The following is a 115,343-nucleotide window of genomic DNA, read 5'->3' on the forward strand; positions in this document are numbered from 1 at the left end:
TCATAGCAAACTTCATTATTATCAAATGCATGAGTACGCATTTTTCGTAATGCACCAGAATAACTTTGTGTCAAAATTTAGTACCTTATTCGCTTAACTCGCCGCGCAGGTTGGCGGTGAGCAGTAAATTGATTTGTTCAAACGAGAGATTTTTACTTAATAAATAATGCAGTTTTGCTAGTGCAGCCTCTGGGGTCATGTCACTGCCCGAGAGCACGCCAACTTCTTGAAGGCCATGGCCGGTTGCATATCCACCCATGTTTACTCTACCGCGCATGCATTGAGTGCAGTTAACCACCGGTATTTCTCTCGATTTAGCGTATTGCAACTGCTCAATCAGTTTTGGGTTTTGAGGTGCATTCCCCACACCATAACTTAATAGTATGAGTGCATTAACCGGTTGCTGCAGCGTGTTTTTAATAACTTCAGGCGCAATTCCCGGATACAGGCTCACCATGCCGATGGGCTGAGCGGATACATTAGAAACGGTCAGCTTTTTATCTGACGCTTTTGCTAATTCACCGGCTTTAAGCCGAATATTTATTCCGGCTTCCAGTAAAGGAGGAAAGTTAGGTGAGTCAAAGGCATTAAAGCCGTCTGCATCTACCTTACGGCTGCGATTTCCGCGCAGTAAACGATTGTTAAAAAATAACCCAACTTCTGCGATAGGGTAGTTGGCGGCAATAAACAGGGCATTTAACAGGTTTACCTGACCATCTGAGCGCAGTTCAGCCAGCGGTATTTGAGAGCCCGTCACTATCACCGGCTTAGCGAGGTCTTCGAGCATAAAACTTAAAGCAGACGACGTGTAAGCCATGGTGTCGGTACCATGCAAAATAATAAAGCCGTCGTAATCGTTATAGTTATCAGCTATATCGTCTGCAATACGTTGCCAATCAGATGGATCCATATCCGAAGAGTCGATTAAATTGTCGTACTCATGAATAGTAAAAAGGGGCATTTCACTGCGGTTAAACTCAGGCATTTTCGCCAGAGTTTCTGTTAAAAACCCAGCAGCAGGTACATACCCTTGACTCGATGGCTTCATCCCTATGGTGCCGCCTGTATAGGCGATATAAATATGTTTACGCATGAATACCCTGTTGTCTGCTTTTTGCAATTTTTTGCGATAAATAAGTGTGGCTGCATTTTAGCAGTCGTCCTTACTTTGTCACTCGTTATACAAAAAAGGCGGCTCGCTATTAACGGCCGCCTCTTATTGACATAGATATGCCTATTTTACTTCTACACCGGCAGCTTGCTGATCGGCATGGTAACTTGAACGTACCATTGGACCACACGCTGCGTGGGTAAATCCTATTTCTTTCGCGTAATCGCCTAGAGCATCAAACTCAGTGGGGTGCACGTATCGCTTCACAGGGAAGTGGTGACGGCTGGGCTGTAGGTATTGCCCTAGCGTCAGCATATCAACGTCGTGATCACGAAGGTCTCTTAATACACCTTGGATCTCTTCGTTTTCTTCACCCATTCCCATCATCAAACCAGATTTGGTTTTAATGTGAGGGTGCTGCGCTTTAAACTTTTTGAGCAAATCAAGGGACCACTGATAATTAGCACCAGGACGACACTCGCGGTAAAGGCGAGGAATGGTTTCTAAGTTGTGATTGAACACATCAGGCTCACCATTTTTAAATATCTCAAGTGCACGGTCCATTCGCCCTCTGAAATCGGGTACTAGCACTTCAATAGTGGTAGTAGGGCTGTGCTCTCGAATGGCATTAATGCAGTCTACAAAATGCTGTGCACCGCCATCGCGCAGGTCATCTCGGTCAACCGAGGTAATAACCACATAGCGAAGATTCATCTCTGCAATGGTTTTAGCTAGCTTTTCAGGCTCTTCAGCGCTTGGTGGTAATGGCTTACCATGAGCAACATCGCAAAACGGACAGCGACGTGTGCATATATCACCAAGGATCATGAACGTTGCAGTACCATGATTAAAGCACTCAGCTAAATTTGGACAGCTTGCTTCTTCGCAAACCGAGTGCAGATTGTTCTTTCTAAGCGTACGCTTGATGTGATCAATTTTTTCCGTAGAGCGGGGAAGTTTAATCTTGATCCACTCAGGCTTCCTCAGCATTTCTTCCTTTTCAGTGGGAACAATGGTGATTGGAATGTGTTTTACTTTTTCATCATCTCGGAGTTTTACCCCCGCTGTAGGTCGTGCGTTACTCATCAAAACCTTCTTTATATGTTGTTTCCGTAAAGGAAAGCGCCTCTAGTAATAAGCGTACAAGCTCATTGCCAGCCTGTTCAAGCGAATCGGGACCGTTAAGACGCGCGGTGTCCGTCATTTCCATACCTGCATAGCCGCATGGATTAATACGCTGGAACGGTGATAAATCCATATTAACATTTAACGCTAGTCCATGAAATGAGCAACCATTACGTATTCTTAAGCCAAGTGAGCAGACCTTTTGCTCGTTGACGTAAACGCCTGGTGCGTCTGGCTTTGGATAAGCAGTAATATCATGGGGGGCTAGCAATCCTACCACCGCTTCTTCCATTGCGGTGACCAGATGTCTTACGCCTAATTTTCTACGTTTAATGTTTAAAAGCAAATATATTACTAGCTGACCTGGGCCGTGATAGGTGACTTGGCCACCTCTATCAACTTGTACAACAGGAATATCGCCAGGCAACAATATATGCTCTGCCTTTCCAGCTTGACCTTGTGTAAACACGGGGTCGTGTTCCACTAGCCAAATTTCATCAGTAGTGTCATTGTCACGCTCATCAGTAAAGCGCTGCATTGCTTGCCAAATTGGTTCGTAAGATTGACGTCCCAACTGGCGAATAATGACGTCACTTTTTGAGCTAACGTCATCGCTGGCTTTAGCAACCTGGTCTTGCGTACTCACTTACAGAACAACCCTAACTAATTCTAGCTTGGCCAGCTCGGTGTAAATGGTTTCCATATGTTCTTTGCTGGTTACTCGTACGCTTAGTGACAATGAGTGATAGCTGCCTTTGCTGCTAGGCTTTATAGCGGGCACATAATCACCAGGCGCGTGCTGCTGCAAGCACGATATTACCTGTTCAGGTAAGTCTTCATGGGCAACGCCCATTATTTTAAACGTCTGGTGTGTGGGAAAATCTAACAGTTCGTCGAAACGGGTATCCATGCGATATTCTCGGTATGTAAACTTTATATAAAAAAACGGCCAGATTGTATCAATCTGGCCGCTTCACAACTAGGTGTTAACGCAATTATTTATTCGTCGTCAAAACCAATTTGAAGCATTATGTAATCTTTTAGGCGGTTGAACATGCTGCCTTCCTTCACTTCTTGAAGTGTAACAAGGGGATAGCTAGCGACGTCTTCACCACCAAGCTGAAGGTAAAGCTTTCCAACAACTTGTCCTTTCGCCAGTGGTGCTTCAAGCTTTTTATCTAGCTCAAAATTAGCTTCTAGGTTCTCAGCTTGACCGCGTGGAATGGTAATGGGGGTAGATTGATTAATTCCAAGGTCTACAGTTTCTCTGTCACCCATGTAAATTCGGTGTGCTACAAAGCTCTGACCAGCTTCATAAGGAATGACGGTTTCAAAAAAGCGGAAGCCGTATTTAAGCAGCTTCTTATTTTCAACCTTACGCGCTCGCTCGCTGTCGGTGCCCATAACAACTGAAATTAGGCGCATGTCGCCTTGCTCTGCTGATGTTATTAGGCTGTAACCTGCATCAGATGTATGTCCAGTTTTGATACCGTCAACATTGAGGCTTTTATCCCACAACAAGCTGTTGCGGTTATATTGCTTAATGCCGTTAAACGTAAATTCTTTTTCGCTGTAAATCGCGTACATTTCTGGCGTTTCAGCAATAAGTGCGCGAGATAGCACTGCCATGTCACGGGGTGTGGTGTAGTGGTCTGGGTCGTGTAAACCATGTGCATTAACCCAGTTGGTGCTGGTTAATCCAAGGGCCTGAGAATGCGCATTCATCATGCTTGCAAAGGCCGATTGAGAGCCTGCTACATGTTCTGCCATAGCCACACACGCGTCGTTACCTGATTGCACCACGATACCGCGAAGTAGATCGCTTACTGAAACCTGTGTACCTACTTCGATAAACATTTTCGAAGAATCTGGAAATTTCTTCGCCCATGCGTTTTCTGAAATAGTGACTTCATCATCAAGGCTTATGTTGCCCGACTGAAGTTCTTTCCCGATCACATAGATAGTCATTATTTTAGTAAGACTTGCTGGAGCGAGCTGCATATCAGCATTCTTTTCTGCGATGACATGACCGGTTTCAAAATCAGTAAGCAAAAAACCTTCTGCGGCTACAGTAGGCGCTGGGGGGGTAACAACAGCAGCGTGAGCAATGTTAAAAAATACGCCAAGCAATAAGAAGGCAAATGACAGTGAAGGCGCTTTAGCGCGTTTAATTATTTTGAGCATGGTTTATTTCTTTTACCGAGTTATATCCGTGTGAGTTTACAGCTACTCTTAGATTGACGTTCTCACCACTAAGACTACCCATCAAGAGCGATTAGTAATTGCATATCAAATGACAGATAGAGATTGTCATAGAAATTTCGATAGAAATTACAATAGAACTTACATTAGTACCGAAGTCTATCGCAAGGCTGAACATAGGACTAGGGTTTACCGAAAAAGTTTCGATGAAAGTGCTATTGAGGCTGTCTTATTGCATAAGCATGTGGGTAGCCGTTTTGTTTAAGCTGACTTAACACGTCTTCAATCATTTGTTCGTCTTCAATAGGACCAAGCTGAAGTTTGTAGATGTTGTTACTTACAGGGAGATGGGCGGGGAGCTGATATAACGCAGACAACACATTGCTTATGGACTTGGCTTTCTCTGCGTTAGATAGAGCTGCAACCTGAATAAACATACCGCCAGCATTGATGGGGCTTTCATTTTGAGTGGCTGTAGATTGTTCATTGCGTTGTGCTGTCTCTTCAACGACTTCAGACTGAGCCATCTTACTTGGTGCTATTTTACTCGTAGCAATCTTATCCGGAACATCTATACCCAAGTATTCATCATAACTAACGGTGGGATTACTGCCTATTGTGACGTTATTGTCTTCATCGAAATGAATGACCTCTAGTTTTACCTTTGCAGTGCCTTTGCTGTGATAGCCCAACTTCACCGCAGCGGCATACGACAAGTCAATTACCCTATTGTCGTGAAAGGGGCCCCGATCGTTTACGCGAACAATTGCTTGTTTATTATTTTCTAAGTTTGTCACTCTCACGAAAGAGGGTAGAGGCAAGGTTTTGTGCGCTGCACTCATGGCAAACATATTGTACGTTTCACCATTTGACGTAAGGTGGCCATGAAACTTCTGACCATACCAACTGGCATATCCTACCTTTTCGTAGCCTTTGCCTGAGGTCATCGGCGTATAGTGTTTGCCAAGGACTTTATAAGGTCTGTTGTTAAACGTGCGGTAGGCTTCGAACTTGGGCACAGCGTCGAGGGTTTCTGGCAGTTTAGCCACGTAATTAGGGGCAGAGTCTTGTGATTGTGTATAGCGACCAGTTTGGCCTGACTGACATCCGCTTAACAAAAACGCCGATACACATGAGAAAAGCAAAAAGCCTCGGGTACTTGAGTGAATGAAACGCTTAACTAAATTTGGCGCGTTTAACAACGAAAGCAACGACAACAAAACCGATGACATCAAAAACGATGTATGACAAAGCTGATGCATTAACTTTGAAATTTGCGGAAACATTGAGAGTGACAAGGTCATCGGGATATTAAACGTTTTTGCGTTGCAATAGACATAAGAATGCCAAAACCTGCCATCAATGTCACCATAGATGTTCCACCATAGCTAACCAGTGGTAAAGGAACGCCCACAACGGGGAGAAGCCCCGATACCATGCCCATGTTAACGAATACATAGACAAAGAATGTTAGTGTTATGCTGCCGCCAAGTAGTTTTGAGAAAGCATCTTGAGCCCGGCTAGAAATGATTAAACCGCGTAAAATAATGTACAAATAGATGGCCAGTAATACCATAACGCCGGTAAGACCAAACTCTTCACTAAAAACAGAAAAGATAAAGTCGGTATGTCGCTCTGGTAAAAACTCTAGTTGAGACTGTGTACCTTGAAGCCAGCCCTTGCCCTCAACGCCACCGGAGCCAATCGCTATCTGAGACTGAATAATATGATAGCCCGAGCCAAGTGGGTCACTCTCAGGATTTAAAAACGTTAATACCCGCTGCTTTTGATAGTCCTTCATTAAGAAAAACCACATGATAGGGGCGAATGCGCCAATAAGCGCACCTACCAGAGAAATAAGGCGCCAGCTCATGCCTGCAAGGAAGATGGCAAACACACCAGAGCTTGCAATAAGTAACGAAGTGCCTAAATCAGGCTGCTTGGCAATGAGCACCGTGGGCACTACCACCATAGTAAAGCCTAGTGCAATGTGATGCGTTCGCGGGGGTAGGGTATGTTTACTGATATACCATGCTACCATCATAGGTACGGCAAGTTTCATCAACTCCGATGGCTGAAAGCGAATAAAGCCAAAGTCTAGCCAGCGCTGCGCGCCTTTCCCCATATCACCAAAAAGTAAAACGGCAACTAACATAAGCAGCCCTACCGCGAAGGCAAAAGGTGAAAGGCGTCGATAGAAACCAGGCGGCAGTTGAGCCAGTATTGCCATAACGACAAAGCTTAAACCTAAGCGAGTAAACTGTCGCTCCATCTGCGCCATATCTTGACCTGACGCAGAATAGAGTGTGACTAGTCCAACGCCACTTAAGACCAACAGGCCAAGCAGCAACCAGCCATCCACATGGATGCGCTGTAAAAAGCTTATTTTATCTGGCGTAATTGCCGTTCTTTTCATTATTCGTCGAGCTCGCTGTCGATACTTGCGGTTTCAAAACGTCTGTCTCGAAAATAAAAATCCATTAATTTCCTTGCTACAGGGGCCGCATTAGAGCTTCCGCCACCGGCATTTTCTAGCACCACCGTAATAGAAATTTCTGGGTTGTCGAAGGGCGCAAAGCCAACGTAGAGGGCGTTGTCGCGAAGCCTTTCATCCACTTCGTCTGCGTTGTATTTTTCGTCTTGCCCTACGGTAAATAACTGAGCGGTTCCCGTCTTACCCGCAGATTCATAGGGCGTGTCGGCGAACGCAAAGCGTGCGGTTCCCTCTTCGCCATGAACCACATCGTGCATAGCATTTAATACAATATCGAGGTTCTTCTCATCGTTAATCTGGATTGGGCGTGAGGTTTTCAATGGGATCAGGTCGTCTGTGCCATCAAGGTTTCTGTAACCGCGAATGATCTGAGGTATGTAACGCTCGCCTCGATTGACTAACGTGTTGATTGAGTGGGTAAGCTGAATAGGCGTGGCGGTCCAAAAGCTTTGTCCGATGCCAACAGGAATAGTATCACCAATATACCAAGGTTGATTAAAGCGGGCGCGTTTCCACCCTCTGCTTGGCATATTCGCATCGGATTCTTCGTACAAATCGATACCCGTGTAATCACCAAAGCCGAAATTTCGCATGGCCTCACTGATTTTATCGATACCCAAGTTATAGGCTAAATCGTAATAGTAGGTGTCACAGGACACTTCGATCGCTTTTGCAATGTCGACTTCACCATGACCCCATCGTTTCCAGTCTCGCCAAACGTGGTCTACGTTGGGTAATCGGTAGCGGCCGTTATCTTTAATAGTGTAGTCTTCAGTGACCGCACCGTCTTCTAAACCCAGTAAAGCCAGATGCGGCTTTATGGTAGATGCGGGTGAGTATTGGCCTTGAGTGGCGCGGTTAATGAGCGGCCGGTTTGGTGAGTTGAGTAACGCGGAGTAATTTTTACTGCTGATACCGTGAACAAATAAATTCGGATCGTAGCCTGGGTTAGAGTAGAGCGCCAGCACACCGCCGGTCTTTACTTCTGAAATTACCACCGCACCACGAGTACCTTCTAAAATACGCTGAACTTCTTGTTGCAAAGTGAGGTCGAGATTAAGAACGATATCTTTGCCTGGTGTGGGCGGCTCTACGTTTAATACTCGTATTATTCGTCCTTGATTATTCACTTCAACCTGTTGGTAGCCTACCTCGCCGTGAAGAAGTTCCTCGTGGTATTTCTCTATGCCAAGCTTACCAATATCATAGGTGGCGGCGTAGTTATCTTCTTGACCGGCTTCAACTATCTTTTGTAAATCGCGTTTGTTAATGCGTGCTACGTAGCCAAGTACGTGAGTGAGGGTTTCTGCATAGGGGTAATGGCGAGCAAGACGAGCTTCAATTTGCACACCTTTAAACTTGTGCTTACTGGCTGAGAAAATAGCCACTTCTTCTTCAGATAGTTCCGTGCGCAAAACAATAGGTTTGAAGCGGCGAGTACCCTTTAAGTTTTTCTGAAAGCGTTTAATTTCGTCATCAGTAATATCCATAAGCGTGGTAATTCGCGCTAATGTTTCATCGATGTCGTTAACTTTTTCTGGAATGACTTCTAAACTAAACACGGGTCTATTTTCGGCAAGCAATACACCATTTCGGTCGTAAATTAGCCCCCGATTTGGCGCAACAGGCAGTACCTTAATGCGATTGCCATTTGAGCGAGTTTGATAGTCATCGTGTTGTGTCACTTGCAAAGAATAGAGATTGTTAAGCACGATGCCCAGCATGGCGGTAACAATGATAAAGGCAATGGTTGCACGACGGGCAAACAGATTGGCTTCCGCTGAGTGGTCGCGAATAGCTTGGCGCTTACGGTGCATTGAATTCCTTTGCATTAATGACTGCTTCTATTCTCTATGATAAGGGTGATTCTGTGTGACTGACCATGCGCGGTAAACGCTTTCTACCAGGATAATACGAACTAAAGGGTGAGGAAGTGTGAGCGCTGATAATGACCACTTTTGTTCAGAAGCCGCTATGCAAGAGGGGGCTAATCCTTCAGGACCACCAATGAGCAAGCTAACATCTCTACCGTCCATCTTCCAATTATCTAGCTGTTTTGCCAGCATTGGTGTATCCCATGGCTTTCCGGTTACCTCAAGCGTCACTACGCGGTTGCCTTTGGGAATGGCCGCCAACATCTGCTCGCCCTCTTTTTCGAGGATCCGTTTGATGTCTGCGTTTTTTCCACGTTTGCCGGCCGGTATTTCAGTAATGCTCACGGGCATATCGCTGGGGAATCGACGGATAAACTCGTCGACGCCCGCGGATACCCATGAAGGCATTTTTGTTCCCACAGCAACAATTTGAATCTTCAACACTGCACCATGAATGACAGTCCTAACCTTAATGGCTGTTGTGGATGAATATAAGACATGCTGATTACTGGCTCTGTTAGGGCGAGCCCTATGACCAGAGCTTTTCTAGTTGATAAAAGTCTCGGGTTTCATCTTGCATAACGTGCAAAATGACATCGCCGAAATCAACCAGTACCCATTCTCCGGTGTCTTTGCCGTCAACGTGTCCAGGCGCATGCCCAGCATTTTTCGCTTCAACCAATACATTCTCTGCAATTGAGGATACGTGACGTTTTGAATTACCAGAACAAATGATCATGGTATCTGTAATGGTCGACTTACCTCTAACATCAAGCTCAATGATATCACGGCCTTTCATGTCATCTATTTTGTCTTTAACAAACTGCTTAAGTTGTAGACTCTCCAAGTTTTTTCCTCTTATCTTTCTTCAATATATAACTGGTTGGCATCAATATATTCAATGACGCTGTTTGGTATCCAGTTTTCAATAAAATCTTGAACGGCTTTATCTAAAGCCCCTGCGTTTTTTTGGGTTATGGTATTGCGCAACTGCGTTGACGAAATTGCTTTAAGGGGAGTATCAACTAACAATACATATCCATTTTTACGTTGATGTAACTGCGCCGCATCTCGAGTAACAACGGGTTTGAGCCAATCTGCTACAGCCGGTGGTGGGGCGAAATTATCGTCGTCCCTTCGCATTACAACAAGGTGGCAATACGTTAATAAGCATTCCCACTCGTACCACTTATCTAGATTATACAGTGAATCGGCACCAATGAGAAAACAGATTGTCTCGTCGGTTTGAGAATTTAATTCTCGCAGTGTTTTTACCGTATAAGAAGGAGAGGGAAGAGAGAGCTCAATCAGCTCTGCGTGAAGCTTAGGGTTTTCTTCGCAACACAGATTGATCATATTCACTCTGTGCTCTTCAGACACTGATACCGATTTATGAGGCGCCAACTTGCATGGCATCAGATAAACAGAGTCAATGGCTAAGGTTTCTGCGGCATTGAGCGCAGGCGTAATGTGACCGTAGTGGGGTGGATTAAACGTACCGCCCAATATCGCTTTTAAGGCCACCGCTATTTATCCAATAACGGGATGTTAGCCAAATTTACACCCATAAACATCATACACAGGTGGCATAGCTTTACATAAGGACGGGAGATAACTTGTTGCTTAAAGGCAAGGTCGGCTTGACTCAACGCGTGTTGAATACTTTCTAGCTGTTGTAAAGAAAGCCGCTGCATTGCATTTTGATATACCGCTTGTTTATTGCGCCAAATACCAAATTTCTGCCATTGTATAGGCTGGCCTTTTTGTTCAGCCGCTTTTAAATTCCACAGCTGTTCCCACTCTCTCACTAATGCCCAAATGATTATATTTGGCTCTAAACCCTCACTTTCTAATCGGTAGAGCATTTTAATACAGCGGGTGCTTTCTCCATTAAGCATCACATCAACAAGCTGAAACACGCTGTAGCGGGATTGATCGACCATGGCTCGCTCAATTTGCTCATCGGTTACAGACTGATGCGGATAAAGCAGCGCGAGTTTATCTATCTCTTGTTTAGCGGCTAGCAGATTTCCTTCACAAAAGTCGGAAATCATTTTTGCGCCATTGGGTGATACAGAAAGCTGATGCGAGGTGAGTTGCTGGTTTATCCAAGTGCTTAATTGGCGTCCTTCAAGAGGATAACATAGTGTGGATGCGCCTATTTCGTCGAGAACTTTAAACCATTTTCCACGCTGTACGTCTTTACCAATTTTAGGCCCATGAATGAGTAGCAGCATATCTGGGTTAAGTTTAGCGGCGACTTCTTGCAGCATTTTACTGCCCTCCGTGCCTGGTTTGCCGGAGGGAAGTTCTAGCTCAATAAATTGCTGGCTTGAAAACAAAGACATACTTTGCGTTGCCTCAAGCAGCTGGTTCCATGAAAAACCGGTGTCAGCAACCAGGGTTGTTCTCTCGTCAAAGCCCTTTATTTTTGCTTGTGCTCGAATTTGCTCGATAACGTCGAACTTCTGCTGCGGCTCGTCCCCAAACACCATATAACAAGGTCTCAGACCTTTTTTGATGTCTTGATGAAACTGGTTTGGGTAAATTTGCATGCCTAGTTGTCAGTCATCATTTTTCAATGTCCAATGCAGCAACCGCTTGACCGGATAAGCGTCTAATGATCATATCTGCTGCCTCGGCGCGCATTTCATCAAGCATTAAATCTAGCTCTCTCGATTTTGCTAATACCTGATCGGGGTCGTCTTGATAATCCCGTACTACTTCAAACTGCGCCATCATTGGCTCTTTGTTAGGAAAGGACACGCGATAACGCACCACATAAATGAGATCGTACTCCGCCACCTGACCCGATGGATAAACGGATAAAAGTTGGCGGTCCAACTTTTCCGGTAAAAGGTAGATACTGATGTTCTCATTCGGCGCGCTGTCGCTACCCCGTTCTTGTGACTTTAATCCATAAATGTTCAATCTATTGTCGAGCGCACGCGCTAAGGGCGCGTGCGCTCTGGCACTTTCAATTACGATAGTATTGATATTGTCAGGAAGGCTGGGGGCGCCACGCAGGTGAAAACCACAGCTACTAAGGGTGCTCACTATCGCTGCAATACCGACTAATTTTAAAAGTGCATTCATTATCAATAGTCGCCTAGTTCGCTACAATATTTACAAGCTTGCCGGGCACAACAATCACTTTTCGAATGGTTTTCCCATCGATAAATTGTTGGACATTCGACTGGGCAAGGGCGCTTGCTTCAATGTCGTCTTTGCTCGCATCAGCGGCAATGGTCATTTTGGCGCGTACCTTGCCATTTACCTGAACAATGATCAGCTTTTCGTCTTCAACGAGTGCGTCTTTGTCCACTTCTGGCCACGGCGCAACATCAATATCTTCGTTATGTCCAAGCACCTTCCACAACTCATGGGCAATATGCGGTGTAATTGGGTTAAGCAACAAAAGCACTGACTCGGTCGCTTCGCGCATAATAGCAATGTCTTGCGCATCGTCTTGCGGCGCTTTTTGAAGGTGATTCAGTAGCTCCATAATGGCAGCAACTGCTGTATTGAAGGTTTGTCGACGGCCAAGGTCATCGCTTACCTTTTGAATGGTTTTGTGCAGTTCACGACGAAGGGCTTGCTGTGATTTATTCAGCGCCTTCACGTCAAGCGCTTCAGGAGTCCCTTTTTCAACATGCTCAGTCACTAACTTCCAAATACGACGAAGGAAGCGGTTAGCGCCCTCAACACCCGAATCTACCCATTCAAGAGTTTGTTCAGGTGGAGCAGCAAACATCGTAAACAAACGCACCGTGTCCGCACCGTACTGATCAATAACTTCTTGCGGGTCGATACCATTGTTCTTTGACTTCGACATTTTTGTCATGCCGCCGTGAGTGACAGGAGTGTTATCAGCGGTAAGCCATGCGTTAACAATACGGCCTTTGTCATCTTTTTCAGTGGTTACTTCAGTAGGCGAATACCAGGTTTTCTTACCTTTTTCGTCTTCTCGATAGTAAGAATCTGCTAGCACCATGCCTTGGCATAGTAAGCGCTTAAATGGCTCGTCTGAGTCTACTAAGCCTTCATCGCGCAATAGTTTGTGGAAAAAGCGAGAGTAGAGTAGGTGCAATATTGCGTGCTCTATTCCACCAACATATTGGTCAACAGGCAGCCAGTAGTTGGCCGACTTTGGGTCTAGCATGGCATCGGAGTTGGTTGCACTAGCATAGCGAGCGTAATACCACGACGATTCCATGAAGGTATCAAACGTATCCGTCTCACGCAGAGCGGGTTCACCATTGTAGGTTGTTTTTGCCCACTCAGGATCCGCTTTGATAGGCGAAATGACGCCGTCCATCTCTACGTCCTCTGGAAGCTCAACAGGAAGTTGATCCGCCGGCACAGGCGCAGATTCACCGTTTTCTAGCCTTAACATTGGGATAGGGGTACCCCAATAGCGCTGACGACTTACCCCCCAATCTCGTAGGCGATAATTTACTTTGCGTTTGCCGCATTCTTTAGTTTCTAGCTCATCTGCGATGCCGTTAAAAGCCGCATCGAAATCAAGACCATCAAACTTTTCAGAGTTAATTAATGTGCCTTTTTCAGTGTAGGCAGACGCTGAAAGGTCGCATTTATCTTCATCACCTTCTTTCGCGGCAATAACTTGCTGAATGGGCAGATTGTACTTTGTTGCAAACTCCCAGTCTCGTTGGTCGTGCCCAGGAACTGCCATTACAGCGCCAGAACCGTATTCCATCAGTACGAAGTTAGCAATCCAAATTGGTAGCTTTTCGCCGGTAAGCGGATGAACAACCTCCAATCCAGTCGCGCAGCCCTTTTTATCCATAGTGGCCATTTCTGCTTCAGCAACTTTAGTATTTTTGCATTCGTCGATGAAACGGGCGATGTCTGGATTTGACTGTGCTGCAAATTCTGCCAATGGGTGTTGGGCAGCAACAGCAACATAAGTAACGCCATAAAAAGTATCAGGGCGGGTGGTGTAAACAGTAAGGTCGGCAATGTCATTGACAGGTGATGCCAAATTAAAAGTAATGTCTATCCCTTCAGAACGACCAATCCAGTTCGCCTGCATGGCGCGTACTTGGTCGGGCCATTCTTCAAGCTGTTCCAAATCGCTTAATAATTCTTCAGCATAATCGGTTATTTTGATAAACCACTGAGGGATCTCTTTTTGCTCAACTAACGCACCAGAGCGCCATCCGCGGCCATCAATAACTTGTTCGTTGGCCAACACTGTCTGGTCAACGGGATCCCAGTTCACCGTTGAGTTTTTCTTGTAAACCAGCCCTTTTTCGTAAAGACGGGTGAAGAACCATTGTTCCCAGCGATAATAATCAGGTTTACACGTTGTAACCTCTCGGTCCCAATCATAGCCAAAACCAAGCGAGCGAAGCTGGGTTTTCATGTAATCGATATTAGAGTAGGTCCACTTAGCAGGCGCCGTATTGTTGTTGATTGCTGCATTCTCAGCAGGTAGGCCGAACGCATCCCAACCCATTGGCTGCATGACATTTTTTCCCTGCATACGCTGGTATCGGCTGATAACATCGCCAATGGTGTAATTGCGCACGTGACCCATATGCAGACGACCGCTTGGGTAAGGGAACATTGATAGGCAGTAAAATTTTTCTTTATCTACGTCATCAATTGCTTTGAAAGATTGATTATCTTCCCAATATTGCTGAACGCGTTTTTCTATATCTTTTGGGTTGTACTGATTATCGGCCATGAAACTTAGGCTTCCGCATTATTAAGTTGAAACGTTCTTACTTTGCTAGATGGTCGTTATTATTGGTCCAAGACTGGCACCAAAAAATGGCACCAAAAAGTAATAGCAACGAAAATGTAGCAAGTTGAATACATATGTAGCCGCATAGAATACCCCACGGGAGAGTCATGCCTCAATAGCTTAACGTATATGAGCGGGATTTTTATTGCCACTTGCTGTAAAAATAAGCAAGTGGCGGTTTTCATTGGGATGGTTTAAAAGCGTATAGTGTTATCTGATTATCTTTGAGACCGTCTGAGACACGTTTGTTGCACCTTTGAGGATCTCATCCATTACGCCCTGTACTTGCTTTATTTGCTGGCTATTGCGCTCTACATTCTCATTAACGCTTTCCATTTTACTGGTGGACTGATTGGCAAGTTTACGATTTTCAGCGACTACAGATTCAATTTCCACGGTGGAGTGGCTTGTTCTCTGTGCTAGTTGTCTCACCTCGTCGGCAACTACGGCAAATCCACGTCCCTGATCCCCAGCTCGCGCGGCTTCAATAGCAGCATTAAGCGCCAAAAGGTTAGTTTGGTCTGCAATGCCACTAATGGTAGTGACTATCGCTTCTATTTTTAACGACTGTTCACTCAATTCACGCATGAGCTTATTGGTCTGCTCCACTTCTTCTAACGCTACTTCAAATGTATCTATGCTCTGTTGCAGAGAGTTTGAACCGTCAGCCGCTATTTGGGAAGTTTCCTCCGCAGTAGAAACTGCAAGTTCAGCTGCCTGCGCCACTGCATTCTTTTCATTCATTTGCGCCGTAATATCAGAGGCGAATTTGATAATTTTAACCACGTTCCCAGTGCTATCCCTTACTGGGTTGTAAGTTGCCTCAAGCCACAAAATTTCGTTATTCGCATCGACCCGTTCAAATGTACCCGAGTAAAACTCACCCTGTGCTAGCAAGTCCCAAAAGTTTGGGTTTTTTTGATAAAACTCCTCTTTGCAAAACATGCGGTGATGTTTACCGCGGATCTCATCTAGGCTGTATTTGATAGTGGCGGTAAAATTTTCGTTTGCAGTGATGATTGTGCCATCAAGTTCAAATTCAATGACAGCCATTGACCTATTCAAGGCGTCTGATGTTGCTTTTGTTGAAGAAGCGTCTTGTTCTTGAACGGTGACGTCGTGATAGATAGCATGAATTTCATCTTCATGCCCAGTGTGAACTTTCATAAAGCTTGCTTGAAGACATTTAATATCTCCAAATTTCGTTTTGTAGCTGACCTTAGTTGAAAAACTTGGTTGGCTCACTACCTTGTCCCAAAGCAAGTGTCCTGAGGATTCATTGTTTTTGTCAGTAAAGTGAATGTCGCCATGAGTAAATGAAGAAGCATCGTTACCGCTGCGCTCTAGCAGTGCTAAAAATTGGGAAGAGGCAAATGTGCAATTACCTTGCTTGCTGTAAATAGCATAATTGGCACAGCTTTTAAGCGTGTCGAGCACATCTGTATGCTTTTTTACTTGGTCCATAAGTAATGAAATATCCTCATCATATCGTGATTTTGTCACAAGCATTTTTATTCGCTTCCTCTCGTCAAGTTGATAAAGGTTAGCACCACTTCTAAAAAAACGACTGTGACAGAAGATTAAATTGCATTAATGAAAAATGCTTTGATCAACACAGAAAAAATATCAGCGTACCCAACCAAATAAGATGTTATGCGTGCTATATGTTCACAATTTTCTCGGAAATGGCAAACAGAACAATTATACCTTGGGTTAAAAAGCGCTAGTGGCTATTACAATTTGTCTGATTCTTGTTCATTTGCGCCATGAAATTGTGGCAACGGGCGATAAGGGTTTGACACCCCAGTTAAATAGAGTTTCACTTACCTAAAAGCACTATAAAAAGAATGATATGTCAGTCGACAGTAAAGCCTTTGCGTTAGCTACCGATGCCTTAACGCCCACAATAAACAGACGAGTAATAAACAGCGCGCTTAAAGATGAGCAGGCGCTCAATGCCACCTTTATTGGACAAGAAAGGGCGAGAGAAGCCTTGACCTTTGGTTTAGGAATAGATGCCATTGGGTACAATTTGTATGTGATGGGTGAGCCTGCCACTGGTCGATTTACGTTAGTAAAAGACTACATAGAGCGACAAGTTGCTCGGTTGAGCTCTCCTGATGACTGGTGCTACATCAACAACTTTGACGAAGAGCGTGAGCCCGTGGCCCTTCGTTTTCCTCCTGGCGGCGGTAAGGTTTTTCAAAAAGATATCGCCCAACTCGTCGACGACGTGTTAGATACATTTCCAGTGGCTTTCGACAACCCTGGATATCAGCGCAAGCGCGCCTCTATTTCACGGGATTTTGAACAAAAGTACGACGAGGCCATCGACGCGGTAGAGCGCTATGCTAACGCCAATGAGATTGCCATGTTTGAGGAAAGTGGCGCTATCACATTTGTTCCTGTAGTAGACGGTAAACCCGCCAACGACAGTCACGTTGCTACGCTGAGTGAGCAGCAGCGGGAACACTTTTATACACTCGTGGATGAACTAGAGAATAGACTAAGCGAGGGTTTATTAAGTCTCCCGGCGTGGAAGCGAGAAAACTCGGAGCGTCTTCGAGAACTTGATAGGGTGACTGCAGAGCAGGGAATTAAAGCCCTAATAAAAGACCTTGAACATCAGTACGCTGCTAATCTCGGTGTGATGAAGTATCTTAAGCAGCTTAAAACCGCTTTGGTCAATGCCATTCTCGTTATTCACCAAGAAGAACAGAAAGAAGAGAAAAGTGACGACTTTGACAGAAAGATATTTTTGGAAGAGCAGCTTTTACCGAATGTATTAGTGGCCAATAGGCGCGACGATGCTGCCCCTGTTATTTATGAGCCAAATCCCACTTACCAAAACCTATTTGGAAAAATTGAGTATACCAACATTCACGGCAGTGTTTTTACCAACTACAGAATGATTCAGCCAGGTGCGTTACACCGCGCTAATGGTGGTTATTTATTGCTGGATGTTGATCAGTTAATCGAGCAGCCCTATGTGTGGGAAACGTTAAAACTGGCTATAAAATCTGGGCGATTAAGAATGGATTTACCCCAGCAAGACGTTGGCATGGTAAATAACATTACGCTAAACCCACAGCCTATTGATTTAACTGTGAAGATTGTTCTGCTTGGATCTAGAGACTTGTATTACACCTTGCAAGATTACGATGACGAATTCGATGAACTATTTCGCGTGTTGGTGGATTTCGATTTAGAAATTCCAGTCACACGTCAAACTCTATTCGATTTCGTTGGAAAAATCCGCGCGCATCTAGCGTCATTAGGGCTCAAGGGTATTACCGCTAATGCCATGTGTCGCTTGGTCCAATTTTCATTGCGAAAAGCTGAACATAAAGAAAAACTATCGGCACATTTTGCAGAGGTGATAGAGCTAGTTAATGAAGCGCATTATTTCTGCGCTATGGCCGGTGCCAGTGAAATTGAACTTGGGCATTTGGTTACCGCACTTGATGCTAAAAAGCGTCGAACCGGCCGAGTAAGTCAAACTCTGCTAAATGATATAAAGGAAGGCCACGTTCTTATCGACACTGAAAACAAAGCAGTGGGTAAGGTTAATGGCCTGACGGTCTTAGATGTAGGAGATACGGCGTTTGGCACACCGGCCCGTATAACTGCAACGGTATTTGCTGGCGCAAGTGGCGTGGTTGATATAGAGCGGGAGGTAGAGTTAGGGCAGCCCATACACTCTAAAGGGGTTATGCTGCTTAATGGTTACTTGGGTAACAAATATGCCCAGCATTTTCCATTAACCTTATCGGCCAATATTGCCCTTGAGCAGTCCTATGGGCACATAGATGGTGACAGTGCATCATTAGGTGAGCTAGTTGCGCTTATTTCTGCCTTAACAGAGATCCCTTGCCTGCAAACCCTGGCTATTACAGGGTCAATAAACCAATATGGTGAAGTGCAGGCTGTGGGAGGCGTGAATGAAAAAATTGAAGGTTTCTTTGACCTCTGCCAATATCGCGGGCTTACAGGAACTCAAGGCGTTATCATACCTAAATCTAATGCTATTAATTTAGTGCTAGATGCAACCGTCGTTGATGCGGTGAAAAAAGGGCTGTTTCACATATACACAGTGGAAACTGTTGATGATGCGCTTACTATATTGATGCAGCAAGAAGCGGGCAAACTAAGTAGTAAGGGGAGATATCCTAAAAACTCACTTAACTATCATGCCGTAAACAGGCTATACAATATTGCGTTAATTGTTAGCGGTGGTGACGGAGAGTAACAATCAAAAATACCAAGGCTCTATTTAGGAAACTTAACGACGAAAGTTTAATTGGCAAACTCCCCAATCCAGTTATTTTACTTTTAGAGAAGTATAATTGATGAGAATGAATTGGGGTTGTATGGGTAGTATAAACCAGTTTTTTAAACCTGTAGCTTTGATGAAAAGGGTATCCTCCTTAAACGACATAGCCCAATCCAAGCGCTTGGCTAAGGTCTTACGCATAGCAAAGGGCTCTCGCTTAGCTGAGGGCTCTTGCTTAGCTGAGGGCTCTTGCTTAGCTGAAGGCTCTTGCTTAGCTGAAGGCTCTTGCTTAGCTAAGGCTAAACGTCGAAGTAACAAAGCTGCCTCCTTTTTCCTCGCACTCTTTATGAGCAATATATTTGCAGCGGCTGGTATTGCCGAGCAGCTTAATGTCGGCGTATCAATTTCTACCAGTGCTCAGCGTGAAACGTTTTACACCTTAGCGAGAGATTTTGAAAGGCAACACCCAGGTGTAACGGTTCGCTTCACAACCCTAAGTAGCGAAGAATATAAGCGTTCATTTCCTTCCTTGATATCTCAAGACAGCAGTTTAGATGTGCTGTATTGGCACTCTGGGCAGCGACTTTTTGATTATGTAGACGCGGGGTTAGTGCTCTCTATCGATGATGTATGGGCGCAACAACACTTGCATACAGCATTTGATCAAAGTGTGAAAAATACAGTAGTTCGAGACGGTCAGTTTTACGGGGTGCCTATTTCGTATTACCAAATCGGCTTTTACTACTCAAAAAATATCTTTAATCGCTTGTCTCTGGCAGAGCCGTCCTCTTGGCAGGATTTTATGGCGGTGTGTGAAGCAATTAAGCAGGCTGGTTACCCACCCATATTTATTGGCACAAAGAGTAATTGGTCCGCCACAGCGTGGTTCGATTATTTAAATCTTCGAATTAATGGGCTCGAGTTTCACCAACAGCTGACCAGTGGTCAGATTCCATTTACTGATGAAAGAGTGGCTGCGGTGCTTAATGCATGGCTAGAGCCTATCGAGAAAGGTTACTTTATTTCAGACCACAATGAGCTGTTGTGGAGAGAAGGCTTACCGTTTCTATTTCGAGACCTAGTTGGTATGTCCATGATTGGCAATTATGTTATTCAAGAAATTCAGCAAACGGTGGTGCCACGGCTTGGCTTTTTCCCTTTTCCTATTCTCGATGAGCGCGTACAGGCATTCGAGGAGGCGCCTATTGATGTACTGATCATTGTGAAACAGACTAGCAATGTTTCCTTGGCTAAGCAGTTTTTAGCCTTTTCGGCTCGACATGAAGTCCAGTCGAAATTAAATAAAAGTTTGGGGGTGCTGTCGCCGAATAAATTCGCTCAACAGGATACATCGCCCTTAACCAAAGAGGCGTATTACGTTTTATCTAACGCCGCTGGGGTATCGCATTTTTTTGATAGAGATGCTAGCGAGGCATTTGCCAATGGAGTTATGCCGGTGCTAGATAAGTTTATGCTTGAGCCAGATGTGGATAGTACACTTTTGGAGCTTGAAAAAATAAGACAAGCAACGTTTCAACTCACTGAGGGGTAATGAGCCAAGCTCGAAAAGCTAACGCCTTAGGTTTAGACCTTGCACTTAAGCTCAGCCCTTAAGCTTTACCAATAACGCTTAAGCCATAGAATAAAAGCACGCCGCCTGTCTTCTCGTCTTAACATCCGGCGTACTTCATTAATCTTATTTTCAGCTGCGTTGGCTTTGCTACTTTGCTCGGCGTGCTATTTGACTGTGCTGCCCCAACTATTTTGGGGGCATGCGGAGTCCACCGTCCAAACGAATGGTTTCGCCATTAATATACGTGTTATCTGCGATTTGCATAACCAGTTTTGCAAATTCTTCAGGTAAGCCTAAACGCTTTGGAAACTGAACATTTGCTGACAGAGCTTCTTGCACCTTTTCAGGCATAGCAAGTAGCATAGGCGTACCCATCACGCCGGGCGCGATTGTATTCACGCGAATACCTAGGGGCGCCAAGTCTCTAGCCATAGGTAGGGTAAGACCAATGATGCCGCCTTTACTCGCAGCATAAGCCGTTTGGCCTATTTGGCCCTCATAGCCAGCCACCGATGCCGTATTAATGATAAGGCCGCGCTCACCTTCATCATTAATAGGCGACTGTTTTGCCATTGTCGCAGCAACAAGCCGTGCAACGTTAAAGCTGCCAACAAGATTAATGTCGATGGTTTTTTGAAAGTCGCCAAGCGGGGCAGGGTTGCCTTCTCTGTCGAGTAAGCGTTTTGCTGGAGCAATACCGGCGCAGTTAACTACCATACTTATGGCGCCAAATTTTGCAGTGGTCGCGTCGATTCCTCGTTGAACCTGCTCTTCATCGCGAACGTCTACGTGAGAAAAAAGCGTGCCTTCTTCACCTAGTTCAGATACGCGCTGGGCGCCTTGTTCGTCATTTAAATCAAAAAGACTGACTTTAACGCCGGCGCCTCTAAGTGCAACCGCAGTTGCATGACCCAGACCAGAGCAGCCGCCAGTGACTATTGCAGTAAGATTAGTTAACAGCATTGATTTCCCGTTTGTTCTCGTTGTTTTAACAAGATGTTAACGGGGTTTGGTAGGAAAAACTATGGCGCTAGCCTATGCCAGCACCAAAAGCTTTCTTATTTTGGCAACTGAATTTTACAGTCTTCGCTAGGACGGTAAATAATTAGCGTGTGACCTATGACCTGAAGTTTGTGTGCGTTAGTTTCGCGAACGATGGCATCCATTATCAACGATTTTTCTTCGCGATCGTCAGAGGGCACTTTTACTTTGATCAGTTCGTGATGATTTAAGGCGCTATCAATTTCCGCTACCACGCCCTCAGTGAGGCCGTTTGAACCAAGCTGTACGATTGGTTTCATTGGGTGCGCTAGGCCTTTAAGAAATTGTTTCTGTTTATTTGAAAGTTTCATTTAATAAATATTCTTACAATTATTCTGTTAGTTTATGCTTGAAATAACGTATTCTAACGCCATCTTCCCTACAATCCTAATAACATTGTAATTGAATGACAAAAAAGAACCAATCCGCCAGCAGTAAACGTTGGCTCAAAGAACATTTCGACGACCATTATGTGCAAAAAGCGCAGAAAGAGGGTTGGCGGTCTCGCGCTATCTATAAACTGGAAGAAATCCAGAATAAAGATAAATTAATCAAACCCGGAATGACATTGGTCGATTTAGGTGCAGCCCCCGGTGGCTGGTCACAGCTCTCTGCAAAGTTAGTCGGCGACAAAGGTCAGGTTATCGCTTGTGACATTTTACCTATGGATTCAATTGTAGGTGTAGACTTTCTTCAGGGGGATTTTCGCGAAGAAGAAGTTTTAAATGCATTATTGAACAGAATTGGTGGGAACACCGTAGATATAGTGTTGTCTGACATGGCACCTAACTTAGCTGGTAATTCGGCGGTGGATCAGTCTCGTTCTATGTACTTGTGCGAGCTGGCGTTGGATATGTGTCATCAAGTATTGAAGCCGGGTGGCTCATTCGTCATCAAAGTGTTTCAAGGTGAAGGTTTTGTTGAGTTTATGAATTCACTCAAACAATCTTTCACCACCATAAAAACGCGGAAGCCTGCTTCGTCGAGATCACGGTCTCGTGAGGTGTATTTGGTGGCTTGTGGGTATAAAGTGTAGTACGCTTTGAATTAAGCGATTTTTGTTGCGAACCGTTTTGCATATTGAATAAACAACTTGTTCAAAACCGCACCGGTTCGGATTTATAGAGGTTAGTAGCATTGAGCGACATGGCAAAAAATTTAATCTTATGGTTGGTTATCGCCGTTGTATTGATGTCGGTTTTCCAGAGCTTTTCACCGAGTGAATCTGCTCGTTCACAAACTGACTACACAACATTCCTAAGAGAAGCGGAGCAGGGCAATATCCGTGAAGTTCGCATTAACAATGATGGCGAAATTCGCGGTACTAAGCGCTCTGGCGAATCTTTTCAAACCTTTGTACCTTACTTCGATGACAAGCTGGTTTCAGACTTGGTGAAAAATGATGTAAGAGTGTATGGAGAGCCACCAGAGGAGCAATCACTCCTCGCGTCGATATTCATATCGTGGTTCCCAATGTTACTGTTAATTGGTGTTTGGATATTCTTTATGCGCCAGATGCAGGGCGGTGGTGGCAAAGGCGCCATGTCGTTCGGCAAAAGCAAGGCGCGCTTGTTAGGCGAAGACCAAATCAAAACGACTTTTGCAGACGTTGCGGGTTGTGACGAGGCAAAAGAAGACGTGTCTGAATTGGTTGACTTCCTGCGCGATCCGTCGAAATTCCAAAAGCTAGGCGGTAAAATTCCTAAAGGCGTGTTAATGGTCGGTCCTCCAGGAACGGGTAAAACGTTATTAGCAAAAGCCATCGCCGGTGAAGCAAAAGTGCCATTCTTCAGCATCTCGGGTTCTGACTTTGTTGAAATGTTTGTGGGTGTAGGTGCATCACGCGTTCGAGATATGTTCGAACAAGCGAAAAAAGCAGCACCTTGCATTATCTTTATTGACGAGATAGACGCTGTTGGACGCAAGCGTGGCGCTGGATTAGGTGGTGGTCACGATGAGCGTGAGCAAACTCTTAACCAGATGCTAGTTGAAATGGATGGCTTTGAAGGTCACGAAGGGATTATCGTTATTGCGGCAACTAACCGCCCAGACGTACTTGACCCTGCATTACTTCGCCCAGGTCGTTTTGACCGTCAGGTAATTGTTGGACTTCCTGATATTCGCGGTCGTGAACAAATTCTGAAAGTGCACATGCGTAAAGTGCCTATCGCAGACAACGTTGAAGCATCGTTGATTGCGAGAGGAACACCAGGTTTTTCTGGTGCTGACTTAGCAAACCTAGTGAACGAAGCTGCTTTGTTTGCCGCCCGCGGTAGCAAACGTGTTGTTGCAATGGAAGAGTTCGAGAAAGCGAAAGACAAAATCATGATGGGCTCTGAGCGTAAGTCTATGGTGATGTCTGAGTCTGAAAAAGAAATGACGGCATATCACGAAGCAGGTCACGCAATTGTTGGCCGTATAGTGCCTGAGCATGACCCTGTATACAAAGTGTCAATCATTCCTCGTGGTAGAGCGCTTGGTGTCACTATGTATTTACCGGAGAAAGACCGCGTAAGTCATTCTAAGCAGCACCTAGAGAGTATGATTTCGAGCTTGTTCGGCGGTCGAATTGCAGAGCAAATTATTTACGGCGATGACAAGGTGACTACCGGTGCATCAAACGATATCGAGCGTGCTACTGATATCGCTCGTAAGATGGTAACGCAATGGGGATTATCTACTAAGATGGGACCTATGCTGTACGCAGAAGAAGAAGGCGAAGTTTTCCTCGGTAATTCAATGTCGAGAGCGTCAAGTATGTCTGACGACACAGCCCGTGCCATCGATGCTGAAATTAAGTCACTTATCGATCGCAACTACGACAGAGCGCAGCAAATTCTAGAAGACAATAAAGATGTTCTTCATACGATGAAAGACGCGCTTATGAAGTATGAAACCATCGATGCTAAGCAAATCGATGATTTGATGAACCGCACTGAAGTTCGTCCTCCTGCAGACTGGGACGACAGCAAACCATCGGGTGGCGACAAGCCTAGTGGTGGTTCGCCAGTGAAAGAAGGTGAAATAAAAAACGACGGTGTAGACAAACCATCAGTCGGTAAGCCAGGCGATATTCCTAGCTAGCACCTCTTTACACTATTTTTTGTAATTAAAAAAACGCCAGTTAATCTGGCGTTTTTTATTACAGACACTGTAATCTATAAGTATTAGCGAGTTTTTTAATGCAGTTTGCCAATCACTCTATCAATCTTTCTGAACCTCGAATTATGGGTATTTTAAATGTCACCCCCGATTCTTTTTCTGATGGTGGACAACACACATCCACTCAACATGCAGTTCAGCATGCACTTAAGATGGTTGAGCAGGGCGCTACGTTTATTGATATTGGTGGAGAGTCTACTCGTCCAGGCGCAAAAGAAGTGGCGCTTCAAGAAGAATTGGACAGAACCATTCCAGTTATTGAAGCCATTTCGGCAAATAGCGACTGTGTCATTTCAATAGACACAAGCAAAGCGCAAGTGATGACAGAAGCTGTTAACGCTGGTGCCGGTTTGATAAACGATGTAAGAGCCCTTCGCGAACCAGGCGCGCTAGCTGCGGCAGCAAATGCTAACGTACCTGTATGCTTAATGCATATGTTAGGTCAGCCAAGAACCATGCAGTCTAACCCGCAATACGATGATGTAATCGCCGATGTAAGCCAGTTTTTACTTGAGCGTATTGACGCATGCAAAAGCGCTGGAATAGATAAGTCGTCTATATTATTAGACCCTGGTTATGGCTTTGGGAAATCACTTGAACACAATTATGCTTTGGTGAAATATCTTCCTGATATCATGGCACTAGGTCTTCCTGTTTTAGTGGGCATGTCTCGAAAATCTATGATTGGAAAGTTATTAGACAGAAATGTGGACGAACGCTTGGCTGGAAGCATAGCACTCGCTACAATTGTTGCTCAAATGGGCGCACACATAATACGTGTACACGATGTGCAAGAAACGGCGGATGCTGTGAATATCGTGAAAATGCTGAATAAAATGTAATAAGGAATAATAATGAGTCAGCGTAAATATTTTGGTACCGACGGTATTCGCGGGAAGGTTGGCGAAAGCAGCATAAACCCCGAATTTTGCATTAAATTAGGCTGGGCCGCGGGTAAAGTACTTGCCGGGCGGGGTACGAATAAAGTGCTCATCGGTAAAGATACCCGTATTTCTGGATACATGCTTGAGTCTTCCTTAGAAGCAGGGCTTTCAGCGGCGGGTATCAACATAGGTCTTTTAGGTCCAATGCCCACGCCTGCTATTGCCTACCTTACCAAAACATTTCGCTCTGAAGCCGGAATTGTTATCAGTGCGTCGCATAATCCATATTACGATAACGGCATTAAGTTCTTTTCGGCTCAAGGCTTTAAGCTTGACGATGACATTGAATTGGCAATAGAAGAAATGCTCGAGCGGCCAATGACATGCGTTGCGTCTGATAAACTTGGTAAGGCAACCCGGATTGATGACGCCGCAGGTCGTTATATCGAGTTTTGCAAAGGCACGTTCCCTTCTGAATTGTCTCTCACTGGTCTAAAGATAGTAGTCGATTGCGCCCATGGCGCTACCTATCACATTGCGCCTAATGTACTGAGAGAGCTTGGCGCTACTGTCATTGAAATTGGCACCGCGCCAAATGGCTTGAATATTAACGATGAAGTTGGCGCGACGGCAATGGACGGCATTGTAGCAAAAGTTAAAGAAACTGGGGCTGACCTCGGATTTGCGCTAGACGGTGATGGTGATAGGCTCATGATGGTTGACCATCTAGGCAACGTTCTTGACGGCGATCAGATTGTTTATATCATCGCACGGGATGCGCTTAAAAATGGGCAGATGCAGGGCGGTGTAGTCGGTACACTTATGAGTAACCTTGGCTTAGAAAATGCGTTGAGTAAGCTTGGGGTTCCATTTGCTAGAAGCAATGTGGGCGATCGCTACGTCATGGAGCTTCTACAGCAAAAAGGCTGGTCTATTGGCGGAGAGAACTCAGGCCATATACTTAACTTGTCTATGTGCTCAACGGGCGATGGTATTGTCGCTGGCCTTCAAGTGCTCGCGGCTATGCTGCGCTCGCACATGGATTTACATGATTTAGCCAGTGGATTTGAAATGTACCCTCAAACCTTGGTTAATGTACGTTATACAAAGCAAGATATTGACTACCTTGCACATCAAGATGTACAAAATGCAAAACAGGAAGCTGAGGCAGCACTGGGTAAAACTGGCAGAGTATTACTGCGAAAAAGTGGTACTGAGCCTTTAATAAGAGTTATGGTTGAATCTAACGAAGAGCAAAAGTCCGAGAAATGGGCAGAGCATATTGCAGAAACTGTTCGTAATCTCGCCAATTGATTGGTGTGGCAGGAAATTTCGCTTTTTATACTTGTATCTTACGTTGTAAATAGTTAATATCACGCCCGCTAAAAGACAGGGCTAAGGTCGACATAGTGAGTAAAAAAATAAGACAGTCGCTAGTTGCTGGAAACTGGAAAATGAACGGAAGCGCTGCGCTAGTTGCTGACTTCAATGAGAAGCTCAAAACAGTGCAATGTGACGCAAATATAGTTGTTTGTTCACCGTCTACGCTGTTTCATCATTTTTCTGGCGATGCATTTTCTCTAGGTGCTCAAAATGTAAGCCACCTTGACAACGGTGCCCACACGGGTGAGTTGTCACTTGAGATGATTAAAGATGCCGGTTGCAGTTATGCAATCGTCGGTCACTCTGAGAGAAGGGAAGACCAGCAGGAATCAAACGACCTTGTCGCATCGAAGGCAAAGAAATGCGTTGAGGCAGGTGTTACGCCTATCATTTGTGTAGGTGAGTCCCTTGAAATTCGCGAAGCGGGTAACGTAGAGCAATTTGTAGGTGAGCAGCTAGATGCATTGACTTCAACGCTTTCGGTTGAAGAGCTGTCAAAATCTGTTATTGCTTATGAGCCGATTTGGGCCATAGGAACAGGAAAAACAGCAACGCCTGAACAGGCGCAAGAAGTACACGAGTTTATACGCGGTTACTTTAACAAAGTGGACGCAGATTTGGCTCACAGGCTCCCTATATTATATGGTGGAAGCGTGAAACCCGATAACGCTCAAACGTTGTTTTCACAAAAAGACGTAGACGGCGGTTTAATCGGTGGAGCCAGTTTAAAAGCTGAAGATTTTATTTCAATTTGCCAAGCGGCAAACTGACGAGGTATTTATGATATATGAAGTGCTTTTAGTAGCATATCTAGTTGTGGCGCTCTTATTGGTTGGGTTTGTACTAATCCAGCAAGGAAAAGGGGCGGACATGGGCGCTTCTTTTGGCTCAGGCGGCTCAAACACAGTGTTTGGCTCAGGCGGCTCTGGTAACTTTATGACGCGCACAACGTCAATTCTAGCAGGCTTGTTTTTCTTCATAAGCTTATCGCTAGGTGCGATGACAGCAAACCGTGAAAGCGCTGATGATGAGTGGAATAATTTAGACGTACCTGCAGCGGTTGAAGCACCGGTGGAAGTACCAGGTGATGCAGACGTGCCGGTAGTAGAAGACGAGCCAGCACAATCTGATATCCCAGTTTCTGACGAAACACAAAACGATGTGCCTGCAGTTGATAGCAGCGACACACCAGATTAAATAGTTTATTGCGGAAGTGGTGGAATTGGTAGACACGCCATCTTGAGGGGGTGGTGAGCGTAGCTCGTGCGGGTTCAAGTCCCGCTTTCCGCACCAATTTTAAAGGGCCGGCAGAAATGCTGGCCCTTTTTTTATTCTCTACATATACATTCGCCAAATCAAGAACCTACAAAAAGCGCCCATGTGTACTGGCCTTAAAGTATGCTTCGTTTATATATCGCTAACAAAGTAAAAAATAAGTGCAAAATAAAGTGTAATAACAGCATGGTTACCCTGTCTTGATGGGGCTAAGTCAGCTATTATTTTCCTAATATATCAAGGGTTGCTGCATTTTGTTTTGAAAGCTAGGGCAGCAACACGCCATAGAACGGCACAAACTCATTCTTTAGAGGCGTATTCGTGCATACAGGTCTTCGCCAATCATTGACTAGGCTTATCGCTATCGGGGCAACCATAGCGACGCTATTCGTGTTCATCGCGCTGTGGACGTCGTTTAGCACCTTAATAAAGAGTCACTTGGACAAGGAAGTATCCATTGCGGAAAGTGCTTTAGAGAAAGTATTAGTCGAACAAAAGAGTTTACTCAGCACCACGCTTGATGCCTTGACAGGTTCTGAAGCACTCAACGATGTTAAAACGCTCTCAGATGCCTCTTCATTCATAAACTCTCTCAACCGTGAAAGAGGCTCATCGAACATTGTGCATCTAGCGATTGTCAATCTAGATCACGTTGTTACCGCCTCTAGCTCCTCACTATTCAAAGCAGGTAAACAAGCTAAACAGAGCGTTGCAATGGCTGCCATGGGCTTAACGCACACCATTGCGGTGGTTGACGGGAAGCTGTCGTACCTCAGGTTTAAAACAATTCAAGCTAACGGTATCCGCTACTATTTACTTATCGCGAGGCATATTCAAGACGACGTGATTCAAAGCGTTGGTACATTTTCAAACGCATATATCAACATTATTGATAGTAATACCGGTGCAGTTTTGGCGTCTACGCTACCTGAACATACAAAAGGTGCGCGCCAGTCAATAGCCTCTCAAATCAGATGGCACGATATTACTTTTTTAGACACGGTTGAGTACATAGAGCACGCTGTCTCACTAGATTCCTTATCGATTGCGCCTGTAAAGATAACATTCTTTGTGGATGTTGCGGCACAGGTTGAAAGCTTTCGCTCAATACAGTTGACATTGTTTTCTCTCTATATTTTAGGCCTTTTTACCATCACTTTATTTGCTCTGATATGGATACGAAGGGTCACAATACCGATGAACTCCGTAATAGGGGCTATTAATAACATAGCGTCTGGGCGCTATAAAAATACGTTTGAGAAGACAGGGAATTTCCACGAAGTTGTTGCATTGGAAAATGCGGTTGATGGCATGCAGAAAAGTATATCTCAGCGCGAGGACAGTATTCGGTATCAGGCACAGCACGATGATTTAACAGGATTATTCAATCGCAATTATCTAGAACGTTATTTTGTAGAGCAAATGCGAGAGCCTAAGTGGGTACAAGTTATTGCTATCACCGTTATTGGCTTTCGAACTATTAACGACTTGTACGGCTACTCTAACGGTGACAATACATTGAAAACGTTAGCAAGGCGTTTGTTGCGCTGGCCGGGCACATCTGCGCGCTTAGCCGGCGGTGAGGTTATTTACGTCACCGATGAGCCCCTAAATGATAATCAACTTGAAACGTTAAAACATATTCTTGAACAGCCCGTTGAAAGTAACCTGATAACTATTCCTGTCAAAGTGGCTATGGCGGTATTATCGTGTCCTGAAGATGCACAGACTACGGAAGAGCTTTTCAGGAAGCTCAATATCGTGTCTGACAAAGCCATCCGAACAGGTGCTTGGTCAGTTCACTATAGTGCAGAGTTAGAGGCTAACTATAATAGACGTCTATCCATTACTACAGAGTTAAAGCGTGCTCTTGCAACTCAGCAAGATGAGCTATCTATGGTATATCAACCTAAGATAGACCTACGTTCGATGAAGGTATGCAGCATGGAAGCACTAATACGCTGGAATAACAGTAAATTAGGCCATGTTGCACCGGATGAATTTATTGCCATCGCTGAGCAGGCAGGTCTCATCGAGCAAGTGACTAAGTGGGTAATGCGCCAAACTATTTCAGATCTGGCCTATTTCAGAGAACAATATTACGACTTTACCATCGCGATGAATCTGTCAACACAAGACATACAGAACAAAGCTTTGCTCAATGAATTGGTTGCTTTTTTGACAGAGAAAGGGCTGTCACCTGCGTCACTTCAGCTTGAAATAACAGAAAGTGATTTAGTCTCTGATGCAACCCTTGCAGTAGAAAATCTATCATCGCTAAAAGCATTAGGGTTTCGTTTCGCTATCGATGATTTTGGTACAGGTTACTCTTCATTGGCTTATTTGAAAAATTTACCGGTTGAATCAATCAAAATAGATAAAAGTTTCATTTTGGCGCTCGCAACACAAGAAAACGATCAGCAAATCGTTCACACTATTTTAAGCTTAGCCAGCATATTCGACTTAAGGGTGGTTGCTGAAGGGGTGGAAAATGAAGAGTCTTTACGCATTTTAAAAGAATGGGGGTGCGACGAGGCCCAGGGGTACTTTATAAGCAGGCCTTTGAAGCGAGAAGACTTAGAAGTATGGCTGCTTAATTCGCCATTCAAAAAGTAAATTGAATAGGAATGCGCGCTTCTATATCGAATAAAAGGCGTTAATCACAATTATTATTACTTCTTGGTAATGCTGGAACGCATTGTGCTTTATTTAAGTGGTAACTACTAGGTACTAGGTGCTAGGTGCTAAGCGTTTAGTATGCTTTTACGGTTTAGTGTTTTTAAACTGATGAGTGAAAGCAATTTGAGCATTATGTGGTTTCATTGCTCACTAATTAGCTGCATATTTAGCTAAGCACATACCAAAGAACGAAATTAAGAACAAACAAGGACTTTATTATGGACATCATACGTGTACTACTATCAATTTTACTTCCTCCATTAGGTGTGTTTTTGCAAGTAGGCATCGGCGCCCACTTCTGGATAAACATACTGCTTACTATTCTTGGTTATTTCCCAGGTGTGATCCATGCGGTTTATATCATCGCGAAAAAATAGTGAAGATATAAAAGGCCGAACATAAAAAAGCCAGTGACAGAAATATGATTTCTGTCACTGGCTTTTTTATTACGTGTTTCTTACCAACGTTTCTACATTAACATCACTTGTTATATGTACGAAGGCATGTGCACTTAGAAGTGTGAGCTTAGGGGGCCGCACTTAGGTATAGATACTTACTAGCACCTAGCATTGCTGCAGATGATGAATTATAGCCAGTATGCAAAAACCCTCTATGTATGGCTTTAACGTCATACATAGAGGGTTTTTTCAGTGCTTGGCACTTGTATTAAATACTGTCGAATTACGACGCTAACTCTTGGTTCATTTCTTTCTTATAACCTGCCGCTAGTTCGGTCTTTTGGTGTTCATTAAGCACTCTTCCAGCTACATGAAAGAACTCTTGCTCTTCGTCAGCTAAATGGTGCTCAACTTTTTCTTGAAGCACTTTTAAGTGATGCAGCCATGCAGGTGAACTCATATCGGTATCGTCTAACTTTGCTATAAGCTCATCAATTTCATGATGCTCTGCAATTCCATGCCGTGTTAAATCTATCGTCGCGTCTTTCTCAAGAAGATGAGTATAAAAATGACGTTCCTCAGCAATAGCATGGCTCTCAAGCTGTTGTTTAAGTTCTTCGAAATATTCTTGACGGGCAGGGGTGTTACCGCTTGTCTCTGCAAGGATTTTAAGCAGTAGGCGTTGCTTTTCATGGTCTTGACGTAATGCTTCAAAGATTTTCACAGTTAGTTCCTCATTAATTAAATATTCAATTACTTATATAGTGTAATGCGATAACCATTCCATAATGCTGGGTTTTGTATCTCATTGAATGTTATGTAATTTTTTTTAAATTAAATCGGGCGCTTGATGTGGGCGTACAAAGATGAGCAGTTTTTACACTTTGTACGCCTAATCTTTCATAAGGAATTTTACGCTGTTGGTTTACACGCCTTGTGCAACAATGGCATCCGCTAATCTTCTAAACGCGGCGATGTTTGCGCCTTTCATATAGTTAATGTACCCGTCTCGATTAGCTAGCAATTTGGCTTCCTCAAGGCAGCGCTCATGAATACTTTGCATAATGGACTGTAGCTCTTCATCAAGAACGTGGGCACTACGTTGGCTAAACATCGCATTTTGCGACATTTCTAATCCAGAAAGGGCGACGCCACCTGCGTTGGATGCTTTACCAGGTACATAAGCAATATTTTTGCCAATGAACGCTTCTTGTGCTTCTATACTGCAAGGCATATTTGCCCCTTCTAGCACCATAGTACATCCATTTTTCAATAGCTCTTTTGCGTCAGCTTCGTGAAGCTCATTTTGTGTTGCGCAAGGTAGAGCGATATCACATTTAATATGCCAAGGAGTTTTCTTTTCAAACCACACTCCAGCGCCTCTTTTTTCAAGATCGACTAAGATATTGTCTGATGTGGTGTGTTGTTTGATAGCCCACGTGATGTCAGCTTCGCTGAAGCCTTCGTCGCAAAAAAGCAGCCCGCGACTGTTTGACAGTGTGACAACACAAGCGCCTTTTTGAATGGCTTTTTGCGCAGCGTGCAGGGCAACATTACCAGCACCAGAAACAACCACGCGCTTGTTTTTGAGCTCGGTGTTGTTAGCCTCGCACACCGACTCAGTAAAGTAGATAAGGCCAAACCCTGTTGCTTCAGTTCTTACATAGCTTCCACCAAATTCAAGGCCTTTTCCCGTGAGTACGCCTTCAAACTTGTTGTTTAATCGGCGATACTCACCGTACATGTAGCCAATTTCCCTTGCTCCAACGTTAATGTCGCCCGCAGGTATATCGGTATTGGCACCAATATGACGTTGAAGCTCTCGCATAAATGCCTGGCAAAAAAGCATAATGTCACGGTCGCTTCTACCTTTAGGGTTAAAATCTGAGCCTCCCTTACCACCGCCCATTGGCAGGCCCGTTAATGCGTTTTTGAAGCATTGCTCGAAAGCTAAAAATTTAAGCACTGAAAGGTTCACGGTTGGATGAAATCTCAATCCTCCCTTGTACGGGCCCATTGCGCCATTATGCTGTACGCGCCAGCCTTGATTAACTTCTACGTTCCCTTGCGAACTTACCCAAGAAACAGTGAAATAGATAACACGCTCAGGTAAACACAGGCGGCGAACGACGTCTGCTTGTTTGTAAGCGCTATTGGCATTGTAAATTGGAATGATATCTTCTAGTACTTCATGAACAGCCTGAAGATATTCTTTTTCGTTTTCAAATTTTGTATTTAAAAAACCGTAAATTTCATCAAAGTTACTGACGTCTGACATGTGGATATTTATTCCTTGTTTTCTATATTGGTAAGCACAGTGAGGCTTCTAGGGGAGGTGGTTATCGACAGGGTGTCTGCCTGATAGATTTCACCATCTACTGCATATGACACTGTGCTATCGAAAGTCAGTGTGACTGTTTTAGCTTGCGCATGACGAATATTCTCTGAATGACGCTTGCTTTCGCTGGGGCTCAGTATTAATTCGGCCAATGACAACAATTGCTTATCAGGTGTGGTTTGGGGTATCAACCACGTCAGGTCAAGTTTTCCATCAGTAATGTCTGGTGGCTCATCACCTTGAGCTAGCGCCGTTGACATAGGGGCAGCATTGGCCACCACAAAACTGGGTGTCGTTAACGTCTCTTCGTCATCATCGTCGGTTTGAATGCGAAATTTTATATTTTGATTGTTACTGATAGCGCTCCAAAGGCCTTTGAGATAGGCAAATTGACCGCCTTCATTTTTTTCATCTCTATCTGCGGATGAAATCATTTGTTCCTCAAAACCAACGGCAGCAACGAGTAGCATGATGTTGTCATTACAGCTCGCCGTATCGATAGACAGTGTTTTACCTTCGATAATAATGTCGCAGGCGATATCAATTGGCATTACCTTGCTCATATAGCCGTGAAGCACCTGGCTAAGTGCGTTCGCTGTGCCTAACGGGATAAAGCCCATAGTAAGGGGGGTATTAACGAGTATTGAGGCAACCTCTGCTAAAGTACCATCTCCACCGCACGCCACAACAATATCGGCGCCTTCATCTTTTGCCTTTTGGGCAAGCACTTTTCCATCTTCATCTGGGGTAGTTTCAGCTACCGTCACATTAAATTTTTCGTTTAGCCGCGCCAATATCTGACTTTTGTTCTGCGACCATTTGCCGCCCCCAGCTACAGGGTTAGCGATGAGAAATAGATTTTGTTGTAGAGAAAGTAGCCCACCTTCTTTGACTTTTTCTAATGCAGCTAGCTGTTTCTTGTTAAGCCTTGCAGTTTCCCGTATTTGATTAATACTTTGCATGGCCTGGTCAACAGATAACGATGAATCTTTTGCTAACAAATAAGCGGCAACCACAAGTACAGAACGGCCTCTGCCTAAGGCACAATGCACAACCACATTTCGCCCAGCTGCTATCTGTTGATCAATCCAGTTGATAGCATGAATAAGTTGCTCTGAGGTGGGACTTGTGTGATCAAGTACAGGAATATTGAGGTATTGGTAATCTTCGCGCAGCGCGGTGTAATCAAGACCATCAAATTCGGCGGTAACATCAAGTATGGCAGCAATATCATTTTCATTTAATAGGTCAACATGCTGACCAGACATTCGACACGCTAAGAAAAGATTGTCTTTCACCTTCTGAAGAGGCGGCACCTTATCAGTTCTTCGTGCGTATTCGTTGTAAAGCCACGAGCCGAATAGGAAAGGAACGAAAATCCAACGTATATAAAAAGGGATGGAACCATCATCGCGCTTTCTAAAAAGAGAGGGATAGTTAAAAATATAAGCACTGCTCACCGCTGCTAAAGAAAACGAAGTCCATCCCAGTAAAATTTGTAAGACAACAGATTGACTAATAAGTAGAAGAGCAAATGCTATCAGTGCACCGGCGATATAATATTTAACCATCTTCACGACGAAACATATCCTTTGTTATTGCAAGTACTTATCTATACAGCACAAGGTTAAATTTCGTTTACTTTTCCACGTAATTTAGGGCTCTTATTCATAGTTGCATCTCATGTGGATAATGAACTTTGTTCGTGTCGGCGTCGTAACTGAGCTTATATGGTGTAAGTGACGTTACGAATTTAATGAGTGAGTTCAATGAAAAACGATGTTGTTGTTAAAGTTGCCAATTTTGTATGGTTTCAAACCATTTGGTGGCTAGTGATTTTATTTCAGAACCAAGCGGTCCTTGCAGTCGTCGGTTTACTTGTTTTGTGGCTTTGGTTTTCAAGGGAACGCAAAAACGACCTAAAGCTGATGGCTTCCATGTTTATCATCGGCACCCTCATTGATACAGCACTCACCAAATCAGGTGTTTTTATATTTACCGAGACCCAAGCCAATATTCCTTTGCTACCAATTCCTATTTGGCTCAGTTTATTATGGGCTGGCTTTGCGGGCACGGTGTACCATAGCCTCACTGTGTTTGAGGGAAGGCCGCTTTTAGCTGCATTGGGTGGCGCTATTTTTGCCCCGCTTAGTTACATTGCAGGGGCTAATTTTGACGCTGTTGAACTGGGCTTCTCTATACCTATAACCTTTGTAATTATAGGGATAGTATGGAGCATTGCGTTTCCATTTTGCTTTTATCTATCAACCGTGTTTGTATCGTCAGACACCCAGAAATAGTCGTCGGTAAAGCGCGGCTTTACATCCATCAACTCAAGGAGTGTATTGATTATGACAAAAAATGTTTTGGTTACCGGAGGCAATAGGGGCGTTGGCTTAGAGATTGTCAAAGGCATGGTTGCTGAAGGCTACAAAGTGTTAATGGGCTGTCGAGACGAAGATGCCGGACTAGAAGCGAAAAAAGATATTGTTGGTGGAGACCTCCACGTTATCGAAATGCCTTTGGACAATGAGTCTGCCATAGTAGACGCATTTACGAGAGCAGAAGCGGTATATGGACCTATTGATATCTTAATTAATAACGCTGGCGTGTTAGACGATACCCAATGGACAGACGTGACCTCCGAGTCATTCGCATCGTCTATGCAAGTCAATGTTTTTGCACCCTTAACATTAATTCAGCGGACCCTCCCGAAAATGATAGAGCGAGGCTTTGGCCGGATTATCAACGTCAGTTCTAGCTATGGTAGTTTTCATGAATCCTTAGCAGGTCCATTTTCTTATGCAATATCAAAAGCAGCCGTCAACGCACTAACCGTGAAGATGGCTGCGGTAGTCGACAATGCAAAAGAAGATAAAGAGATTGATGTTGCTGTAAATAGTATGACTCCAGGTTGGGTGCACACGAGGATGGGTGGTTCAGATGCACCTAAAACCCCTGAGGAAGGTGCCGATACTGCAATATGGCTAGCCATGTTGGAAGACGATGTGCCCAACGGGAAGTTCTTTAAAGATCGAAAAGAAATTGCTTGGTAAGTGTAAGTCGTCAATGTAATCAGGAAGGCGGCCGGTGGTTAGGGCTGCCTTCTGTGAATCGCAGCAATCAGCTAACGCTATAATTTGGCAAAGCCTTTCTTAAGTAAAGCTTTGCCTTAACGGTATTGTGGCGCAAGTAGCGATTACAACGAAAATCGCTCTCTTAAAAATCGTGCAACACCATCTTCGTGATGATGGCCTATGATTGATGACGCAGCCTCTTTAATGGGTGCTTTGGCATTACTTGGCGCGTAGGCCTCATCCGCTATGGAAAACATACTCATATCATTATCGCTGTCTCCAAAGCAGATTACATTTGTCGCCCCTAATTGCTGCTTTAATATTTCAACGGCGCTACCCTTGCTGGCGAGTTTGTGATGCACATCCATCCATCGATATTCATCGCCTTCAATTGCAGGGCCTGAATAGGCAATTAGGCCGTCGTTGGCATTAAGCTCGTTCCACATTCCCCGAATAACATCCCCATCACCTATCATACTGATATTGGTAATATGTGCTTGAGCCGGCATATGGTCAACCGGTAGTAGGGCTGCTTTTGTTTTTGAAAAATATTTATTGATGAGGTTTTTCTCAATCTCATGCTGCGGTGCGTGATGAAATATGATGTGGTCGTGATGTTGCGTGTTTACATCCACCGTATTGATAAAAGGCGTAATTCCATTACGAGTAGCACATTCAATAATCGTGGCGGCTTCGTTGTCGTTAAGCAGGTTTTCTAGCGTAAGGGCATTGCCAGTAGGGTCCCAGATGGCGACGCCATTGTTGTATATATGGGGTAGTACAAATGGTTGTTGCCCAATCACATGCTGTGCAGAGTGCATTGTCCTGCCAGTTGCCACGGTGTATGCAATATCGCGTTCACTGAGAAGTGCTAGTGTCTCTCTGGTGTAATCCGATATTTCGGACGACTTGTTCAGTAACGTTCCGTCTAAATCAAAAAAAATTAAATCCATAGATACTGTCCGGTCAATGTTGGTGAGGGCGATATGATAAAGATCCCATAATACGGGATCTATACTCAATAGTTTAATAGAACGGAAGGTCTATGTAATTTATTTAATCGATTGCACCACATTGTTGCTTTGTTGCTGTAGCAAACCTGAAATCGTCTTTGCGGATTGTGATTTACGTAGATTAATAATTAATGCCGACTTGCCGTTACGAGCGGCATCACTCACGTTTAGAACAATTTCGTTGCGATCTGGTCGCAGTGCAATTAAGCCCGCCACAAACATACCGATAAATGTACCAGGGCTTATCAGGGCAATGTATGTAAACAAAGGATTTTGTTGCGTAAGCGCTGGTCCGCACTGCGTTAGTAGAAACGCAGCAATCATTCCTATGACAAATCCTATCCCAGAAAGCGCAAGATGCGACGTCCAAAGGGTATTTGCTATAGATGACGATTTTTGTTCTAACTTTTCGCTCAGTTTTGGGTCGGAAGGCTCTATCAGCTCGCTTTGGTGCGAGGCAACGCTTGTTTCTTCTTCAAGGCGTCTCAATGCAATTCTTGCCTCGTCAGTAGTATCAAATATGGCAGCAACCTGGAGCTTGTCACTTGAGACAATCGCTGCTCGTATATTGTCGTTGCTACTCTCTCGTGACGTTGTTGTATTCTGGCTTTCGCTTTTCATTGGAACTCCCATATTTAAAGATTTATAGCTGCATTCACGCAAACCCAAGTATTGTTTGATAAAAATTTAACATCCTATTTTTGTCTTTAATTGTTAACGATGTTGGTCAAACAATTATCAATTAAATAGTGTGTCGGGTATGAACGCTGTGCAGTTGAAGTGCAAAATCGATTCATTTATACAAATTAACTTATGAGTAAACGTATACAAGATGTGTTCCGTTCATAAATTTTTTCGCATCAACGAAATGGTGAGTTGCTTACATTCAGCCTTAACTTTAAAAGATATACAGATGTAGCGCTGTATCCCATTGAATTTAAAATACTAAATGTAAGAGTTAAATTATGTTCATATTAAAGAGATTAGTACTCAGAGCTAACAGAGGCTTCATATTCAATTTAATTTAAGGCTCAACATAAAAATGAAGGTGTGTCGGTTTTTCACAGCATTTGCAAAAATCACACGGTAAATTGGCCATTAGATGATTAGCTCAACATGCCTTGGTATTTTTACTTCACTCGAAGGTAAAAAAACGTAATCAATAAGAATGAGTTCTATTTTTCAATAAAATATCGGCGACTCACCAGTTGTCATAAAACTTCTTTAGGATGATCCAAAAAGCCAAGGGATAGCTTCTTTAGAATGTTATTTGTTCAGGGAAGGTGGTTTGTTTCATTTAAGACGCAAATGTTTTGTAATCTATGTAACTGGTTAAATTTTGTTTAAGATTATAGCTGATAATATTGTTTCATAGTAAATAAGTGCTTTTTAAATATCTGAAAGTTAAAAATAAAATATAATTTTTGAATCATTCTTGTTCGTGAAACACGTTAAACGTAAAACACCGTGCTACTAGTGCTGATTGCAAGTTGAGCATAATTTGCGCTTGAAATATTCTCAAAAATCTATATATTGTTTGAACTCTAATGATTATTGCTCGATGTAAATAGCACTTTGCAGACAAAATACGTATGCGGCACGAGCTAAAACATAATGATTAGACTCCCGAAGCTGAAGAGGACTTTGTTTACTATATGACATCTGAAAGTTACCTATCGCTGGCAGCGTTTTCGACAACATTGCTAGGTAAAGGCGTGTTTGCACATCGCCCGATTAAAAGTAACGTAGCTAATGCTTCAGTAAACGGACAGCTTACAAGCGGAGCAGGTAAATCTCCTCTGCCACATTTTTTGCCTTCAAGCACTTCAACATGCACGGCTTGCTCACCAACAACACTTTCACGAATTGAACATTCGCGAATGGCAGCAGGCTTATTGTCGATGCTTAAAAACATTGCGCTAAGGGGAGTAACTTCGTCTCTTAAGCTGCGCAAGGTTTTCTCAAAGACCAGTACCTTATTTCTATCAATATCGTCAGAATCGCTTCGTTCACTGGAACTGCGTGGCTGAAAGTGATTTAAAAAAAATGGTCTAAAATTAATAAAATTAAGTTAAAAATTACTGTGGAGCATGCAATTTGTAGTTGCTCCAAGGCTGGCCAACGCCAATCGCGTTTTAATACTAGATAATTAGTATTTAAGAGCATTGTAATTAACTGCACTGCTTAAGAATTATCGATAGATAGAGCGCCGGCCAAGAATTTGCGAATCAACAATCTAAAGGTTAGATATTTATTATGAGTCATCCAAATTGGAATCGCGTAGTTATTAAAGTGGGAAGCGCACTAATTGCACCTAATCAACAGGGGTGTAGTAGCCATTACTTACTTAGCATTGCGCAATTCATTGTGCGCTGTAGAGCCAACGGAACCCAGGTCGTTTTAGTGTCCTCGGGGTCAGTGGCTGCAGGTTCACACATGTTTGCAGATCAGGAAAAATCTAACATAGCGGTCAAAAAAGCCATGGCTGCTGCAGGGCAAACAGAAATGATTGCAACCTGGGATAGATTGTTTGATTTTCCGTCTGCTCAAATGCTGCTAACACATGCCGATCTGCGAGATAGAGAGCGTTATGTCAGTATCAGGGAAACTATTTTCAGCCTTCTTGATAACAACATTCTACCAATCGTAAACGAAAACGATACGGTTACGACTGACAAGCTGAAAGTTGGTGATAACGACAACCTTTCAGCAATGGTTGCAGCAGCAGCGGATGCTGACGCATTAATTATATGCTCTGACATTGATGGGTTGTACAATAAAAACCCACACGAACATGATGATGCAAAAATGCTTAAATCGGTGGATACCATTGATGAAAGTATTTACGCCATGGCCGGCGGCGCAGTGAAAGGTGGTGTTGGTACCGGCGGTATGCGCACAAAAATTGAAGCTGCAGAAAAAGCAGTGTCACATGGTATAGACACCTACATTATCAATGGTTTTACAGAATTGTCGTTTAATATGCTATTGGCTGGTGAAAACCCTGGTACGCACTTTAGACCGTTCAAAAAACCAATGAAAGAAAATGAACATTGGATGCGTCACACATCAAACGCCCAAGGTGAAGTTATTATTGAAGGTAACTTTGACGGCACGTTGATAACGGACAGCGACCAACTCACAAGCAGCGAAATTATCGGTGTAAAAGGCGAGTTTTCAGTGGGCGATACCATATTGGTCCGCAAAGAAGACGGAACGAAACTTGTTAAAGCCAAATCGAATTATAGTAGCTGTTTATTGAATTTTATTGCTAATCAGGAAAGTGATGAGTTTGCTCATGAATTCGAAGAGAAGACAGGGCCAATTATTTCTGATCAGCACGTAGCAAACCTGGAGAAAGAATGAGTATTATTACTGAGTTAGCACAACAAGCAAAACAAGCTGCACGTACACTGGCAATCTTAGATGAGAGCCAGAAAAACGCGGTGTTAACTGACATGGCTGCAGCGATCCGAGCAAATAAAGACAAAATTATTGCTGTGAATGAGAAAGAAGTTGCACGAGCTAGAGAGAACAATTTAGATGCTGCAATGATTGACCGCTTGATCCTCGACGACGAGCGCATTGAATCAATGGCTGAAGGTATCGAAGTTATTGTTGAACTTGACGATCCAGTGGGCAAGGAACGTGTGTTCGGAACGCGCCCAAATGGCATTGAAATTAAGAAAATGCGTATACCTCTTGGCGTAGTGTGCATGATTTATGAAGCACGTCCAAATGTAACGGCAGATGCTGGTGCTCTATGCTTTAAATCGGGTAATGCGGTAATACTGCGTGGTGGTAAAGAAGCGCTAGATACCAGCCTTGCGATAGCAGAGCTAATGCAAGAGACTCTAGAAAAGCACAACTTGCCTAAAGCACTTGTTACCGTGGTGCCAAATCCTGACCGCGCGCTGATGCAAGAGCTTATGGAACAGAGAGACTACATTGATGTGATAATCCCTCGCGGTGGTGAAGGGCTTATTAATTATGTAACCGAGAACTCAAAAGTGCCAGTTATCCAGCACTTTAAAGGTGTATGCCATCTGTACGTTGACAGCGATGCCGACTTAGACAATGCGCTAGAAATTTTACTTAATGGTAAAACGCAGCGTACGGGAGTATGTAACGCACTAGAAGGTTTAGTTGTTCACCAAGCAATTGCCGGTGACTTTTTGCCTCGCGTCGCTCAAGCATTTAAAGAGCACAACGTAAAAGTTCACGTAGACAGCAAAGGCGCTTCTTACTTTGAAGGTGCAGATGTTATCGACGAAAGTGGTTACGGTGAAGAGTATCTTGGCCTTGAAATTGCCATTCGCGTGGTTGATGATTTTGACGGTGCAATCGACCATATTGCACAATTCGGTAGTAATCATACTGAAGTTATCTGCACGAAAGACAAAGCAAAAGCGAAGCTGTTCCAACGGGCCGTTGATGCGAGTGTGGTAATGGTTAATGCATCATCGCGTTTCTCAGATGGTAGTCAGCTAGGTCTAGGTGCCGAAATTGGTATTGCAACAACCAAGCTGCATGCTTATGGACCGATGGGTCTTGAATCGCTAACGTCAGAAAAATATTTGGTTAACGGCGAAGGTCAAATTCGCGCGTAAATCTCACGCCCATAAGATATTCATAAGGTGTTTTTATGACATTCTTTTGATATTCCTATGGTAATCGGACTGGTCGGCATTGTGCCGGCTAGTTGCGTGCTTCATAATGCAAAGCGCTGACATTCGTCAGCGCTTTTTTTTTACTAAATTTTCAAATTACGTCTCGGAGTACATGCGTGCAGATAATGATAGAGCCAGAACAGCTATGGCAGCAGCTAATTGCTTATGCGAACGAATACAAACTAGTGGCCTCTATTTTATTGCTCGTAATGCTTCACTATGTAAAAAAAGGGCTACTGCGCCTAATTAAACATAGAAGTACTCGCCACGGCGAGGACCGACGAAATCAAATCAACATTCTTGAGCAGCTTGGCAATGCATTAATCATAATCCTGCTGATGGTAGTGTGGTCATCAGAAATACAAACCTTGGCCATATCCATAGCGGCATTCATGGTGGCCATAGTACTGGCTACGAGAGAGTTTATTCAGTGCTTCATGGGATTTATCTACTACCTTGGCGCCAGACCTTTTCGTGTGGGTGACTGGATCCAAATGAATAACGTGATTGGTGAAGTTGTCGAAATGGACTGGGCGAAAACAGCATTGCTAGAAGTTGATCCTGAAACCTTCAACTTTACCGGCAAGCATGTTTATGTGCCTAATAGCCAGCTAGTGACACAGACCGTGCGCAACCTTAACTTTATGCGCCGCTACAGACTACACTCTTTTGAAATTGTAAACGAACCCACCGTTAACGCCTACAGCCTATTGCCTGCATTTCATGCAAGAGCACAAGCTCACTGCGAATACTTTCGAGATGTGGCAGAGAGGTACAAAGGGTTAATCGAGCGTCACCTAGAACAAGAATTTATTCGTATTGACCCTGAAGTTGAAATTAAGACCAACGAATTAGCAAAAGTCGTTGTTAAAGTGAGTTTGTTTTGTCCCACAGCTGAAGCCCATGAATTAGAACACAAGATGTGTTCAGATTGGCTTAGCTTGTGGTTTAGAGCGATGAAAGAGGACAATCTACTGGGCAATACACCAGAGCAAACTGCTATTGCGGTGCCGCAACACCTTGGTGCTGCAACACAGTCATCAGCTGGCGGTGGTTTCTAAATAACCTAAATCCTGTTAAGTAAAAAATGCCAGCACCATTTTTTAAACATGGCTCAGGTTAACTGCATGTCCACTGGCGATATCGGGTGAAATGATTTTGTAAAAAGGCCATCTGATCCGCGAGAATTTTTCTGTTCATCAAGTAAAAACGCTCGTATACGTTTGGTCTAAAAGGAACGGCGAGTAGCGGCATGCTAGCTTCTTCAGGTGTTTTTGCGCCCTTGGCGTGGTTGCATCGCTGACAGGCGGAGGCAACGTTGGTCCAGTTGTCTTTTCCGCCCCGAGAGCGGGGTACGATATGATCGCGAGTAAGCTGTTTTGGCGCAAACTGCGCACCGCAATAAAGGCACATGTAATTATCGCGGCGAAAAAGGTACTTATTAGTTAACGCAATTTTTCCGCTCATATCAGTGACCTTGCCATCGCAAGCGATGATACTCGATAACGACAGCTCACTTTGAATGCCAGCGTGATTCCAGCCTCCTCTAAGCGTGATGGCGTCTGTACCAAGTTCAAACAACACCTTGTCTTGGCAATATAGTTTGGCGGCGTGTTCTATATCTATCCACTCTTGTGGCATACCAGCCTTATTCAGTCTTAGCACAAGCATAAATTCCCCTTAACGCACATTTGTTTTATACAGTTATTTTGTGAGGTTGTTATTTTTGACCGTTGCTCAAACACCAGCATACTCGATTTTATGGCATCAGTTTATTGCATTGTGATGAAAATATAGCCATGTCATCACATTTAATATAGTCATAAAGCTGCGGTGGGGAATAGGGGAGATAAATACATAATAATTTCAATGTTAGTCCGTATTTGACGATGGCAAAATTCTGCGTTCATAGCTATACTAAGCGCCGCAATTAAAAGCGATAAATAAAGATTGAAATTAAAGGACAAATAGTGACTCCTATTACTAAATCATTTCAGTATGGTCAGCATACTGTAACTCTAGAAACGGGCGTAATCGCTCGTCAGGCAACAGCAGCGGTTCTAGCGAGTATGGACGATACGTCTGTATTGGTATCGGTAGTTGGCAAGAAAGAAGCAAATGCGAATCAAGACTTCTTTCCTCTAACAGTTAATTACCAAGAAAAAGCGTATGCTGCGGGTAAAATTCCTGGTGGATTCTTCAAACGTGAAGGCCGTCCATCTGAAGGTGAAACGTTAATTGCACGTCTTATTGACCGTCCAATTCGTCCACTTTTCCCTGAAGGTTTCAAAAACGAAGTTCAAATCATCATTACGGTAATGTCTGCTAACCCAGATATTCCAACTGATATCATCTCTCTTATTGGTACATCAGCAGCATTAGCGATTTCTGGTATGCCTTTCAACGGTCCAATTGGTGCCGCACGAGTAGGTTTCAGTAACGGTGAGTACATTCTTAACACCCGCGCAGAAGAGCAAGAATCAAGTGAACTTGATTTAGTTGTTGCTGGTACTGAAGCGGCAGTATTAATGGTTGAATCTGAAGCTGCTGTGCTTTCAGAAGACACTATGCTTGGCGCCGTTATGTACGGTCACGAGCAAATGCAAGCAGTCGTTACTGCGGTTAACGAATTCGCTGCAGAAGTCGGCACTGAAAAGTGGGACTGGAAGCCGGAAGAAGAAAACACGTCGCTTAAAGATAAAGTGAAAGCACTTGCTGAAGCAGAAATGACGGCGGCTTACCAAATTTCTGACAAGCTAGAGCGTAAAAACGCTGTGGTTGCTGCAACAGACAAAGCGCTAGCGGCGATTGTTGCTGAAGATGAAGAACAGGATCAAAAAGAAGTGCTTGAGCTTCTTCACGACCTTGAATCTGACGTAGTGCGCTCTCGCATTCTTTCAGGTGCACCTCGTATTGACGGCCGTGATCCTAAGATGATCCGTGCTATCGACGTAGCAACTGGAATTCTTCCACGTACTCACGGTTCTTCATTGTTCACACGTGGTGAAACGCAGGCAATCGTAGCTGCAACACTAGGTACAGAACGTGACGCACAGATGATTGACGAGCTTCAAGGCAAGCGCGACAGTCGTTTCATGCTTCACTACAACTTCCCTCCATACTGTGTAGGCGAGACTGGTTTTGTTGGGTCTCCTAAGCGTCGTGAGATTGGTCACGGCCGTCTAGCGAAACGTGGTATCCAAGCGGTTATGCCAAGTGAAGAAGAATTCCCGTACGTAGTACGTGTTGTATCTGAAATCACTGAGTCTAACGGTTCATCATCTATGGCATCAGTGTGCGGTACGTCACTTGCGCTTATGGATGCTGGTGTTCCTATTAAGGCATCAGTTGCAGGTATTGCTATGGGTCTAGTGAAGAGCGACGAAAACTTTGTTGTACTTTCAGACATCCTTGGCGACGAAGATCACCTTGGCGACATGGACTTTAAAGTTGCGGGTACTACCGACGGTATTACTGCACTTCAAATGGACATAAAGATTGAAGGTATCACTAAAGAAATCATGCAGATTGCGCTTAAGCAAGCTAAAGAAGCCCGTTTGCATATTCTTAAAGTGATGGACGAAGCGATTGGCGGTCACCGTGAAGAGCTAAGTGAATTTGCACCGCGCATTTACACTATGAAAGTTGACCAAGACAAGATTCGTGACGTAATTGGTAAAGGCGGAGCAATGATTCGTCAAATTACTGAAGAATCTGATACCAACATCGAAATTGAAGATGACGGCACTATCAAAATCTTTGCAACAGAACGTGCGAAAGCAGAAATCGCTATTGCTAAGATTGAGCAAGTGACTGCTGAAATTGAAGTGGGTAAAACCTATAACGGTAAAATTACCCGCATCGTTGACTTCGGTGCTTTCGTAGAAGTACTTCCAGGTAAAGAAGGCCTTGTTCACATTTCACAAATCGCTCATGAGCGAGTGAACAAAGTAACTGATTACCTTAAAGAAGGTGAAATGGTTGACGTTAAGGTTATGGAAATTGATCGCCAAAACCGTGTACGTTTAAGCATTAAAGAACTTCTAGAAAGATCTGCTCCAAAGTCTGACGACGCAGAGTAAGTATGTTTAATTGCGGTAAATATCGCAGTTAAACAACGACGTAGAAAAAAAACGTTATAAAAAGGGAGCCTGGCTCCCTTTTTTGTTTTTTGAAATGCGTTTTACACAACAAGCTAAGGATTAAAATGGATAAACAAACGCAAACCGAAGTAGAAGCTGCAGTTTTTCGTCGCTTAGTAGAGCACCTTGATGCCAACAAAGATGTGCAAAATATCGACCTAATGATTCTGGCTGACTTCTGCCGTAATTGTTTAGCAAAGTGGTACTCATCTGCTGCAAACGATAAGGGCGTTGAAATAGATTATGACGAGGCACGTGAAGTGGTTTACAAGATGCCTTATTCTCAGTGGAAGGAAAATCACCAGCTGCCGGCTTCTGATGAACAATTAGAAAAGTTAGCGGCAAGACAAAACAAGTAAGGGGGTCCTTTCCCTCAATCACCTTTATACCGTTGAGGCAGCAGTACAAAAAGTCTGTTGCTTCATAAACTAAACTTAAACCCTTAGATTACGTAACTCTTGTATAACTAAAACAACTGTACAGATTTTTTATTGTTGATATAGGGACGATGCTTCTATTAGCTTAAAAATCGTATGTCACTGCGCCTACTCGACATAGCTGGAGAAGCTTAATGCAAGAAGCCTTGAAAAAATCTGAACCATCGTTGACGGAAGGCTCTATATTCTCTCACATGGTGCGCTTGGCGATCCCTGCCTCAACGGGCATGATTTTCAACACCCTCTATAACCTCACGGATACCTGGTTTGCCGGCTATTTATCAGATAATGCGCTCGCAGGCTTATCTATCGCATCAAGCGTTTTCTTTTTACTTTTATCAATCGGTATTGGTATTCAAACCGGTGCGTCTGCAATGATTGCGCCAGGGGCTGGAAGAGGAGAGACTCACGAAGTTAAAGGGTGGCTAGACAATGTAAGTGGCATTGCTATCGCCTTCAGTGCACTTTCATGTATTTTAGGTTACTTTGCGGCGCGACCCTTGGTGGTGTTACTTGGTGCTGAGCCTCATATTGAGCCACTGGCGATGGAGTATCTATGGGTAACACTAGCAGGCACTGTTGGCTTCACTTTATCGTTCGGTGCTGCTGGAGCGTTAATGGCACTGGGAGATACGAAATCTAATCGCAACGCCCTGATGATTGGCTTTTTTGCGAATTTTGGCCTTAATCCACTCTTTACCTTCGGACTCGATTTAGGGGTAAGCGGCATAGCACTGGCTACCGTAGTGATAAAATTTGCCACTGCCTTTTACCTGCTTCGTGTACTGATGAAGCGCTTAAATATATCGGTAATGCCCACCTTTGATAAAAAACGTTGGCTCGATCTGCTGAAACAAATTTTACCTGCCAGCTTTAACATGCTGACTATTATTTTAGGTGGGTTTATTACCGTCGCGCTTATTGGTCAATTCGGCAGCGAACATGTGGCAGGGTACACCGTTGGACTTCGCCTCGAGCAGGTACTTTTATTGCCAGCACTTGGTTTAAACAGCGCAGTAATGGCCATTGCGGGACAGAACATGGGCGTGGGTTATTACGACCGAGTTGACCAGACTTACCGAAAAGGATTGTTAATCGGTTTCATAATGGCTGTTGTGTCTATTCCGGTGATGTATTTTCTATCGCCAATGGCAATGGGTCTTTTCAGTGACGACAGTGCCATTAAAAATACGGGCGTCACTTACCTTCGAATTGATACGTTAGCGTTTTATGCGTACGTTGTTTTGTTTCAGAGTGTGGCTATTTTGCAGGCAATGCAAAAGCCAATGTTTCCGATGTATCTCGGGATTGCCAGACAGCTTGTTGTTCCTGCTTCGATAAATTATGTGCTCATTGTGATGTGGGACTATCCCATGGTATCCATGTTCTACACCATAGTAACTGTGGTTATCTTAAGTGCCATTATTGCTTTCTTCTATACCACTAGAGAGATTAATCGAGTTAAGGGCCCAAGCTCTTAAAAAAGACGCCTAGAAAAAGCTCCTAAAAGAGCTCCTACAGCAAAGAAAATCACGCCTCAAACCTACTAAGTTGAGAATATAGAGGGAAGGGGTGTACCACTTTGTCTCGAGCCACACAAGCGGCTACTCCTTGACGTTGCATCGTGCTTTAACGTTTTGTAACGATTATTCTTTATTAGTCCTTTGCGTTACCGCTGTTGAAAGGCTACCTTAATTTAGATGGTGGGCATTATCTGTATTTTTGCCGCCCCAAGAAAGGTTTAACACCTCGAAGTCATAACTAGAATTTACGACAAAAACTCAAGCCAGAAACAGGCGTCAGAGACTTGCGTGTTGACCTACGAACTAATCTACGAATAAATTACGAATAAAGTCATAAACGTTTTGCAAACATAAAAATAAGGATAATATTTTATGAGTGTGTTCAAACATATTACCAGGCAGTTTTCTAAAAAATGTCTGAGTATTGTCGCTATTACCCTGGTAGGAATATCCCCCGTGGTAGCTAACGACGATATTGATATAAGCTATGAAAAGTTCACGATTGATAACGGTCTTACCGTTATTGTTCACGAAGATCGCAAAGCCCCCGTAGTCGCAGTGGCGGTTTGGTATAAAGTGGGATCGAAGGACGAGCCCGAGGGTAAATCTGGTTTTGCTCACCTTTTCGAACACCTTATGTTCAACGGTACTGAAAACTACGATGACGAGTGGTTTGGACCTCTTCAAGAAGCTGGCGCTACTGGTCTAAATGGTACAACAAATTTCGACCGCACCAATTATTTTCAAACCGTTCCAACTCCAGCGTTAGACCGTATTTTATGGATGGAATCGGATCGCATGGGGCATCTTTTAGGCGCAGTTACTCAAGAGAAGCTTGATGAACAACGCGGAGTGGTGCAAAACGAAAAACGTCAAAGAGAAGACCAGCCATACGGAGCGTTTTTAGGTCATGCTGTTAAAGCATTGTTCCCCAATGAACACCCTTACTCTCATAATGTTATTGGCTCCATGGATGATTTGAATTCAGCATCGTTAGATGATGTGAAATCTTGGTTTAATAAATATTATGGTCCGAACAACGCTATCTTGGTGCTAAGCGGTGATATTAATGCCGAAGAGGCTAAACCGATGGTAAATAAATACTTCGGTGATATTGAGCCCGGTCCATCACTTGCCAAGTGGCAATCTTGGATCCCAAGTCGTTCAGCGAATACACGGGAAATTATTCAGGATAAGGTACCGCAAACTCGTATTTCTCGCTTGTGGGTGTCTCCTGAAAACAAAAGTGCAAAAGCCACAGATTTGTTAATTGCGGCAAGTGTGTTGGGCGATGGTAAAAACTCTCGCATGTACAAAGAGTTGGTTTATGATCAACAGATTGCTACCAATGCATCAGTATTTAACTACGAACTGCAAATTGCATCCATCTTTGGGCTGAGTGTTGATGTGGCTGCAGGTGAAGATGTAGAAAAAGTAGAGCGCGAAATGGATAAAATTATCCAGGAATTCTTGCGCAAAGGACCAACGAAAGATGAGGTGAAGCTGGTATCTACAAAATATCGCGCCTCAATTATTCGTGGACTTGAAGAAGTTGGCGGATTTGGTGGTAAAGCGGATAGGTTGGCAACGGGCGAATTCATTGCAGGCGACCCTACTTATTTCAAAACAGAGCTAAAAGAGCTGGCTAATGCAACGCCTAAGAAGGTAAAAGCGGCAGCTAAAGAATGGTTAGGCGATGGCTGGCACCAGATTACCTTTGTGCCATTTGAAGAGCATGCTGCTAGTGGCGAGGGCGTTGACCGCAGTTCAGGGCTTCCTGATATTGCTGCTGAAACACAGCTTACCTTTCCAGAAGTGACCAAGACCACACTATCAAATGGCATAAATGTGGTATTCGCAAAGCGTTCTACCGTACCGCTAGTTAACGTTGCTGTTCAGTTTGACGCAGGTTATGCCGCTGATGCGGGCGGGAAACTGGGTTTAGCAAGCTTTGCAACAGGGATGCTCGATGAAGGCGCAGGTCGCTACGACGCCCTTGAATTAGCTGCTGAGCTTGAGCAACTAGGCACAAGCCTTAATAGCGGCTCAAATTTAGATACGACAACAGTGCGTATGTCTATGCTTAAAGAGAATATGGAAGAGTCGCTTGCTTTGTTTGGCGATATTCTCAAAGATCCAACGTTTGATAAAGAAGAAATTGAGCGTCAACGCACATTGATATTAAGCAATATTGCACAGCAGATGACACGCCCGATAAGCATCGCGCTTACGCTGTTGCCACCACTGATTTACGGTGATGATCATGCCTATGGCATACCTTTCACAGGTTTAGGTACGGCGCCTGATGTGACTTCAATTACGCGCAGCGATTTAATCGACTTCAAAAACACTTGGTTACGCCCAGACAACGCGACCATTTTTGTTGTTGGCGATACAACCCTTGACGATATCAAACCCACGTTAGAAAAAGAGTTTGGTAAATGGAAAGTATCTGGTGAAAAAGGGACTAAGCAGATTGCTGAAGCACAGCTGCCTGAAAAAGGTCGAGCCATTATTATTGATCGCCCTGGGTCACAGCAGTCACTCATTCTTGCCGCTCACCTTGCACCGCCAACGGGTGTTGAAAATAACATCGCGATTAACGCGATGAACGAAACGCTCGGCGGCGCATTCACTGCGCGGGTAAACATGAACCTTCGCGAAGATAAAGGGTGGGCATACGGTGCTTACACATTCTTGCAAGAAGCTCGAGGACAACGGCCTTACATGGTTTATGCACCAGTGCAAACCGATAAGACTGGCGCGTCGCTAGAAGAGCTAAAGAAAGAGCTTAACGGCTATCTTGGCGACAACCCGCCGACTGAAATGGAATTGAACAGAGCCCGACTCGATCAGGTACGTTCGTTACCCGGACAGTATGAGACAGCAGGTGCTGTACTAGGTAGCTTATTGTCAAGCAGTCGGTTTAACCGCGAATTTAACTATCCAGAAAGCTTGGTAGAAAAATACAATGGCTTAACACTTGATGACTTAAATAGCGCAGCTAAACAAGTTGTACAACCAAGTAAGCTTACGTGGTTAATTATTGGTGATGCTGAGAAAATTAAGGCGGAAGTAGAGGCCGCTGATATTGGACCTGTAACAGTTCAGGATATGAGCAGTCTTTAAACAAGCTCTCATAATAGAAGCCGAAGCAACTATTGCTTCGGCTTTTTTATTTGCAGCTTTATTACATTGACACCTTTTTTGAAATGAGGAAATGCTAAATGAAGACAATTGAGGTGCATTTGGTCAATGCGTTTACCGCTTTTGAAAAGGGCGGAAACCCTGCGGGAGTGGTGCTTAATGCAGATAGCTTGTCTGTTGAAGAAAAACTTAAGGTTGCTCAGGCTGTGGGCTATTCTGAAACTGCCTTTGTATCTAAAGACGAACACGCCGATGTAGCGCTGTCATTTTTCACCGTCACTGGCGAAGTTGATTTTTGCGGCCATGCCACTCTCGCTGCATTTTCACTGATGTTTAAAAAAGGAATATTACAAGCAGGGGACTATACACAACGCACAAAGGCGGGAATGCTGGGGGTGAGCATCACGGACGAAGGTAATGTGGTTATGGGGCAGAAGTCGCCAGAGTTTATTCAACGCCTTACCTATGAAGGGGTATCTGAACTCATTGGAATTGCACCTGATATTTTGGCATCTACTCATCTTCCTATTGAAGTTGTATCTACTGGGCTGCCGGATATTATTGTGGCGGTGCCACCAGGGTATTTAAGTAAAATTGATTTAAACGTAGATAAAACCACTGAGTTTTGTCAACAGCATAATGCAGTTGGCATTCACGCCTTCGAGCTTTGTGAACCCTCGTCTAACCTCACCGCGAGTTGTCGAAACTTCGCCCCTTTGCTAGGGATAACAGAAGAGTCGGCTACCGGAAGTGCCAGTGGTGCCTTGGCCTGCTACTTAGCTAAGCATGGTCTTGATGGGATTAGTTCTGACGAGCCTGGTTTTGAAAAGAGTAGTATTAAAAAGACTAGTATTGAAGAGAGTTACATCCAAGGTAGCAGTAAAGAGGATAGGTGCTTAGCAGGCGCCAGTTTGGAACATAGCCCTCTGAAAGATAGCCTTGTGAAAGATAGCAGTGTGAAAGATAGCCATGTAGAAGAAAGCCATTTGATAGATAGGCGAACAGAAGGTCAGCCGCACAACATATCAAATTTAGTTTTAAACTATGCTTTTGAACAGGGGCGAGCAATGATGTGCTGTTCACATATTTTTGCAAAAGTTGTTAACAATGAAAGCAAAGATCAAGAGAGAGAAAAAACCAAGTGGGAAGTGTCAGTGGGAGGCACCGCAAGCCCAATGGGTAAGAAAGCTGTCGTCCTCTGACATCATGTGTCTCTATGGGCTTCATGCAGTTAGCAAAAATAGCGGTTTGAAGCACTTTTATACCGGGAAGGTAATGTTAAAAAAGGCCATAGCGCTAAGTATATAAGCCGCTTTATGAGGCTCTACATTCCATGTTTTGTGTAGCGCTGTTGCCTAGTTTTGTACTAATCTTGGGCTCGTTTTACCCGAATTTTATTGTTTGCCACCGTAGTGTGGTGAAGACTTTTAAGAGCACTGTTAGCTTCACTAGCATCAGCCATCTCAACAAAAGCAAAGCCTTTAGATTGGCCTGTCTCGCTATCGAGTACAAGACTGCATTCGTTCACTGTACCGTGTGCTGAAAAAAGGGTAACAATTTCTTGTTCTGTCGTCGTTCTCGCAAGATTGCGAACTAAAAGTTTCATAAGATTATCGCTTTAAAAAATGAGTGTGTATTGTCTCAGGTCTATACATGCAAACCAAGAAAAGAATTTTTTATTCGATTTGCTCAAGCCCTGATTCTGCTAAAGCCTGATCCTGGTAAAGCCTGATTCTGGTAAAGCCCTGATTCTGGTAAAGCTAGTCCCGCGGTGTTAGCGTTTAAACACTATATAAATGATGCAATATTCGACTTAAACCACAAGCCACTTGCTCGTAAAAGGAAAATAATAATGATCTCGCACAAACGGTACTTTCCGTTAGTTTTTATTACACTGATGGGGGGAGGGCTCTGTGGAACTGCTTATAGTCAGTCTGACGGGTACAAAAAGTCATCCTCAGAAGAGTCCTATGCAATTCAGCCCAATACCGTGAATGCCATACCTTCTTCTGAGGAGGTTGAGGGATATATCGAGTACTTCAGCTCACCATCTCCTTGGCCTGAAATACGAAAAAAGCGCATTAGCACATTATTACCTGATGCAATGGCTACAGCCAATTTGAACCACTGGTTAATTGTATGCCGCGAGAATAACAATGATCCCCTAGCCAATCATGTAGGTTGTGAAAATGCAGGCGGCACGGCGGTGGTACTCTTTAGTAAAGATAGTGAATCCGACGAAGTGACTTCACGGATATTTTCACCATTGAGTGAGTCAACGGCGCTAAAAGAATTAGGTACGTTTGACTTTGTAATCGACGTAGATAAATCACAAAGCGCGATAGAGGCGGCATCATCGTATCTCACTCAGCAGAATACGAAAGGCCAAATTGGGATCAATAGTTTTACCGTTAACCCACTTGCTGATGGATTAAGCCATTCACAATATATCGCTCTTAACGACGCCTTTACAGGCACTGATGTTTCACTTATAAGCGCTGAAAACGCTATCTATTATTGGCTTACGAGAAAGTTACCGGAAGAAGTAGAGATAATGGCGAAGGCCGCGGCTATTACCTCAAGGTGGGAATATGAAGCTTATCAATCTGTAATACCAGGAAAGACAACTGACCTAGACATTGCTCGATTCTTGAAAAATAAAATGTCAAACGCGGGAGTTGGCGATGGTTGGGCCCCTAGTCAGAATCCAGCGGTCAATTCTGGTTCTGACCGTGGACATTCACACCCTACTAATCGGGTTATTCAGCGAGGGGATGTGATTCAAATAGATTTCGGTATACGAGTTTTCAAACAGTGGGTCACTGACATTCAACGTTTTGCCTATGTGTTGCAAGAGGGTGAAGCACAACCACCGGAGCAACTTCAGCATGCTTGGGCAAGTGCAATCCATGGCCGCAATGCAGCATTTAACGCCATGATCCCTGGCGCTACGGGCAATGCCGTTCACAAAGCGCAGCAACACGTTATGCAGCAATCAGGCTCTCTACCAGTTATGTGGAGCACAGGTCACCCCGTAGGTTACGTGGCGCACGATGTTGGGCCTAATTTAGGAGTGAGACCCGCATCCGATAAACTACTGGACAGACAAATGACCTTTGCTTTTGATGGTTTTTTTAGTTGGTATTATTCTGAACATAATGACGATTCATCAACCGTTTTACATGAGGGAAAAAGACAGACAACTAAGACTATTTCAGTAGAAGATATGGTGGTTATAAAAGAGGGTGGTGCTAGATTTCTAACACCACCGCAAACTTCTCTTATTCTAATAAATTAGGTGTATCTAGAGCGCGTGTTATCCATCAGGTAGCACGCTATTGCTCTGGCTGCTTAGATATTGTTCACAGGTAGGTATCGGGATGAATCTTATTAATCTTCCAATCACCGTCTTCTTTTATAAGGTCTAAGCTGCGTAATTTCTCGATTTTATCATCGCCATACATACCGCTTAAAAAGACGGTAATGGTAGATTTCTCCGCAAACTCGGTTCTGCCTAAGCTGCCAGATGTTTGAGGTGTTACGATTACTGTGTCGTATTTTAAATTGAGAAGATGTCGCTGAACGTTTCTATTGGTGTGGTAACGTTTAAGTATGCGAGTCATCTTTTCACTAGATAATGAAATGGCTTTATCTAGATTGTCATCTTCATATACGCTATTTAAAAAGGCAACGGCAGTGTATTCAGGTGTACTTTCATCCAGCATGCCATAGCGCCCAATTCCCTTTTCTTTCTCACCACATGCACTAAGCACTAGCAAAGCGGTTAGCCAGAACACGATATACAACTTATGAGCGTTCATTCTTTCATACTCCTGAGCGTTTTTCTTAACGGGCAGAGCGCGCTATTTTGCGCGTGTTTTAATCTTCCCACTATCTTTGTCTGCAAGAATACCAAAAATGTTGCTGCTAAACGAAATGCAAAGACAAAAAAAGCGAGAAACTGGAATAAGTTTCTCGCTCTTGTTTTCAATGATAGAGACTGCTCTATCTTTCTTCATGCCGCATGTTTTTTATACTCAAACATGTTAATCGCTAAAATCCGTTGGCCTTAGCGACACTCTGCGTTGTTAAGTAGCAGAAGCTTTGTCTATTATTGCACTTCTTCTTGATCGTCGAAGGCTCCGGCAAACATTGGGCTACTTAAGTAACGCTCAGTTGCGCTGGCTAAAAGCACGACAACAATCTTGTCTTTATTTTCTGGACGTTCAGCAAAACGCTTTGCTGCAACAACCGCCGCACCAGAAGAAATACCCGCTAATATGCCTTCGTCGGTCATTAGCTTGCGCGCCATATCCATACAATCTTCGTTTGAGACTTGCTCTACTTCGTCGATAAGATCTAGGTCAAGGTTGCCTGGGATGAATCCTGCACCAATACCCTGAATTTTATGTGGGCCTGGCGTTAACTCTTCACCCGCAAGTGCTTGGGTGATAACAGGAGAGTCAGTTGGCTCAACCGCAACAGAGGTAATGGCTTTACCTTTGGTTTTTTTAAGGTAACGACTTACACCGGTAATGGTGCCGCCTGTACCTACGCCAGCGACGAAAGCATCAACTTTACCATCGGTGTCTTCCCAAATTTCAGGCCCGGTGGTTTTTTCATGGATAGCTGGGTTTGCCGGGTTGTCGAACTGCTGCAATAACACGTACTTGTCAGGATCTGAGTTAACAATTTCTTGTGCAGCGGCAACAGCCCCTTTCATGCCTTTTGGCGCTTCGGTAAGCACTAGGTTTGCGCCTAATGCTTTAAGCAACTTGCGACGCTCTAAACTCATGCTGCTTGGCATAGTTAGGGTTATCTTATAGCCTCGTGAAGCCGCAACAAACGCTAGGGCAATACCTGTATTACCACTCGTAGGCTCTACGATCTCTTTTCCTTTGGTCAGTACACCGCGTTCTTCCGCATCCCATACCATGTTTGCACCAATACGGCACTTAACGCTGAAGCTTGGGTTACGAGACTCTATTTTTGCGTACACGTTACCAGAGGTAACGCGATTTAATTTCACTAATGGCGTACGGCCAATCGCAAGAGAATTGTCGTCAAATACGTTCATTTCTAATCCTTAACTCGTTCTTGATTCGCAAGCAAATCCCAACAGTCGTGATCTGTACGACCTTTTTAATAGTTAATAATTCATAGCCTGAATTTGGGGATTTCTTTATACCCCTATATCATTGGCCCCAAACGTAAAAATGCAAAGTGTTTTTTAGCTATATGTTATTGTTAAATTACATGAAGACGAAGAATTAAACGGAGTATAAGAAGAATGGCTTTTAGTGGCACGTCTAATTACATCGCAACCAAAGACTTACAGCTTGCGGTAAACGCAGCGATTACTCTAGAGCGCCCCTTATTAATCAAGGGCGAGCCAGGTACCGGTAAAACAATGCTTGCTGAAGAACTCGCTGAAAGTTTAGGCACTGAGCTTATCCAATGGCATATCAAATCGACGACTAAAGCTCAGCAAGGACTGTACGAATACGATGCGGTTTCCCGTCTTCGTGATTCACAGCTTGGCGACGATCGTGTTCACGATATTAAAAACTATATTGTTAAAGGAAAGCTTTGGGAAGCGTTTACCGCTGAAAAACGCCCAGTACTGCTCATTGATGAGATAGACAAAGCCGATATCGAGTTTCCAAACGACTTATTGCTCGAACTCGATAAAATGGAATTCTATGTGTACGAGACTCAAGAGCGCGTTGTCGCCGCTCAGCGTCCCATCGTTATTATCACGTCCAATAATGAGAAAGAATTGCCCGACGCTTTCTTGCGTCGCTGTTTCTTCCACTATATTCAATTTCCAACACCTGAAGATATGGAAGAGATTGTTAATGTTCACTTCCCTGATCTTAAAAAGAACTTGCTGAGCGAGGCATTAGGTGCATTTTTCAATTTACGCGATGTGCCAGGGCTTAAGAAAAAGCCATCGACCTCTGAGTTAATTGACTGGCTTAAGTTGCTGGTCGCTGAGGATATTCCACCAGAGGCCCTGCACAACAAAGATGGGAAAGCATCTATCCCACCACTTTATGGTGCACTGCTGAAGAATGAGCAAGATATCCACCTGTTTGAAAAACTGGCCTTTATGGCGAGACGCTAATGCTTATTCAGTTTTTTTTCACGCTACGAAAATATCAGGTTAAAACAACCCTTCGCGAGTTGCTTGATTTACTCAGAGCAATGGAAAAGCACGTGGTGTATGCCGATATTGAAGCGTTCTACAGTTTGTCGCGCACCATCATGGTAAAAGATGAAACTCAGTACGATAAGTTCGACCGAGCTTTTGCTAATTATTTTGAAGGTGTCGAGTCAATTGACTTATTCGGTAAAGAGATCCCTGAGGAATGGTTACGCAAAGAGCTTGAAAAGAACCTAAGTGCTGAAGAGCGCGAGGCCCTCAGGCAAGCTGGTGGTCTTGATGAGCTCATGGAAACCCTTAAAAAACGTTTAGAAGAGCAAGAGAAGCGTCACCAAGGTGGCAACAAATGGGTAGGCACGGGCGGTACGTCACCCTTTGGCGCTTATGGCGATAACCCTGAGGGCGTTCGCATTGGTCAAAAGGGCAATCGCAAGTTCTCTGCAGCTAAGGTATGGGACAAACGGGAATTCAAAAATCTGTCGTCCGATGTAGAGCTCGGCACGCGAAACATTAAGGTTGCCCTTCGAAAGCTGCGCAAATTTGCCCGCACGGGTGCGAGTGAAGAACTTGATGTAAGAACGACCATTGGTGAAACCGCGAGAAAGGGTGGCATGCTGGATATTCATATGGCACCTGAGAGACACAATGCAGTTAAAGTGTTGATGTTTTTCGATGTGGGAGGCTCTATGGACCCTCATGTGAAAACCACTCAAGAGCTGTTTTCAGCGGTGCAGTCTGAATTTAAGTACTTAGAATACTTTTATTTTCATAACTGCGTGTATGAAGAAGTGTGGAAGGATAATTTGCGCCGTAATAAAGAACGGATCTCAATATGGGATATTATTCATCGATACGGCAAAGATTATAAAGTGATTTTTGTAGGGGATGCCACTATGGGGCCATATGAAATCACCTATCCTGGCGGCAGTGTAGAGCACTGGAATGAAGAGCCAGGCAGTGCATGGATGCAAAGGCTGTTAAATCACTTCAGTAACGCGGTGTGGCTCAATCCTCAGGCTGAAAATTATTGGCCTTATTACTCGTCTATCAAAATTATGCGTGAAATTATGGAAGACAAAATGTATGGGTTGACGCTAGAAGGGCTTACCGAGGCCATCAAAGGACTGAGTCGCACTCGCTAATACGCCAGCGGTTAATACGGCTATTAGCTCGTGCGGCTTATGCTTATACGGTCATTAACTAATAGCACCAGTGGCTAATAGCAGTAGGTCCGTCTAAAGAGCGCTGTAAACCCGAGAAGTCAGGCCCTTTTTAATGCTTTGAAAAAAAAGGGCCCGGTGGCAAAGCCTTTACGCAGGTTGTTCGATAAGCACATTGGTGGAACGCTGAATATAAAGCAGCCTAGCTCCCAGTAATACTGCGGCGGCACTTAAACCAACGATAAACCCAATCCAAAAACCAGCTGCAGCCATTGGCTCGTTAGTCAGCCATGAGGTTCTTCCCAAAATAATGCCGGTGGGAAGCCCGATAAGCCAATATGACACAAAGGTGATGATAAACATTGCCGTGGTGTCTTTATATCCTCGCAGCGCATTGGCTGATATTACCTGTACAGCGTCTGAGAGCTGGAAAAGCGCCGCATAGATAAGTAGAGCGTTGGCAATGGCGTAAACCTCGCCGTCGCTTGTGTATAAGCTGATAATGAAACCTTTAGCCACGAGGGTGAAAGTGGCGGTACATGCAGAAGTAACAAATCCAATCAAAATGGCACTTCGCGCTGCTATTTTTGCTTGTCGAGGGTTCTTTTGCCCAATACGGTAGCCAATGCGAATGGCCACGGCCATACCTATACTCATCGGAAACATAAACATCAGTGCTGAAAAGTTGAGGGCGACTTGGTGTGCAGCGACGACTGTTGCACCAAACGGCGCAAGAAGTAGGGCAACGGCAGAAAACAGCGTTACTTCAAACAGGATTGTCATTGCAATAGGAAGGCCCAAAGCGAAGGTTCGACCAATGGTTTTTAAGTTTGGACGATACCATTGATTGAACAGGTCGTATTTTCGCAGAGCAGGTGCAAATCGAACGTAGATAAAGGTGGCAATTAGCATGGTGTAAATAACCAGCGCAGTAGCAACCCCGCAGCCAGCCCCACCCATGGCAGGTAATGGGCCAACGCCATAAATGAATAAATAATTGCCTACAATGTTTGCCATCAAGCCAATGACGGTAATGATCATGGTGGGCTTTGTTTTACCTAGTCCTTCGCAATAATTTCTCAACCATTGATAAATAGCAAAGCTAGGCATGGCAAGAAATACGTAGATAACGTAGTCCACGGTTATGCTGTGAAGCTCTGGTGCCATTGGAAATAACGATACGATGCTTTCAGTAAAGGGAATAAACGCGGCGATGACTAAGCCTACAAACAACACTAAGTAACCAGCCTGCTGACTGGCATCAGCAATACCAGCAATATTCTTGTTGCCGTGTAGTCTTGATATTATAGGCGGTAAGGCAAGGGCAATACCCTGAATGAAGCAAAGAAGGGGTATGGTAATACTAAAACCTAACGCTACCGCAGCCATGTCAGTCGCACTGTAGCGTCCAGCCATAATGGTGTCACTCACACCCATGAGCATTTGCGTAATTTGGGCAATCAGCAACGGCCAGGCTAACTTTAATACGTCTCTAGCTTCGATAATAAAGCGTTTTCTATTCACAGATGTTTATTCTCACGGTAAAAAATTCAGACTAAAATGTTTTTTAAAAAATCATGTCTAAACAGCATTGTTTGAAAGATAAAAAGCAATAGGCATAGCTCTATAGGCATAGCGCAACAGGCAATGCTTTAGCGCATTAGGTGAATGGCATCACCGGCACCGAATCGCCAATAGCTAACGTGCTTATATCTTCATGGATGATCATAAAGCAATTAGCGGATGTGATCGATGTCATCACGCCTGAGCTTTGTGTTTTAAACGGCGTGACCACTAAGTTCCCATTGTCGTCGTAACTCATAGTGGCTCGCTGGTAATCTCGACGCCCAGCACGACGCTTAATGTCTTTTGTCAGCGTGGCCGTTACCGTGAGCGCAGTGTGACCATCTTGTCGTCCCTGCATTTTACTGATGATGGGAAGTACAAGGAGCTTAGCGGTCACAAACGAGGAAACTGGGTTACCTGGAAGCCCACAAAATACGGTATTGTTAAGTCTACCGAGTGCAAAAGGTTTTCCAGGCTTAACGGCAATTTTCCAAAACTCGATGTGGCCCATGGCCTCTATAACATCTTTAACATAATCAGCATCGCCAACAGATACACCGCCGCTGCTCACCATGATATCGACGTTGCTGTCTGCGCTAGTTTTTGTGTTAGTTCCTGCAGTATTCGATGCCGCTTGATTAAACAAATTAGTCAGTGATGCTTTATCATCTTCAACGATGCCGAAATCGACAACTTCTACATTTCCGTCACTTAAAATAGCGCTTATGCCAACACGATTCGACTCGTAAATTTGCGTGTCGCTACGCGACTCTCCAGGGGCCGCTAGTTCGTTGCCGGTGGCAACGATGCCAACTCGTAATTTTCGATAAACCACCACCTCGTCCAGGCCTTGTGAGGAGAGCAGCATGAGGTGCTCTGCGCGTAGCTGAGTGCCCTTTTTTATCAGTACTTGCCCTTGAGCAATATCATTCGCTTTAGCGCGTATACTTTGTCCTTGTGTGGGCGTGTCGTTAATGATCACGTTTCCATTATTATCACTGTCACAGTTTTCAATCATTACCACGGCGTTAGCGCCGTCCGGAATAGGCGCGCCAGTCATAATTTTGTAAGCATGACCAGCGGATAGGGGGGTAGAAGCCTTTTCTCCAGCCGTAATGATACCTTGAACGGTAAGCGCTTGGCCTTGAGTGTATGAGTTTGCATTAATCGCAAACCCGTCCATCGCAGAGTTATCCCATGGCGGCACATCTAGCGTGGCGACAACGTCTTGTGCCACTACCCGACGATGTGCACTAAATAAGCTTATTGTTTCAATGTCAGAAACTACATGTGTCGCTGCCAACGCCTTTGAGAGCGCTTCTTCCAGTGAAAGCCAGCTAGATGACATTTTGATAACTCCCTGCGTAATTTAACCGTGGCATAAGGTTGTTAACTCTTGGCCAAATAGAGACGAAGACAAAATTAACAACGAGAAAAATAGACGGGGAATACTACAGAAAAAGCACGCTATTCACCAAAGGTAAATGCGATAGTGTTTAACCTTTATTGAGAGTCTTAACTAAAATTGAGGGTGAAGAGTGACTAGTTGGAAGCACTGTTTAGACTAAGTGCTCTATTGGACGCCACTTGTCCAGGGTTGAGGCTATAGGCTTGATGCTATAGGGCTGACGGTGTAAGGGAATAGTGCTATTTTTTTAGTACTCGTCGTTGAGTGCTAATTGTTTGATATTAATCGTTTAGTACTAATTGTTGAGTATTAAGTAAATGATGCTAAGAAGTAATTGAAGCGATACGACTAAAATCATCGAATACCCAATCAGGGCTGTGTGCACTAATATCTTCGCCGTAGTTATACCCATAGGTAAGTCCAACACTTCGCATGCTTGCAGCATGTGCCGCTAAAATATCGTTTTTCGAATCGCCTACCATAACGCATTCACTCGCTTTGACGTTCAGGGTTTTACAAACATGGTTCAAAGGCAAGGGGGAAGGTTTCTTTTCCTTTAAAGAATCACCACCAATAAAGAGAGAGAAAAAAGATTCAACCTTGAACGCTTCTACAATGGGGGCGATAAACTTTTTGGGCTTATTAGTTACTAGCGCTAGCGTATAGCCTTTACGTGAAAGGGCACTGAGTGTGTCATAAACATGAGGGTAGAGAGTAGAAGCGCGACACACGTTTAAATCGTAATGATATAAAAAACGCTGAAAGGTATGGTCGATTAACTCGTTGCTTATAGACTTAGATTGCTGCGTGTTAGCATCGGTATTGCCAGATAGTCCTCGCTCAACCAGCACTCTTGCACCATTACCTACCCAATTTCTAATTGTTGATTCACTGAACGTTGCCATACCCACATCGTAAAGTGCATTGTTTAATGCGCTCGCAAGGTCGGGGACTGAATCAACAAGTGTACCGTCTAAATCAAATATAAAAGTGGTTATAGGCTGCATAAAATACTGTTCATTTCTGTTTAAGACTACTGTCTATGTTTGAGATTACTGCTTATGTCTAGGGATATGTCGAAGGATACTTGCCCACATCGACAGCTTGCTTTTGGTACTTGGAGCCAAGTGAGCCGAAACCCGCTTTCGTCAAAGGTTTCGGCACTTGTTATGGCTGTTTTCTTAGTTGTTACTTGGCTGCTCTCTCGGTTTTTTTTCGAGTAGGGCACTTAGGCCACACTCTCAAACGTGTCAGCAGCCTTGCTGATACACACTATTCAAAGTCTTGATTACTGATCCACAGTGTCTGGTAGGGCTTCAATTGAATAAAGCCGCTTGAAAGACAAATTTCATCACGTGTTACCAAGTCTATCCAGTTGTCGGTGCCGATTAGATTGATATCTGATAGCAAAATGGTTTTTTCTTCATCGCAAATGTTATTCACGCAGAAAATACTTTGCTTTCTATCAAGACTTTGTCGCCAATACCCAAATATTTCATTACCCAACTGCAGTGTGAACTGAGTTGCATTGGGGTGAAACGCCGGTTGCGCCTTTCTTATACGGATAAGCTGAGACACCCGGGTTAACACTTTGTGGTGTTGAGAGAAGGGCGAATCAAGCAGAACCTCCAATTCATCGATATTCCAGCGGCGACGGTTAATACTTCTATTTTGTCCTGTGTTTGCTACTTTCTCATAATCGTTGGATGTGCCCAGTAAGCTGTGGATATACAGCCCGGGAATACCTTCCATGCCTAACATGATCGAATGGGCACAAATAAAGCGGTCTACTTGGAACCGGTCTGGTCCTTTGGTGGTGCCTTGTAATGCGTCAAACAGGGTAATATTAATTTCATACGGTTTTTGTTTCCCATGCTCAGACGCACGCCAAGAAATCTTACCGCCAAAGTTCTGCATGGTATGAACCAGATCTGATATTTCTTCATCGTCTAGCAGCCCCTCGGCGGGACGTAATCCAATACCATCATGTGAAGCAATAAAATTAAAATAGGCCGTGCCGTTTTGCGCGGGTGGCATGCTCATCATCCAGCTTTTTAAATAGGTACAGTCGCCGGTCACTAACGTATTTACCAGAAGCGGCGGTAGAGAGAAGTTATAAATGGCATGCGCTTCGTTAGCATTGCCGAAATACGTTAAGTTTTCTCTATTTGGAATGTTGGTTTCTGTGATAATAATGATAGAAGGATCGACATGCTCAATCAGTGTTCTCAGTAAACGCACAACTTCGTGGGTTTGAAACAGATTAATGCTGTTTGAACCGACTATTTTCCACAAAAATGCCACCGCATCTAGGCGAAAAAGCTTGGTGCCTTTATCGATATACAGTTTGATAATGTCCACAAAGGCCAGCAGCACCTTTGGATTTCTAAAATCAAAATCGACCTGATCATGACTGAAGGTACACCACACGTGCTTAGTCCCCTCGGCGGTTTCCGTTTCTCGCAATAACGGTGACACACGAGGCCTCGTTACCATGGAAAGGTCATCTTGCGGGTCAGCGGTAAAGAAAAAATCTGAACCGGGTCCTTCGCTTTTTATAAAGTTATCAAACCAAACGCTTCTCGCCGAGCAATGGTTTATAACCAAATCTGTCATCAGCCCATAGTCTTTCGCTATGGCCTCTATGTCTTCCCACGAGCCTAACGACTCATTAACGGTTGAGTAGTCAATGACTGAAAAGCCATCGTCGGAACTATAGGGGAAGAAAGGCAATATATGCACATTATTGATCGTGTTTTTGCAATATTGATGTAAGAAGTTATTCAAGGTTACCAATGGTTTTTCATTCTCACGGATAACGCTATCACCATAGGTGATCATAATAATATCTTCTTCATCCCAATAGTTATGGTGAGATTGAGGCGAAGCAATGTCTTCGCTCGATGCTATGCCGATAGCGGCTAGCAGCTGCTCCGTTAGCGTGTCATAGGACACGTCTAACGAAACATCGGCATAGATAGTCTCTAAATGGTGCTTTACTTTGTCATAGAGAGGTTCCCATGCCATATTATTTCTCCATATATTCGGCGGTGTCTGCTTCAACCGCTTCAAGTAGGCGTTCTAAAATGTCAGGTACCGCACTAGTTACTCGGTTCCAACTTGGGATAAACGGTGTTTCCATCGGATTTTCTAGAAAGTTTTGACCCGCTTTCATGATATTGCTCGCAAACATTTCTACCGCTTTTTCTTCGCTGTGAATGTCTAGAGTTAAACCGTTCATTACCGCATCGTTGTGGTAGGTTTCGATAAAGTCGAGTGCAATCCTAAAATACGTCGCCTTAATTGAGCGGAACATCTCGTTGCTAAATGTATAGCCCTGAGTCGCTAACTTTCTGAAAATGGCTTTAGTGATGTCGATAGACATCTTTGATAAGCCGCCTTCATCATTATTTAATGATAAGTCTTGATGCTTATGATCATAAATATCGCAGATGTCTGCCTGGCATAGACGGTTATGAGAATAGTTGCGATGCATCTCAGACAACACACCAATTTCCAGTCCCCAGTCGCTCGGAATGCGAATGTCGTTTAACACATCACGTCTGAATGAAAACTCTCCCGCTAGTGGATAACGAAAGCTATCCATAAACTCAAGGTATTCATTGTCGCCCATAATGCGTTTTAGTGCTCTCAGTAAGGGCGTTACCAGCAGACGAGACACTCTGCCGTTAATTTTACCGTTGGCAACTCGGGCGTAAAACCCTTTACAGAACTCGTAGTTAAAGTTGGGATTCGCTACAGGGTAAATTAGCTTGGCAAGTAAGTCTTTTTCATAGGTCACAATATCGCAGTCGTGAAGCGCCACAGATTCAGCGCGGTTTGAAGCCAGTATGTAGCCCATGCAGTACCATACGTTTCTGCCTTTACCCATTTCTTTTGGGGCTAAACCCTGCGCTTGTAACTCTTCGTCTAAGGCCTTTAGGCGCGGCCCATCGTTCCATAACACCCGGTGGTGCTGTGGTAATTTACCGAAAAATTTAAGTGCGTGTTTATATTGTTCTTCGTTGGCTCTGTCTAATCCGATAACAACTTCGGCCAAATAGGGAACCGATGTAAGCTCACCAATAATATGAGGTAATGCGTCACCTTCAAGTTCAGAAAACAAAGAGGGCAAAATTAACGCCATGGGACGTTTTTTGGAGAACTGTAATAGCTCAGCCTCTAGATCTTCCGTAGGTCTGCGCGATAAGTTGTGTAATGTGGTAATAACACCGTTTTGATAAAAATCAGCCATGTGTGCTCCTGATTATAGAGATAGCAATTGAGTAAGCATTTCAGTCCAACCTTCTGGACCGTTAAGGGTGCTGGTATATACCTCTTCTTTTTTTACTGTTGGCGGAGGATTTACCGGTGATAAAATTCGTATTGAGACATCTGCCGCTTCTAGCATGGCAATATCGTTATTTCCGTCTCCAAGGGCTACGGTTTGTACGCACACCCCATTTTGTCTTTGGTATTCTTTTGCCAGCCACGTTAGCGCTTGGCCTTTATCGCAGTTGCCGGAAACGTGGATAAATCGTCCACCTTCTAGAGGATACGCACCTCTGTGCGATACTGCTTTAAGAAATTTTCGTTTATCGTCATCGCTTCCTTGCCACAAAATGGGCTCGCCAAACTGACGCTTCGCGGCAAGGGAGGCTGAATATTCATCTAATCCGGTACTGTCTTGGATTTCTTCAATAGACATTTTGGAAAATTGTTTGTAACTGCCTTCAAAGTCACCGCTTATTTTTTCCAACAGCTTAATCCAGTGGTTTTTGCTCGATATAAACGCCTTACACCAATATCCGTCCACCCACACTGTGCCGGCGGGCTTTTGTTTAAAAAAACCGTGTGGAATAAAAATGGCAGCGCCATTTTCAATGATAAAAGGGCCCGTTAAATCTATTTTCTCTCTAAGAGGCTGAAGTTCTGCAAAGGTTTTGCTGGTGGTTGGAATAACGGGTATCTGCTTTTTGTCCAATGCGGTTAAAGCCGGTTTCGCCGCCTCAAAAGAGTAAGTATGATGGTCTAGCAGCGTGCCATCCATATCGGTGAAAACAAGCGTTTTTGTCATTACTTCAAATCCTGTTGTGTGATGTTTCTGTGTTCGTCTAAATAGAATACGGTATCGCATTGCTGAGGAAGCGTACTGAGTGCATGCTCAGTAAGGCGCTGATAGTGTTCAATAAAACGAGCAACCTCATCATCGTTCATTACGCCAGTTTTTTCACCTTGAGACGTTTTGGCAAGCTTGTGCTCTTGTTCTAAACGCCAATGTAAGACGCTGTCAAAGGAGGGGGCCGCTAGCATTACACTATAATCTATCTTGTTAAAAAGTGTTTGATATTGATTGCCTAGTTCGCTGTTAACAAAAGAGCGCCAGGTACACAGTGAATCTTCCTCGCTTTCTAACTCATTCACAGGGAGTGTTAACGCTGACGATTCTTGTGGCGAGACGCCCACGCACCAGCCCTCTAAAATGATGACATCAGGGACAGCGTCCATTACCGGCCACTGAGATGTTGGGAAGGGGTTATCTGTGGATTTGTCAAACCGTGGGAGCTGCGTTCGTTCGCCCTTTTCAAGCATAGAAAACGTGTTGAGAGCCAATGGTATGTTGTGGGTTCCAGGTACGCCGCGGGTCTTCAATAGCGGGTGTACCTTTATGGCAAGAGCGTTTCGGTGGTCTTTGTCGAGATAAAAATCATCGATGGAAAGAGAGACCACACGCATGTCGTGCTCAGATTTTAAAAAGGTTTCTATAAAACTAGTGAGTGTAGATTTTCCAGAGCCTTGGCAACCATTAATGCCCACAATGAATGGTTGTTTTGCACTTTTTTGGTGCTTTAGTAACTGTTCACAGAGTGGGATGAACCACATTTGTGCAGTGTCTGCGTAGCTACTTGGCAGATGATGGGCTGTTAAAAAGCCATGTATATCCATGTTGTCACCCTAATCAATACAGAATTAGCACTCCATAGCTGATTAGGGTTACAACATCTATGCCAACAAAGCGATTAATTTCAAGATGAGCTCAATTACTTCTTGTTAGCGACGATAACGGCTCTTTGTGGTGCAGGGTAGCCTTCAATGGTGCGCGTAATATCTTCTGGGTTGAGAAAATCTTTCAACGACTGGGACTCCATCCATTCTGTTGCACGCTGCTCATCAAGGGTAGTGTGGTTAATATCAACCACGCGTATATTTTCAAATCCGAGACGCTCTAACCACACCATCAGCGCCTTTGCGCTGGGAAGAAACCAAACATTACGCATTTGTGCGTAACGCTCGCCAGCCATTAGCACAGTGGTTTCATCACCATCAACAACAAGGGTTTCAAGCACTAACTCGCCACCCTTGCGCAACTGATCTTTCAACTGGGTAAGAAACTGCAAAGGATCTTTACGGTGATAGAGGACTCCCATTGAAAACACGGTGTCGAATGCCTTAAGTGGCTGCATGTCTTCAATGCCCAGGGGCAGGAAATGAATATTTCGTTGTCCAATAAAGTGCTTAATGGCTTGAAACTGAATTAAAAACAGCTGTGTGGGGTCGATACCGTAGACACCGGATGCGTCTTCGCCCAGCATTCTCCACATGTGATAGCCACTGCCACAGCCTACGTCTAGCACTTGTCTGTTTTTAAGCGGCGCAATATGAGGTACTACGCGATCCCATTTCCAATCTGAGCGCCACTCTGTATCGATGTGAATGTCGTGCAGATAGAAAGGGCCTTTACGCCATGGCATAAATTGCTTCATTAACCCGCTAATTTGTTTTTGAGTATATTCATTTATGTCAGCAGCAGCGCCTACGGTTACGCTGGTGCTTAATTCAACAGTGCTAGGCGCTGTTTGCGGTAACTTGGCGAGAAGTCGACACCATTTATCGAACTCACCGTGCTTATTGTGTTGCTGCCATGTGTTGAGCTGTGAAGGAAGTGTTTGAAGCCACGCTGAAAGAGGGCTATCTAACAGAGATTTATAGCAGTCGTTAAACCATGTCTGCGCTAATTTGCTCATTGTGTTCTCGTTGTGCTCTTAGTGTATAAAACGTCAATAACGCCATGTGTAGCTAAAAGAAATGATGGGTGCCGATAAAGTGATAAAAGTAACTCGAGGTTCTAAACCTATCGCTTAAGGGCAACAATAGAGGTGAAGTTGTAGCACTTAAACCACATCACTACTTCATCAAAACCAGCATTGCTGAGCCTTTGCTCATGCTCTGCATACGTATCGGTTAACATGACCTTTTCTAGCGAGGCACGTTTTTGACTGACTTCTAACTCGCTATAGCCATTATTGCGCTTGAATTGATGATGTAAGTCGATTAAAAGCTCATTTCCAGCCACTGAAGGGTGGCGAATTTTTTCAGATAAAACCAATATGCCCCCAGGATTCAAGCCGTCAAAAATTCGTTTAAGCAGACTCTCCCTATCCGCAGGGGGAATAAATTGCAAAGTGAAGTTCATTATCACCATAGATGCATTATCTATCTGAATGTCCTGGGCCATTCCTTGTTCAACCCTAACAGGGTTTGGCAATGAAAAGGTTTGTACAATCCGCTTGCAGCGGTCAACCATTGCCTCAGAGCTATCAATGCCGATAATTTCACAGGACTTCTTTTCTGTTGCTCTTGCCACCGATAAACTTGCAGCGCCAAGAGAGCAGCCCAAGTCATAAACTCGGCTACCATCGGTTACTTTCATTGCAGCAAGTTCACCAATGGCATGAATAATAGATTCATAGCCCGGCACCGAGCGTTGAATCATATCTGGAAACACATCAACCACTGACTCATCAAATTTAAAGTCGGTGACTTTGTTCAGCGGGGCGGCAAAAATGTTGTCGTGTTTCTTCACGTATTTCTCTTGGTTTTGAATCTGGACGCTCAATTTTACCGTTTGAAACGGAAATGCCAAACCAAAACGTAAAATATATACTGAATTTACAGGTTTTTTGCGGTTAAGGGGTTTTAGTAACTAGCCTAAAGTATTAATCTATACCCATATTATAAAAAGGACGTAGTACGTTAATGACTAGAATCTTAATTGCAGACGATCATCCGTTGTTTCGAGAAGCATTGAGTGGTGCGCTTACCCCTTATTTCGAAAATGCTCAAATCGTCGAAGCGGAAAGCCTAGAGACTGCCCAAGACAGACTTAGCGAATATGAAGATATCAAGCTTGTACTTCTCGATTTGAATATGCCTGGTGGCGAATACTTCAATGGGTTAATTACGCTGAGAGAGCAATATCCGAATATCCCAGTTGGCGTCATTTCTGGTAGCGACGGTGTTGAAGTTGTTGCTCAAGTTATGAGTCTCGGTGCTCAGGGCTTTATTCCTAAAGTATCTGCAACACGAGAAATTGCGCAAGCTATTGTCGATATGATTGCTGGCAAAAAGTGGCTACCTGCTGGCGTAGGTGAGCAACTTGAAAAAGTGGATGATGAGCTTAAAGTATTGCTGCAAAGATTCAGAGAATTAACGCCTAAGCAAATTCAAGTACTCTCATACTTGCGTGCAGGTCTTATGAATAAGCAAATCGCTCATGAGATGAACGTCACTGAAGCCACTATTAAGGCGCACATAAGTGCAATACTTCGCAAGTTAGAGATTAATACTCGTACTCAAGCGGTGTTATTAATGGATAAACTCCAGCTTAGCTAATATTAAAGCTAACACTTGAGCTAAAAGCGCGCGGCTGGTGCTTAAAGTAAAATGAGAACAAAGCCAATTTGGCGTGAGCCCACTAGCGAAGCAATTTAAAAAGGACCGAACTTTACGTTCGGTTTTTTTATGCCTCTCGCTTTATGCTTAAAACGTTATGTTTTAAGTAAAGGGACAGACATTAAAACTCAGAGATAAAAAAGGCCGCTGCAGTAGCGGCCTTGTTTTTAAAACGAAATACCTAAAGCAATAGCTAAAGCAATAGCTAAAGCAATAGGCTAGGCAGCCTTGCCGCTTCGTTTCTTCGCGGCACTTGTTGAATTTATCTTGGCCACAAGTTCTTCATGGTCAAAGTCGTCAACGTTAATAGTGCGAAGTCTTCCGGCTTCCGTTTTGTGCAGTAACTCGGCCTCAGCTTTATCGATAATACCTTCAGCTAACGCTTCATCTGCTAACACGTCCAAACGAGTAAATGGAAGTTTTGCTTTCTTATGTTTACAAATGCGGTCAAACACAGGCTCACTTAGCAACACATCATCAAGGGTTTGCTCAAGGTCGCCAAACAGGCTGCCGTCTTCACGGCTTAGGTATTGACCATAACCTAGACGGCTACGTGCTGATGAGGGCGTCTGAAGCATTTTAGCAATCGCATGTTCAGTCTTATCTGATGGCTTACCAACACGACGTCCCACAGGAAGCACCATCACGCGTAACGCTACTGCAATAGCTCGGTTAGGGAAGTTAGCAAGGAAGTCTTCGATAGCCGTTTCTATATCGTGCAATGTGTTTTGCATTGCCCAATGTAGAAGAGGAAGGTCTTCTTTTAAACGACCGTCTTCATCGAAGCGCTTCAGCGTTGTGCTACCCATATAGATACCGCTTAGAATGTCGCCCAAACGAGCAGACAAACGTTCGCGACGTTTAAGATCGCCACCAAGTACACCCATAGACACGTCGGTTAGTAGCGCTAAGTTTGCACTGTAACCTTGCATTAGTTTGTAATAGCGTGCTGTTTCGTCGGTAAATGGGGCACTGCTGAATGCTCCATTCGTTAGCGAGAACCAAATACTGCGAACAGTATTTGCTACCGCAAAACCAATGTGACCAAATACGGCTTTGTCGAAAGCAACAAGTGCGTCTTTCTTATCTTCAATTGCAGCAGCTTGTAGTTCTTTCAACACAAATGGATGACAGCGCATTGCGCCTTGGCCGAATATCATCATGTTGCGGGTAAGAATATTTGCGCCCTCAACCGTGATTGAAATGGGAACACCTTGGTATCCACGACCTAAGTAGTTATTGGGACCAAGCATAACGCCTTTACCGCCATGAACGTCCATGGAATCGTCCATGACTTGACGCATTTTTTCCGTCAAATGGTATTTACATATCGCTGAGATAACAGAAGGCTTCTCGCCTAGGTCTACACCCACCGTAGAAAAGCGGGTTACGCCATCCATCAGGTAAGCATTACCACCAATGCGTGCTAGCATCTCTTCAACACCTTCCATATGACCAACTGGCATACGGAACTGGCGACGAATTCGCGCGTAAGCACCCGTAGCGAGTGATACTGATTTAGCACCACCCGCGGCAGAAGAAGGTAGGGTAATACAACGACCAACAGACAAGCATTCCATCAGCATACGCCATCCGCGCCCAGCCATTGAAGGCCCACCGATGATGTAGTCAATAGGGACGAAAATATCGTTGCCCTTCACCGGACCATTTTGAAATGGCGTATTAAGTGGGAAGTGACGACGACCAATTTCTAATCCCTTCGTATCACGAGGAATAAGCGCACAAGTAATGCCTGGATCGGCATTATCGCCAAGTAAGCCGTCTGGATCTTTCAGTTTAAATGCAAGGCCAATAACCGTAGCAACTGGTGCGAGGGTGATATAACGCTTACTAAACGTAAGACGCATGCCCAACACTTCTTCACCGTTAAACTCGCCCTTACACACTATACCAACGTCTGGAATTGCGCCCGCATCTGAGCCCGCTTCTGGACCCGTTAGCGCGAAACATGGAATTTCGTCACCAGCTGCAAGTCTTGGTAAATAATGGTCTTGTTGCTCTTTAGTACCATAGTGCTGTAGCAGCTCACCTGGACCTAATGAGTTAGGCACACCTACCGTACTTGAAAGGACAGCACTAACACCTGCCAGTTTCTGTAAAACACGAGATTGAGCAAATGCTGAGAAATCTAAACCGCCATATTCCTTTTTAATGATCATAGCGAAGAATTTATGATCTTTAAGGAACTGCCAAATTTCAGGAGGCAGATCGGCGTCTTTGTGGTTGATTTGCCATTCGTCCACCATAGAGCATACTTCTTCACATGGTCCGTCTAAGAACGCCTGTTCTTCTGCGGTTAAACGGCCTTTAGGGATGCGGTGTAGCTTGTCCCAATCTGGCTTGCCACTGAATATATCGCCATCCCACCAGACAGTACCGGCATCAATAGCCTCTTGTTCAGTACTCGACATTTCAGGCATTACCTTGCGATAGAATGCCAATAATTTCTTCGATATGTGCTGTTGTCTAATATTCGACAGCGTGAAAGGGAGTGTGAGTGCTAAATACACTACCCAGCCTATAAGGCCAATGTCACCAAAAAAGGTGCCTAAAACCATGACGCCTGCACCCATGGCAACTGCTGTTACCAAGCTAGTGCGCTGATAGCTAGCAACTGCTAGTGTCACAACGACCAGTAAAAACCATATAAAATCTGCCATACATCACTCCTGAAAGGCCTTGAATAATACACTTGTCTGACATTTTGAACGATGGAGCTCGGCTTACTCGTGTTTAGTTGCCTAATCCATGTTCTTTAAACTGAATTTTGAGGTCAGACCAGCATGCCCTAAACGTATTATTTAATGGCCGAAAGATCAAGATTTTTACATGAATAATCTACTAATCACGGCGTAAATAATAGGCGGTTACTTAAAGTATAGCGGTTACTGAAAAATTCAGATCAAAACCCATAGCGACGATAGGGACATGCCGCCTTTAATTATGCCCCTTTGCTAATGTCCAATTTACGATAATAAGGGCGTAATGATTGAAAAAGGCCGCAGATAGCGGCCTTTAGAGGAAAAAGAGGTCAGCTAAAAAGCTCATTCAGGGCCCATTCACTAAAGCCCGTTTGCCAAAGTAAATTTGATAAAGCATGGCCTCTTGTGAAGCGATGAGCTAAAGCGTTTCAAATGCCTTTAATTTAATATCGCCTTGTTCTTCGCCTTCTTTAAATTGTTGTAATCTAACCAGGGCATAGTTCAATGAAGGTGCAAACCAAGCAAAGGTTTCGCGCTTTTTAGAATCTCGGATTAATTTCACTTTCACTGTCTTTAAATCGCCGTAGGGTAATTTCAACGTTTCGTTGTCCACAACCTCAACGCCGTATTGACGACGTTGGCCACGATAATTAATAAAGTCGTAAGTCAGAGATGTTTCACCTTTAGCCAGTTGTTTGGCTAAATCTAAACGGTAAATTTGATTATCAAACTCTCCATCCCATTCAAAAGCATTGCCATTATCAATGGTTATTTTACCGTTACCCTGATGACTGAAAGACACTTCTAATGATTTATCTGAACCGGTACCCGAACGACTATAATAATACTCAGATGGTACGATATTATCGCCCTGAATTAGAAATATTGAATGTTCACTGCGTTTATCAGAAAGGAAAAACTTGGATACTTTAGACGTATAAATAAGCGAGTATTTTTCTTCGCCTAATTGGGAGAGCTCGATGGAGGCTTGACCCACATCGTCACCCCACTTATATGCTGTGTAGGTGGCTTTATAAGGCTCAATAGTCAGCGAGGTATCAGCGAATGCATTCGCTGATACCGCACTCAATGAAATAAATAGCGTCGCTAATACGTTTTTTGCTCGCGCATTACTCGTTCGCATAACCTGTTTCTGGAAGCTCTTGCTCATCTAAGATAGCCTTATTGTCTCGCATCGATAACCTGCCTGCGCTAAACCAGCTCAGAACAAGAGGGTAAATACGCCTCTCTTGCTCCTGCACACGCTCAGCTAAGTCGCTTGCAACGTCATCTTCAAACACTGGCACTCTGCATTGAATAATAACAGGGCCGCCGTCGAGTTCTGGTGTCACAAAGTGAACACTAACCCCGTGTTCCTCGTCACCGTTATCGATAGCACGCTGATGTGTATGTAAACCTTTATACTTAGGCAACAATGATGGATGAATGTTCACTAATTTTCCAGCGAATGCATCAACAAATTCGGGGGTGAGTATTCGCATGAAACCTGCAAGTACCACACAATCTGCACCGAAGGCCTCAATCTGCGCTCTTAAAGCGGCGTCGTAGGAGGCTCTGTCGTCAAAGTCGGTGTGGTCAAGACAGATGGCGTCAATACCGGCATCTGCTGCTCGCTCTAATCCATAAGCATTTGGACGGTTACTGATAACGCCGCTTACTACGGCATTGAGTCGGCCGGCAGCAATTGCATCGATAATCGCCTGCAAATTACTACCGTTACCTGAAATGAGTACGCAGAGTTTTGTCACAGTGCTGCTCACCCGTTTATCTCTACTTGTTCACCGTCGCTATCTTTTGCTTCGATAGTACCAATAAGCCATGCATTTTCACCCTGACTGTTTAGTATTTCTAGTGAGCTCTCAACATCGCCTTCGTCAACAACGATAACCAAACCAACGCCGCAGTTAAAGGTGCGATACATTTCATGGCGGGTGACATTACCTTGAGTTTGTAACCAAGAAAAAATCTCTGGCCATTCCCAAGTGCTTTCGTCAATAACCACTTTTGCATCGTCAGGAAGTACGCGAGGAATATTTTCCCAGAAACCGCCACCGGTAATATGGGAGATTGCACTCACTTTAATTTGCTCTAACAGGGTAAGCACAGACTTAACATAGATGCGTGTGGGCTCAAGAAGGTGATCGATAATAGGCTTGCCGTTTAACTCGGCATCAACGTCGGCTTCACTCACCTCTATAATTTTACGCACTAACGAGTACCCGTTAGAGTGGGGGCCTGATGAGCCTAAGGCTATCAACTTTTGCCCTGGCTTAACGGTAGTTCCGTCAATGACGTTTTCTGCTTCAACAACACCCACACAGAATCCAGCAATATCGTAGTCGCCGCCGTGATACATTCCAGGCATTTCGGCGGTTTCACCACCAATAAGTGCACAGCCTGCTAGTTCACAGCCTGCGCCAATACCAGTCACTACCGACGCTGCAACATCTATATCTAACTTGCCTGTGGCGTAATAATCAAGGAAGAACAGCGGCTCTGCGCCTTGAACAATGAGGTCGTTAACACACATGGCTACTAGGTCGATACCTACGCCATCATGGCGATTCGCGTCCATAGCCACGCGAAGCTTAGTACCTACGCCATCGGTTCCAGAAACAAGCAGTGGTTTTTTGTATTTAGTAGGTAACTCACATAACGCGCCAAAACCACCTAAATTACCTTTTACTTCAGGTCGGTGGGTTTTTTTAGTGACTGATTTGATGCGCTCTACAAGTTGATTTCCTGCGTCAATATCTACGCCTGCGTCTTTGTAGCTTAAAGAGGTTTTATTTTCGCTCACGGTTGGGCCCTGGAACTAAGAGGTAGAAAACCGCGGATTCTACCAGTTAGTTGAGACAAGTCCAATTTGTAGCGGTGATTTTATGGCCTTTTTTCGGATTATCCTCTTCACGCCCTAGCAGGCGATTAAAATATTTGTTGGTTTAAGGATGAAATAAAACCCAATATAAAAGAGAATGGACGTACCGCTGACACGTTATCACTATTTTTTTATGGATATTGGCATGTATTTAGTCATTAGTATCAACGCTTGTTTATAACCAGTATCAACGCGTGTTTATAACCAACGTGTTGATACACACTTGAACATCAGGGCGTTGGCAGCACAGTTGTTAATAACTGAATTGTGAGCAAGGATTTGTGAGCAAGAATTTGATAGCAAACTGTTAAGACAAAAATACAGCAAAGATGGAGCATTAACATTGACAATGAGTAGGGCATTCTCACTCGCCGGAACGAATAATTTGATGAAACCGTATCATTCTTTACTACTGACGTGTGCAGTCGTTTTTACTCTCGTCTGCACTTCGTTCGTCGCAAGCGCTACCCAGCGAATAGTGGTGAATGAAGCGAAGATCCTTGTCGAAGATCAAAGCTCTCGCGCTCAACAAAAAGCTGCCAAACAGGCATTGCGAGAGGTGTTTTTAAAGATGTCTGGGTCTACTGAATCCCTCAGTAATCCCGGCGTAAAAGCCGCACTATCTTCACCTCAGTCTTTGCTTCGGTCTTATCGCTATTCCTATGAAGGTAGCAAAACTTATTATGTTGCTGAATTTGACAGCACTAAAGTAGGTGAGATTCTACAACGTGAAATGTTGCCCCTGTGGGGCGACAGAAGGCCAGAGACGCTAATATGGCTAGCGGTGCAAGACGATAAAGAAAATAAGCTTATTATTGACGAGTCTTTAGATTTTCCAATCGCAGAAGCGCTGAGAACCACCGCACAAGAAAGGGGGTTACCGTTAAGCCTTCCTCTTATGGATTTAACGGATAACGTCAACATTACCACTTACGATGTGTGGGGCCGTTTTGTTGAGCCCGTGCGAGAGGCTTCTCGCAGATACAGCGTAGACAACATTATCGCCGCTCGAGTTTATAAAAACGATTCGTCCTTTATTCCGGACCTACCCAACGCTGAGCCGAATGCGGGCCTTAATTCAAACAGCAATTCAAATGGCAAGGCAAGTACGCAATTTGAACAAATGTCTGACCAGACAGGCGAAACTTACACCGACACCGATAGTGACAATAACGCTTACACCGGCACCGCCGACGGAATGAGTGAGCCAGGTGTGAAAGAAGTTAAACCAAAGATCAAACCCTTTACGATGGACGAATTTAAAGCGTATGCCAAGCAGTCTGAAGAAGGTGATTTCGGGCTTGATTGGGTTTTTATCAGTAAAGAGAGCGTGAGTTACGGCAGTATTTATGCTGATTCACCCGCTGAACTTGGTAACGCACTGATGGATGCCTACGCGGACTACCTATCATCACAATATGCCGTCGTTGGCATTGATAAGGCGAACCGTGAAGTGCTTGAGATATCTATTGCGAACGTTGGAACCATTGAAAGTTATGCCGCTGTAAGTCGCTACCTTACCACGCTAAGCGTAGTTGAAAGTGCATCTCTTAAGGCTCAGCGAGGTACAGTCGCAACGTTCTCCATTACGCTTATTGGTACGACAGAAGACCTTATGAATACGGTTGGCCTCGAAGCAAAACTCAGACCTGTAACTGATGCCTACGGCCAGCCTGTAGAAGGTTTCAGTTTCTATTGGAATAACTAACTATTTATGCAATTACCTTTACCCGTGACGCTGCCCATTGATGAGAACTTCGATAGTTTCGTGGGTGATGGTAATGAAGAAATAGTCACTTTGTTAACTGATATTGTTCATGCGTTACCCAGTTGGCGTCACTCATCGTCATTGGGGCAACTCGTATCTCTCAAACTTCCTCTTGTTACCTTATTGGGTGCAAGCAGTGCCGGGAAAAGTCACTTGTTATTTGCAGCGTGTCACCAGCTGGCAAACAAACAAGTGAATCATCTGTACTTAAATCTCAACGATTATCAGGCGTGGTCTCATGATATCTTCGATGGTCTCGAAAACTTATCGCTTATTGCTCTAGACAACGTTCACGCCATTGCGGGAGATGCAGAATGGGAAGAAGCCTTATTTGATCTACTCAATAGAGTGGTGGAGACCCAAGACACCCTGGTGCTGTGTACCAGTCATTTAGGCCCTTCAAACCCCGCATTCTCTCTGCCTGATTTACGTTCGCGCTTAGCGTGGGGCGTTATCTATCACATCAATCCACTTGGGGATGATGGCAGAGAAAGGGCGGTTCGACTTAGAGCACTAGAAAGAGGGCTAAAGTTATCTAACCAGGCCCTGAATTTTCTTCTTCATCACAGTGAACGAGATTTGAAAAGTTTAATGACGCTGCTTGGGCGCCTAGACACACGCTCTTTGCAGGAGCAAAAGCGATTGTCGGTGGCCATGGTAAAACGAGAGCTTGGTATTCAATAATACCGTTTAATGGAAGAAGCCATTTCTGTTGAGCAGCGTTTCCATCGTTGCATGCTTAGCGCACTAAAACGAATACCGACACCAAAACGCACCCGCTCGCACACCGAGGATGTGCGTTGGAACGCCGCTCTGCATTTATTAAGCAAACTCGCTCTACGTAAATAAACTATTTCTGTTGCTCGAAATACTCTTTTTCTTCCTGCATTTCTTCTTTCAGTTTTTTTATACCCAAACCAAGTTCGCGACCTCGTTTTCTTGCAAATGCTGCACAACCAACAAACATAGTGGTGCAAAGCACTAACTCAACAACGCCATACCAGCGCTCAGCGGGCACTGCATACACAACAGTGCAAGCGTGAATAAGGTAAAACAGCACGACAAAGTTCGCCCATGCATGAGTATATGGTTTGCCTTTCAATACGCCGCGGTAAGGCAACAGTAAGGGCAACAGATAAATTAACACAATAAACGTAGGCGAGTAGGTGTGTACCTTGGTGAAGGTAAATTGCCATAACGTAAGCCATATTATAAGTAAGGTGTGGCTTACGAGCGCTAAATAGCGAAAAAAGCGCGTATCAGATGCCATTCTAATTCTCCGAATGTGTAGGTGTATAAAGTTGTTGAGCAAATGAAGCCAAGCGTTTGCCTTGTGCCATACACAGTGACCTCTCGTCGTCGCTCAATTGATTTGAATTTTTTAGGTTGGAATGCGCCACGTGGGAAACGCCGTAAGGACTACCGCCGGTTGTGGTGGTATGAAGCTCAGGCTCACTGTAGGGCAAACCACATAGCACCATGCCATGGTGTAAAAGCGGGATCATCATGGAAAGTAGCGTAGACTCCTGACCACCATGCATGGAAGAGGATGAGGTAAATACGCAGGCCGGTTTGTCTATGAGCGAGCCTTTGAGCCACAAATTACTGGTTGTGTCTAAAAAGTGTTTCATCGGCGCTGCCATATTGCCAAAACGGGTAGGGCTTCCCAGTGCAAGGGCGCTGCAATTTTCTAACTCTTGCAATGACACCACAGGCACATCCAGTTCAGATTCACCGGTCGCAATTACAGCGCTACCATCCTCGCCTTGCTCCTCAACTTTTAAGCCAGGCACAGTACGGACAATAACGGGAACATCGGTGGAAGTTATGCCTTGTGCAATGGCGTCGGCCAGACGCTTGGTGCTTCCATGGCGACTGTAGTAAAGAACAAGAACGGGTTTCACTATACTATTTCCAATACATTTTCAGGTGGGCGACCAATACGAGCGTGGTCTCCGTTTATCACAATAGGGCGCTCAATTAATTTAGGTGTAGTAACCATTGCCTGCAATAAAGCATGGTCATCGACGTCCGCATCCATCAATTTTGCTTCTTTGTATTCTGCTTCCTTGGTACGCATCATGTGGCGAACCGATTCAACGTTAAGTTTTTTAAATATTGATTTGATTTCATCAAGGCTCAGCGGGGTTTTCAAATAATTGATAACGTTGGGCGTAATGCCATTTTCTTCTAACAATGCCAAGGTTTGTCTGCTTTTAGAGCAGCGCGGATTGTGGATGATAGTGACTTGAGTCATGAATAAAGCCTTACTATGATATTTTGCGCAGACTATTGCGCTTTTGATTTTTGTTTTCAAGCAATAATCAGTGAGAAGGCGAAAAATGTTGAACGCCATTCAGGTTTCGTACTACTTTAAACAGTTAACAGTGCCTGTAGGCTCTGAAAAGCGCCGAAGAATTAAAAACGAAAGCATATTGCTCACACCCATATTTACGATGAACTTACGGAAAATACGTATGGCCAACAAATTTAAGCCAATTCAAACAACAGCGCACGGCATAAAAGCATTTGCCTTCGTTGCGGTAACGCTACTGGCGCTTGGTGCTGGTATCTTCACCTATCAGTCGCAGCACAGTGATTTCGAAACAGTTAATGGCCAAGGCTACCAATGGAGCGAATTACAAGGGCAGTGGACCGTAATTAACTACTTTGCCCCCTGGTGTGCGCCGTGCTTACGTGAAATGCCCGAGTTAAACGCGTTCAGTCAAAACCTGCCAGAGGACACGTTACTTTTTGCGATAAACTACGACAGGCAAACATCCACACAAATTACTGAAATGGCAAATAAATACACCATTGAAGTGCCTATTATTTTTGCATCTGAAAACACAGTGCTTCCTATGGAAAAACCACCGTATCTGCCAGCAACATTCATAGTAGGCCCAGAGGGAAAAGTAGTCGATACCATTATGGGTGAAGTGTCAGAGCAAGAGCTGCGAGTGCTAATTCAACAGTTGAAGACTGCGGCTAATAAAGCTGCATAAGTTAGTAATTAAAGCCGCTCTAATCGGTCCTCTTGATCTCTAAACTGCTTAATGCGAGCTCGTATGCGTTGCTTTTGTAAGTGATTATCGCCGGCAAAATTGTAGGCATATTGCAGTTCATCTACCGCTCTATTGTAGGCCCCGTAAAGCGCATACACTTCCGCTTTACTTTGATGCATCTGAGAGAAGCGTTTCGCTTTTTGATATGCCTCGCTCATCATTTGATACGCTACCTGATAATCTTTTTTCACTAGCAAGAAGTCTTTAAGCAGTATAATAGCCTCGTCATATTCTTGGGCACTGATAAGCGCATTCGCTTGATTCAGCGCCAATACTTGGTTACGCGGGTTATGCGTAACGTGAGGCTTGAGCATTTCTACCGCTTTTAAAGGTTCGCCAAGGGCGATATATATGTCCGTTGCTGCATCGAGATAGAAAAGGTTGGTTGGATCTTTTTCCAAAAGCTCGTCTAATATCTTCTGGGCTTTCTTGTTCTCTTCGTTTCGCATATAAGCCAGAGTGAGTCCATACAAAGAGGCTTCTCTGCTTCGCTGTGCCTGTTGGTCAACGGCGGCCTGGTAATATTCTAGTGAATAATCTGCATCGAAAGAGTAGCGTGACTTTATTCGCGCCTTTGCTAATTCAAACTGTTTGTTAATAGGCAAATAGCGTCTTGGGTAGTCATTAGCGCGGTTTCTAGCGTCAGCAATACGGGTTTCAGTTAAGGGATGAGTTAATAACCTAGCTGGCGGTCGTGAAACCATTCTGTATTCTTCTGCCATGGTTGAGAAAAAGCTCGCCGCACCTTTTGGGTCAAACCCCGCTCTGGCAAGCATGGCGATACCAATTCGGTCGGCTTCTTGCTCGTTAGACCTTGTGTAATCTATCTGCAACTGGGCTGAGGCTGCCGAACCTGCCTGCATCGCTGCCATGCCCGCTTGAGGGTTCGCAATTGCGATAAGCACGCCGCCTATCAGTGAGGCAAGGGCCAATGGGGAAGCTCGCTTTTGTGCTTGCATTCTTCGCGCAATGTGGCGCTGGGTAACGTGAGAGATTTCATGAGCAAGCACCGAGGCTAGTTCACTCTCATTGTCTGCTCGTCGCATCAGTCCAGCATGAACACCAATATGACCGCCAAAGAAAGCGAACGCGTTAATGGCATCGTTATTAACCCAAAAAAATTGGAAGGGGAATTTGGCATTGTCTGCATGCACAACAAGGCGATTGCCTAAATCCTGCAAATATTCATCTAATACAGGATCGGCGATGATTGGACTTTGGCCGCGCATTTGACGCATGACAGCGTCGCCAATGATCATCTCTTTATCAAGAGAAATGGCGTCTGACGCTACCACTCCTATCTCGGGTAACGTATTTTTATTGCTGTATTTCATATCTTGGGCAACAGCAGATAAGCTGAGGATAAGAGCGCAAGAAAGAATAATAAACGGCGCAGATAATTTTTTTCTCATGAACCTACAAGTGTACCAATGTTGTTTACTGTTTTGTTAGAACCATAAGTGGTTAAACAGTTTCATTTTTCTTCGAATATTTCACTAATAGTTGCCGCTATCATTGTGCACCATGCTTTACATTATTGCTACATGTGCACAGCGCGCATGTTTAGCTGATTATCATAGCCCGTCATATCATAGCCCGGCATATCAAAGCCCGGCATATCAAAGCCCGGCGTTTCAAAGCCGGCATATCAGCTTTGCTGGAAGGACCTTTTAGAAAAAAGCTTTAAACTGTGCAATACACAACAAGTTGCTCAATAACCGTCCAGCTTCAACGTTTTCTTAACGCGTAGCATTTCTACCTACTGTTTTTATACGCACGTAATGTCATACCAGTTTGATTTAGAAAGATTCTTATCTACTACTTATTGCTAACTCGCCATCTGATAAACTATGATGCGTGTCCTATTCTTTGTATTTTCTGGATATTGATATGATTAGCGTGTTTGGTCGATGGTACCGACGCAAATTTTCCGATCCCGATGCAGCAATGCTGCTTATTTTAATTTTACTTAGCACCGCGGTTCTATTGCTGTGGGGCGAATTGATCATGCCTGTTTTGGTGGCGGCGGTTATCGCGTATCTTCTCGACTGGCCTGTGACCAGATTAATAAAGTTGGGAGTAGGAAGGGGAATAGCATGCGGCGTTGTCCTTCTTGGATTTATTACAATCACTATTCTTACGCTAATTGGCCTTGTACCTATTATTTCTAAACAAAGCGTTAACCTTATCCAGGAGACGCCACTTATCTGGCAAAAAGCCCAAGAGTGGATTTTAACATTACCAGACAAATACCCCGATTATGTTCAGGTCTACCAAATTCATCAAATGATGGAAGGGTTAAACGACAAGCTGGTTGAAGTGGGAGAAACGCTTATTTCTGTGTCGTTTAGCAATATTGCTAATGTGGCTGCACTACTGGTTTACATGGTACTTGTGCCCTTAATGATATTTTTCATGTTGAAAGACAAAATGTTCTTTTTAGACAGCATTTCTAGATTGCTTCCAAAGGAGAGACGATTAATTACCCAGGTGGGTCACGAAATGAACTCTCAAATTGCCAATTATATTCGAGGTAAGGTCATTGAGATTGTCATCGTAGGTGTAATTAGCTGCGCCACGTTTGTTCTAATGGATTTGCGTTACGCTATCTTGTTAGGCGTTCTTGTGGGGCTTTCTGTGTTAATTCCTTACATCGGCGCTGCTGTGGTTACCATACCGGTTGCTATTGTTGCTATGTTTCAGTGGGGCATTAGCCCTGAGTTTTGGTATCTCATGCTAGCTTACGGCGTGATACAAGGTTTAGATGGCAATCTACTGGTGCCACTCTTGTTCTCAGAAGCAGTGAGTTTGCACCCCCTGTACATCATTATTGCTGTTTTGGTATTTGGTGGTTTGTGGGGGTTCTGGGGCGTGTTTTTTGCGATTCCACTTGCAACACTAGTCAAGGCAGTGATCACCGCGTGGTCGAGTAACCCCGTGAAAGAGACGCCAGAAGTCGCATAACAGAGAAGCACTGGTACAAAAAAAGCCCCTCCATCGAGGGGCTTCTTCGTTTTAGCGATTTAACATTCGATACGGGCGCGTTTTAAATTCGCCGCATACCTTTTTGTTTTACGCTACAGGCTATTGCAACAAGCAATTAGCCATTGTTTAAATAGTCTAGTACCACGATATGGTGGTCCTTCGTTTTGAATTTATTGAAGACGTGTTCAACTGTACCTTCTTCATTAATTAAAAACGTTAACCTGTGTATGCCGTCGTATTCTTTACCCATAAACTTCTTAAGACCCCACACACCAAAATCATCTGCCACAGCGTGATCCTCGTCTGATAATAAGGTGAAGTTAAGACTCTCTTTCTCAATAAACTTCGGCAAGCGTTTTACTGCATCAGGGCTAATACCCAATACCACAACGTTTTTCGCGTTAAGTTCGCTTTGGACATCACGAAGCCCTTGAGCCTGTACAGTGCATCCAGGCGTCATCGCTTTTGGATAAAAATAAACTAAGACCTTTTTACCTGCGAAGTCAGTCAAAGACACCGTTTCGCCGTTTTGGTCTAAAAGAGAGAACTGTGGTGCTTTGTCACCAGCTTGTAGTGTTTTCATTAGGATCCTTTTTCTGTTTGTCTACCACTTTGCCCGTCACATTTAACGTAGCAAATAGGGTCATTAGATCAGATTCTAGTTGTTCAAAGCTTTCTGATGTGGGAATAGACACCACAAATTTACACTGCATAACGTTATGGTCTGACTTTTGGTACGTTCGCTGCCTAAACGCACTAATGATGGCATCGCGATCGGCAAAAAAGCCAGTGACCGACTGAATGAGTCCCGCCGCGTCTTGGCCACTAAATTCAACATTGAGTAGGTTAGCGAGATTTTGTTTTTCGTGGTGACTTGTCCGCTTCATCATCGATAACAAATCTAGACGTTGTATAACTGCGGGCAAGGTGCACTCAGCCTTTGTGATGGCGCTTTGGCTTCCTTCAATAATCATGGTGAGAGAAAACTCTCTTCCATAGACTGCTTGTCGACTATCGAGAATATTGCATTGGGCCTGCGAAACTGCGGTGGCTATTTCGCTTAGAATGCCGCTCTTATCTGTACCTAAAAGTGTAACGATTAGTTGGTGTTTAGACATCAAATTCACTTTAAACCTAGCAATGGCGGGATGTTAGCATAGAGTTTTTTGTTAAGTTAGTGCCTTTTTGGCGTCATTGCATAAGTTATTGTCAAATTCTTGTCTATTTACCCGCGCAACCGCTTGTGTTTGCGCACTGAGATAATTAACATGTGCGCTCACATTTTGCGGAGAGATTATGTTTACTGGTAGTTACGTCGCACTCGTCACACCCATGTTCGAAAATGGCGATATAGATTATAAGTCTTTAGAGAAACTGATTAAGTTTCATATAGAACAAGGAACCCACGGGATTGTTTCAGTAGGAACAACCGGTGAATCAGCGACACTTCCCTTTGACGAACACGTAAATGTGGTTAAAGAAACGGTAGCGATGGCGTCTGGTGCTATCCCCATTATTGCTGGAAGCGGAGCAAACTCCACCGCGGAGGCTATTTTTCTTACTGAACAACTTGGCTCAGCCGGTGTTGACGGCTTCTTAAGTGTAGTCCCGTATTACAACAAACCTCAACAAAGGGGAATGGTGGCGCATTTTAATGCGATTGCCGATGCGAGCGAACAGCCCGTTATTCTCTATAATGTGCCAGGCAGAACGGTTGCCGATATGTTGCCTGAAACTGTCGCTGAACTTGCCGTACACAAAAATATTGTGGGCTTGAAAGATGCCACAGGCGATATATCTCGCTTAAAAGAAACTCTGCCGTTAGTACCTTCAGATTTTGTCATTTTAAGTGGTGATGATGGCACGAGCAGTCAATTTATGTGTGAAGGTGGGCACGGCGTCATTTCCGTAACCGCTAACATTACACCCAAGGCTATTTCACAAATGTGTGAGGCTGCGCTTAATAAAGATTTCGATAAATGCCGTGACATTGATAAAACAATTGAACTGCTTCATAGCGAACTGTTTATCGAGCCAAACCCTGTTATGCCTAAGTGGGCATTATACAAAATGGGCATGATGGAAAGCGCAGTTATGCGTTTACCAATGGTATTGCCGGAACTATCAAGCCAAAAACGTATCGAAGAACTATTACAAAAATACGCATTGATTTCTGGTTAATTAAGGAACACAGATGAATAAAACGCTGGCTATAGCAAGTTCAGTGGCAATTGTTGCACTTGCGGGTTGTACAAGCCAAATAGATAGAAAGACTGCGTCAGGCAGTTACAAATATCTAGAAACAGAAAAACAAGAAGAACTCAAAATACCATCCGATTTAGACAAACCGGCTTTTTCTCGTGAGTTTGCGCTTCCTGAACTAGGCGAGGGTGCTAACGAAGAGCTAGTAGGTCAAACATTGCCAGTGCAATCACCTGCGTTGGTTCTACCGCTAGTGACGGGCTCTCACGTTGAAGAGGGAACCAATACCGCTACGATTTGGTTTGACCAAGTTGATGACAGCCAACCATTAAGTGAAGCGATCTGGAATTCATTACTGAGCTATCTTGATGAGAACGGCATCGGTGTTGATTCATTCGACCCTGAGGCGCGTGTACTTATCACCGACTGGATGGTAGTGAAGGAAGATGTAGATGGGCCGTGGTATAGCATTGTTGATGACGAGAGCGAAATCGGCCGTCGGTTCGAGTTTAACCTGAGCGTTAAACCACACGGGCGAAGTGCTGCACTTAGCGTAGACCTAAAAGACTATATGAAGTCTATCGGTAATGACGTTACAGCACAGGTGACTGAGTTAGATGAACGCCGTGAAGAAGTGAGTGTTCTTAACCAAGTGGTTGGCCATTACGAATATCAAATTCGCTTAGAACAGACCCGTCGTATAGCGCGCATTCGCAAGGGTATTCAAACCGAGATGGGCTTTAACGCCGATGGCGAGCCTGCTTACGTGGTTGAATCTCAATACGATATTGTGTGGCCACGTATGTTGCTTGTATTGCGCAAACTTGGTTTTAACGTCAAAGACTTAGACAAATCTAACGGTCTTCTGTTTGTAACCTATAGCGGTCCAGAGGGCGACTGGTGGAATGATTTATTTTCAAGCGATGATAAGTTACTCGAAAAGGGTGATTATCGTTTGAAAGTGGCAAAAGCAGGTGACTCGAGAACGTCTGTAACCTTTATGGATAATGAGAGTACCCCGTTTGAAGCCAATCAGGTTTCCGACCTTTACGATGCATTTGCTGAGGTCATGTCAGAAGATAATCTTGATATATAACTGAGACTGAGAATGGAAAAACGCGACGAGCTTTACCGTGGTAAAGCAAAAACGGTTTATTACACCGATGACAGCGAAAAGCTGATATTGCACTTTCGAAACGATACATCAGCGTTTGACGGTGAAAAAATTGAGCAGCTTGACCGCAAAGGCGAGGTGAACAACAAGTTTAATCATTTCATTATGAATAAGCTTGAGGATGCTGGCATTGCTACGCAGGTAGAGGCCCTTGTATCTGACACTGAATCGCTGGTGAAAAAGCTTGATATGATCCCGGTTGAATGTGTCGTGAGAAACCTCTCAGCGGGCTCTCTTGTGCGCCGACTTGGTGTTGACGAAGGCCAAACGCTTAACCCACCCATTTTTGAGTTTTTCCTTAAAGATGATGCGCTCCATGACCCAATGGTAAATGACTTTCATATCATTTCTTTTGGCTGGGCTACAGAGTCGCAGATTAGTGAAATGAAAGCTCTCACATTCAAAGTTAACAACGTCCTTAAGGCATTGTTCGATGACGCTGGCATGCTGTTAGTAGATTACAAACTCGAGTTTGGTGTGGACAGCGACGGTAAGATCGTCTTGGGTGATGAATTTACTCCTGATGGCTGTCGTTTGTGGGACAAAGAGACCCGCAAGAAAATGGATAAAGACAGATTCAGACAAGGCTTAGGCTCGGTAGTAGAAACCTACATCGAAGTGGCCGAACGTTTGGGATTATCGTTGTAATAACCCATCGTCATACGTTTTAGCAAAGAGGACCTGTTATGGTCCTCTTTTTGTTTTAAATGGCGATAAGAGTAGTGTCTGTGGCGCGAGTAATTAATGAATAGGCATTCACTGAGATTGCCTTTACGGAGAGTGTATTTTGTTTAAATCGGTGCTGCTCGTTATTGCCGCGATGGTCGCTTTTGCTGCAAATTCATTGCTGTGCCGTATGGCGTTAGTTAATACGAATATTGACCCCAGCTCTTTTACCATTATCCGGCTGTTAAGTGGCGCAGTTAGTCTTCTTGTTCTTTCAATAGTGTTCTACGTTTCTCAATCACGGTCGCAAGAGTCAGAAAGGCTCATCGCTATGATGAAGCAAAATGCGAGTGTTGCTGGGGGCATTGCGTTATTTGTTTATGCACTGTGTTTTTCATTTGCCTATATTTCAATGGCAACAGGCACTGGTGCACTGCTTCTTTTTGGTACAGTTCAAGTAACCATGATCGCAGTAGGTCTTATTAAAGGGGAGAGATTTACACCGTCACAGTCGCTTGGCTTCTCCTTTGCAATAATCGGTTTAGTCATATTACTGCTACCAAGCAGCAGCGCGCCCTCAATGCTCTCCGCTATCTTAATGATACTAGCCGGGTTTGCATGGGGAGCGTATTCTTTGATTGGAAAAAGCGCAACGTCACCACTGGTAGCAAGTGCAGGAAATTTTGTGATAGCTTCAGCGCTTTGTGTGCCTCTTGCCGCAGTTGTGCTTCTAACGGGGGCTAAAATCAATATAGATCCCACAGGCAGCTTATACGCGCTTGCATCAGGTATGCTCGCATCAGGCGCAGGTTACGCTATTTGGTATGCGGCTTTACCCTTAATAAAATCTACCACCGCCGCTACTGTTCAATTAAGCGTCCCTATCATTGCAACATTTATGGGGTGGGCCATTTTAAAAGAATCACTAAACATAACTATCATAGTGGCGTCACTTGCTACCTTAGGCGGAATTTTACTGGTGATAAGGCAAAGAAATTAGCATCGACGTATCGAGTCTCATCTCTCTAGTGGCAGTGGTGAGTGGTGAGTAATAAAGAGCAAAATCTGTCTATTTCAGGCGATAAACCATAAAAAATTGAATAAATGAGCGATTTTAGCACCCATTTACGCCTCTCTGTGTTACGTTCATATGCGAATTTGGCTATGCTTTACACTCAAGATGTGAGATAGCTGTGTGGGAAAGCAGGCCCACTCTTTTCAATACGGACGTTCATCATTCACAGTATCGTTTAAGATATCCAAAATAGCACTATTAACTAGCGTTAGGAGAGATTTTGACCAGCCCAGTATTGCCGCCGAACGAACAAAAGCGAATGGAAGCGCTGCGCAAGTTAAACATATTGGATACCTCTCCAGAAGAACGTTTCGATAGAATTACGCGTTTGGCTGCGCAATTATTTTCCTGTGAATTTGCGACTGTTTCTCTCGTCGACTCAACACGGCAATGGTTTAAATCTCGCGTTAATCTAGATGCAGAAGAAACATCAAGAGATATCGCTTTTTGCGCCCATGCTATTTTAGAAAACGATGCATTGATTGTACAAGATACTTATAAAGACAAACGCTTTTCTTCAAACCCCCTTGTGATAGAAGACCCTCACATACGCTTTTATGCGGGCATAAAACTGATGGTTGACGGGCAGGCCGTGGGAACCATTTGTGTATTTGATACCACGCCTAGAACCTTCTCTGCCCAGCAGCTTAAATCACTTAAGGATTTGGGCAGTTTGGTTGAGCTTGAACTGAAACGGACTGACCTTTCTGTATTGTCAAAGGAACTCGATACAAAGCATCAAGAGCTTCTTGAATCGCAAAAATTGTTGCGGGTGCGCAGTGCTATTCTTGAAAAGGTGGTGAACACGGAGCCGCTCTCATTTGTACTTGACGATATTGTCGCTGCCGTTGAAAGAGAATATAAGAACCAGCTGTGCAGCATACTGTTACTAGATGGTACTCAGCTACGATTAGGCGCAGCTCCTTCATTGCCAGGTTTTTACAACGATTTGATAGATGGTGTTGAGATTGGCCTTGGGCAGGGCGCGTGTGGCACTGCGGCTTTTCTTAATGAAAGAGTCATTACAGACGATTTAACTACCCATAGTTATTGGGCGTCTTGGCGCGATGCGGCAAAACAGGCGAACTTGGGAGCGTGTTGGTCGCAACCTATCTGCGGTGCAGATGGAAAAGTACTGGGTACTTTTGCCATTTACCACAAAGAAGCGGGCGTGCCATCAGATGAAGACATCACTCGAATTGAGTACTTCGCCCATGTCGCGAGTATTGCCATTGAGCGGGAAAGGGCGGATGAAATAATTTGGCGACAGGCTAACTACGATAGCCTAACCGGTTTACCCAACCGCCACCTTATGGAGGACAACCTGTCTCACGCATTAAGTTCTGCCGATCGACTATCCACGAAAGTCGCCGTGATGTTTCTCGACTTAGATCATTTTAAAGATATAAACGATACTATGGGGCATGGTGTCGGCGACGAATTACTTGTTCAGTGTGCCCGTCGTATTGAGCGTTGTGTCAGGCAAAACGATAGTGTTGCTCGCTTAGGCGGCGATGAGTTCGTCATCATCATCAATAATTTGCACGATGTTAAAAATGTCGAGCGAGTCACACATGATTTACTGTCGTCACTGTCTAAACCTTTGACCATCGAAAACGAGGTGATTCACACCAGTGCCAGTATTGGTATAACGCTCTATCCCGATGATGCGCAAGATGTAAGTAGCCTGCTTAAAAATGCCGACCAAGCCATGTTTCGCGTTAAGGCAAATGGTAGAAATAGCTATGAGTTTTACACGGAAAGCATGCGCGAGGCGGCTGTCAAAAGGTTGGGGTTGCTCAATGATTTGCGCTATGCCACCCAAAACGATGAGTTTTTTATTGAATACCAACCTATTGTGGCTTTAGACAGCGGCGATATTCATAAGGGTGAAGCGCTAATTAGGTGGAATCACCCCAAACGGGGACTAATCAGACCCGATGATTTTATTCCGCTAGCTGAAGAGTCAGGTTTGATCATTGAAATAAGCAACTGGGTTTTTTCTCAAGTATGCGACGATATAAATCGCTGGAGAGAGGCTTATTGTAAAGACTTGCAGCTAAGCATTAATACATCAGCGAGCCACTATTTTAGTTCAGAGCCCAATATTATGGAGTGGATGACTGCACTACTGGAGACCAACACGCCATCAAGTGCTTTGTTAATAGAGATTACCGAAAGCTTGCTAATGGACGCTGATGAAAAAGTTTCACAAAAACTATTTCAGTTCCGCCAGGCCGGAGTAAGCATTGCGCTAGATGACTTTGGTACTGGGTACTCCTCCATTTCCTATCTAAAGAAATTCCCCACTGATTATATAAAAATAGACAGAAGCTTCGTTAATTCGATGACAGAAGTTAGCAACGACAAAATTCTTTGCGAGGCCATTATTGTTATGGCGAAAAAACTAGGTATTCAGGTGGTTGCAGAGGGCATTGAAACAAGTGAACAGCTGAACATATTAAAGAGTATGGGGTGTGAATACGGTCAAGGATATTACTTTTCAAAACCAGTCAGTAAGTCGCAATTCGAATCTATACTCATGAATCAAAGCGAAGAAAAAAAGTCTTAGTACTTTGCTAATGATTAAAAGGATAGGCTTTGCATTGTCCTCGTTCAATTCTCATAGCCCATATTTTATCATTCAGTCTCGTTGAATAGCTTCTAACTTCATCTGAAGTGAGCGATGAGCTGTACCTAGGTCGTCTCCACAGCGCTCGCCGTTGTCTGTTTAAGATCTTAAGTTCAATCAATGACCAGCCGTTCTAATTAGGTTGTGTCTTGAGTGTCTTGAGGGATGAAAGAAATGTTCTATTTCTCGATCTGTGGCTGATTATAACGTGAGCCGAGACTGAATGAAGTCCAAGAAAGCGGATATCCGAGAAGAAACCGCACTATTTTTATAGTAAACCGCCTGAACCGATTCCCGTCGGTTCGGGCTTATAATGTCGTCGCTAAATAAATCGACAAGCGTGCCCGTGCTAAGGTCTTTATGCACCATAAAGTGAGACAGTAATGCAATACCTTGCCCTGCCAAGCATAGCTGACGAATGGTTTCACCGCTTGAGGCGTGAAGACTGTACTGCAAATTGATATCTTGCTTGAGTGGCCACTTATTTAAACGTGGTGCGTCGCTAAAACCAATCAGTTTGTGGTTGTTTAGCGTGCTAATGTCCCCTTCGTCTTCAGATATAGGGTATTTTTCAAGATACTGTGGGCTTGCCACAATATGCAGCTTACTTTTTCCTAAGCGCCTAGCGTGCAAATTCGAATCAGTTAAATCACCAATACGTATCGCTATATCTGTCTTGTGTTCCAACAGGTCGATAATGCTATCGTGACTAGTAATGTCCAGAGTGATATCTGGAAATGCTTCGCTAAACTCGCCCACTAATGGCGCAAGCTGGTGCAAGACGAATGGGCTTGCCGCATCTACACGAAGTTTTCCTGAAGGAGTACGCTTTAAAAGTCTCAGTGCTTCTTCGCCTTTCTCTAACACGTTTAAGCCGTCTCTGGCGTATCGCAAAAAAAGCGCGCCTTCTTCGGTTAGTTCTAAACGCCTGGTAGTGCGATTCAATAGGGTTACCTCTAATGAACTTTCAAGCCGCGTTACCGCTCTACTAACCTTTGCTACTTGCTGATTGAGCAAGTTAGCCGCACTGGAAAAGCTACCTGTATCTATCACGGTTAAAAACGCTTCTAAGTCTTCAGTTTTTGATGAAACTGGCATCACACACCTTATATTTTCAAATTTTACAAAAGTATTTTGTCATTAGTACTGTTTTTTGCAAATAAATTTATTGTCAAACTGAACGCACTTTATAAATGACTCCCAACAAGATGATTTAACTGTTCACTTGGAGGGAGTAGGTGGCGTCGGCAACGACCCCCATCACGTTGAATACTTTGTGAGGATAATTGAAATGCCCATTGCATTATTTGCCTTAACGTTGAGTGCGTTTGCTATTGGCACAACCGAGTTCGTTATAGTGGGGCTTGTACCTACCATAGCAACAGATCTTGGCGTTACATTACCCAGCGCAGGCTTACTGGTGAGCTTGTACGCTGTAGGTGTTGCCGTTGGCGCACCCGTTCTTACCGCCCTTACTGGTAAGTGGAATAGAAAACATGTTCTGCTTAGTTTGATGGCGCTTTTCGTCGCAGGTAATATTCTTGCTTGGCAGGCTCCTAGCTATGAGAGCTTGATTTTAGCGCGCATACTGACAGGCCTAGCCCACGGTGTGTTCTTTTCCGTTGGTTCTACCATCGCTACAGGACTGGTGACGAAAGAAAAAGAAGCCAGTGCTATTGCCATTATGTTCACTGGCTTAACGGTAGCGTTGGTCACAGGTGTGCCCTTGGGTACCTGGATTGGCCAAAACTTTGGGTGGAGAGCCACCTTTCTTGTGGTTTCCGCTCTTGGCACGCTTGCGCTTGTTGGCAGCGCGTTTCTGGTACCGAATAACTTAAAGCAAAGTAAGCCCGCTACGTTAGGTGAGCAAATGAAGGTGTTGGTACAGCCTCGACTGGTATTAGTGTATCTAATGACGATTTTAGGCTATGGCGGCACGTTTACAGCATTTACTTATCTTGCACCAATATTGCAGGAAGAAGCTGGTTTTGCTCCTTCAGCTATTAGCTTAATCATGTTGGTTTATGGTGCATCAGTTGCGGTCGGTAATATTTATGGCGGTAAGCTTGCCGACAAAAAAGGCCCAATTCGGGCGCTAACGATTATCTTTTCAGCCCTTGCGGTAATTTTGTTTGCGCTGACGTTCACCATGGGCAGTAAAGTTGCTGCAGTGATCACCGTATTAGTGTGGGGCGCCTTTGCTTTTGGAAATGTCCCAGGTCTTCAGGTCTACGTCGTTCAATTAGCAGAGAAGTTTACGCCCAATGCAGTTGATGTTGCCTCTGGGTTAAACATTGCGGCATTTAATATTGGCATTGCTTTGGGCTCAATTATAGGCGGTGCCATTGTAGACGGCATGCATTTATCTGATACCGCATGGATTGGTGCACTTATTTCTGTCGCGGCCCTAGTTGCCACTCGTTACAGCGGCCATTTAGACAAGCGTGCACTTAATACCTCAGACAACGCAACGAGTTCATAGGAGTTCACCATGACAACAAATACCTTTGATAAGCTTGCACAACATGAATTTTCTGTAGGTGTGGAGCTTCCACTAGATAACGACTGGGCGCATTTTGACGCTACAAAGGGTACGCCATTTGGCGTACCTGATGTGACCGAGCATCACAGTCGTATTCAGCTAGCCGACAAACTGGGGTTTAAAGCGGCATGGGTTAGAGATGTACCGGTTTACGATCCCAGCTTTGGTGATGCGGCCCAGATTTTTGAAACCTTCACCTACTTGGGCTATTTGGCGGGCATTACAGACAATATTCTTTTAGGAACAGCCGCTGTAGTTTTACCTCTCAGGCAGCCATGGCTTGTTAAAAAGGCGGCAGCAACAGTCCAGCAGCTGAGTAACGACCGTCTTATTCTCGGTGTCGCCAGTGGCGATAGACCGGCTGAATACCCTTTGTTTGATGTTGATTTTGACAGCCGCGGTGAGCAATTTAGACAGTCACTTGAGATTCTCAAGCATGGCGACAATACGCTTAAGGACGGTATGTCACTGCTGCCAAAATCGGCTTCTGCGCCACTTTACGTGGCTGGGCTAGCTCAACAAAGCCCTCAGTGGGTTGGAGAAAATATGGACGGTTGGTTGGCATATCCCGGCACACCGAATGACCATATAAAGCGTGTTGAGCTTTGGCGAAATGTCGCGGGTAACAAGCCTTACGTTAGCTTTATCCATCTTAATTTGGTTGAAGACGATGAAGCGCCGATAAAACGCCACCGGTTCGGGGTTGAAACTGGCGTAAACGGGCTTATCACTGAACTCAATGCAATGAAAGACGCGGGTGTAGATCATATTGGCCTGCACTTCAGGCGTAATACTCAACCAGTAAAAGATGCGATGCAGCTTATTGCCGACAAAGTATTGCCGCACTTTCATAACTAACTAAGCCAACAAGGAGGCATCATGGCTAATGTAAATCAGTCACAATCCAACATTCCTTTGCTAGGAGTAGGCACGTTTCGTTTAAAAGACGATGAAGCCTATAACAGTGTGACAATGGCACTTGAAGTAGGTTTTCGTCATATCGATACGGCGCAAATTTACGGCAACGAAGAAGCGGTAGGCCGTGCTATTAAAGACGCTATTACAAACAATGTTGTGGCTCGAAAAGACCTTTACGTTACTACCAAGGTATGGAACGACAAGCTAAATAAAACACGCTTTGTTGATAGTGTTAAAGAGAGTTTGGAAAATCTTCAGCTGTCGTACGTTGACCTACTACTGATCCATTGGCCGGCACCGGAAAACGGCGAAAGCATGGAAGAGTACCTAGGTGAATTACTGCGCGTTAAAGAGCTGGGGCTGACAAAAGAAATTGGTATTTCTAACTTCACCGTGGCGCAAATTGAAGAAGCGGTGAGTATGTTAGGTGAGGGCGTGATCGCCACGAATCAGGTAGAGGTGCACCCTTATCTCACGAATGAAAAAGTGCGTGGAGCGTGCGAGAAATATGGCATCACAGTTACAGGGTATATGCCTTTTGCTGTTGGTAAAGTTTTAAAAGATGAGACCATCACCGCTATTGCAGATAAGCATGGCGTAAGCACTGCTGAAGTGGTTATAGCTTGGGAGCTTGCACATGATTTAGTGACTATCCCATCGTCCACTAAGCGCAAAAACCTAGAAACCAATTTCAAAGGGCTTGAACTGACGTTAGATGCAGACGATATCGCAAAAATTGACGCGTTAGATTGTGGCGATCGCCAAGCTAACCCCGATTTTTCACCTGCGTGGGATTAATCGGGAAAATTATCTTGTTAAGGAGTTTTTATGCAAGCAAACGTGTGGCAATTTGCACAAGCCGGTGCAGCACTGGTACAAAACATACGGGAGTTTTCTGAGCCGGAAGCAGGGCGTATGGTTGTGCGTAACTATGCTATCGGTATTAACCCTGTAGATTGGAAGTTTATCGATGAAAATCCGCGCGAATGGGAAACAGGGCACATTCCCGGTGTAGACGGTGCGGGTGTCGTTGTATCAGTAGGTGAGGGCGTTGATAACAGCCTCTTAGGTAAGCGGGTGGCTTATCATCATAGCTTAGGTGAAAACGGAAGCTTTGCCGATTATAGCGAAGTGTACGCAAGTCGAGTCATGGTCGTGCCAGAAAGTGTTGATTTTGCATTGGCTGCCGCGTTGCCATGTCCGATGCTTACTGCCTGGCAAGCATTTAGTAAAGTGCCGGTAAGAAAAGGGGCTGACGTCCTAGTTAGCGGCATGGGTGCAGTTAACAAATTACTCGCTCAAATACTTTCTCAGGCTGGGTTTAATGTGCATGTTATCTCAGGTAGCTTTACCCAAGAGCAAGCGGACGAGATGGTAGTGAAAGCCATCCATCGCGGCAAACCTAAAGGGAAAACATTTTATGCGCTTTTCGACGCGAATGGCCCAGACTACGCGGCATCACTTGTTCCGCTTCTTGAGGCTAATGGTCACGTGGTGAGCATTCTCGGTCGTATTGAAACGCCTGTTGATGCGGCCTTCACGCGCACGATTTCTTATCACGAGATAGCCCTTGGCGCGCTGCATGATTATGGCGATTTACCGCAATGGCAGCGGCTAGTAAAAGATGGCGAGGCTCTACTTGAGCAAGTTGCTGCGCAGACTTTGGTTGTTGAAATTCCAAACCTGTTTGAATTTGATAATTTGAACAAGGCGCTGCAATTTTCAAAAGACGATAAGCGAAAAGCGGTGGTTACGGTGTCATAACGCTAAAATGATTAACCCTACTACTTTATCTTTGCCAATATACAGAGTCTAGTCCGCTCAGATTAAGGTTTCGACGATACCGCCGGAGCCTTTAAACGATGTCAAATCTATGTATGATTTCTATGTTCTGACATCAAGCGACACCGTACTCAGTTTGTCAAAAGCGGGTTTGTCAAAAGCGAGTTTGTCAAAAGCGAGCGGGTGAAAGGTAACCTAGTTAAAGACATAGTGGACCCCGTCGAGTTGCTTTGCAAACTCATGGTAGTGGTCAAGTCATTTTGGCCACTACTATTTTAGCTGTTTCAGTAACGCTTCCCTGGAGCTTCCAGCGTTTTCTTTTGGGTTACACTTGGGCTACCGAAAGTGATTTTGATTTGAAAAATCGATTGTCGTTATGATAGCGAGCCAAGGGATTTTCCTGAATACTGCTTTAACTCGTCTGTGCGACCTTCTTTAATTTTGTTCGCCCAACTTGGATCTTGAAGCAAGGCTCTACCAACAGCCACTAGATCAAATTCCCCTGTATCAAGGCGCTCTAATAAATCGTCCACTGAACGAGTGCTTGAATCTTGCCCTTTAAATGCACCAAAGAAATCGTCATTTAAGCCTACTGAGCCAACGGTGATTGTTGGTTTTCCAGTAATTTTCTTAGTCCACCCAGCTAAATTTAATTCACTGCCGTCAAACTCATTCTCCCAATACCGGCGCTGAGAACAATGAAATATATCAACACCAGCTTCGCTAAGTGGCTGTAAAAACTGCTCTAGTTCTTGAGGCGATTGTGCAAGTCGAGCGGTGTAGTCCTGCTGTTTCCATTGAGAGTATCGAAGCACAATGGGAAAGTCTTTTGAAGTTGCAGCGCGAATAGCTTTGATAATCTCAACAGCAAAACGGCCTCGATTTTCCATGCTGCCACCCCAACTATCGGTGCGTTGATTAGTGCCTTCCCAGAAAAACTGGTCAACTAAATACCCATGAGCCCCATGAATTTCAACACCGTCCATACCAATCCGTTGAGCGTCAGCTGCGGCTTCAGCGAACGCTTCAATCACAGATTCGATATGCGCTACGGTCATTGGTTCTGCACCTTGCTTACCCGGTTTAAACAAACCAGAAGGCCCGGCACTTGGCAGCTCGGGGAAAGGCGCATTTTCTGCAACACGAGCCATACCTACATGCCATATTTGTGGCATTATTTTGCCGCCAGCATTGTGAACTTCATCTACGACTTGTTTCCAGCCTGCAAGGGCATCTTCGCCGTGAAAACGTGGGATTGTTGCGCCCATCGTAGCTACTTTATCGTTTACGGTTGTGCCCTCAGTAATAATAAGTCCGGTTCCGCCCTCGGCACGTCGTCGATAATATCCAGCAACATCGCTTGTTGGTATGCCATCCGGTGAGAACTGTCTCGTCATTGGTGCCATTACGATACGGTTGGTGAGTGACAAACCTTTATTTTTAAAAGGCGAAAATAGTGTGTTATCTGACATTAGGCATTTCTTATGTTGGGTGATTAAGACTTTGAAAATAGTAACCTGAGGGATAACTAAGTCAATTTTCTATTAGTGATAGTAATTTATAAATCATCGCTGCGAATACCAATGTAAACTTTCAGTATCATTTTCAAGTATTGATTTAGATACACTTTATTAATATTGCGAAAGATAATCACAGTGAGGAAATAATGATACTAATAAGGACTATGGCTTTAGTCGGGCTTTTATGTAGCAGTGCATTTTTTAATGTAGCAACAGCGAAGCCGATCAAAGTAGCAGAGCTAAAAGGAACGCAGATCACTGGAGTAACAGTCAGTAACGATGGACGATTGTTCGTCAATGCACCCAATTGGCGCGATGGTGTGGATTTTAGCGTCGCTGAGATTTCGAAGAGCGGGGAAGTTAGTGAATATCCAAACGCCCTAGCAAATCGCTGTACTAGCGATAGTCTTGTAAAAGAAGACTACTTTCTTGCTGTACAGTCGGTGGTCGCCCATAAAGATAAACTGTATGTGCTTGATACCAGAAACCCGAAATTCCAAGGTGTAGTCGATGCCCCGCGCGTGTTTGTTGTCGATTTACGTACTGACAAAATAGAGCGAGTATTGACGCTCTCAAAAAATGCTTATCATCCGGATTCTTATATTAATGATCTTCGCGTTGATGATAAGACACATCGAATTTATATGACTGACTCGGGACATGCAGGGCTGGTTGTTTATAATCTAAACGACGACTCGAGTTACAGAATACTTAATAACCATCCATTTACCAAAGCAGAAGTGGAAACCTTATCGATTAAAGGTAAGCCATTTAATATGCAGGTGCAATCAGATGGTATCGCCCTTGATAGGTTGAATGACACACTTTATTTTCACGCGTTATCGGGTTATTCACTGTATGCACTAGATACAGCGGATATTAGTAATGACACTAGCGCTGATATCGCCGAGAAAGTTCGTACTGTAGCGCAAACTGGTGCACCCGACGGCATGCTATACCATAACGGCAATCTCTATTTAGCTGATTTAGAGAAGCAACAAGTTCAGTATTTAACACCAAGCCAGTCGCTAGAAACGTTAGTGGAAGGTAGCACTGTTAATTGGGCTGATACTTTTAGTCTTTACGATAACACGCTGTACTACACTAATAGCAAAATTCAAGACGCTGGTGATGATGTGAGTAATATGTCGTTTGAAATTTATAAGGTACCTTTACCTGCAAAAGAATGATCTTATAAACATTAAGCGTCGTCGCAACCTTAAATTTCGATGGCGTTTACGTTTTCAGATTTCAAATGCTAGTAGATTAAAGAGACTTATAACTCGAGGAAGGCGTGATGAGACTGAAGAGTGTCTACCGCACGCAAACTTACATTACAGCGGGACTTTTATTTTCAACGGCTTTTTTGCTACGCAGCAGCAGGGCAGTATCTCGTCGTCATCAATAAAGGCGAGAGGGTCGGTGGTGTATTCCACTTCACCTTCGAGGAGCTTGGTTCTACACGCACCACAAAAGCCTTCTCTGCAATGATAGTGGATATTGATACCAGCAGCTTCAATAGCGCTTAATAGGGTTTTATCGGTAGGGGCGTTAATTTGCCCCACATCAACAATGTCGATGCGGAGCATCTCGTTACTACTATTCATTAAACTGCGTAATTACAGTTCAAAGTCAGCAAAGTCTTCTTCACTTACCGCTGAGTCAATTTGACCAACAAGGTATGAGCTAATCTCAGACTCTTGAGGAGCTACCTGTACGTTGTCTGAATTAAGATAGTTATTCATCCAAGGCAGTGGGTTGCTGCTAACGTCAAACGGTGCGTCGAAACCAATGGCAGTCATACGCTGATTAGCAATGTACTCTACATAAGAACACAATATTTCCTTATTCAGGCCGATCATAGAACCGTTCTGGAATAAGTAATCTGCCCATTCTTTTTCTTGCTCAACGGCGTTCATAAAGATAGCGCGAGCTTCGTCTTTACATTCTTCTGCAATTTGCGCCATTTCAGGGTCGTCTTTACCCTTCGCCCACAAATTTAATACGTGTTGCGTTGAAGACAAGTGAAGGTTTTCGTCGCGAGCAATAAGACGGATAATTTTTGAATTACCTTCCATCAGCTTGCGTTCAGCAAATGCGAACGTACATGCAAAAGAGACATAAAAACGAATTGCTTCAAGGGCATTCACAGAGTTCATGCAAAGGTATAGCTTTTTCTTAAGCTCGTACATATTGATTGTGTGTGCAACACCGTCAACCGTATGCACGCCTTCGCCTTGGGTTTGCCAAAGCTGGGTTGCAAAAATCAAATCGTCGTAGTATTTAGAAATATCAGCGGCACGGCGCTTTATTTCATCGTTTACCACGATGTCGTCAAAGATTTCACTTGGATCAGAAAACAAGTTACGCAATATGTGCGTGTAAGAGCGCGAGTGAATAGTCTCGTAAAAAGACCACGTCTCTACCCAGGTTTCTAATTCAGGCAGTGAAATGATTGGCAAGAACGCAATGTTAGGGCTTCTGCCTTGTACCGAATCAAGTAATGTTTGGTACTTAAGGTTAGAAATGAAAATGTGCTTCTCTGGCTCGGTTAATTTTTGAAAATCAACGCGATCTCGAGTGACATCAACTTCTTCAGGGCGCCAGAAAAAACTTATCTGTTTTTCAATAAGCTTTTCGAAAATGGCATGCTTCTGCTGGTCGTAGCGTGCAACGTTTACGGGGTTGCCGAAAAACATTGGCTCTAGCAACGGATTTGTACTTTGTTGATTAAACGTAGTGTATTTCATGATGACCTAACTAAAAACTTAATGATAAACGCGTATTTTTATTTGTGTTCTTGCTGCTATCTATTACCTTGCGGCGCACCGCAAGGGCACGTGCAGTATCTAAATACTTAGATTTTGCACGCACCGCCGGCACAATCATCATCTTCTTCTATTACAACTTCTTCTTGACGAGGAAGTGGCTCACTAGCTTTTGTATCTAGTGCTGAAGTGTCTGACGCGCCGTCGCGAGTATTATGATAATACAATGTTTTCACGCCAAGCTTGTATGTTGTTAACAGGTCTTTAAGCAACAGCTTCATTGGAACCTTGTTACCATCAAAACGGCTTGGGTCGTAGTTTGTATTTGCTGAAATTGTCTGGTCGATAAACTTCTGCATAATACCAACTAATTGTAGATAGCCATCGTTAGATGGAATATCCCATAATAATTCGTATTGATTTCTTAGAGTCTCATACTCTGGAACAACTTGTTTTAAAACACCGTCTTTACTGGACTTGATACTGATAAATCCACGAGGTGGCTCAATACCATTGGTCGCATTTGAGATTTGTGACGATGTTTCTGATGGCATCAACGCCGACAGTGTCGAGTTGCGCAATCCGTGTGTTTTTACATCTTCACGAAGAGCGTCCCAGTCGTATTGCAGAGGCTCATTGCATACCTTGTCCAAGTCACGCTTGTAACTATCAATAGGCATTATACCTTGCGAGTAGGTAGTCTCATTAAACTTCGGACAGGCGCCTTTTTCTTTAGCGAGATTGTTCGATGCCTTAAGCAAATAATACTGCATTGCTTCGAACGTGCGGTGAACAAGACCGTTCGCACTGCCGTCAGAGTATTTAACGTTATTCTTCGCCAAGTAGTAAGCAAAGTTAATTACACCAACACCCAAGGTTCTGCGACCCATAGTGGCGTTAAACGCCGCTGGCACTGGGTAGTCTTGGTAGTCTAATAAGTTGTCGAGTGCACGAACCGCTAAGTCTGCTAGCTCTTCAAATTCGTCTAATGACTTAATAGCCCCTAAATTAAATGCAGACAGTGTACACAACGCAATCTCGCCTTCTTCATCATTTACGTGCTGAAGCGGCTTAGTTGGAAGCGCAATTTCTAGACAAAGGTTACTTTGACGTACCGGCGCTACTTCAGGGTTGAATGGGCTGTGAGTATTACAGTGATCCACATTTTGAAGATAAATACGGCCAGTACTTGCACGCTCTTGCATAAACAAGCTGAACAATTCCATGGCTTTGATTTGTTTCTTGCGAATGCTGTCGTCATTTTCGTATTTAACGTACAGCTCTTCAAACTTATCTTGATCGGCGAAGAAGGCATCGTACAAACCAGGCACATCAGAAGGGCTGAACAATGAAATGTAGCCATCTTTCATCATGCGCTGATACATAAGCTTGTTAAACTGCACACCGTAGTCGAGGTGGCGAACGCGGTTCTCTTCAACACCACGGTTGTTTTTAAGTACTAAAAGCGATTCAACTTCCATATGCCATAGTGGATAGAACAAAGTTGCTGCACCGCCGCGAACACCGCCTTGTGAACAACTTTTAACTGCCGTTTGGAAGTACTTGTAGAAAGGAATGCATCCAGTGTGGAATGCTTCACCACCGCGAATTGGGCTACCTAGAGCACGAATACGCCCAGCATTCACTCCAATACCGGCACGTTGGCTCACATACTTAACAATTGCGCTTGCAGTTGCATTGATTGAATCTAGGCTATCGCCTGCTTCAATTAAAACGCATGAGCTAAACTGACGGGTAGGGGTTCTAACACCAGACATGATTGGCGTTGGTAATGAAAGTTTAAACGTAGACGCAGCGTCGTAGAAGCGTCGGATGTAATCCATACGAGTCGCTTTGTCATAATTCGCGAATAAACAGGCGGCAACTAAGATATAAAGAAACTGTGCGCTTTCGTAGATTTCACCCGTAACACGGTTTTGAACAAGGTATTTCCCCTCGAGCTGTTTAACCGCGGCGTAGCTGAAGTTCATGTCGCGCCAATGGTCGATATACGTTTCCATTTCCGCGAACTCTTCAGCAGAGTAGTCTTCAAGAAGATGGCTATCGTATTTGCCCATTTCAACCATTTGCTTAACTTGGTCGATAAGCGCTGGCGGCTCAAACTGTCCGTAGGCTTTTTTGCGAAGATGGAAAATAGCTAGGCGTGCAGCAAGGTATTGATAATCAGGCGCATCGGTAGAGATCAGATCTGCCGCAGACTTGATCAATGTTTCGTGGATCTCGCTGGTGTTAATGCCGTCAAAGAACTGTATTTGCGCTTTAATTTCAACTTGCGAAACAGAAACGTTACTAAGTCCTTTTGCCGCCCACGTTACTACTTTATGGATTTTTTCTAAATCAATAGACTCTTTTTCACCATTTCTTTTGGTGACAAATAAATTATCATTCATGTTACTTGGCCGTTTTTCTGTTAGCGCATAAAGCGTGGGTTTAACACCCATTTTAGTTTTAATTCGTGTTGTGTTTCTAAGGTGTCTCGTTGTCACTTTTAGCGTGTCTGCACATAGCGTTAACCGCTGCTAGTGTGATGCTGTTTTTGCACTTATGCTGACATCATTAAACACACTAAAGCCGTCTGAACTGAAATACACGAGTAGAGACTGCTTAAAATTTTCTGCTTTTGTTGTGTCCAGTGAAAGCGTCGCGTAGAACTTGTTACGTGACGTCTGAGCTTTGATCCTGAAAAATTACTGCCGGATCGCGCTGCGGACAGAACACAAGATAGTGAGGTTTTCGCTGTAATGCAACCCAATATCTGGTGGTATTTCCATCACTCAATCTGGCATAGTTTTTACGTTAGTGGAGACTAACTTTTTAGCGTTCTACAAGCGTTAATCAAACCAAATGCAAGCACTTTTGAGAAAAATGATCGAACGCTAAATTAATTTAATATTAAAAACGCTTTTTTATAAAAACACGATATATGGTGTATGAAATATCATCATGCCCCTACATATAGTGTTAACTTAATCTGGTACTACTGTATATAGTAGGTAATTAACATCCACATTATCAGCAGAAAGATAAAAGCCTTGTGTGATCGGATCCATATGAAGGCCTGTCATGTCTCGGGGAAGTAAACCCGCATTGTCAGTCATCGACATGAGCTCAGAAGGCTTCAAGAACTTGCTGTGATCGTGAGTACCTTTAGGAACCAATTTAAGGACATATTCAGCACCGACGATCCCCATCAAATATGACTTTATATTTCGATTAAGCGTAGAAAAGAACACATGCCCTCCAGGCTTAGCTAGCGCAGCGCATGCAGAAACTACAGAGGCTGGATCTGGAACGTGTTCTAGCATCTCCATGCAGGTGACTACATCAAACTTGCCAGCGTTATCAGCGGCAAAGTCCTCAGCAGTTGAGCAAACGTAGTTAACTTTGGCCCCTGATTCCAGGCCGTGAAGCTTTGCCACTTCTAGGGAAGCTTGGGCCATGTCCAAGCCTGTGACTGCAGCACCGGCTTTGGCCATTGACTCAGCGAGTATTCCACCACCGCAACCTATATCGATCACGGTTTTACCAAAGAGGCCTTGTGCATTTTGATTGATAAAGTCCAGACGAAGAGGGTTTATGAGGTGAAGGGGCTTAAACTCTCCCTCAGGGTCCCACCACCTTGAGGCGAGTTGGGAAAATTTATCAATTTCTTGTGGGTCTACATTTGTTACGGCTTTGTTTGTCATAGACAGGTGAATCCTTCAATAGCGTATAAATAAGATAACGCAAAATACCGAGTAGGAGTTACATTTTCCCCTATTTTTGTCCATTATACAGGGTCTAAAACTGCCGTCTGCACGAAAAATAAACGCTTACCTTATATTGCTCCAATAAGCGTAATTAAGCGCTACATAAATCTGTCATCAAGTGGTACACTCGTGAGACGATTATGAACCCACATAATAACAATAGTGCGCACCAAGACATTGCTTTGAGGTTACTTAAAAGCAGGTCAAAACGGATAACGCAGAACAAATCAAGAAAAAGGGATTAAGCAGTTTATGTCTGATAACGCTAAAGAAATTCTCCCCGTTAATATTGAGGAAGAGTTAAAAAACTCCTACCTCGATTACGCGATGAGCGTTATTGTCGGGCGAGCATTGCCTGATGTAAGAGATGGCTTGAAGCCAGTTCACCGCCGAGTGCTGTTCGCGATGAACGAACTAAAAAACGACTTCAACAAGCCATATAAAAAATCTGCCCGTGTGGTAGGCGATGTAATTGGTAAATATCACCCACATGGTGATTCCGCTGTGTACGACACTATCGTTCGTATGGCGCAACCTTTTTCATTGCGATATATGCTGGTAGACGGACAAGGTAACTTTGGTTCTGTCGATGGCGATTCTGCGGCCGCAATGCGTTACACCGAAGTGCGCATGGCAAAAATTGCCCACGAGTTGTTAGCTGACCTAGATAAAGAAACCGTTAACTTTGTTCCGAACTATGACGGTACTGAATTTATTCCTGAAGTGTTACCAACGAAGGTGCCTAACCTTCTAGTTAATGGTTCGTCGGGTATTGCCGTGGGTATGGCCACTAATATTCCGCCGCACAACCTAACTGAAGTTATCAATGGTTGTGTTGCGCTTATCGAAAATCCCGATTTGTCTATCGACGAATTGATGACTCATATACCGGGTCCTGATTTCCCAACTGCTGCAACCATCAGCGGCCGCAAGGGAATTGAAGACGCTTACCGAACTGGCCGCGGTAAAATTTACCTGCGCGCAAAAGCTGACATTGAAACTGACAGCAACGGTAAAGAAACAATTATCGTTAACGAAATACCGTATCAAGTTAACAAAGCTCGCCTTATCGAAAAGATGGCCGAGTTAGTTAAAGAAAAGCGTATTGAAGGTATTTCAGCATTGCGTGATGAGTCTGACAAAGACGGTATGCGCATTGTTATCGAGGTTAAACGCAACGAATCAGCCGAAGTATTGTTAAACCACCTATATGCAAATACGCAGTTACAAACTGTATTTGGTATAAATATGGTAGCGTTGGACAATACTCAGCCTAAGATATTTAACCTTAAAGAAACGCTAGAAGCATTTATTCTTCACCGCAGAGAAGTGGTTACACGTCGTACGGTGTTTGAATTACGCAAAGCACGAGATCGTGCGCACATCCTTGAAGGCCTAGCAATTGCGCTTGCCAACATCGACCCAATTATTGAGTTGATTAAGGCATCGAACAGCCCAGCTGACGCGAAAAAAGGATTGGTTGCACAAGGCTGGCAGCTAGGCGACGTGTCGCAAATGCTAGAACGTGCTGGCGACGACGCTGCGCGACCAGATTGGCTAATGCCAGAGTTTGGTATTCGCGAAGGAAAATACTTCCTTACCGAGCAGCAGGCACAAGCTATTCTAGACCTTCGCTTGCATAAGCTAACAGGCCTTGAACACGAAAAGATTTTAGAAGAATACAAGCAGCTATTAGAGATCATTGCTGAATTACTTCACATATTAAACAGCCCAGAGCGTTTGATGGAAGTTATTCAAGAAGAACTTGAAAAAGTACGTGAAGAATACGGTGATGAACGCCGTACAGAAATCACTGCTGCAAGCCACGACATAGACATTGAAGACCTGATCGAGAGAGAAGAAGTGGTTGTAACCCTTTCTCGCGAAGGCTACGTGAAATACCAGAAGCTGACAGACTACGAGGCGCAACGACGTGGCGGCCGTGGTAAATCAGCGACGAAGATGAAAGACGAAGACATTATTGAAAAACTGCTTGTGGCGAATACCCACGACCATATTCTTTGTTTCTCAACTCGCGGAAGACTGTATTGGTTGAAAGTGTATCAACTGCCGTTCGCCAGTCGTAATGCCCGTGGTCGTCCAATAGTCAATATTTTACCGTTGGAAGAAAACGAACGTATTACTGCAATCTTACCTATCAAAGAGTTTGTTGAAGGCAAGTATGTCCTTATGGCAACGGCTAACGGTACGGTGAAGAAGACTGACTTAAGTCTTTATTCTCGCCCTCGTGCAAACGGTATTATTGCTGTTAACCTTAATGAAGGCGACGAACTGATTGGTGTTGATATTACCCACGGTGATGACGACATTATGTTGTTCTCTGACGCTGGTAAAGTGGTTCGCTTTAACGAAAAGCTTCGCGATAGCGAAACCGGTGAAGTGAAACGCGACCCTGAAACTGGGGAAGAGCTTCTTGCCCTTCGTCCAATGGGTAGAACAGCAACCGGTGTTCGTGGAATTCGTTTGCAAGATGATCAGAAAGTGGTTTCACTTATTGTTCCTAAAGGCGATGGTCCTATACTAACGGCCACCGTAAACGGTTTCGGTAAGCGTACGCCGCTAGAAGATTATCCAGCGAAGAGCCGAGCAACCCAGGGGGTTGTTTCTATAAAGGTTTCAGATCGTAACGGAAAAGTTGTTGGTGCCGTGCAAGTAGACGAAACTAACGAAATGATGTTGATCAGTGATCAAGGTACATTGGTACGTACACGAGTAAGCGAAGTCTCAGTAGTGGGACGTAACACTCAAGGTGTTCGCTTGATGCGTACTGTGGAAGGTGAACATGTGGTTGGCTTACAACGTATTGAAGAAGTTGTAGAGTTACCTGATCTTGATGAAGAAGGTAATCCTATTACTCCTGAAGCGTTACCTGAGCAAGAAGAAAACGTCGCACAAGACGACGACAGCTCAACGACAGAAGACTAGGGGTAGTGCAAGTTACTTAAAAAGTAACTAGTTACCGGCTACAGACAATTCTTTGTAGTTGGTATGCATTATCATTGTTCTTACAAACAAGCGGCTTATGCCGCTTGTTTGCCAATTGGCGTTCTAATTGGCATCCCAATTGGCAACTAGTATACAGGTGTTGAAAAACGCGATGAATGAGGTATTTAACTTTAGTGCTGGCCCAGCAATGCTTCCTAAGGAAGTGATGCAGAAAGCCCAAGGCGAATTTACAAACTGGCGTGACTTACAATGCTCTGTCATGGAAGTAAGTCATCGAGGCAAAGATTTTATTGAGATAGCCGCAAAGGCCGAGCAGGATCTGCGTGATCTTTTATCTATTCCTTCAAACTATCACGTTCTGTTCACCCATGGTGGTGGTCGTGGTCAGTTTGCTGCAGTGCCTCTGAATATTTCTAAGAGTGAGGATACCAGTCTTCACCTTGTCAGTGGTTCTTGGTCTAAGGGAGCTGTAGCAGAGGCGAACAAGTATAACAACGCAGTGGTTATTGGCGAAGTAACGGATAAAGATGGAATGCATTTTGTTGCTCAGCCTTCACTTGCCAATATTGACCAATCGGCTGCGTATTATCACTTTTGCCCGAATGAAACTGTCGATGGTATTGCTTTTGATTGGCTACCTGAATCAGGCGATGTGCCCTTAGTGTCAGACATGTCTTCAACAATATTGTCGCAACCGCTAGATGTGGCTAAGCACGGTATTATTTACGCTGGAGCGCAAAAGAACATTGGCCCAAGTGGTTTGTCAGTGGTTATTGTTCGTGAAGACTTAGTGGGTTATGCCCGTAAGGAAACACCTTCTATCTTCGATTATGCTCTAGCAGCTAAAGCTGACTCTATGTACAACACGCCGCCAACCTTCTCATGGTATTTAGCGGGGTTGGTATTTGAGTGGTTGAAAGACATGGGCGGCGTAGATGCAATGGCGAAACGCAATGCCGAAAAAGCCTCGTTACTATATTCAGCTATTGATAGTTCTGATTTCTATTCAAGTAAAGTGCATCCACACAATCGCTCAAAAATGAACGTGCCGTTTCATCTTGCAAATACTGACTTAGACGGGTTGTTTTTAAAGCAGTCTCAAGAAGCAGGGTTGCTAGCGCTTAAAGGTCATCGTTCTGTTGGCGGCATGCGCGCGAGTATTTACAACGCTATGTCTGTTGAAGGCGTGTTAGCCCTTGTAGAGTTTATGCGTGAATTCGAACGAGTGAATGGATAAGAAAGGAATAGACAACAAGATGGAACAGTTAACATTAGAACCGATTGCAAAAGTATCGGGAGAGGTCAATGTACCTGGTTCGAAAAGCCTGTCAAATAGGGCTCTGCTGCTTGCGGCGCTAGCAGAGGGCGATACTGAACTGACCAACCTGCTTGATAGTGATGATATTTCTCACATGCTTACGGCATTGACGCAACTTGGCGTGAGCTACACGTTAAGTGAAGATAAAACCCAATGTGTAGTAAGGGGTAAAGGCGGTGCTTTTGATGTTGCAGCGTCCCAAGAGTTATTTTTAGGCAATGCAGGAACGGCAATGCGCCCTTTGTGTGCTGCATTAGCAGTAAGTAAAGTAGATACAATCCTTACCGGTGAGCCTCGTATGGAAGAGCGACCTATCGCTGACTTAGTCGATGGGTTACGAGAGGCCGGTGCCGATATTACTTATCTAAAGAACGACGGCTTTCCGCCGCTTCATATCAAAGGTAAAACATTAGCCGGCGGTGAAATGTCGGTAGATGGCAGTGTGTCTAGTCAGTTTCTTACCGCGCTATTGATGGCTGCTCCCTTGTTTAGCGACGATGTCACTATTCGAATTAAAGGCGAGCTGGTTTCTAAGCCATACATCGATATTACGCTGGACACTATGGCTAAGTTCGGCGTGCATGTGAGCAACAACAACTATCAAACGTTTACAATATCGGGTGACGCAAAATACGTGTCTCCAGGTAAGTTTATGGTTGAGGGCGATGCATCATCTGCTTCGTACTTTCTTGCAGCCGGCGCTATTAAAGGCGGCACGGTACGCGTAACCGGAATTGGCCAAAATAGCATTCAAGGTGATATCCGCTTTGCTGATGTTCTCGAGGCTATGGGGGCGACTGTTACTTGGCATGATGAATATGTGGAAGTCACTGGGGCACCTCTTAAAGGTATATCGATGGATATGAATCATATTCCCGATGCTGCCATGACGATTGCGACCACGGCACTTTTTGCCGAGGGTCCAACTACCATGACAAATATTTATAACTGGCGAGTTAAAGAAACCGACAGGCTTCACGCAATGGCCACCGAACTAAAGAAAGTAGGTGCTGAGGTAGAAGAAGGGCACGATTACATTAAAGTATGGCCCACTGATGGTTTGAAACATGCAGAGATAGACACGTACAACGATCATAGAATTGCCATGTGCTTTTCCCTTGTCGCATTAAGTGACACGCCGGTAACCATCAACGATCCAGGGTGCACTCGTAAGACGTTCCCAGACTACTTTACTCGGTTTAAAACGCTTTTCTCTGAAAAAGCGTAGACGCTAAGGCCAGTAATCGGGCAGTACTTAGAGCGATTTCACAACATCAATAACTTGATACATATCAACGTTGGCGATTAACTGCGCGGCGTGCAAGTACTGTCGCCATTGCTAATCTCGTGTTAAAGCGTATAATTGCGCGCGATTTTTAGCAATTTTAAAAATATGGAGCAGGTATGCATTCCACACCCGTAGTCACGGTCGACGGCCCAAGTGGTGCTGGTAAAGGTACACTAAGTAGCTTATTAGCCAAAAAGTTAGAGTGGCATTTTCTAGATAGCGGTGCAATTTATCGCGTTCTAGCCGTTGCTGCACTTCACCACGACCTCCCGTGTGATGATGAAGAATGCGTTGTTCCCCTTGCAACAGGGCTCGACGTTAGTTTCGAGACGAGCCAAGATGCGACCCGCATTATTTTGGAAGGCGAAGATGTTACTGATGACATCCGCACTGAAGAAGTGGGCGCTGTAGCGTCAAAGATTGCTGCATTGCCAAGAGTGCGCGAAGCGTTACTTCGTAGGCAGCGCGCTTTTCAGCAATCGCCAGGCCTCGTTGCTGACGGTCGCGATATGGGCACAGTGGTGTTCCCTGATGCACAGGTAAAGATATTTCTTACAGCAAGCGCTGAAGCGCGCGCAGAGCGACGTTATAGCCAGTTGAAAGCAAAGGGCATGGATGTTAATATTGCGCGCCTTTTAACCGATATCAAGGCGAGAGACGAGCGCGATACACAGCGCACGGTTGCACCTTTGGTACCGGCAGAAGATGCTGTAATTATAGATTCGACAGACTTGGATATAGACCAAGTCTTTGAAAAAGCGATGGATATTATTTCCTCACGACGTTAATCGCGTGGGGCAAAATACGTTCAGAGCAGAGCTGCTACAGGAAGTGGCGGCGATTTTTTAATAACCCCGCGTTATCCGGATTAGAAGCGTGGATATCAACTTAAAAGTTATCTGAGACTTATGACTGAAAATTTTGCACAACTTTTTGAAGAAAGCTTACAAGAACTAGAAACACGTCCTGGTTCAATTGTAAAAGGTACTGTTGTTTCTATCGACAAAGACATCGTTCTTGTTGATGCGGGCTTGAAATCAGAAAGTGCTATCCCAGCAGACCAATTTAAAAATGCTGAAGGCGAATTAGAAATCGCTATCGGTGACGAAGTAGATGTTGCACTAGATGCAGTAGAAGATGGTTTCGGTGAAACTATTCTTTCTCGCGAAAAAGCGAAGCGTCACGAAGCATGGGTTGAGCTGGAAAAAGCTTACGATGATAAAGTTACTATTAAGGGCGTTATCAACGGTAAAGTTAAAGGCGGTTTCACTGTTGAAGTAAACAGTGTACGCGCGTTCCTTCCAGGTTCATTGGTTGATGTGCGTCCAGTACGTGACACAACTCACCTTGAAGGCAAAGAGCTTGAATTTAAAGTTATCAAGCTTGATGCAAAACGCAACAACGTTGTTGTTTCTCGTCGTGCAGTTATCGAAGCAGAAAGCAGCGCAGAGCGCGAGACTCTTCTTGCTAACCTTGAAGAAGGCCACGAAATCAAAGGTATCGTTAAGAACCTTACTGATTACGGTGCGTTCGTTGACCTTGGTGGCGTAGACGGTCTTCTACACATTACAGATATGGCTTGGAAGCGCGTTAAGCACCCAAGTGAAATCGTAAATGTTGGCGATGAAATCAACGTTAAAGTTCTTAAGTTCGACAAAGAGAAGCAGCGTGTTTCTCTTGGTATGAAGCAAATGGGCAACGATCCATGGCAAGAAATTGCTTCACGTTACCCTGAAGGAACTAAGATCAACGGTCAGGTTACTAACCTAACTGACTACGGCTGTTTCGTAGAAATCGAAGACGGCGTTGAAGGTCTTGTTCACGTTTCTGAAATGGATTGGACTAACAAAAACATCCACCCATCTAAGGTTGTTAACCTTGGTGACACAGTAGATGTTATGGTTCTTGAAATTGACGAAGAGCGTCGTCGTATTTCTCTAGGTCTTAAGCAATGTATTGCTAATCCTTGGGAAACGTTTGCTGAATCGCACGAAAAAGGCGACAAAGTATCTGGTAAGATCAAGTCAATCACTGACTTCGGTATCTTCATCGGTCTTGACGGCGGCATCGACGGTCTAGTTCACCTTTCTGACATTAGCTGGAACAAGTCTGGTGAAGACGCAGTTCGTGACTATAAGAAAGGCGACGAAATCTCTGCTGTTGTTCTTCAGGTTGACCCAGAGCGTGAGCGTATCTCTCTAGGCGTTAAGCAAATTGAAGAAGACCCGTTCAACAAGTATCTGACAGATAACAAGAAAGGTGCTATCGTTGTTGGTACAGTAACTGAAGTTGAAGCTAAAGGCGTTACTGTAAACCTAGCTGAAGAAGTTGACGGTTATATCCGCGTTGCAGATATTGCTGTTGAGCGTGTAGAAGACGCAACTGAAGTAGCGAAAGTTGGTGATAGCATTGAAGCGAAATTTATGGGCGTTGACCGTAAGAACCGCACTGTTAACCTATCTGTAAGAGCGAAAGATCAGGCTGACGAAAAAGAAGCTATCGAGAAGGTTAATCAGCAAGATGATGCTGGTTTTGCTAGCGCGATGGCAGAAGCATTTAAAGCTGCTAAAGGCGAGTAATGTTTTTGTGGGTGTGCTTAGGCGCACCCAATTCGCGATAGCTGTTTAAACAATAATAGTGACAACGAGGTTAAGTATGACCAAGTCTGAATTAATTGAACGGCTCGCGGATCAAGCGCGTCAGGTTCCAGCGAAAGAACTAGAACTGGCTATCAAAGAGCTTCTCGAACAGATGGCACAAACCCTTCAAAAGGGCGAGCGTATAGAAATTCGAGGTTTTGGCAGTTTCTCACTGCACTATCGCGCACCACGCGTAGGTAGAAACCCTAAAACGGGCGAAACAGTAAAGCTAGACGGTAAATATGTACCGCACTTTAAGCCAGGAAAAGAACTTCGCGAACGAGTTGATGCCTCAATAGCATAAATTATGAAAGCCGCTTTTTTAGCGGCTTTTTTGTGCCTGCTTTTCTAATTCTCTATAACATTCCGTTAAAATCTCATAATTAATGCGTATATTCTGTTATACGTAGGACTTGCCGCTAATAACTATTGACCCTTACTTAAAGACAGTTATATATTATTGCTATAAGAATAAACGGTTTTAATTGAAGTAATGTCAGCCGGCGAAGAACAAGCAATAATAAAACAATACCAGCCGCTAATTCGTGCACTGATCCCCTATGAACAGCAAAATCGTTTGTTAGAGGGAATTAATAAGTTTTCCAAACGCTTGCCAAGTGCTGTTCGAAAAGTGGTAAAGGAGGAAGTCGTTAGGCTTACCTCTCTTACAGACGCGCCCGCTGATAACTCCGCCTTTGCCCATTTTCCGGTAATGAAGTTTAAACACTTCGGCATTCAAATGCGCTTAGATAAAGTGGGGGCAAAGATCCTCAAAAGTGAAACCTCGCTTTATCAAGATAGATACACCGTCGGCGTCTTTGAATCGGTAATGAACTCCGATTTCTATCAGAACCAGATTAAGAAAGACCAGTTTAAAAAAATCGTGGATGCTTTCAATATTGAGAGTCAGTCTTTTACTGACATCGATTTTGGTGACGACATCGCAATAAGACCTAATTTTACCGTAAGCTCTCCAGAATTTGAAAAGGGAAGGCACTGTAGTGTGAGTGCTTTTTCTCACCTTGGTATGGTGGTAGAAACAAAGCGACCCCCGAACGTAACCACAGGCGACACCATAACGTTTACGTTGCCTGAAGTAGCTGGCTTAACCAAAGAACCCACAGACATCGCGTTTAACCTTCAAGCAGTAAAATATAATAAACATCTTGGGAAATATGAGTCGTTCTTTGTGTTTCCCGATGATATCGAGCCTGATTTTTTAACTAACCTAAGACGCTATGTGGAGGTCACCGCTTATCGACAGCCTTTGCAAAGGGATTTAGAGATAGAGCGCGCCATGCAAGAATTAGAGCGCGATAGAATTTTGGAAAATAGCCCTTGGCTACCCGTTTACTTATCTGCTCATAAAAAGTCGCTAAAGCCAACAATAGCGCTTTTTACAAAAGCCAATGTTGAGCACAACAAAGCTGAAAAGTTACTGAGCAGCTTACAAGATAAACCGTTTTTTGATGCCCTTGCTAAGGAGCTATTGAAATACAATGAAGCGTTTGTCTTTCACGGTACAATAAAAACCAAAAATGCCACGGTAAAAATCACAGCTACCCATAGGCAACTGGTTGAAATGGGCCAGTTAAATGCGCTGGTTTACTTGTTGGCGAAGAACAATGATTTCATATGCAGTCATTGCCGCCTTGATGTTGTGACGCGGACAGATAAGCAGAAAGCCTTCGCCATACATGATATTGCTAGCAAAGAATTTGAACAGCTCTCTAACATTTCTCATGTCCTCTATTGTAAAGATGTCTCTGGCTATATTGGCAATTTAACCTTAAGTGCGAAATGCAGTTTCAAACCACTATCAAGCGATCTTAAAGCCAGCGGTGACAATTGGCATATTGATTATGTGATGGAAGAGGATTTAGACAGACGTAACGAAACACGTTATGTGATTGATAAAGCAGCCTCAATTAAAATAGGACTGCTATCGTCTTTAGAGGCACGAGTTGCCGATTTGTCTGCCAGCGGAATGCGGCTTATTGTTGCGCCAAACAGCG

At 44.1% G+C, this 115,343-nt stretch carries 98 protein-coding genes and 1 tRNA gene (2 of these 99 running past the window's edge); 46 read left to right on the top strand and 53 right to left on the bottom strand.

Going from position 1 to position 115,343, the window contains the following annotated elements; translation table 11 throughout:
• The 16 genes from AC27HD_RS01425 to AC27HD_RS01500 all read right to left on the bottom strand — a co-directional run.
• A protein-coding gene (locus tag AC27HD_RS01425) for a DUF2797 domain-containing protein (RefSeq protein WP_081926719.1) crosses the window boundary here: on the bottom strand, nucleotides 1-74 show its 5' portion. 769 nt of this gene lie to the left of the window's left edge; only the first 74 of its 843 coding nucleotides appear in the window; its start codon is at nucleotides 72-74; the stop codon falls past the left edge of the window.
• A gap of 11 nt (nucleotides 75-85) precedes the next feature.
• The gene (gene ansA / locus AC27HD_RS01430) at nucleotides 86-1,093 is read right to left on the bottom strand and encodes an asparaginase (RefSeq protein WP_032096514.1); all 1,008 of its coding nucleotides are present in this window, start codon (nucleotides 1,091-1,093) and stop codon (nucleotides 86-88) included.
• 141 nt (nucleotides 1,094-1,234) lie between these two features.
• Nucleotides 1,235-2,197 (bottom strand): lipoyl synthase, encoded by a 963-nt coding sequence (lipA, locus tag AC27HD_RS01435; protein WP_032096513.1) that lies wholly within the window; start codon nucleotides 2,195-2,197, stop codon nucleotides 1,235-1,237.
• A complete protein-coding gene (lipB, locus tag AC27HD_RS01440; protein ID WP_487103886.1) occupies nucleotides 2,190-2,774 on the bottom strand; it encodes a lipoyl(octanoyl) transferase LipB in 585 nt (194 codons plus the stop codon). The genes lipA and lipB overlap by 8 nt, the downstream gene beginning before the upstream one ends.
• Before the next feature lie 108 nt (nucleotides 2,775-2,882).
• Nucleotides 2,883-3,146 (bottom strand): DUF493 family protein YbeD, encoded by a 264-nt coding sequence (ybeD, locus tag AC27HD_RS01445; protein WP_032096512.1) that lies wholly within the window; start codon nucleotides 3,144-3,146, stop codon nucleotides 2,883-2,885.
• Nucleotides 3,147-3,235: 89 nt separating this feature from the next.
• Entirely contained in the window at nucleotides 3,236-4,420 is a 1,185-nt protein-coding gene (locus AC27HD_RS01450; protein ID WP_052010217.1) for a serine hydrolase, read from the bottom strand.
• Between the two features lie 233 nt (nucleotides 4,421-4,653).
• Nucleotides 4,654-5,742, bottom strand: coding sequence for a septal ring lytic transglycosylase RlpA family protein (locus tag AC27HD_RS01455; protein ID WP_487103320.1), 1,089 nt, complete (start codon nucleotides 5,740-5,742; stop codon nucleotides 4,654-4,656).
• Entirely contained in the window at nucleotides 5,739-6,854 is a 1,116-nt protein-coding gene (gene rodA, locus AC27HD_RS01460; RefSeq protein WP_032096511.1) for a rod shape-determining protein RodA, read from the bottom strand. The genes AC27HD_RS01455 and rodA overlap by 4 nt, the downstream gene beginning before the upstream one ends.
• Nucleotides 6,854-8,749 carry a penicillin-binding protein 2 gene (gene mrdA, locus AC27HD_RS01465; RefSeq protein ID WP_487103322.1) on the bottom strand — a complete coding sequence of 632 codons (1,896 nt, stop codon included), beginning with the start codon at nucleotides 8,747-8,749 and terminating at the stop codon, nucleotides 6,854-6,856. The genes rodA and mrdA overlap by 1 nt, the downstream gene beginning before the upstream one ends.
• A gap of 27 nt (nucleotides 8,750-8,776) precedes the next feature.
• Complete coding sequence (gene rlmH / locus AC27HD_RS01470; protein ID WP_032096509.1) at nucleotides 8,777-9,247, bottom strand: 23S rRNA (pseudouridine(1915)-N(3))-methyltransferase RlmH; 471 nt, start codon at nucleotides 9,245-9,247, stop codon at nucleotides 8,777-8,779.
• Nucleotides 9,248-9,335: 88 nt separating this feature from the next.
• Nucleotides 9,336-9,653 carry a ribosome silencing factor gene (rsfS, locus tag AC27HD_RS01475; RefSeq protein ID WP_032096508.1) on the bottom strand — a complete coding sequence of 106 codons (318 nt, stop codon included), beginning with the start codon at nucleotides 9,651-9,653 and terminating at the stop codon, nucleotides 9,336-9,338.
• An 11-nt stretch (nucleotides 9,654-9,664) separates the two neighbouring features.
• Complete coding sequence (gene nadD / locus AC27HD_RS01480; protein WP_487103325.1) at nucleotides 9,665-10,330, bottom strand: nicotinate (nicotinamide) nucleotide adenylyltransferase; 666 nt, start codon at nucleotides 10,328-10,330, stop codon at nucleotides 9,665-9,667.
• 2 nt (nucleotides 10,331-10,332) lie between these two features.
• Complete coding sequence (gene holA, locus AC27HD_RS01485; RefSeq protein WP_487103327.1) at nucleotides 10,333-11,361, bottom strand: DNA polymerase III subunit delta; 1,029 nt, start codon at nucleotides 11,359-11,361, stop codon at nucleotides 10,333-10,335.
• Between the two features lie 16 nt (nucleotides 11,362-11,377).
• Nucleotides 11,378-11,902: an LPS-assembly lipoprotein LptE gene (locus AC27HD_RS01490; RefSeq protein ID WP_487103329.1), complete on the bottom strand. Its 525-nt coding sequence runs from the start codon at nucleotides 11,900-11,902 to the stop codon at nucleotides 11,378-11,380.
• A 13-nt stretch (nucleotides 11,903-11,915) separates the two neighbouring features.
• The gene (gene leuS, locus AC27HD_RS01495; RefSeq protein ID WP_487103331.1) at nucleotides 11,916-14,519 is read right to left on the bottom strand and encodes a leucine--tRNA ligase; all 2,604 of its coding nucleotides are present in this window, start codon (nucleotides 14,517-14,519) and stop codon (nucleotides 11,916-11,918) included.
• 270 nt (nucleotides 14,520-14,789) lie between these two features.
• Nucleotides 14,790-16,088 (bottom strand): methyl-accepting chemotaxis protein, encoded by a 1,299-nt coding sequence (locus AC27HD_RS01500; RefSeq protein WP_487103333.1) that lies wholly within the window; start codon nucleotides 16,086-16,088, stop codon nucleotides 14,790-14,792.
• Nucleotides 16,089-16,431: 343 nt separating this feature from the next.
• On the opposite strand from AC27HD_RS01500, the gene AC27HD_RS01505 reads away from it, so the two are divergent.
• Nucleotides 16,432-18,828: a Lon protease family protein gene (locus tag AC27HD_RS01505; RefSeq protein WP_487103335.1), complete on the top strand. Its 2,397-nt coding sequence runs from the start codon at nucleotides 16,432-16,434 to the stop codon at nucleotides 18,826-18,828.
• A 160-nt stretch (nucleotides 18,829-18,988) separates the two neighbouring features.
• A complete protein-coding gene (locus AC27HD_RS01510; RefSeq protein WP_487103337.1) occupies nucleotides 18,989-20,404 on the top strand; it encodes an ABC transporter substrate-binding protein in 1,416 nt (471 codons plus the stop codon).
• Nucleotides 20,405-20,611: 207 nt separating this feature from the next.
• On the opposite strand, the gene AC27HD_RS01515 is transcribed toward AC27HD_RS01510, so the two are convergent.
• The gene (locus AC27HD_RS01515; RefSeq protein ID WP_287010734.1) at nucleotides 20,612-21,388 is read right to left on the bottom strand and encodes an SDR family NAD(P)-dependent oxidoreductase; all 777 of its coding nucleotides are present in this window, start codon (nucleotides 21,386-21,388) and stop codon (nucleotides 20,612-20,614) included.
• A 95-nt stretch (nucleotides 21,389-21,483) separates the two neighbouring features.
• Nucleotides 21,484-21,777 (bottom strand): ribosome assembly RNA-binding protein YhbY, encoded by a 294-nt coding sequence (yhbY, locus tag AC27HD_RS01520; protein ID WP_032096500.1) that lies wholly within the window; start codon nucleotides 21,775-21,777, stop codon nucleotides 21,484-21,486.
• 95 nt (nucleotides 21,778-21,872) lie between these two features.
• On the opposite strand from yhbY, the gene rlmE reads away from it, so the two are divergent.
• From rlmE to AC27HD_RS01565, 9 genes are all read left to right on the top strand, one after another.
• Nucleotides 21,873-22,502 (top strand): 23S rRNA (uridine(2552)-2'-O)-methyltransferase RlmE, encoded by a 630-nt coding sequence (rlmE, locus tag AC27HD_RS01525; RefSeq protein ID WP_032096499.1) that lies wholly within the window; start codon nucleotides 21,873-21,875, stop codon nucleotides 22,500-22,502.
• 101 nt (nucleotides 22,503-22,603) lie between these two features.
• Nucleotides 22,604-24,550: an ATP-dependent zinc metalloprotease FtsH gene (ftsH, locus tag AC27HD_RS01530; RefSeq protein WP_032096498.1), complete on the top strand. Its 1,947-nt coding sequence runs from the start codon at nucleotides 22,604-22,606 to the stop codon at nucleotides 24,548-24,550.
• 98 nt (nucleotides 24,551-24,648) lie between these two features.
• Nucleotides 24,649-25,470, top strand: a complete 822-nt coding sequence (folP, locus tag AC27HD_RS01535; RefSeq protein ID WP_487103341.1) for a dihydropteroate synthase — start codon at nucleotides 24,649-24,651, stop codon at nucleotides 25,468-25,470.
• Nucleotides 25,471-25,482: 12 nt separating this feature from the next.
• Nucleotides 25,483-26,826, top strand: a complete 1,344-nt coding sequence (gene glmM, locus AC27HD_RS01540) for a phosphoglucosamine mutase (RefSeq protein ID WP_032096496.1) — start codon at nucleotides 25,483-25,485, stop codon at nucleotides 26,824-26,826.
• Between the two features lie 95 nt (nucleotides 26,827-26,921).
• Nucleotides 26,922-27,665 (top strand): triose-phosphate isomerase, encoded by a 744-nt coding sequence (gene tpiA / locus AC27HD_RS01545; RefSeq protein ID WP_487103343.1) that lies wholly within the window; start codon nucleotides 26,922-26,924, stop codon nucleotides 27,663-27,665.
• A 10-nt stretch (nucleotides 27,666-27,675) separates the two neighbouring features.
• Entirely contained in the window at nucleotides 27,676-28,092 is a 417-nt protein-coding gene (gene secG, locus AC27HD_RS01550; protein ID WP_487103345.1) for a preprotein translocase subunit SecG, read from the top strand.
• 10 nt (nucleotides 28,093-28,102) lie between these two features.
• Nucleotides 28,103-28,188, top strand: a tRNA-Leu gene (locus AC27HD_RS01555).
• Nucleotides 28,189-28,491: 303 nt separating this feature from the next.
• The gene (locus tag AC27HD_RS01560) at nucleotides 28,492-30,786 is read left to right on the top strand and encodes a putative bifunctional diguanylate cyclase/phosphodiesterase (protein ID WP_487103347.1); all 2,295 of its coding nucleotides are present in this window, start codon (nucleotides 28,492-28,494) and stop codon (nucleotides 30,784-30,786) included.
• 281 nt (nucleotides 30,787-31,067) lie between these two features.
• The gene (locus AC27HD_RS01565) at nucleotides 31,068-31,226 is read left to right on the top strand and encodes a YqaE/Pmp3 family membrane protein (RefSeq protein ID WP_032096492.1); all 159 of its coding nucleotides are present in this window, start codon (nucleotides 31,068-31,070) and stop codon (nucleotides 31,224-31,226) included.
• A 304-nt stretch (nucleotides 31,227-31,530) separates the two neighbouring features.
• Here AC27HD_RS01565 and AC27HD_RS01570 read toward each other — a convergent pair whose 3' ends face one another.
• From AC27HD_RS01570 to AC27HD_RS01580, 3 genes are all read right to left on the bottom strand, one after another.
• Nucleotides 31,531-31,971, bottom strand: coding sequence for a hemerythrin domain-containing protein (locus tag AC27HD_RS01570; protein WP_287010719.1), 441 nt, complete (start codon nucleotides 31,969-31,971; stop codon nucleotides 31,531-31,533).
• 201 nt (nucleotides 31,972-32,172) lie between these two features.
• Entirely contained in the window at nucleotides 32,173-33,525 is a 1,353-nt protein-coding gene (gene gdhA, locus AC27HD_RS01575) for an NADP-specific glutamate dehydrogenase (RefSeq protein WP_487103349.1), read from the bottom strand.
• Nucleotides 33,526-33,533: 8 nt separating this feature from the next.
• A complete protein-coding gene (locus tag AC27HD_RS01580; RefSeq protein ID WP_487103351.1) occupies nucleotides 33,534-35,162 on the bottom strand; it encodes a diacylglycerol kinase family protein in 1,629 nt (542 codons plus the stop codon).
• Between the two features lie 192 nt (nucleotides 35,163-35,354).
• Between AC27HD_RS01580 and AC27HD_RS01585 the strand changes: the two genes are divergently transcribed.
• Both AC27HD_RS01585 and AC27HD_RS01590 read left to right on the top strand, forming a co-directional pair.
• Nucleotides 35,355-35,885, top strand: coding sequence for a DUF2878 domain-containing protein (locus AC27HD_RS01585; RefSeq protein ID WP_032096488.1), 531 nt, complete (start codon nucleotides 35,355-35,357; stop codon nucleotides 35,883-35,885).
• A 51-nt stretch (nucleotides 35,886-35,936) separates the two neighbouring features.
• The gene (locus AC27HD_RS01590) at nucleotides 35,937-36,641 is read left to right on the top strand and encodes an SDR family NAD(P)-dependent oxidoreductase (protein ID WP_487103353.1); all 705 of its coding nucleotides are present in this window, start codon (nucleotides 35,937-35,939) and stop codon (nucleotides 36,639-36,641) included.
• A gap of 143 nt (nucleotides 36,642-36,784) precedes the next feature.
• On the opposite strand, the gene AC27HD_RS01595 is transcribed toward AC27HD_RS01590, so the two are convergent.
• The 3 genes from AC27HD_RS01595 to AC27HD_RS01605 all read right to left on the bottom strand — a co-directional run bounded on the left by AC27HD_RS01595 (nucleotide 36,785) and on the right by AC27HD_RS01605 (nucleotide 39,629).
• Nucleotides 36,785-37,615, bottom strand: a complete 831-nt coding sequence (locus AC27HD_RS01595; protein ID WP_032096486.1) for an HAD family hydrolase — start codon at nucleotides 37,613-37,615, stop codon at nucleotides 36,785-36,787.
• Nucleotides 37,616-37,714: 99 nt separating this feature from the next.
• Nucleotides 37,715-38,296 carry a hypothetical protein gene (locus AC27HD_RS01600; protein WP_487103354.1) on the bottom strand — a complete coding sequence of 194 codons (582 nt, stop codon included), beginning with the start codon at nucleotides 38,294-38,296 and terminating at the stop codon, nucleotides 37,715-37,717.
• 1,048 nt (nucleotides 38,297-39,344) lie between these two features.
• Entirely contained in the window at nucleotides 39,345-39,629 is a 285-nt protein-coding gene (locus AC27HD_RS01605) for a hypothetical protein (protein WP_487103356.1), read from the bottom strand.
• Between the two features lie 302 nt (nucleotides 39,630-39,931).
• Here AC27HD_RS01605 and proB point away from each other — a divergent pair, with 302 nt between their 5' ends.
• The 3 genes from proB to AC27HD_RS01620 all read left to right on the top strand — a co-directional run bounded on the left by proB (nucleotide 39,932) and on the right by AC27HD_RS01620 (nucleotide 43,406).
• Complete coding sequence (gene proB, locus AC27HD_RS01610; RefSeq protein WP_032096484.1) at nucleotides 39,932-41,041, top strand: glutamate 5-kinase; 1,110 nt, start codon at nucleotides 39,932-39,934, stop codon at nucleotides 41,039-41,041.
• On the top strand, nucleotides 41,038-42,285 hold the full coding sequence (locus tag AC27HD_RS01615; protein ID WP_032096483.1) for a glutamate-5-semialdehyde dehydrogenase: 1,248 nt from the start codon (nucleotides 41,038-41,040) through the stop codon (nucleotides 42,283-42,285). Before proB ends, AC27HD_RS01615 begins: the two co-directional genes overlap by 4 nt.
• A 176-nt stretch (nucleotides 42,286-42,461) precedes the next feature.
• On the top strand, nucleotides 42,462-43,406 hold the full coding sequence (locus AC27HD_RS01620) for a mechanosensitive ion channel family protein (protein WP_235207894.1): 945 nt from the start codon (nucleotides 42,462-42,464) through the stop codon (nucleotides 43,404-43,406).
• Between the two features lie 58 nt (nucleotides 43,407-43,464).
• On the opposite strand, the gene AC27HD_RS01625 is transcribed toward AC27HD_RS01620, so the two are convergent.
• On the bottom strand, nucleotides 43,465-44,016 hold the full coding sequence (locus AC27HD_RS01625; RefSeq protein WP_487103359.1) for an HNH endonuclease: 552 nt from the start codon (nucleotides 44,014-44,016) through the stop codon (nucleotides 43,465-43,467).
• Between the two features lie 299 nt (nucleotides 44,017-44,315).
• Here AC27HD_RS01625 and pnp point away from each other — a divergent pair, with 299 nt between their 5' ends.
• From pnp to AC27HD_RS01650, 5 genes are all read left to right on the top strand, one after another.
• On the top strand, nucleotides 44,316-46,427 hold the full coding sequence (gene pnp / locus AC27HD_RS01630; protein WP_487103361.1) for a polyribonucleotide nucleotidyltransferase: 2,112 nt from the start codon (nucleotides 44,316-44,318) through the stop codon (nucleotides 46,425-46,427).
• 125 nt (nucleotides 46,428-46,552) lie between these two features.
• Nucleotides 46,553-46,846, top strand: a complete 294-nt coding sequence (locus AC27HD_RS01635) for a DUF1244 domain-containing protein (protein WP_487103363.1) — start codon at nucleotides 46,553-46,555, stop codon at nucleotides 46,844-46,846.
• A gap of 212 nt (nucleotides 46,847-47,058) precedes the next feature.
• Nucleotides 47,059-48,405, top strand: a complete 1,347-nt coding sequence (locus AC27HD_RS01640) for an MATE family efflux transporter (protein WP_487103365.1) — start codon at nucleotides 47,059-47,061, stop codon at nucleotides 48,403-48,405.
• A gap of 414 nt (nucleotides 48,406-48,819) precedes the next feature.
• Nucleotides 48,820-51,576, top strand: coding sequence for a M16 family metallopeptidase (locus tag AC27HD_RS01645; protein ID WP_487103367.1), 2,757 nt, complete (start codon nucleotides 48,820-48,822; stop codon nucleotides 51,574-51,576).
• A gap of 98 nt (nucleotides 51,577-51,674) precedes the next feature.
• Entirely contained in the window at nucleotides 51,675-52,796 is a 1,122-nt protein-coding gene (locus AC27HD_RS01650; RefSeq protein WP_487103369.1) for a PhzF family phenazine biosynthesis protein, read from the top strand.
• Nucleotides 52,797-52,960: 164 nt separating this feature from the next.
• Here AC27HD_RS01650 and AC27HD_RS01655 read toward each other — a convergent pair whose 3' ends face one another.
• Entirely contained in the window at nucleotides 52,961-53,200 is a 240-nt protein-coding gene (locus AC27HD_RS01655; protein ID WP_032096477.1) for an RNA recognition motif domain-containing protein, read from the bottom strand.
• A gap of 246 nt (nucleotides 53,201-53,446) precedes the next feature.
• Between AC27HD_RS01655 and AC27HD_RS01660 the strand changes: the two genes are divergently transcribed.
• Nucleotides 53,447-54,892 carry a M24 family metallopeptidase gene (locus AC27HD_RS01660; RefSeq protein ID WP_487103371.1) on the top strand — a complete coding sequence of 482 codons (1,446 nt, stop codon included), beginning with the start codon at nucleotides 53,447-53,449 and terminating at the stop codon, nucleotides 54,890-54,892.
• Between the two features lie 64 nt (nucleotides 54,893-54,956).
• On the opposite strand, the gene AC27HD_RS01665 is transcribed toward AC27HD_RS01660, so the two are convergent.
• A complete protein-coding gene (locus tag AC27HD_RS01665) occupies nucleotides 54,957-55,415 on the bottom strand; it encodes a nuclear transport factor 2 family protein (protein ID WP_032096476.1) in 459 nt (152 codons plus the stop codon).
• Nucleotides 55,416-55,705: 290 nt separating this feature from the next.
• Entirely contained in the window at nucleotides 55,706-56,671 is a 966-nt protein-coding gene (cysK, locus tag AC27HD_RS01670; protein ID WP_032096474.1) for a cysteine synthase A, read from the bottom strand.
• Nucleotides 56,672-56,884: 213 nt separating this feature from the next.
• Between cysK and AC27HD_RS01675 the strand changes: the two genes are divergently transcribed.
• Nucleotides 56,885-57,721, top strand: a complete 837-nt coding sequence (locus AC27HD_RS01675) for an AAA family ATPase (RefSeq protein ID WP_032096473.1) — start codon at nucleotides 56,885-56,887, stop codon at nucleotides 57,719-57,721.
• A complete protein-coding gene (locus AC27HD_RS01680) occupies nucleotides 57,721-58,902 on the top strand; it encodes a vWA domain-containing protein (protein WP_032096472.1) in 1,182 nt (393 codons plus the stop codon). The genes AC27HD_RS01675 and AC27HD_RS01680 overlap by 1 nt, the downstream gene beginning before the upstream one ends.
• Before the next feature lie 168 nt (nucleotides 58,903-59,070).
• Here the strand turns inward: AC27HD_RS01680 and AC27HD_RS01685 are convergent, their stop codons facing one another.
• The 9 genes from AC27HD_RS01685 to cmoA form a co-directional block, all read right to left on the bottom strand.
• Nucleotides 59,071-60,444 carry an MATE family efflux transporter gene (locus tag AC27HD_RS01685; protein WP_487103373.1) on the bottom strand — a complete coding sequence of 458 codons (1,374 nt, stop codon included), beginning with the start codon at nucleotides 60,442-60,444 and terminating at the stop codon, nucleotides 59,071-59,073.
• A gap of 136 nt (nucleotides 60,445-60,580) precedes the next feature.
• Nucleotides 60,581-61,834 carry a molybdopterin molybdotransferase MoeA gene (gene moeA, locus AC27HD_RS01690; RefSeq protein ID WP_487103375.1) on the bottom strand — a complete coding sequence of 418 codons (1,254 nt, stop codon included), beginning with the start codon at nucleotides 61,832-61,834 and terminating at the stop codon, nucleotides 60,581-60,583.
• Between the two features lie 383 nt (nucleotides 61,835-62,217).
• Nucleotides 62,218-62,901 (bottom strand): phosphoglycolate phosphatase, encoded by a 684-nt coding sequence (locus AC27HD_RS01695; protein ID WP_487103377.1) that lies wholly within the window; start codon nucleotides 62,899-62,901, stop codon nucleotides 62,218-62,220.
• Nucleotides 62,902-63,166: 265 nt separating this feature from the next.
• A complete protein-coding gene (locus AC27HD_RS01700; protein ID WP_349378489.1) occupies nucleotides 63,167-64,921 on the bottom strand; it encodes a sugar phosphorylase in 1,755 nt (584 codons plus the stop codon).
• A 1-nt stretch (nucleotide 64,922) separates the two neighbouring features.
• Entirely contained in the window at nucleotides 64,923-66,149 is a 1,227-nt protein-coding gene (locus AC27HD_RS01705; RefSeq protein ID WP_032096467.1) for a glycosyltransferase family protein, read from the bottom strand.
• 12 nt (nucleotides 66,150-66,161) lie between these two features.
• On the bottom strand, nucleotides 66,162-66,971 hold the full coding sequence (locus AC27HD_RS01710; RefSeq protein WP_487103379.1) for an HAD-IIB family hydrolase: 810 nt from the start codon (nucleotides 66,969-66,971) through the stop codon (nucleotides 66,162-66,164).
• Nucleotides 66,971-67,840, bottom strand: a complete 870-nt coding sequence (locus AC27HD_RS01715) for a kinase (RefSeq protein WP_487103380.1) — start codon at nucleotides 67,838-67,840, stop codon at nucleotides 66,971-66,973. Before AC27HD_RS01715 ends, AC27HD_RS01710 begins: the two co-directional genes overlap by 1 nt.
• 95 nt (nucleotides 67,841-67,935) lie before the next feature.
• Nucleotides 67,936-68,919: a tRNA 5-methoxyuridine(34)/uridine 5-oxyacetic acid(34) synthase CmoB gene (gene cmoB, locus AC27HD_RS01720; RefSeq protein ID WP_487103382.1), complete on the bottom strand. Its 984-nt coding sequence runs from the start codon at nucleotides 68,917-68,919 to the stop codon at nucleotides 67,936-67,938.
• A 107-nt stretch (nucleotides 68,920-69,026) separates the two neighbouring features.
• Nucleotides 69,027-69,758 carry a carboxy-S-adenosyl-L-methionine synthase CmoA gene (gene cmoA, locus AC27HD_RS01725; protein WP_349378493.1) on the bottom strand — a complete coding sequence of 244 codons (732 nt, stop codon included), beginning with the start codon at nucleotides 69,756-69,758 and terminating at the stop codon, nucleotides 69,027-69,029.
• 173 nt (nucleotides 69,759-69,931) lie between these two features.
• On the opposite strand from cmoA, the gene AC27HD_RS01730 reads away from it, so the two are divergent.
• Nucleotides 69,932-70,567, top strand: a complete 636-nt coding sequence (locus AC27HD_RS01730; protein WP_487103384.1) for a response regulator transcription factor — start codon at nucleotides 69,932-69,934, stop codon at nucleotides 70,565-70,567.
• A gap of 278 nt (nucleotides 70,568-70,845) precedes the next feature.
• Here the strand turns inward: AC27HD_RS01730 and fadE are convergent, their stop codons facing one another.
• From fadE to purM, 4 genes are all read right to left on the bottom strand, one after another.
• The gene (gene fadE / locus AC27HD_RS01735) at nucleotides 70,846-73,308 is read right to left on the bottom strand and encodes an acyl-CoA dehydrogenase FadE (RefSeq protein ID WP_032096461.1); all 2,463 of its coding nucleotides are present in this window, start codon (nucleotides 73,306-73,308) and stop codon (nucleotides 70,846-70,848) included.
• Between the two features lie 460 nt (nucleotides 73,309-73,768).
• A complete protein-coding gene (locus AC27HD_RS01740; protein ID WP_487103387.1) occupies nucleotides 73,769-74,521 on the bottom strand; it encodes a DUF3108 domain-containing protein in 753 nt (250 codons plus the stop codon).
• Nucleotides 74,481-75,131 (bottom strand): phosphoribosylglycinamide formyltransferase, encoded by a 651-nt coding sequence (purN, locus tag AC27HD_RS01745; RefSeq protein ID WP_420932915.1) that lies wholly within the window; start codon nucleotides 75,129-75,131, stop codon nucleotides 74,481-74,483. Before purN ends, AC27HD_RS01740 begins: the two co-directional genes overlap by 41 nt.
• Nucleotides 75,128-76,171 (bottom strand): phosphoribosylformylglycinamidine cyclo-ligase, encoded by a 1,044-nt coding sequence (purM, locus tag AC27HD_RS01750; protein WP_032096458.1) that lies wholly within the window; start codon nucleotides 76,169-76,171, stop codon nucleotides 75,128-75,130. The genes purN and purM overlap by 4 nt, the downstream gene beginning before the upstream one ends.
• A 427-nt stretch (nucleotides 76,172-76,598) precedes the next feature.
• Here purM and AC27HD_RS01755 point away from each other — a divergent pair, with 427 nt between their 5' ends.
• Entirely contained in the window at nucleotides 76,599-77,957 is a 1,359-nt protein-coding gene (locus AC27HD_RS01755) for a DUF2066 domain-containing protein (RefSeq protein WP_487103389.1), read from the top strand.
• 6 nt (nucleotides 77,958-77,963) lie between these two features.
• Nucleotides 77,964-78,701, top strand: coding sequence for a DnaA regulatory inactivator Hda (gene hda / locus AC27HD_RS01760; RefSeq protein WP_487103391.1), 738 nt, complete (start codon nucleotides 77,964-77,966; stop codon nucleotides 78,699-78,701).
• 166 nt (nucleotides 78,702-78,867) lie between these two features.
• Here hda and AC27HD_RS01765 read toward each other — a convergent pair whose 3' ends face one another.
• From AC27HD_RS01765 to arsC, 3 genes are read right to left on the bottom strand one after another with little or no spacing between them, the layout of a single operon-like run.
• A complete protein-coding gene (locus AC27HD_RS01765) occupies nucleotides 78,868-79,287 on the bottom strand; it encodes a DUF2069 domain-containing protein (RefSeq protein ID WP_163106421.1) in 420 nt (139 codons plus the stop codon).
• A gap of 1 nt (nucleotide 79,288) precedes the next feature.
• Nucleotides 79,289-79,921: an NAD(P)H:quinone oxidoreductase gene (wrbA, locus tag AC27HD_RS01770; protein ID WP_487103393.1), complete on the bottom strand. Its 633-nt coding sequence runs from the start codon at nucleotides 79,919-79,921 to the stop codon at nucleotides 79,289-79,291.
• Nucleotides 79,921-80,274, bottom strand: coding sequence for an arsenate reductase (glutaredoxin) (gene arsC, locus AC27HD_RS01775; protein WP_487103395.1), 354 nt, complete (start codon nucleotides 80,272-80,274; stop codon nucleotides 79,921-79,923). The genes wrbA and arsC overlap by 1 nt, the downstream gene beginning before the upstream one ends.
• A gap of 85 nt (nucleotides 80,275-80,359) precedes the next feature.
• On the opposite strand from arsC, the gene AC27HD_RS01780 reads away from it, so the two are divergent.
• Nucleotides 80,360-81,022 carry a TlpA family protein disulfide reductase gene (locus AC27HD_RS01780; RefSeq protein ID WP_487103397.1) on the top strand — a complete coding sequence of 221 codons (663 nt, stop codon included), beginning with the start codon at nucleotides 80,360-80,362 and terminating at the stop codon, nucleotides 81,020-81,022.
• An 8-nt stretch (nucleotides 81,023-81,030) separates the two neighbouring features.
• On the opposite strand, the gene bepA is transcribed toward AC27HD_RS01780, so the two are convergent.
• On the bottom strand, nucleotides 81,031-82,494 hold the full coding sequence (gene bepA / locus AC27HD_RS01785; protein ID WP_487103399.1) for a beta-barrel assembly-enhancing protease: 1,464 nt from the start codon (nucleotides 82,492-82,494) through the stop codon (nucleotides 81,031-81,033).
• A 478-nt stretch (nucleotides 82,495-82,972) separates the two neighbouring features.
• Here bepA and AC27HD_RS01790 point away from each other — a divergent pair, with 478 nt between their 5' ends.
• Nucleotides 82,973-84,046 (top strand): AI-2E family transporter, encoded by a 1,074-nt coding sequence (locus AC27HD_RS01790; RefSeq protein WP_032096452.1) that lies wholly within the window; start codon nucleotides 82,973-82,975, stop codon nucleotides 84,044-84,046.
• A 136-nt stretch (nucleotides 84,047-84,182) separates the two neighbouring features.
• Here AC27HD_RS01790 and bcp read toward each other — a convergent pair whose 3' ends face one another.
• Together bcp and AC27HD_RS01800 are read right to left on the bottom strand one after the other, a co-directional pair.
• On the bottom strand, nucleotides 84,183-84,650 hold the full coding sequence (gene bcp / locus AC27HD_RS01795; RefSeq protein WP_487103401.1) for a thioredoxin-dependent thiol peroxidase: 468 nt from the start codon (nucleotides 84,648-84,650) through the stop codon (nucleotides 84,183-84,185).
• Nucleotides 84,628-85,185, bottom strand: coding sequence for a glycine cleavage system transcriptional repressor (locus AC27HD_RS01800; protein ID WP_487103403.1), 558 nt, complete (start codon nucleotides 85,183-85,185; stop codon nucleotides 84,628-84,630). Before AC27HD_RS01800 ends, bcp begins: the two co-directional genes overlap by 23 nt.
• Before the next feature lie 178 nt (nucleotides 85,186-85,363).
• Here AC27HD_RS01800 and dapA point away from each other — a divergent pair, with 178 nt between their 5' ends.
• The 5 genes from dapA (at nucleotide 85,364) to AC27HD_RS01825 (ending at nucleotide 91,756) form a co-directional block, all read left to right on the top strand.
• Nucleotides 85,364-86,248, top strand: a complete 885-nt coding sequence (gene dapA, locus AC27HD_RS01805) for a 4-hydroxy-tetrahydrodipicolinate synthase (RefSeq protein ID WP_487103405.1) — start codon at nucleotides 85,364-85,366, stop codon at nucleotides 86,246-86,248.
• A 13-nt stretch (nucleotides 86,249-86,261) separates the two neighbouring features.
• Nucleotides 86,262-87,365 (top strand): NlpB/DapX family lipoprotein, encoded by a 1,104-nt coding sequence (bamC, locus tag AC27HD_RS01810; protein ID WP_487103407.1) that lies wholly within the window; start codon nucleotides 86,262-86,264, stop codon nucleotides 87,363-87,365.
• 12 nt (nucleotides 87,366-87,377) lie between these two features.
• Nucleotides 87,378-88,091: a phosphoribosylaminoimidazolesuccinocarboxamide synthase gene (gene purC, locus AC27HD_RS01815; protein WP_487103409.1), complete on the top strand. Its 714-nt coding sequence runs from the start codon at nucleotides 87,378-87,380 to the stop codon at nucleotides 88,089-88,091.
• Between the two features lie 139 nt (nucleotides 88,092-88,230).
• Entirely contained in the window at nucleotides 88,231-89,109 is an 879-nt protein-coding gene (locus AC27HD_RS01820; RefSeq protein WP_487103410.1) for a DMT family transporter, read from the top strand.
• 334 nt (nucleotides 89,110-89,443) lie between these two features.
• The gene (locus AC27HD_RS01825) at nucleotides 89,444-91,756 is read left to right on the top strand and encodes a sensor domain-containing phosphodiesterase (RefSeq protein WP_487103888.1); all 2,313 of its coding nucleotides are present in this window, start codon (nucleotides 89,444-89,446) and stop codon (nucleotides 91,754-91,756) included.
• Nucleotides 91,757-92,017: 261 nt separating this feature from the next.
• On the opposite strand, the gene AC27HD_RS01830 is transcribed toward AC27HD_RS01825, so the two are convergent.
• Complete coding sequence (locus AC27HD_RS01830) at nucleotides 92,018-92,914, bottom strand: LysR substrate-binding domain-containing protein (protein ID WP_487103412.1); 897 nt, start codon at nucleotides 92,912-92,914, stop codon at nucleotides 92,018-92,020.
• Between the two features lie 193 nt (nucleotides 92,915-93,107).
• Between AC27HD_RS01830 and AC27HD_RS01835 the strand changes: the two genes are divergently transcribed.
• From AC27HD_RS01835 to AC27HD_RS01850, 4 genes are read left to right on the top strand one after another with little or no spacing between them, the layout of a single operon-like run.
• Nucleotides 93,108-94,298, top strand: coding sequence for an MFS transporter (locus AC27HD_RS01835; RefSeq protein ID WP_487103414.1), 1,191 nt, complete (start codon nucleotides 93,108-93,110; stop codon nucleotides 94,296-94,298).
• A gap of 9 nt (nucleotides 94,299-94,307) precedes the next feature.
• Nucleotides 94,308-95,216 (top strand): TIGR03571 family LLM class oxidoreductase, encoded by a 909-nt coding sequence (locus AC27HD_RS01840; RefSeq protein ID WP_487103416.1) that lies wholly within the window; start codon nucleotides 94,308-94,310, stop codon nucleotides 95,214-95,216.
• A 21-nt stretch (nucleotides 95,217-95,237) separates the two neighbouring features.
• Nucleotides 95,238-96,074 (top strand): 2,5-didehydrogluconate reductase DkgB, encoded by an 837-nt coding sequence (gene dkgB, locus AC27HD_RS01845; protein WP_487103418.1) that lies wholly within the window; start codon nucleotides 95,238-95,240, stop codon nucleotides 96,072-96,074.
• Between the two features lie 30 nt (nucleotides 96,075-96,104).
• A complete protein-coding gene (locus AC27HD_RS01850; protein ID WP_487103420.1) occupies nucleotides 96,105-97,040 on the top strand; it encodes an alcohol dehydrogenase catalytic domain-containing protein in 936 nt (311 codons plus the stop codon).
• Between the two features lie 392 nt (nucleotides 97,041-97,432).
• Here AC27HD_RS01850 and AC27HD_RS01855 read toward each other — a convergent pair whose 3' ends face one another.
• Nucleotides 97,433-98,530: an NADH:flavin oxidoreductase gene (locus AC27HD_RS01855; RefSeq protein WP_487103422.1), complete on the bottom strand. Its 1,098-nt coding sequence runs from the start codon at nucleotides 98,528-98,530 to the stop codon at nucleotides 97,433-97,435.
• A 194-nt stretch (nucleotides 98,531-98,724) separates the two neighbouring features.
• Between AC27HD_RS01855 and AC27HD_RS01860 the strand changes: the two genes are divergently transcribed.
• A complete protein-coding gene (locus tag AC27HD_RS01860; protein ID WP_487103424.1) occupies nucleotides 98,725-99,768 on the top strand; it encodes an L-dopachrome tautomerase-related protein in 1,044 nt (347 codons plus the stop codon).
• A 144-nt stretch (nucleotides 99,769-99,912) separates the two neighbouring features.
• Here AC27HD_RS01860 and yfaE read toward each other — a convergent pair whose 3' ends face one another.
• The 4 genes from yfaE to ubiG all read right to left on the bottom strand — a co-directional run bounded on the left by yfaE (nucleotide 99,913) and on the right by ubiG (nucleotide 105,053).
• A complete protein-coding gene (yfaE, locus tag AC27HD_RS01865; RefSeq protein ID WP_487103426.1) occupies nucleotides 99,913-100,185 on the bottom strand; it encodes a class I ribonucleotide reductase maintenance protein YfaE in 273 nt (90 codons plus the stop codon).
• Nucleotides 100,186-100,197: 12 nt separating this feature from the next.
• The gene (gene nrdB / locus AC27HD_RS01870) at nucleotides 100,198-101,328 is read right to left on the bottom strand and encodes a class Ia ribonucleoside-diphosphate reductase subunit beta (RefSeq protein WP_032096437.1); all 1,131 of its coding nucleotides are present in this window, start codon (nucleotides 101,326-101,328) and stop codon (nucleotides 100,198-100,200) included.
• 107 nt (nucleotides 101,329-101,435) lie between these two features.
• Complete coding sequence (gene nrdA / locus AC27HD_RS01875; protein ID WP_032096436.1) at nucleotides 101,436-103,757, bottom strand: class 1a ribonucleoside-diphosphate reductase subunit alpha; 2,322 nt, start codon at nucleotides 103,755-103,757, stop codon at nucleotides 101,436-101,438.
• Nucleotides 103,758-104,333: 576 nt separating this feature from the next.
• Complete coding sequence (gene ubiG, locus AC27HD_RS01880; protein ID WP_487103429.1) at nucleotides 104,334-105,053, bottom strand: bifunctional 2-polyprenyl-6-hydroxyphenol methylase/3-demethylubiquinol 3-O-methyltransferase UbiG; 720 nt, start codon at nucleotides 105,051-105,053, stop codon at nucleotides 104,334-104,336.
• Nucleotides 105,054-105,368: 315 nt separating this feature from the next.
• Between ubiG and gyrA the strand changes: the two genes are divergently transcribed.
• The 7 genes from gyrA to AC27HD_RS01915 all read left to right on the top strand — a co-directional run.
• Nucleotides 105,369-108,062 (top strand): DNA topoisomerase (ATP-hydrolyzing) subunit A, encoded by a 2,694-nt coding sequence (gene gyrA / locus AC27HD_RS01885; protein ID WP_487103431.1) that lies wholly within the window; start codon nucleotides 105,369-105,371, stop codon nucleotides 108,060-108,062.
• Nucleotides 108,063-108,234: 172 nt separating this feature from the next.
• Nucleotides 108,235-109,320, top strand: coding sequence for a 3-phosphoserine/phosphohydroxythreonine transaminase (serC, locus tag AC27HD_RS01890; RefSeq protein ID WP_487103433.1), 1,086 nt, complete (start codon nucleotides 108,235-108,237; stop codon nucleotides 109,318-109,320).
• A gap of 19 nt (nucleotides 109,321-109,339) precedes the next feature.
• On the top strand, nucleotides 109,340-110,629 hold the full coding sequence (aroA, locus tag AC27HD_RS01895) for a 3-phosphoshikimate 1-carboxyvinyltransferase (RefSeq protein ID WP_487103435.1): 1,290 nt from the start codon (nucleotides 109,340-109,342) through the stop codon (nucleotides 110,627-110,629).
• Between the two features lie 176 nt (nucleotides 110,630-110,805).
• Nucleotides 110,806-111,477, top strand: a complete 672-nt coding sequence (gene cmk / locus AC27HD_RS01900) for a (d)CMP kinase (RefSeq protein WP_032096431.1) — start codon at nucleotides 110,806-110,808, stop codon at nucleotides 111,475-111,477.
• A gap of 120 nt (nucleotides 111,478-111,597) precedes the next feature.
• Nucleotides 111,598-113,268, top strand: coding sequence for a 30S ribosomal protein S1 (rpsA, locus tag AC27HD_RS01905; protein ID WP_032096430.1), 1,671 nt, complete (start codon nucleotides 111,598-111,600; stop codon nucleotides 113,266-113,268).
• 76 nt (nucleotides 113,269-113,344) lie between these two features.
• Nucleotides 113,345-113,632, top strand: coding sequence for an integration host factor subunit beta (ihfB, locus tag AC27HD_RS01910; protein WP_032096429.1), 288 nt, complete (start codon nucleotides 113,345-113,347; stop codon nucleotides 113,630-113,632).
• A 189-nt stretch (nucleotides 113,633-113,821) separates the two neighbouring features.
• Nucleotides 113,822-115,343, top strand: the 5' portion of a protein-coding gene (locus tag AC27HD_RS01915; RefSeq protein WP_487103438.1) for a PilZ domain-containing protein. It continues 818 nt past the right edge of the window; only the first 1,522 of its 2,340 coding nucleotides appear in the window; it begins with the start codon at nucleotides 113,822-113,824; its stop codon lies off the right edge, out of view.

It is taken from the genome of Alteromonas sp. 4NS20-0143 (assembly GCF_057542855.1).

What these genes read in the sequence shown, in the direction of transcription:
- ansA (WP_032096514.1), bottom strand. Translation starts at nt 1,093, where the DNA reads ATGCGTAAACATATTTATATCGCCTATACAGGCGGCACCATAGGGATG.
- lipA (WP_032096513.1), bottom strand. Translation starts at nt 2,197, where the DNA reads ATGAGTAACGCACGACCTACAGCGGGGGTAAAACTCCGAGATGATGAA.
- lipB (WP_487103886.1), bottom strand. Translation starts at nt 2,774, where the DNA reads ATGCAGCGCTTTACTGATGAGCGTGACAATGACACTACTGATGAAATT.
- ybeD (WP_032096512.1), bottom strand. Translation starts at nt 3,146, where the DNA reads ATGGATACCCGTTTCGACGAACTGTTAGATTTTCCCACACACCAGACG.
- AC27HD_RS01450 (WP_052010217.1), bottom strand. Translation starts at nt 4,420, where the DNA reads ATGCTCAAAATAATTAAACGCGCTAAAGCGCCTTCACTGTCATTTGCC.
- AC27HD_RS01455 (WP_487103320.1), bottom strand. Translation starts at nt 5,742, where the DNA reads ATGACCTTGTCACTCTCAATGTTTCCGCAAATTTCAAAGTTAATGCAT.
- rodA (WP_032096511.1), bottom strand. Translation starts at nt 6,854, where the DNA reads ATGAAAAGAACGGCAATTACGCCAGATAAAATAAGCTTTTTACAGCGC.
- mrdA (WP_487103322.1), bottom strand. Translation starts at nt 8,749, where the DNA reads ATGCACCGTAAGCGCCAAGCTATTCGCGACCACTCAGCGGAAGCCAAT.
- holA (WP_487103327.1), bottom strand. Translation starts at nt 11,361, where the DNA reads ATGCAAATTTACCCAAACCAGTTTCATCAAGACATCAAAAAAGGTCTG.
- AC27HD_RS01490 (WP_487103329.1), bottom strand. Translation starts at nt 11,902, where the DNA reads ATGAATGCACTTTTAAAATTAGTCGGTATTGCAGCGATAGTGAGCACC.
- leuS (WP_487103331.1), bottom strand. Translation starts at nt 14,519, where the DNA reads ATGGCCGATAATCAGTACAACCCAAAAGATATAGAAAAACGCGTTCAG.
- AC27HD_RS01500 (WP_487103333.1), bottom strand. Translation starts at nt 16,088, where the DNA reads ATGCTTGTGACAAAATCACGATATGATGAGGATATTTCATTACTTATG.
- AC27HD_RS01505 (WP_487103335.1), top strand. Translation starts at nt 16,432, where the DNA reads ATGTCAGTCGACAGTAAAGCCTTTGCGTTAGCTACCGATGCCTTAACG.
- AC27HD_RS01510 (WP_487103337.1), top strand. Translation starts at nt 18,989, where the DNA reads ATGAAAAGGGTATCCTCCTTAAACGACATAGCCCAATCCAAGCGCTTG.
- AC27HD_RS01515 (WP_287010734.1), bottom strand. Translation starts at nt 21,388, where the DNA reads ATGCTGTTAACTAATCTTACTGCAATAGTCACTGGCGGCTGCTCTGGT.
- yhbY (WP_032096500.1), bottom strand. Translation starts at nt 21,777, where the DNA reads ATGAAACTTTCAAATAAACAGAAACAATTTCTTAAAGGCCTAGCGCAC.
- rlmE (WP_032096499.1), top strand. Translation starts at nt 21,873, where the DNA reads ATGACAAAAAAGAACCAATCCGCCAGCAGTAAACGTTGGCTCAAAGAA.
- folP (WP_487103341.1), top strand. Translation starts at nt 24,649, where the DNA reads ATGCAGTTTGCCAATCACTCTATCAATCTTTCTGAACCTCGAATTATG.
- glmM (WP_032096496.1), top strand. Translation starts at nt 25,483, where the DNA reads ATGAGTCAGCGTAAATATTTTGGTACCGACGGTATTCGCGGGAAGGTT.
- secG (WP_487103345.1), top strand. Translation starts at nt 27,676, where the DNA reads ATGATATATGAAGTGCTTTTAGTAGCATATCTAGTTGTGGCGCTCTTA.
- AC27HD_RS01565 (WP_032096492.1), top strand. Translation starts at nt 31,068, where the DNA reads ATGGACATCATACGTGTACTACTATCAATTTTACTTCCTCCATTAGGT.
- gdhA (WP_487103349.1), bottom strand. Translation starts at nt 33,525, where the DNA reads ATGTCAGACGTCAGTAACTTTGATGAAATTTACGGTTTTTTAAATACA.
- AC27HD_RS01585 (WP_032096488.1), top strand. Translation starts at nt 35,355, where the DNA reads ATGAAAAACGATGTTGTTGTTAAAGTTGCCAATTTTGTATGGTTTCAA.
- AC27HD_RS01590 (WP_487103353.1), top strand. Translation starts at nt 35,937, where the DNA reads ATGACAAAAAATGTTTTGGTTACCGGAGGCAATAGGGGCGTTGGCTTA.
- AC27HD_RS01595 (WP_032096486.1), bottom strand. Translation starts at nt 37,615, where the DNA reads ATGGATTTAATTTTTTTTGATTTAGACGGAACGTTACTGAACAAGTCG.
- AC27HD_RS01600 (WP_487103354.1), bottom strand. Translation starts at nt 38,296, where the DNA reads ATGAAAAGCGAAAGCCAGAATACAACAACGTCACGAGAGAGTAGCAAC.
- proB (WP_032096484.1), top strand. Translation starts at nt 39,932, where the DNA reads ATGAGTCATCCAAATTGGAATCGCGTAGTTATTAAAGTGGGAAGCGCA.
- AC27HD_RS01615 (WP_032096483.1), top strand. Translation starts at nt 41,038, where the DNA reads ATGAGTATTATTACTGAGTTAGCACAACAAGCAAAACAAGCTGCACGT.
- AC27HD_RS01625 (WP_487103359.1), bottom strand. Translation starts at nt 44,016, where the DNA reads ATGCTTGTGCTAAGACTGAATAAGGCTGGTATGCCACAAGAGTGGATA.
- AC27HD_RS01635 (WP_487103363.1), top strand. Translation starts at nt 46,553, where the DNA reads ATGGATAAACAAACGCAAACCGAAGTAGAAGCTGCAGTTTTTCGTCGC.
- AC27HD_RS01640 (WP_487103365.1), top strand. Translation starts at nt 47,059, where the DNA reads ATGCAAGAAGCCTTGAAAAAATCTGAACCATCGTTGACGGAAGGCTCT.
- AC27HD_RS01645 (WP_487103367.1), top strand. Translation starts at nt 48,820, where the DNA reads ATGAGTGTGTTCAAACATATTACCAGGCAGTTTTCTAAAAAATGTCTG.
- AC27HD_RS01650 (WP_487103369.1), top strand. Translation starts at nt 51,675, where the DNA reads ATGAAGACAATTGAGGTGCATTTGGTCAATGCGTTTACCGCTTTTGAA.
- AC27HD_RS01655 (WP_032096477.1), bottom strand. Translation starts at nt 53,200, where the DNA reads ATGAAACTTTTAGTTCGCAATCTTGCGAGAACGACGACAGAACAAGAA.
- AC27HD_RS01660 (WP_487103371.1), top strand. Translation starts at nt 53,447, where the DNA reads ATGATCTCGCACAAACGGTACTTTCCGTTAGTTTTTATTACACTGATG.
- AC27HD_RS01665 (WP_032096476.1), bottom strand. Translation starts at nt 55,415, where the DNA reads ATGAACGCTCATAAGTTGTATATCGTGTTCTGGCTAACCGCTTTGCTA.
- cysK (WP_032096474.1), bottom strand. Translation starts at nt 56,671, where the DNA reads ATGAACGTATTTGACGACAATTCTCTTGCGATTGGCCGTACGCCATTA.
- AC27HD_RS01675 (WP_032096473.1), top strand. Translation starts at nt 56,885, where the DNA reads ATGGCTTTTAGTGGCACGTCTAATTACATCGCAACCAAAGACTTACAG.
- AC27HD_RS01680 (WP_032096472.1), top strand. Translation starts at nt 57,721, where the DNA reads ATGCTTATTCAGTTTTTTTTCACGCTACGAAAATATCAGGTTAAAACA.
- moeA (WP_487103375.1), bottom strand. Translation starts at nt 61,834, where the DNA reads ATGTCATCTAGCTGGCTTTCACTGGAAGAAGCGCTCTCAAAGGCGTTG.
- AC27HD_RS01695 (WP_487103377.1), bottom strand. Translation starts at nt 62,901, where the DNA reads ATGCAGCCTATAACCACTTTTATATTTGATTTAGACGGTACACTTGTT.
- AC27HD_RS01700 (WP_349378489.1), bottom strand. Translation starts at nt 64,921, where the DNA reads ATGGCATGGGAACCTCTCTATGACAAAGTAAAGCACCATTTAGAGACT.
- AC27HD_RS01705 (WP_032096467.1), bottom strand. Translation starts at nt 66,149, where the DNA reads ATGGCTGATTTTTATCAAAACGGTGTTATTACCACATTACACAACTTA.
- AC27HD_RS01710 (WP_487103379.1), bottom strand. Translation starts at nt 66,971, where the DNA reads ATGACAAAAACGCTTGTTTTCACCGATATGGATGGCACGCTGCTAGAC.
- AC27HD_RS01715 (WP_487103380.1), bottom strand. Translation starts at nt 67,840, where the DNA reads ATGGATATACATGGCTTTTTAACAGCCCATCATCTGCCAAGTAGCTAC.
- cmoB (WP_487103382.1), bottom strand. Translation starts at nt 68,919, where the DNA reads ATGAGCAAATTAGCGCAGACATGGTTTAACGACTGCTATAAATCTCTG.
- AC27HD_RS01730 (WP_487103384.1), top strand. Translation starts at nt 69,932, where the DNA reads ATGACTAGAATCTTAATTGCAGACGATCATCCGTTGTTTCGAGAAGCA.
- fadE (WP_032096461.1), bottom strand. Translation starts at nt 73,308, where the DNA reads ATGGCAGATTTTATATGGTTTTTACTGGTCGTTGTGACACTAGCAGTT.
- AC27HD_RS01740 (WP_487103387.1), bottom strand. Translation starts at nt 74,521, where the DNA reads ATGAGCAAGAGCTTCCAGAAACAGGTTATGCGAACGAGTAATGCGCGA.
- AC27HD_RS01755 (WP_487103389.1), top strand. Translation starts at nt 76,599, where the DNA reads ATGAGTAGGGCATTCTCACTCGCCGGAACGAATAATTTGATGAAACCG.
- hda (WP_487103391.1), top strand. Translation starts at nt 77,964, where the DNA reads ATGCAATTACCTTTACCCGTGACGCTGCCCATTGATGAGAACTTCGAT.
- AC27HD_RS01765 (WP_163106421.1), bottom strand. Translation starts at nt 79,287, where the DNA reads ATGGCATCTGATACGCGCTTTTTTCGCTATTTAGCGCTCGTAAGCCAC.
- arsC (WP_487103395.1), bottom strand. Translation starts at nt 80,274, where the DNA reads ATGACTCAAGTCACTATCATCCACAATCCGCGCTGCTCTAAAAGCAGA.
- AC27HD_RS01780 (WP_487103397.1), top strand. Translation starts at nt 80,360, where the DNA reads ATGTTGAACGCCATTCAGGTTTCGTACTACTTTAAACAGTTAACAGTG.
- bepA (WP_487103399.1), bottom strand. Translation starts at nt 82,494, where the DNA reads ATGAGAAAAAAATTATCTGCGCCGTTTATTATTCTTTCTTGCGCTCTT.
- AC27HD_RS01790 (WP_032096452.1), top strand. Translation starts at nt 82,973, where the DNA reads ATGATTAGCGTGTTTGGTCGATGGTACCGACGCAAATTTTCCGATCCC.
- bcp (WP_487103401.1), bottom strand. Translation starts at nt 84,650, where the DNA reads ATGAAAACACTACAAGCTGGTGACAAAGCACCACAGTTCTCTCTTTTA.
- AC27HD_RS01800 (WP_487103403.1), bottom strand. Translation starts at nt 85,185, where the DNA reads ATGTCTAAACACCAACTAATCGTTACACTTTTAGGTACAGATAAGAGC.
- dapA (WP_487103405.1), top strand. Translation starts at nt 85,364, where the DNA reads ATGTTTACTGGTAGTTACGTCGCACTCGTCACACCCATGTTCGAAAAT.
- bamC (WP_487103407.1), top strand. Translation starts at nt 86,262, where the DNA reads ATGAATAAAACGCTGGCTATAGCAAGTTCAGTGGCAATTGTTGCACTT.
- purC (WP_487103409.1), top strand. Translation starts at nt 87,378, where the DNA reads ATGGAAAAACGCGACGAGCTTTACCGTGGTAAAGCAAAAACGGTTTAT.
- AC27HD_RS01825 (WP_487103888.1), top strand. Translation starts at nt 89,444, where the DNA reads ATGGAAGCGCTGCGCAAGTTAAACATATTGGATACCTCTCCAGAAGAA.
- AC27HD_RS01830 (WP_487103412.1), bottom strand. Translation starts at nt 92,914, where the DNA reads ATGCCAGTTTCATCAAAAACTGAAGACTTAGAAGCGTTTTTAACCGTG.
- AC27HD_RS01835 (WP_487103414.1), top strand. Translation starts at nt 93,108, where the DNA reads ATGCCCATTGCATTATTTGCCTTAACGTTGAGTGCGTTTGCTATTGGC.
- AC27HD_RS01840 (WP_487103416.1), top strand. Translation starts at nt 94,308, where the DNA reads ATGACAACAAATACCTTTGATAAGCTTGCACAACATGAATTTTCTGTA.
- dkgB (WP_487103418.1), top strand. Translation starts at nt 95,238, where the DNA reads ATGGCTAATGTAAATCAGTCACAATCCAACATTCCTTTGCTAGGAGTA.
- AC27HD_RS01850 (WP_487103420.1), top strand. Translation starts at nt 96,105, where the DNA reads ATGCAAGCAAACGTGTGGCAATTTGCACAAGCCGGTGCAGCACTGGTA.
- AC27HD_RS01855 (WP_487103422.1), bottom strand. Translation starts at nt 98,530, where the DNA reads ATGTCAGATAACACACTATTTTCGCCTTTTAAAAATAAAGGTTTGTCA.
- AC27HD_RS01860 (WP_487103424.1), top strand. Translation starts at nt 98,725, where the DNA reads ATGATACTAATAAGGACTATGGCTTTAGTCGGGCTTTTATGTAGCAGT.
- yfaE (WP_487103426.1), bottom strand. Translation starts at nt 100,185, where the DNA reads ATGAATAGTAGTAACGAGATGCTCCGCATCGACATTGTTGATGTGGGG.
- nrdB (WP_032096437.1), bottom strand. Translation starts at nt 101,328, where the DNA reads ATGAAATACACTACGTTTAATCAACAAAGTACAAATCCGTTGCTAGAG.
- nrdA (WP_032096436.1), bottom strand. Translation starts at nt 103,757, where the DNA reads ATGAATGATAATTTATTTGTCACCAAAAGAAATGGTGAAAAAGAGTCT.
- ubiG (WP_487103429.1), bottom strand. Translation starts at nt 105,053, where the DNA reads ATGACAAACAAAGCCGTAACAAATGTAGACCCACAAGAAATTGATAAA.
- gyrA (WP_487103431.1), top strand. Translation starts at nt 105,369, where the DNA reads ATGTCTGATAACGCTAAAGAAATTCTCCCCGTTAATATTGAGGAAGAG.
- serC (WP_487103433.1), top strand. Translation starts at nt 108,235, where the DNA reads ATGAATGAGGTATTTAACTTTAGTGCTGGCCCAGCAATGCTTCCTAAG.
- aroA (WP_487103435.1), top strand. Translation starts at nt 109,340, where the DNA reads ATGGAACAGTTAACATTAGAACCGATTGCAAAAGTATCGGGAGAGGTC.
- cmk (WP_032096431.1), top strand. Translation starts at nt 110,806, where the DNA reads ATGCATTCCACACCCGTAGTCACGGTCGACGGCCCAAGTGGTGCTGGT.
- rpsA (WP_032096430.1), top strand. Translation starts at nt 111,598, where the DNA reads ATGACTGAAAATTTTGCACAACTTTTTGAAGAAAGCTTACAAGAACTA.
- ihfB (WP_032096429.1), top strand. Translation starts at nt 113,345, where the DNA reads ATGACCAAGTCTGAATTAATTGAACGGCTCGCGGATCAAGCGCGTCAG.